Annotated in this window: 90 protein-coding genes and 1 pseudogene (1 of these 91 cut by a window edge); 43 read left to right on the top strand and 48 right to left on the bottom strand. The window is 69.9% G+C overall.

What is annotated here, in order from left to right:
• Positions 1-183: 183 nt before the first annotated feature.
• From EDD27_RS11135 to EDD27_RS11105, 8 genes are all read right to left on the bottom strand, one after another.
• A complete protein-coding gene (locus EDD27_RS11135) occupies positions 184-4,815 on the bottom strand; it encodes a ThuA domain-containing protein (protein ID WP_206641353.1) in 4,632 nt (1,543 codons plus the stop codon).
• Positions 4,816-4,976: 161 nt separating this feature from the next.
• Positions 4,977-5,810 carry a sugar phosphate isomerase/epimerase family protein gene (locus EDD27_RS11130; protein ID WP_127932335.1) on the bottom strand — a complete coding sequence of 278 codons (834 nt, stop codon included), beginning with the start codon at positions 5,808-5,810 and terminating at the stop codon, positions 4,977-4,979.
• Between the two features lie 39 nt (positions 5,811-5,849).
• Positions 5,850-7,058, bottom strand: a complete 1,209-nt coding sequence (locus EDD27_RS11125) for an ABC transporter substrate-binding protein (protein WP_127932334.1) — start codon at positions 7,056-7,058, stop codon at positions 5,850-5,852.
• A complete protein-coding gene (locus EDD27_RS11120; RefSeq protein ID WP_127932333.1) occupies positions 7,045-7,995 on the bottom strand; it encodes an ABC transporter permease in 951 nt (316 codons plus the stop codon). The genes EDD27_RS11125 and EDD27_RS11120 overlap by 14 nt, the downstream gene beginning before the upstream one ends.
• A 10-nt stretch (positions 7,996-8,005) precedes the next feature.
• Positions 8,006-9,019, bottom strand: coding sequence for an ABC transporter permease (locus EDD27_RS11115; protein WP_127932332.1), 1,014 nt, complete (start codon positions 9,017-9,019; stop codon positions 8,006-8,008).
• Positions 9,020-10,039, bottom strand: a complete 1,020-nt coding sequence (locus EDD27_RS11110) for a sugar ABC transporter ATP-binding protein (RefSeq protein ID WP_338324638.1) — start codon at positions 10,037-10,039, stop codon at positions 9,020-9,022.
• Positions 9,994-10,449, bottom strand: a complete 456-nt coding sequence (locus EDD27_RS58265) for an ATP-binding cassette domain-containing protein (protein ID WP_338324748.1) — start codon at positions 10,447-10,449, stop codon at positions 9,994-9,996. Before EDD27_RS58265 ends, EDD27_RS11110 begins: the two co-directional genes overlap by 46 nt.
• A gap of 2 nt (positions 10,450-10,451) precedes the next feature.
• Entirely contained in the window at positions 10,452-11,546 is a 1,095-nt protein-coding gene (locus EDD27_RS11105) for a Gfo/Idh/MocA family protein (RefSeq protein ID WP_127932331.1), read from the bottom strand.
• Between the two features lie 114 nt (positions 11,547-11,660).
• Between EDD27_RS11105 and EDD27_RS11100 the strand changes: the two genes are divergently transcribed.
• The 9 genes from EDD27_RS11100 to EDD27_RS11060 all read left to right on the top strand — a co-directional run bounded on the left by EDD27_RS11100 (position 11,661) and on the right by EDD27_RS11060 (position 20,688).
• Entirely contained in the window at positions 11,661-12,863 is a 1,203-nt protein-coding gene (locus EDD27_RS11100) for an ROK family protein (RefSeq protein ID WP_241563970.1), read from the top strand.
• A 120-nt stretch (positions 12,864-12,983) separates the two neighbouring features.
• On the top strand, positions 12,984-14,117 hold the full coding sequence (locus EDD27_RS11095) for an inositol-3-phosphate synthase (protein ID WP_127932329.1): 1,134 nt from the start codon (positions 12,984-12,986) through the stop codon (positions 14,115-14,117).
• Positions 14,114-14,959 carry an SCO3242 family prenyltransferase gene (locus EDD27_RS11090; RefSeq protein WP_127932328.1) on the top strand — a complete coding sequence of 282 codons (846 nt, stop codon included), beginning with the start codon at positions 14,114-14,116 and terminating at the stop codon, positions 14,957-14,959. Before EDD27_RS11095 ends, EDD27_RS11090 begins: the two co-directional genes overlap by 4 nt.
• Complete coding sequence (locus EDD27_RS11085; protein ID WP_127940621.1) at positions 14,956-15,822, top strand: sugar phosphate isomerase/epimerase family protein; 867 nt, start codon at positions 14,956-14,958, stop codon at positions 15,820-15,822. Before EDD27_RS11090 ends, EDD27_RS11085 begins: the two co-directional genes overlap by 4 nt.
• Entirely contained in the window at positions 15,767-16,273 is a 507-nt protein-coding gene (locus EDD27_RS11080) for an EboA domain-containing protein (protein ID WP_127932327.1), read from the top strand. Before EDD27_RS11085 ends, EDD27_RS11080 begins: the two co-directional genes overlap by 56 nt.
• Complete coding sequence (locus EDD27_RS11075; RefSeq protein ID WP_127932326.1) at positions 16,274-17,119, top strand: TatD family hydrolase; 846 nt, start codon at positions 16,274-16,276, stop codon at positions 17,117-17,119.
• A 2-nt stretch (positions 17,120-17,121) separates the two neighbouring features.
• Positions 17,122-18,234 (top strand): metabolite traffic protein EboE, encoded by a 1,113-nt coding sequence (gene eboE / locus EDD27_RS11070; RefSeq protein ID WP_127932325.1) that lies wholly within the window; start codon positions 17,122-17,124, stop codon positions 18,232-18,234.
• Positions 18,234-19,565, top strand: coding sequence for an alkaline phosphatase family protein (locus EDD27_RS11065; protein ID WP_127932324.1), 1,332 nt, complete (start codon positions 18,234-18,236; stop codon positions 19,563-19,565). The genes eboE and EDD27_RS11065 overlap by 1 nt, the downstream gene beginning before the upstream one ends.
• 163 nt (positions 19,566-19,728) lie before the next feature.
• Complete coding sequence (locus EDD27_RS11060; RefSeq protein WP_127932323.1) at positions 19,729-20,688, top strand: aminoglycoside phosphotransferase family protein; 960 nt, start codon at positions 19,729-19,731, stop codon at positions 20,686-20,688.
• Between the two features lie 144 nt (positions 20,689-20,832).
• Here the strand turns inward: EDD27_RS11060 and EDD27_RS11055 are convergent, their stop codons facing one another.
• The 3 genes from EDD27_RS11055 to EDD27_RS56420 all read right to left on the bottom strand — a co-directional run bounded on the left by EDD27_RS11055 (position 20,833) and on the right by EDD27_RS56420 (position 28,060).
• Positions 20,833-22,584 carry a ThuA domain-containing protein gene (locus tag EDD27_RS11055; RefSeq protein WP_206641352.1) on the bottom strand — a complete coding sequence of 584 codons (1,752 nt, stop codon included), beginning with the start codon at positions 22,582-22,584 and terminating at the stop codon, positions 20,833-20,835.
• A gap of 122 nt (positions 22,585-22,706) precedes the next feature.
• Positions 22,707-25,532: a lectin gene (locus tag EDD27_RS11050; RefSeq protein ID WP_127932322.1), complete on the bottom strand. Its 2,826-nt coding sequence runs from the start codon at positions 25,530-25,532 to the stop codon at positions 22,707-22,709.
• 149 nt (positions 25,533-25,681) lie between these two features.
• Entirely contained in the window at positions 25,682-28,060 is a 2,379-nt protein-coding gene (locus tag EDD27_RS56420; protein ID WP_241563969.1) for an RICIN domain-containing protein, read from the bottom strand.
• Positions 28,061-28,517: 457 nt separating this feature from the next.
• Here EDD27_RS56420 and EDD27_RS11040 point away from each other — a divergent pair, with 457 nt between their 5' ends.
• From EDD27_RS11040 to EDD27_RS11025, 4 genes are all read left to right on the top strand, one after another.
• On the top strand, positions 28,518-29,282 hold the full coding sequence (locus EDD27_RS11040) for a FadR/GntR family transcriptional regulator (RefSeq protein WP_127932321.1): 765 nt from the start codon (positions 28,518-28,520) through the stop codon (positions 29,280-29,282).
• A 594-nt stretch (positions 29,283-29,876) separates the two neighbouring features.
• Positions 29,877-31,205 carry an RICIN domain-containing protein gene (locus tag EDD27_RS11035; RefSeq protein ID WP_241563968.1) on the top strand — a complete coding sequence of 443 codons (1,329 nt, stop codon included), beginning with the start codon at positions 29,877-29,879 and terminating at the stop codon, positions 31,203-31,205.
• A gap of 362 nt (positions 31,206-31,567) precedes the next feature.
• On the top strand, positions 31,568-34,300 hold the full coding sequence (locus EDD27_RS11030) for a glycosyl hydrolase family 95 catalytic domain-containing protein (RefSeq protein ID WP_241563967.1): 2,733 nt from the start codon (positions 31,568-31,570) through the stop codon (positions 34,298-34,300).
• Between the two features lie 272 nt (positions 34,301-34,572).
• On the top strand, positions 34,573-34,827 hold the full coding sequence (locus EDD27_RS11025; RefSeq protein ID WP_127932319.1) for a hypothetical protein: 255 nt from the start codon (positions 34,573-34,575) through the stop codon (positions 34,825-34,827).
• Between the two features lie 9 nt (positions 34,828-34,836).
• Here EDD27_RS11025 and EDD27_RS11020 read toward each other — a convergent pair whose 3' ends face one another.
• Complete coding sequence (locus EDD27_RS11020; RefSeq protein ID WP_127940617.1) at positions 34,837-35,484, bottom strand: TetR/AcrR family transcriptional regulator; 648 nt, start codon at positions 35,482-35,484, stop codon at positions 34,837-34,839.
• A gap of 176 nt (positions 35,485-35,660) precedes the next feature.
• Between EDD27_RS11020 and EDD27_RS11015 the strand changes: the two genes are divergently transcribed.
• Entirely contained in the window at positions 35,661-36,884 is a 1,224-nt protein-coding gene (locus EDD27_RS11015) for an oxygenase MpaB family protein (protein ID WP_127932318.1), read from the top strand.
• A gap of 7 nt (positions 36,885-36,891) precedes the next feature.
• Here the strand turns inward: EDD27_RS11015 and EDD27_RS11010 are convergent, their stop codons facing one another.
• The 14 genes from EDD27_RS11010 to EDD27_RS10945 form a co-directional block, all read right to left on the bottom strand.
• Positions 36,892-37,203 carry a type 1 periplasmic-binding domain-containing protein gene (locus tag EDD27_RS11010; protein WP_127932317.1) on the bottom strand — a complete coding sequence of 104 codons (312 nt, stop codon included), beginning with the start codon at positions 37,201-37,203 and terminating at the stop codon, positions 36,892-36,894.
• Between the two features lie 166 nt (positions 37,204-37,369).
• Positions 37,370-38,326 (bottom strand): sugar ABC transporter substrate-binding protein, encoded by a 957-nt coding sequence (locus EDD27_RS11005; RefSeq protein WP_164903572.1) that lies wholly within the window; start codon positions 38,324-38,326, stop codon positions 37,370-37,372.
• A 50-nt stretch (positions 38,327-38,376) separates the two neighbouring features.
• Entirely contained in the window at positions 38,377-39,126 is a 750-nt protein-coding gene (locus EDD27_RS11000) for an ATP-binding cassette domain-containing protein (RefSeq protein ID WP_127932315.1), read from the bottom strand.
• On the bottom strand, positions 39,123-40,136 hold the full coding sequence (locus tag EDD27_RS10995; protein WP_206641350.1) for an ABC transporter permease: 1,014 nt from the start codon (positions 40,134-40,136) through the stop codon (positions 39,123-39,125). Before EDD27_RS10995 ends, EDD27_RS11000 begins: the two co-directional genes overlap by 4 nt.
• Entirely contained in the window at positions 40,133-41,215 is a 1,083-nt protein-coding gene (locus EDD27_RS10990) for a Gfo/Idh/MocA family protein (protein WP_127932314.1), read from the bottom strand. The genes EDD27_RS10995 and EDD27_RS10990 overlap by 4 nt, the downstream gene beginning before the upstream one ends.
• Positions 41,212-42,222, bottom strand: coding sequence for an ABC transporter permease (locus EDD27_RS10985; RefSeq protein ID WP_127932313.1), 1,011 nt, complete (start codon positions 42,220-42,222; stop codon positions 41,212-41,214). The genes EDD27_RS10990 and EDD27_RS10985 overlap by 4 nt, the downstream gene beginning before the upstream one ends.
• Positions 42,219-43,178: an ABC transporter permease gene (locus EDD27_RS10980; protein ID WP_127932312.1), complete on the bottom strand. Its 960-nt coding sequence runs from the start codon at positions 43,176-43,178 to the stop codon at positions 42,219-42,221. Before EDD27_RS10980 ends, EDD27_RS10985 begins: the two co-directional genes overlap by 4 nt.
• On the bottom strand, positions 43,171-44,715 hold the full coding sequence (locus EDD27_RS10975) for a sugar ABC transporter ATP-binding protein (protein WP_127932311.1): 1,545 nt from the start codon (positions 44,713-44,715) through the stop codon (positions 43,171-43,173). The genes EDD27_RS10980 and EDD27_RS10975 overlap by 8 nt, the downstream gene beginning before the upstream one ends.
• Before the next feature lie 48 nt (positions 44,716-44,763).
• Positions 44,764-45,828 (bottom strand): ABC transporter substrate-binding protein, encoded by a 1,065-nt coding sequence (locus EDD27_RS10970; RefSeq protein ID WP_127932310.1) that lies wholly within the window; start codon positions 45,826-45,828, stop codon positions 44,764-44,766.
• A 236-nt stretch (positions 45,829-46,064) separates the two neighbouring features.
• On the bottom strand, positions 46,065-46,850 hold the full coding sequence (locus EDD27_RS10965) for a DeoR/GlpR family DNA-binding transcription regulator (protein ID WP_127932309.1): 786 nt from the start codon (positions 46,848-46,850) through the stop codon (positions 46,065-46,067).
• Positions 46,843-48,348: a rhamnulokinase gene (locus tag EDD27_RS10960; RefSeq protein ID WP_127932308.1), complete on the bottom strand. Its 1,506-nt coding sequence runs from the start codon at positions 48,346-48,348 to the stop codon at positions 46,843-46,845. Before EDD27_RS10960 ends, EDD27_RS10965 begins: the two co-directional genes overlap by 8 nt.
• Before the next feature lie 199 nt (positions 48,349-48,547).
• Positions 48,548-49,369 (bottom strand): isocitrate lyase/PEP mutase family protein, encoded by an 822-nt coding sequence (locus EDD27_RS10955; RefSeq protein WP_127932307.1) that lies wholly within the window; start codon positions 49,367-49,369, stop codon positions 48,548-48,550.
• A gap of 391 nt (positions 49,370-49,760) precedes the next feature.
• Positions 49,761-50,777 carry a LacI family DNA-binding transcriptional regulator gene (locus EDD27_RS10950; RefSeq protein ID WP_127932306.1) on the bottom strand — a complete coding sequence of 339 codons (1,017 nt, stop codon included), beginning with the start codon at positions 50,775-50,777 and terminating at the stop codon, positions 49,761-49,763.
• A 49-nt stretch (positions 50,778-50,826) separates the two neighbouring features.
• Positions 50,827-51,387 carry an MBL fold metallo-hydrolase gene (locus EDD27_RS10945; protein WP_127932305.1) on the bottom strand — a complete coding sequence of 187 codons (561 nt, stop codon included), beginning with the start codon at positions 51,385-51,387 and terminating at the stop codon, positions 50,827-50,829.
• A 163-nt stretch (positions 51,388-51,550) separates the two neighbouring features.
• On the opposite strand from EDD27_RS10945, the pseudogene EDD27_RS58600 reads away from it, so the two are divergent.
• From EDD27_RS58600 to EDD27_RS10925, 5 genes and pseudogenes are all read left to right on the top strand, one after another.
• Positions 51,551-52,039, top strand: a pseudogene (locus EDD27_RS58600) (transporter substrate-binding domain-containing protein); the annotation flags it as partial.
• A complete protein-coding gene (locus tag EDD27_RS58595) occupies positions 52,000-52,389 on the top strand; it encodes a transporter substrate-binding domain-containing protein (RefSeq protein WP_164903571.1) in 390 nt (129 codons plus the stop codon). The pseudogene EDD27_RS58600 and the gene EDD27_RS58595, both read left to right, overlap by 40 nt.
• Entirely contained in the window at positions 52,386-53,165 is a 780-nt protein-coding gene (locus EDD27_RS10935; RefSeq protein WP_127932303.1) for an amino acid ABC transporter permease, read from the top strand. The genes EDD27_RS58595 and EDD27_RS10935 overlap by 4 nt, the downstream gene beginning before the upstream one ends.
• Entirely contained in the window at positions 53,162-53,728 is a 567-nt protein-coding gene (locus EDD27_RS10930; RefSeq protein ID WP_127932302.1) for an amino acid ABC transporter ATP-binding protein, read from the top strand. Before EDD27_RS10935 ends, EDD27_RS10930 begins: the two co-directional genes overlap by 4 nt.
• 7 nt (positions 53,729-53,735) lie before the next feature.
• Positions 53,736-55,265: a gamma-glutamyltransferase family protein gene (locus tag EDD27_RS10925; RefSeq protein WP_127932301.1), complete on the top strand. Its 1,530-nt coding sequence runs from the start codon at positions 53,736-53,738 to the stop codon at positions 55,263-55,265.
• Positions 55,266-55,548: 283 nt separating this feature from the next.
• On the opposite strand, the gene EDD27_RS10920 is transcribed toward EDD27_RS10925, so the two are convergent.
• From EDD27_RS10920 to EDD27_RS10910, 3 genes are all read right to left on the bottom strand, one after another.
• Positions 55,549-57,342 (bottom strand): ABC transporter permease subunit, encoded by a 1,794-nt coding sequence (locus EDD27_RS10920; protein WP_206641349.1) that lies wholly within the window; start codon positions 57,340-57,342, stop codon positions 55,549-55,551.
• 27 nt (positions 57,343-57,369) lie between these two features.
• Positions 57,370-58,881 (bottom strand): ABC transporter substrate-binding protein, encoded by a 1,512-nt coding sequence (locus EDD27_RS10915; protein WP_127932300.1) that lies wholly within the window; start codon positions 58,879-58,881, stop codon positions 57,370-57,372.
• An 87-nt stretch (positions 58,882-58,968) separates the two neighbouring features.
• Positions 58,969-60,624 carry a PucR family transcriptional regulator gene (locus EDD27_RS10910; protein WP_127932299.1) on the bottom strand — a complete coding sequence of 552 codons (1,656 nt, stop codon included), beginning with the start codon at positions 60,622-60,624 and terminating at the stop codon, positions 58,969-58,971.
• Positions 60,625-60,787: 163 nt separating this feature from the next.
• Here EDD27_RS10910 and EDD27_RS10905 point away from each other — a divergent pair, with 163 nt between their 5' ends.
• The 4 genes from EDD27_RS10905 to EDD27_RS10890 are packed head-to-tail and all read left to right on the top strand — an operon-like array spanning position 60,788 to position 67,453.
• Positions 60,788-62,047: an aspartate aminotransferase family protein gene (locus tag EDD27_RS10905; protein ID WP_127932298.1), complete on the top strand. Its 1,260-nt coding sequence runs from the start codon at positions 60,788-60,790 to the stop codon at positions 62,045-62,047.
• On the top strand, positions 62,044-65,013 hold the full coding sequence (locus EDD27_RS10900; protein ID WP_127932297.1) for an FAD-binding and (Fe-S)-binding domain-containing protein: 2,970 nt from the start codon (positions 62,044-62,046) through the stop codon (positions 65,011-65,013). The genes EDD27_RS10905 and EDD27_RS10900 overlap by 4 nt, the downstream gene beginning before the upstream one ends.
• Positions 65,013-66,461 carry an NAD-dependent succinate-semialdehyde dehydrogenase gene (locus tag EDD27_RS10895; protein WP_206641348.1) on the top strand — a complete coding sequence of 483 codons (1,449 nt, stop codon included), beginning with the start codon at positions 65,013-65,015 and terminating at the stop codon, positions 66,459-66,461. The genes EDD27_RS10900 and EDD27_RS10895 overlap by 1 nt, the downstream gene beginning before the upstream one ends.
• A gap of 5 nt (positions 66,462-66,466) precedes the next feature.
• Entirely contained in the window at positions 66,467-67,453 is a 987-nt protein-coding gene (locus EDD27_RS10890; protein WP_127932296.1) for a D-2-hydroxyacid dehydrogenase, read from the top strand.
• On the opposite strand, the gene EDD27_RS10885 is transcribed toward EDD27_RS10890, so the two are convergent.
• Positions 67,428-68,165 carry an IclR family transcriptional regulator gene (locus EDD27_RS10885; protein ID WP_206641346.1) on the bottom strand — a complete coding sequence of 246 codons (738 nt, stop codon included), beginning with the start codon at positions 68,163-68,165 and terminating at the stop codon, positions 67,428-67,430. The two genes, EDD27_RS10890 and EDD27_RS10885, sit on opposite strands and share 26 nt — an antisense overlap.
• Positions 68,166-68,395: 230 nt before the next feature.
• Between EDD27_RS10885 and solA the strand changes: the two genes are divergently transcribed.
• From solA to EDD27_RS10825, 12 genes are read left to right on the top strand one after another with little or no spacing between them, the layout of a single operon-like run.
• The gene (gene solA / locus EDD27_RS10880) at positions 68,396-69,535 is read left to right on the top strand and encodes an N-methyl-L-tryptophan oxidase (protein ID WP_127932294.1); all 1,140 of its coding nucleotides are present in this window, start codon (positions 68,396-68,398) and stop codon (positions 69,533-69,535) included.
• A gap of 12 nt (positions 69,536-69,547) precedes the next feature.
• Entirely contained in the window at positions 69,548-70,510 is a 963-nt protein-coding gene (locus EDD27_RS10875; RefSeq protein WP_127932293.1) for a succinylglutamate desuccinylase/aspartoacylase family protein, read from the top strand.
• 40 nt (positions 70,511-70,550) lie between these two features.
• Positions 70,551-71,660 (top strand): ABC transporter substrate-binding protein, encoded by a 1,110-nt coding sequence (locus EDD27_RS10870; protein ID WP_127932292.1) that lies wholly within the window; start codon positions 70,551-70,553, stop codon positions 71,658-71,660.
• Complete coding sequence (locus tag EDD27_RS10865) at positions 71,653-72,792, top strand: ABC transporter ATP-binding protein (protein ID WP_127932291.1); 1,140 nt, start codon at positions 71,653-71,655, stop codon at positions 72,790-72,792. Before EDD27_RS10870 ends, EDD27_RS10865 begins: the two co-directional genes overlap by 8 nt.
• A gap of 3 nt (positions 72,793-72,795) precedes the next feature.
• Positions 72,796-73,686 carry an ABC transporter permease gene (locus tag EDD27_RS10860; RefSeq protein WP_127932290.1) on the top strand — a complete coding sequence of 297 codons (891 nt, stop codon included), beginning with the start codon at positions 72,796-72,798 and terminating at the stop codon, positions 73,684-73,686.
• Positions 73,683-74,549 carry an ABC transporter permease gene (locus EDD27_RS10855; RefSeq protein ID WP_127932289.1) on the top strand — a complete coding sequence of 289 codons (867 nt, stop codon included), beginning with the start codon at positions 73,683-73,685 and terminating at the stop codon, positions 74,547-74,549. Before EDD27_RS10860 ends, EDD27_RS10855 begins: the two co-directional genes overlap by 4 nt.
• A complete protein-coding gene (locus EDD27_RS10850; protein WP_206641345.1) occupies positions 74,546-75,922 on the top strand; it encodes an aminotransferase class III-fold pyridoxal phosphate-dependent enzyme in 1,377 nt (458 codons plus the stop codon). Before EDD27_RS10855 ends, EDD27_RS10850 begins: the two co-directional genes overlap by 4 nt.
• 6 nt (positions 75,923-75,928) lie before the next feature.
• Positions 75,929-76,885 (top strand): succinylglutamate desuccinylase/aspartoacylase family protein, encoded by a 957-nt coding sequence (locus EDD27_RS10845; protein WP_127932288.1) that lies wholly within the window; start codon positions 75,929-75,931, stop codon positions 76,883-76,885.
• Complete coding sequence (locus EDD27_RS10840; protein ID WP_127932287.1) at positions 76,882-78,339, top strand: aldehyde dehydrogenase family protein; 1,458 nt, start codon at positions 76,882-76,884, stop codon at positions 78,337-78,339. Before EDD27_RS10845 ends, EDD27_RS10840 begins: the two co-directional genes overlap by 4 nt.
• The gene (locus EDD27_RS10835) at positions 78,336-79,310 is read left to right on the top strand and encodes an aldo/keto reductase (protein WP_206641344.1); all 975 of its coding nucleotides are present in this window, start codon (positions 78,336-78,338) and stop codon (positions 79,308-79,310) included. Before EDD27_RS10840 ends, EDD27_RS10835 begins: the two co-directional genes overlap by 4 nt.
• A 20-nt stretch (positions 79,311-79,330) precedes the next feature.
• On the top strand, positions 79,331-79,996 hold the full coding sequence (locus tag EDD27_RS10830; protein ID WP_127932286.1) for a haloacid dehalogenase type II: 666 nt from the start codon (positions 79,331-79,333) through the stop codon (positions 79,994-79,996).
• A 14-nt stretch (positions 79,997-80,010) separates the two neighbouring features.
• Positions 80,011-81,294, top strand: a complete 1,284-nt coding sequence (locus tag EDD27_RS10825) for an NAD(P)/FAD-dependent oxidoreductase (RefSeq protein ID WP_127932285.1) — start codon at positions 80,011-80,013, stop codon at positions 81,292-81,294.
• On the opposite strand, the gene EDD27_RS10820 is transcribed toward EDD27_RS10825, so the two are convergent.
• A complete protein-coding gene (locus EDD27_RS10820) occupies positions 81,288-82,346 on the bottom strand; it encodes a LacI family DNA-binding transcriptional regulator (protein ID WP_241563965.1) in 1,059 nt (352 codons plus the stop codon). The genes EDD27_RS10825 and EDD27_RS10820 overlap by 7 nt on opposite strands.
• 332 nt (positions 82,347-82,678) lie before the next feature.
• Here EDD27_RS10820 and EDD27_RS58260 point away from each other — a divergent pair, with 332 nt between their 5' ends.
• Both EDD27_RS58260 and EDD27_RS10815 read left to right on the top strand, forming a co-directional pair.
• On the top strand, positions 82,679-83,743 hold the full coding sequence (locus EDD27_RS58260) for a sugar-binding domain-containing protein (protein ID WP_338324637.1): 1,065 nt from the start codon (positions 82,679-82,681) through the stop codon (positions 83,741-83,743).
• Complete coding sequence (locus EDD27_RS10815) at positions 83,646-85,655, top strand: glycoside hydrolase family 2 TIM barrel-domain containing protein (protein WP_338324636.1); 2,010 nt, start codon at positions 83,646-83,648, stop codon at positions 85,653-85,655. Before EDD27_RS58260 ends, EDD27_RS10815 begins: the two co-directional genes overlap by 98 nt.
• Here the strand turns inward: EDD27_RS10815 and EDD27_RS10810 are convergent.
• The 14 genes from EDD27_RS10810 to EDD27_RS10750 form a co-directional block, all read right to left on the bottom strand.
• On the bottom strand, positions 85,636-87,330 hold the full coding sequence (locus tag EDD27_RS10810; protein WP_127932283.1) for a cellulase family glycosylhydrolase: 1,695 nt from the start codon (positions 87,328-87,330) through the stop codon (positions 85,636-85,638). The two genes, EDD27_RS10815 and EDD27_RS10810, sit on opposite strands and share 20 nt — an antisense overlap.
• Before the next feature lie 83 nt (positions 87,331-87,413).
• Entirely contained in the window at positions 87,414-88,859 is a 1,446-nt protein-coding gene (locus EDD27_RS10805) for a glycoside hydrolase family 43 protein (protein WP_241563964.1), read from the bottom strand.
• 14 nt (positions 88,860-88,873) lie between these two features.
• Positions 88,874-90,877, bottom strand: coding sequence for an alpha-galactosidase (locus EDD27_RS10800; protein WP_127932281.1), 2,004 nt, complete (start codon positions 90,875-90,877; stop codon positions 88,874-88,876).
• Positions 90,874-92,856, bottom strand: a complete 1,983-nt coding sequence (locus tag EDD27_RS10795) for a beta-galactosidase (RefSeq protein WP_127932280.1) — start codon at positions 92,854-92,856, stop codon at positions 90,874-90,876. Before EDD27_RS10795 ends, EDD27_RS10800 begins: the two co-directional genes overlap by 4 nt.
• Complete coding sequence (locus tag EDD27_RS57675) at positions 92,838-92,966, bottom strand: hypothetical protein (RefSeq protein WP_277750701.1); 129 nt, start codon at positions 92,964-92,966, stop codon at positions 92,838-92,840. The genes EDD27_RS10795 and EDD27_RS57675 overlap by 19 nt, the downstream gene beginning before the upstream one ends.
• A gap of 11 nt (positions 92,967-92,977) precedes the next feature.
• Positions 92,978-94,012: a LacI family DNA-binding transcriptional regulator gene (locus EDD27_RS10790; protein WP_127932279.1), complete on the bottom strand. Its 1,035-nt coding sequence runs from the start codon at positions 94,010-94,012 to the stop codon at positions 92,978-92,980.
• 4 nt (positions 94,013-94,016) lie between these two features.
• Positions 94,017-94,916: a carbohydrate ABC transporter permease gene (locus EDD27_RS10785; RefSeq protein ID WP_127932278.1), complete on the bottom strand. Its 900-nt coding sequence runs from the start codon at positions 94,914-94,916 to the stop codon at positions 94,017-94,019.
• Entirely contained in the window at positions 94,913-95,830 is a 918-nt protein-coding gene (locus EDD27_RS10780; RefSeq protein WP_241563963.1) for an ABC transporter permease, read from the bottom strand. Before EDD27_RS10780 ends, EDD27_RS10785 begins: the two co-directional genes overlap by 4 nt.
• The gene (locus EDD27_RS10775; RefSeq protein ID WP_164903570.1) at positions 95,827-97,491 is read right to left on the bottom strand and encodes an ABC transporter substrate-binding protein; all 1,665 of its coding nucleotides are present in this window, start codon (positions 97,489-97,491) and stop codon (positions 95,827-95,829) included. The genes EDD27_RS10780 and EDD27_RS10775 overlap by 4 nt, the downstream gene beginning before the upstream one ends.
• Before the next feature lie 264 nt (positions 97,492-97,755).
• Positions 97,756-99,834 (bottom strand): beta-galactosidase, encoded by a 2,079-nt coding sequence (locus tag EDD27_RS10770; RefSeq protein WP_206641343.1) that lies wholly within the window; start codon positions 99,832-99,834, stop codon positions 97,756-97,758.
• Between the two features lie 20 nt (positions 99,835-99,854).
• Positions 99,855-100,766, bottom strand: coding sequence for a carbohydrate ABC transporter permease (locus EDD27_RS10765; protein WP_206641342.1), 912 nt, complete (start codon positions 100,764-100,766; stop codon positions 99,855-99,857).
• Positions 100,763-101,665, bottom strand: coding sequence for a carbohydrate ABC transporter permease (locus tag EDD27_RS10760; RefSeq protein WP_127932275.1), 903 nt, complete (start codon positions 101,663-101,665; stop codon positions 100,763-100,765). The genes EDD27_RS10765 and EDD27_RS10760 overlap by 4 nt, the downstream gene beginning before the upstream one ends.
• A complete protein-coding gene (locus tag EDD27_RS10755) occupies positions 101,662-103,044 on the bottom strand; it encodes an ABC transporter substrate-binding protein (RefSeq protein WP_127932274.1) in 1,383 nt (460 codons plus the stop codon). Before EDD27_RS10755 ends, EDD27_RS10760 begins: the two co-directional genes overlap by 4 nt.
• A complete protein-coding gene (locus tag EDD27_RS10750; RefSeq protein ID WP_127932273.1) occupies positions 103,041-104,066 on the bottom strand; it encodes a LacI family DNA-binding transcriptional regulator in 1,026 nt (341 codons plus the stop codon). The genes EDD27_RS10755 and EDD27_RS10750 overlap by 4 nt, the downstream gene beginning before the upstream one ends.
• Positions 104,067-104,441: 375 nt before the next feature.
• Between EDD27_RS10750 and EDD27_RS10745 the strand changes: the two genes are divergently transcribed.
• The gene (locus EDD27_RS10745) at positions 104,442-107,255 is read left to right on the top strand and encodes a glycoside hydrolase family 3 protein (RefSeq protein ID WP_206641341.1); all 2,814 of its coding nucleotides are present in this window, start codon (positions 104,442-104,444) and stop codon (positions 107,253-107,255) included.
• Between the two features lie 52 nt (positions 107,256-107,307).
• On the opposite strand, the gene EDD27_RS10740 is transcribed toward EDD27_RS10745, so the two are convergent.
• Positions 107,308-108,273: an AraC-like ligand-binding domain-containing protein gene (locus tag EDD27_RS10740; RefSeq protein WP_127932272.1), complete on the bottom strand. Its 966-nt coding sequence runs from the start codon at positions 108,271-108,273 to the stop codon at positions 107,308-107,310.
• 154 nt (positions 108,274-108,427) lie between these two features.
• Between EDD27_RS10740 and EDD27_RS10735 the strand changes: the two genes are divergently transcribed.
• Genes EDD27_RS10735 through EDD27_RS10715 form a run of 5 tightly spaced genes read left to right on the top strand, consistent with a single transcriptional unit; the run spans position 108,428 to position 114,373 of the window.
• Positions 108,428-109,303, top strand: coding sequence for a branched-chain amino acid ABC transporter permease (locus EDD27_RS10735; RefSeq protein ID WP_164903569.1), 876 nt, complete (start codon positions 108,428-108,430; stop codon positions 109,301-109,303).
• A complete protein-coding gene (locus EDD27_RS10730) occupies positions 109,264-110,472 on the top strand; it encodes an ABC transporter substrate-binding protein (protein WP_127932270.1) in 1,209 nt (402 codons plus the stop codon). The genes EDD27_RS10735 and EDD27_RS10730 overlap by 40 nt, the downstream gene beginning before the upstream one ends.
• Positions 110,469-112,256 carry a branched-chain amino acid ABC transporter ATP-binding protein/permease gene (locus EDD27_RS10725; RefSeq protein ID WP_127932269.1) on the top strand — a complete coding sequence of 596 codons (1,788 nt, stop codon included), beginning with the start codon at positions 110,469-110,471 and terminating at the stop codon, positions 112,254-112,256. The genes EDD27_RS10730 and EDD27_RS10725 overlap by 4 nt, the downstream gene beginning before the upstream one ends.
• A gap of 17 nt (positions 112,257-112,273) precedes the next feature.
• On the top strand, positions 112,274-112,939 hold the full coding sequence (locus EDD27_RS10720) for an ATP-binding cassette domain-containing protein (RefSeq protein ID WP_164903568.1): 666 nt from the start codon (positions 112,274-112,276) through the stop codon (positions 112,937-112,939).
• 18 nt (positions 112,940-112,957) lie between these two features.
• Positions 112,958-114,373 (top strand): amidase, encoded by a 1,416-nt coding sequence (locus tag EDD27_RS10715; protein ID WP_127932267.1) that lies wholly within the window; start codon positions 112,958-112,960, stop codon positions 114,371-114,373.
• 123 nt (positions 114,374-114,496) lie between these two features.
• On the opposite strand, the gene EDD27_RS10710 is transcribed toward EDD27_RS10715, so the two are convergent.
• On the bottom strand, positions 114,497-115,105 hold the full coding sequence (locus tag EDD27_RS10710; protein ID WP_127932266.1) for a TorD/DmsD family molecular chaperone: 609 nt from the start codon (positions 115,103-115,105) through the stop codon (positions 114,497-114,499).
• A gap of 10 nt (positions 115,106-115,115) precedes the next feature.
• Positions 115,116-115,343, bottom strand: partial view of a molybdopterin-containing oxidoreductase family protein gene (locus EDD27_RS10705; protein ID WP_127932265.1) — the 3' portion only. The gene runs 2,298 nt beyond the window's last position; the window shows 228 of its 2,526 coding nt (coding positions 2,299-2,526); the start codon falls outside the window, past its right edge; the stop codon is at positions 115,116-115,118.

Genomic DNA, 115,343 nt, shown 5'->3' with positions numbered 1-115,343 from the left:
GCAGGGATTTTGCACCTCAAGCGACACTTCAATGTTCGGTCGCCATTTCGAGCCGCCAGCCCAGCCGGACCTGGAGTACTACCGCATGCAGGCCAAGCACCTGCATCGCGCGTACACGACGGGCGATCCGGTTCTGAGGAGGCCGGGGCGCAGCAATGCGCTCCGGCCTCCGACCTTCAGCTGTCAGCCGCCAATGACGGAGATCATCTTGTCGGCGTCGCGGGTGAGCACCTGGCGAACCTCGGCGCGCGGGACCAGCTTCGCGTCCGCGGCGATTCCCTTGAACTCGGTGAGGAGCCGCACCGCTCGGCCGTCGTTGCCCGACGCCTCCGCCCTGCGGGCCTGGGTCAGCTTGCTCGTCAGCTTGTCGTGCGCCTTGGCCGACAGCCAGCTGGTTGCCCGGAAGCGGTCGAGCAGGTTCTGCATGTCCCGCAGCGAGGTGGTGACGTTGAACCGCACCGAGGTCGTCACCGCGTTGCCGGCGTTGTCGGTCGAGGTCACCGCGATCGTGTGCGCCGCCAGCGTCTGGGTGAACAGCGGCAGCACCGCACCCGGCGTGTGCGGAGCGCCGTCGAGGGTGCCGGTCGTGCTGCGGACGCCCGAGGTGGCGTCCACGGCCTCCCAGGTGATCACCACGTCCTGGGAGTCGCCGTACACCTCGCCGTCGGCCACGCCCGACACGAGCAGGATGGGCTTGGTGGCGTCGATCTTCAGCACCGCCGCCTTCTCCTCCTCGACGTTGCCCGCCGCGTCGGCCGTGCGGTAGCGCAGCTCGTGCTCGCCGTCGCCGTCGACCACCACGGGCGTTCCGGTGTAGGCCGTCCAGTCGCCGCCGTCAAGCGCGTACTCGATGAGCTTGACGCCGGAGTGGGCGTCCTGCGCCGCCAGCTCGACCGGGACCGAGTCCTTGCTCCATCCGTTCTCGTTCGGCGGGGCGAACGACGCGGTGGTCTGCGGGGCGGTGGCGTCGATCTTGAGGGTGAGCGAGCGGGCCTGCTCGACGTTGCCCGCGCCGTCCCGGGAGCGGTACTCGAGCGTGTGCGCCCCGTCGCCACTGACCGTGAACGGGGTGCTGTAGGCGGTCCAGGCGCCGCCGTCGAGCCGGTACTCGGTGGCGGCCACGCCGGAGCCGCCCTCCTCGTCCGCCGCGGTGAGGGTGATCTCCACCGGAACGGCGGTGTACCAGCCGTCCTTGCCGTTCGGCTCGGCCGGGTTCTGCTTCGCCACGGTGGTCGGCGCGGTCTCGTCGACGGGGTCGCCGCCTCCCCCGGCCTTGGTGAGGCGGAAGGTCTGGTTGGGCGCGGCCGAGCAGTTCCACTGGATCACCGCGGCGCCGTCGGCCTGGGAGACGCCGTTGATGTCGACGCACAGCCCGGTCTTGGCGGAGACGATCTGGAAGAGGCCTTCGCCACCGCCGGTCGGGACCAGGTTGAAGTACTGGTTGACTGCGTCGCCGCTGCCGCTCGCGTGGCAGGTCCACTGGACGAGCTGGGTGCCGGGTGTGGTCGTGCCGCCCGGAATGTCGGCGCACTTGCCGCTGCCCGCGTTCTTGAGCTGGTAGCCGCCGGGCGCGGGCACCACTTCCCACCGCTGGATGGGGTCGTCGGTGGCACCCATCTGGACGAGGTTGGCGTTGTCCGCCGTCGACGCGTTCTGCGTGGTCACGTTCTTGCCGCTGTGCTGGGCGGTCATCGTGTAGACACCCGGCTCGATCGCGGGGGGCGGAGCCTCGCTCACGAACTGGATGGCGTCCAGGTCGAAGGCGTTGTCGGCGGAGTTCTTGAACACCACGTAGAGCGTCGAGGTGGCCGCGTCCGCCGCCACCGAGGCGGTCTGGGTCTGCTGGTAGTTGTTCCAACCCCCGGTCTTGGGGACGGCGTTGCTCGCCAGCAGCCGGCCGGTGGGGGACTCGGCGCGCAGCTCGATCAAGCCGCCGCCGTTGGGGCTGGACAGGCGGTAGTTCACGCCCTTGATGGCGTGCAGGTTCATCGGGGTGAACGAGATCCAGTCGTTGTTGCTGATGTCGCCGATGCGCTTGCCGCTCTCGGCGCCCGGCTCGTCGATGACCCGCACGCCGGCCTGGGCGTTGAAGAACTCGGCCTGCTTGCGCATCGGCTGCAGGACGGCCTTGGCGCGGCCGGTGAGCGGGATCTCCTGCGAGCCGTCGGTGTAGTGGGCGTTGAGGACGTAGTACAGGTTGGCGCCGTCGGGATGGCCGCCGAGGTCGCCGGTGTTGACGACGCCCTCGCAGCCGGGGATCTCCACGGTCTCGTGCTCGTGGTCGTCATGGCCGAGCGTCGGGTTGACGAACACCTTGGCGCAGTCGATCTCACCGTCCTCGGGGTCGGTGACCTTGATCTTGTACGGCACGTCCTGGCCGAACTGGATCGGCGTGCCGTTGAGCGGGGTCTCGATGGTCACCGTGGGCCGGCTGTTGCCGGCGATGATCTCGATGTTGGCGAAGCCCTCCTTGCCGGTGCCGTCGGTCACCTTGAGCTGGGCGGTGAACCGGCCCGCGGTCTGGTACACGTGGGTGGCCTTGACCTGGGTGGAGTCGGCGGTGCCGTCGCCGTCGAAGTCCCAGGCGTAGGTGAGGGAGTCACCGTCGGGGTCGTAACTGCCCGAGGCGTCGAACTCGACGGTCAGCGGGGTGACGCCGTCGACCCGCGAGGAGGTGGCCTTCGCCACCGGCGAGCGGGCGCCGGCCGCGTAGTCGATCCGGTAGAGGCCGGAGTCGTTGTTGCCGCCGCCGAAGTCGGTGCCCCACTCCAGCAGGTACAGCGAGCCCTCCGGGCCGAACGTCATGTCCATCGGCTTGAGGAAGGGCGTGGTCCCCAGGAAGCTGTTGATCTTGAAGACCTGGTCGTTGGAGTCGAGGTGGATCTCCTTGATGTAGTGGCGGGACCACTCGTAGAAGAAGTTCACGCCGTCGAAGTAGGCCGGGAACTTGGTCTTCGACGGGTTGTCCGCTTGATAGCGGTAGACGGGGCCGCTCATCGGCGCCGAGCCGCCAGAGCCGAGCTCGGGGAAGGTCGGGGAGGCGCCGTAGCCGTACCACATGACCGGCTTCTCGATCGGCGGCAGTTCGGTGAGGCCGGTGTTGTTCGGCGACTCGTTGACGGGGGCGGCGCAGTTGAACTTGGCGCCGACCTCCTTGGTGTCCGGGTTGTACGGCGCGTAGGGCTGGTTGTCACCGTGGCAGAACGGCCAGCCGAAGTTACCTGGCTTCTTGATGATGTTGTATTCCACCAGGCCCTCGGGGCCGCGGTCGGTGGTGGGGCCGCCCCGGTCCGGGCCGTAGTCGGCCACGTGCAGGTAACCGGTCTTGGCGTCGACGGTGAACCGGAAGGGGTTGCGGAACCCCATGGCGTAGATTTCCGGCCGGGTCTTCGCGGTGCCCGGCGGGAAGAGGTTTCCCTCGGGGATGTCGTAGCCGCCGTCGGCCTTCGGCTTGATCCGCAGGATCTTGCCGCGCAGGTCGTTGGTGTTGCCCGCGGTGCGGGCGGTGTCCAGCATGTGCTGGCCGGGCCGCCAGTCGAGCGGCGCGTAGCCCTGCCAGTCACCGGACAGGTTCGGCGGGACGTCGTCGCCGACGCTCAGGTAGAGGCTTCCGTCGGGGCCGAACTCGACCGCGCCGCCGGTGTGGCCGGGCTCGGGGTAGGTCCGGGCGCGATAGGCGGGAATCTCGATGATCTTCTTCTCGGTGCTCAGGTCGATCGTGTCACCCTGCACGGTGAACCGGGACAGCCGGTTCACGTCTTCGGCGCTGCCGGCCGGCGACCAGTACAGGTAAATCCATCCGTTCTGGGCGAAGTCCGGGTCGAGTTCCATGCCGACCAGGCCGTCCTCGCCGCCGGTGTAGACGTTGAGGGTGGCGGCGGTGACGGTCATGTGGGTGTCCGGCTTGTGAATCTTCACCTCGCCCTGGCGCTGGACGTAGAACACCCGCCCGTCGGGGGCGACGTCCAGCTCCATCGGGTTGCTGGTGTTGTCGTCCAGGGTGACCTTCTCGAAGCTGCTCCACACGGTGCCGCCGCAGTCGCCCGGCTGGGCGCCGGCGGCCCACTCGACGCCGCCGAGGACGTGCTCGCGGAACTCCGGCTCGGCATAGGAGGCTGCCTCATGCCCCATGGCGGTGGCCCACACCCGGGCGCCTTCGGCCTGGCGGCACCAGGAGATCGGGTGGTCCGCCCCCATGGCCGAGGAGCCGGGGTTGTAGGTCGTCTCGTCGGCGGTGACCAGGACGTGCACGTTGCCGCGCGGGTTGGGCGCGAAGTTGTACCACTCCTCCGGGCGCTGCCACCGCTGCGGGAGGTTCTTGGTGGAGGGGTGCACCCGGTCGACGACCTTGGCCAGCCCTTGGAGGGTGCCGGGCGAGTGCGCCGGCATGTGGGCCCCGCCGTTGATCAGCTCGTCCCACCAGGGGAACTCGTTCTCGATGCCCATGTCGAGCGCGTTGTGGATGGCCACCACGCCCTTGCCCGACCGGACGAACTTCTGCAGCGCCTGCCGCTGGGCGTCGTTCTCCCAGACCATGCCGGAGTTCTGCAGCATGATCAGGACGTCGAACGTGGCCAGGTCGGTGTCGTTGAACACCGAGGAGTCGGCGCTCTGCACCACTTCGAAGTCATGGGCCGCGGCCAGCTCGTTCACCATCTGGATGCCGGCCGGGATGGAGGCGTGCACGTACCCCACTGCTTTGGTGAACAGCAGGGCGCGGAACCCGTGGAGGGCGGCGCTGGTCGCGTGGGCGGGAGCCGGCGCCAGCGCCAGCAACAAGGCTGGGAGTAAGAGGGCAGCGAGAAATCGTCGCATGGCGAATCTCCGGGGGTGCGGGGGGACACCTCGAGGTGAGGAGTGAAGGAGACGCCGCTGAACGGCAGGCGTCAGAGGTGCGCGCGAAAGCGAGCGTGAAATTGAGCGTGAGAGCGTGCGCGGGGTGACCGGGTCTCAGAGGGTGCGCGGGTGAATGGGCGTCAGAGGGTGCGCAGGAAGGCGAGGCCGTCCACGGCCAGCGCGTCCTGGCTTTCGGCGAGCGGCCGCCAGATGGAGGCCGCGGTGGCGATGGTCTGGTTGTGCGCGGTGAAGGACTCGATGACGAGCGGCCCTGCATAGCCGGCGTCCTGCAGGGCCCGGATGAACCCAGTCCAGTCGAAGCGGTCGGCCCCCGGCGTGCCGCGATCGGTGCCGCACACCTGCACATGCCCGATCCTGCCGGCCGCGGCCCGGACCGCCTCGGCGGGGTCTTTCTCCTCGATGTTCATGTGGTAGGTATCGAGTGCCAGGTGACAGTCCTCGGGCAACGCCTCCAGCGCCTGTTCGACGGTGTTGACGAGGCTGGTCTCGTACCGGTTGAGCGGCTCGACCGCGAGCGTGATCCCACGTTCGGCCGCGTAGTCCAGGACGGGTCGCAGGTTCTCCCGCAGCTCGGCGTAGGCGATACGGCGCTCGTCGGGTGACAGCCGCCACGTGCGGCCGACCGAGGCGTACGCCGGCCCCCCGATCACCGGGGAGCCGACGGTCACCGCCACGTCGACGCAGTGCCGCAGATAGTCCTGGGTGTCGCGGACGGTCTCCGGAGAGGCGGCGACGAGCTCCCGGCCCGGCGGCATGACGAGCACCACGGACGCGGCCAGCCCGTGCTCGGCCAGCACCGCCGCTGCCTTGCCGGGATCCCAGTCGCCGGGCTGCTCGACCGGCAGCTCGATGACGTCGAAGCCCCACCCCGCGATGCGGGGCGCGAGCCGCGCCAGCTCGTCGTCGGTCAGCGGGGACACCCAGACCCAGGTGTTCACTCCGATGGAGAACATGCGTCCCTCTTCGTCGTCGGATGGGCGGAAGGACCCCGATCAGCTCTTCTTCCCGCCCCAGGTCTCCGGGAACCCGGGCAGGTCCTCGCAACCGCACAGCGCGTAGTGCAGCGGCGGCATGTTCGGCTTGAGGTAGGTCGACAGGTTCTCGGCGGTGACCTTCGGCTGCGGCAGGTTCCAGGCCTTGGGCACCTCCTCGCCCTTGAGGATCTTCAGCGCGGCGATGATCGGGGTGCGCCACTGGTAGGTCGGGTAGGTCGGCGCGACCGCGGTGAGGTTGGCGTCCTTCCACTTCTGCAGGAAGTCCTGCTGGTCCTCGCCGTTGATCGGCGGAACGGGCAGGCCGGCGTCCTCGAACGCCTCGATCGCCGCCACCGCCGTGGCTCCGGCGTCCATCCAGACGCCGTCGATCTTGCCGTGCCGCTGGATGTAGTCGCTGACGATGCTCTTGGTCTTGGCGGCGTCGCCGTCGGTGAACTCCACCCCCACGACCTGGACCTTGCTCTTGTCGAAGACCACCTTGGCCGCCGACCAGCGGGTCTCCAGCACGTCCACGCCGGGCAGGATGCGCAGCGCCAGGACCTTCCCGCCGGCCGGCACCTTCTCGACGAGGAACTCGGCGGCGTCGGCGCCGAAGGCGTAGCCGCCGATGGGCTTGATGAACGTCACGGGGCAGTCGGTTTCCACACCCCGGTCGAACACGATGACGGGCACCTTCTCGCACGCCGCCGTCACGGCCGGGGTGAGCGTGGCCGTGGTGTTCGGCGAGATGATCAGCGCGTCACAGCCCTTGGCCTGCAGCTCGGCGATGTCGGAGATCTGCTTGTCGTCCTTGCCCTCGGCATCCAGGGCGGTGAACTTGGAGATCTCCTTGTGCAGGCCGGCCTCGGCCTGCATCGTCTTCCATCCGACCTGGCGCCAGGGGTTGTTGACCGCGGCGTTGGAGAAGCACAGGTGGTACGGCCCGTCCTTCTTGTACTTGGCGGTGTCGGTCATCTGCGGGGCGATGGCCTGCTCCCACGGCTTGTCAGTGGGGCCCTGCGGGGTCTGGGAGCGCATGGCCAGCTGGGCGTCGAAGTCCGCCTGCACGAAGAACTTCGACTGCGCGCCCGTGCCGGAGCCCTGAGCGCTCTGGCTGGCGCTTGCGGCGGGCGCGGCGGGTTGGCTGGTGGCCGCCGGCTTGTCGGTGGTGCAGCCCGCGAGGGCGAGCGCGGCGAACACGGCGACTGCGGCCTTATGACGCGGCATGTGCGTCTCCTTTTCGGGGGGTGAACTTCCAGGGAAGTCGGATGGCTCCCGCCGCGACCGCGGCGATGATGATGACGCCCTGCACGGTGAACTCCAGCGCCCCCGAGATTCCGTACAGGTTGAGCAGCGTGAACAGCGCCTCCAGCGTGAAGGCCCCGGCCATGGCGGCCAGCACGGAGCCGCGGCCGCCGCCGAGCACCACGCCGCCGAGGACGACCGCGGTGATGGCGGAGAACTCCAGGCCCTGACCGACCTGCGCCGAGACACCGGCGAATCCGCCGAGCAGGATTCCGGCGACGGCCGCCGCCAGGCCGGAGAGCATGAAGGCGAAGATCTTGGCCCGGTCGACGCGGACCCCGGACAGTGCCGCGGCCCGTTCGTTGTCGCCTGTGGCCATCAGCGTCTTGCCGAAGTCGGCGCGCATGAGCCAGATCGCCGCAGCGCCCACGGCGAGCAGGATCAGCACCGACCACGGTATAGGTCCGAGGCCGCCGCGGCCGAAGGTGCGGAAGCCCTCCGACAGCGCGCCGCGCGGCGCGCCGCCGGTCCACAGGAACACCGCTCCGGACAGGATGAGCAGCATGCCGAGCGTCACGATGAACGACGGCACCCGCAGTTTGGTGGTGACCACGCCGTTGACCAGCCCGACGAGCAGCCCGATGACGATCAGCAGGGCGATGACCGGCCAGGTGGCGGACTCCTCGCCGTCGATGAGCCGCGCGGCGATCACCACCTCGGCCGTCACGAGCGAGCCGACCGACAGGTCGAACTCGCCGGAGACGATGACGAAATACTGCCCCGCGGCGAGGATCACCAGCGGCGCGGCCCGTTTGAGGAACGCCAGGAACCCGGCGGGCTCCAGGAAATAGGGGTTGGCGACCGCGATCGCGGCCAGCAGCACCACGAGGACCGCGAGGATGGGAAGTGCCCGCTTCATGCCGACCGCCTCATGCCGACCGCCTCATTCCGCGCCGGGCGTAGACGGCCACCGCGATGACGATGACCACGCCGCGGACCACGTCCTTGACGAAGGAGTTGACCTCGAGCTGGTTGAAGATCGTGTCCAGGACGGCCAGCAGCAGGACCCCGCCCACGGTTCCGGCGACGCCTCCTTTGCCTCCGGCCAGCGCTGTCCCGCCGAGCACGACCGCGGCGATGGACTCCAGGTCGTAGCCGCCGTCGGTGCCGACCGTGGGGGCGCCCGCCCCGAGCCTGCTGGCCAGCAGCAGACCCGCGATGCCGGCGCAGAGCGAGCAGAGCACGTGCGTGAGCACGATGACCCGGCCCGTGCGGATCCCGGACAGCCGGGCGACCTCCTCGTTCCCGCCCACCGCGTAGATCCGGTATCCCAGCCGGGTCCTGCTCAGCAGAAACCAGGCCACGACGGCCACGCCCGCCCAGAGCAGGGCGGAGATGGGGATCGGCCCGATCCGGGAGTAGCCGAGGAGCTGGAACGACTCGGGCACCTTGCCCGCCGGGCCGTCGTACAGGTGGTCGACGATGCCCTTGATGATCAGGGCGGTGCCGAGCGTGGCGATGAAGGCGTGGACCTGGAGCCTGGTGATGACGAGCCCGTTGACCAGCCCCACCAGCGCGCTGATGGCCAGCACCGCCGCGACAGCGGGCAGGATGTTCCCGTCCTGGCCCGCCATGATCTCCGCCGCGACGAGCGAGGTCAGGCTGATCAGGTACGCCACGGACAGGTCGAGCGACCCGGCCAGGATCGCCAGCGTCTGCCCGATCGCCACGATGCCGAGGGCCGCCGAACGTTGCTGGATCCCGACGACGCTCTCCATGGTCAGGAACTGACCGCCGTCGAGCGCCACGAGAACCCAGCCGACCGCGACCAGGCCGAGCAGCGCGAGGAACACCACCTGCGTGGGCTCGCGCAACCGCGCCGCCAGGCCGCCTTGCGCTTCGCTGCGGCGGGCAGGACGGCGGATGCGTGAGAGCGTGTTCATTCAGCCCACCTCTCCTGCGGCCAGGCGCATGATGGCCTCCTCGGAGGGTCCGGCCGGCAGCGTGCCCGCGATGCGGCCGTCCCGCAGGACGACGACGCGATCGCTCATGCCGATGAGCTCGGGCAGCTCGGAAGAGATCATCATGATGGCCATGCCGTCATTCGCCAGCTCACGCATCAGGTCGTGGATCGCGGCCTTGGCCCCGACGTCGACGCCCCGGGTCGGTTCGTCGAACAGCAGCACGCGCGGCGCCATCGTCATCCACTTGGCCAGCACGACCTTCTGCTGGTTGCCGCCGGACAGGTAGCGGACCTCCTGTTCCTGGCGCGGAGGCGAGAGGCGTACCCGTTCGAGCAGGTCGCGGACGCCGTTCCGGCTCTTGGCGCCCACCGCGCGGGCCACCAGCAGGGCGTTGTCACGCACGGACTGGCGCAGCGCGAGCCCTTCGGCCTTGCGGTCCTCGGTCACGAGCCCGATGCCCATGGCCACGCCTTCCCGGACCGAGCGGGGGCGCGACGGGGTCATCTCGCCTGTGGTGAACGGTTCCGCGCCGAAGATCGCTTTGGCGAGTTCCGACCGGCCGGATCCTTGCAGGCCGGCGATGCCGACGATCTCCCCGGCACGCAGCTCCAGATCGATGTCGCGGAGTTTGTGGTTGCCCGCTCCGCGCAGGCTGAGCCGTACCTCGCCGGCGCCCGCCGAGCGAGGCGGGAAGTAGGTGCCGAGGTCGCGGCCCACCATCAGGCGGATCAGTTCGTCGGAGGACACCTCGCCGATCGGGAGCGTGGTGACGCGGGAGCCGTCCTTGAGCACGGTGACCCGGTCGGCGAGGTCGAACACCTCGCGTAAGCGGTGGGAGATGTACACGACGGCGACGCCGCGCTCCCGCAGCCGCCCGATCAGCCGATAGAGCAGCTCGACCTCGTGCTCGGCGAGGGCCGCGCTGGGCTCGTCCATGACGACGAGCCGGGCGTTCACCGACAGCGCCTTGACGATCTCGACGACCTGCTGCTGAGCCACCGACAACCGTTTGACGGCGTCGCGGGGCCGAAGGAGTCCTCGCCCAGTTCGCCGAGCAGCCGCGCGGTCGCCTCCTCCATGGCGGCACGATCGACCAGGCCGCGCCGGACCGGTTCGCGCCCGAGGAAGACGTTCTCGGCGACGGTGCGCTCGGGGAGCAGGTTGAACTCCTGATAGATGATCGCGATGCCGGAGCGTTGCGCGTCGAGCGGGTGGCCGAACGAGGCCGGCCGACCGTCGATCTCGATCGTGCCCTCGTCCGGCGCGTGCACCCCGCAGATGATCTTCATGAGGGTGGATTTGCCGGCGCCGTTCTCGCCGACGACGGCATGAACCTCGCCGGCCGTCACGTCCAGGTCGACACCGGACAGCACCCGCACGCCCAGGAAGCTCTTGCCGATGCCGCGCATGCTCAGCACTCGGTCCACCTCCCCGTCCGCGCCGAGGCGAGGACGGCCTCGCAGATCGCGGCGGCCCGGGCGCCGTCCTCGAACACCGGCAGCCCCTCACGCCGCTCGCCGCGGAGTGCGGCGTAGGTGTCGGCGACGAAGGCGTCGAAGCAGTCGTGGTACCCCTGGGCGTGCCCGGCCGGCAGCGGTGAGTAGGGCAAGGCCGCCTCGGAGAGGATTTCCGGGTCGCGCATGAGGGCCCGTGACCCGGTGCGGTGTCCAAGCCACAGCAGTTCCGGCTGCTCCTGGTCGAAGGCGAGGCTGGCCTCCGTGCCGGAGATCTCCAGGAGCAGCCGGTTCTTCCGGCCTGGGGAGACCTGGCTCGTGACGAGCGCGCCGATGGCCCCGGAGGCGGTGCGGAACTGGACGGTGGCCACGTCCTCCGTCACCACGGCGGAGGTGTTCGCGCGCGCCGGCTGGACGACGGCGGTCTGCGCGCAGACGCTGACGATGCGGTCGGCGGTGACGAACTCCGCCAGGTCGCACCAGTGGGAGCCGATGTCGGCGAACGTCCGGCTCGGCCCGCCCAGCTCCGGGTCGACGCGCCAGTTGTCGTCGTCCGGGCGGAGCAGCCAGTCCTGCAGGTAGCTCCCTTGAATGAGGCTGACCCGGCCGACGTCGCCGCGGGCGATCCGCTGACGGGCCTCCCTGACCATGGCGTGGAAGCGGTACACGAACGGCACCGTCGCGACCAGGCCCGCTTCGGCCGCCCGCCCCGCCATCAGCGTGGCGGTCGCCGCGTCCATGGCAAGCGGCTTCTCGCAGATCACGGCCAGTCCGGCGGACAGGGCCTTGAGGGCGAGTGGGGCGTGGAGGTGGTTGGGGGTGCAGATGTGCACCAGATCGATCTCGCCGGACTCGATGAGCTCGTCGGCGGAGGAGAAGACCTTCGCCGGGCCGAGGCCGGCCTGCCGCGCCTTCTCGGGCCGCGATCCGGCCACCCCTGCGATGGTGGCACCGGCGAGCCGCGCGGCGCGGGCATGCACCCGCCCCATGAAACCCGTCCCGATGATGCCAATCCTCGGGCCATCGGGGGGTTTCGGGCTTATATCCCTCATGTTGCGGGATGCTAAAGGCGTCTTATGACGACGGTCAAGCAAAAGTGGGGCACCAATACGGCATAATCGGAGGGTGATCGCGAAAGATGTCGGTCCTGACGAACGGAGCGGGTGTTGACTGAGAGCACGTTGGTCGACACAGGTGGCTCGGCCACCGGCGCAGGGGTCCTGCTCTCGATCCTGCGCGACGGGCGGCCCCGCACCCGCGCCGAGCTGGTCCAGCTCACCGGATGGGCCCGTTCGACGCTGTCGCTCCGGCTTGACGCCCTGCTCAATCAGCGCCTGGTGGCACCGACCGACGATGCGATGCACTCCGGCGGGCGTCCTGCGACGACATTCGCCTTCAACCAGAGCGCACGGGTCGTGCTGGCAGCGGATCTCGGCGTGACGCACGCCCGGCTCGCCGTCACCGACCTCGCGACCACCGTGCTCGCCGAGCGCAGCGCCGAGATGCCCATCGACCGGGGTCCGGTGCCCGTGCTGACCTGGCTCGTCGAGAGCTTCCACGAATTGCTCGGCGAGTGCGGGCGCGGCATCGCCGACGTGTGCGGCATCGGCGTCGGCCTGCCCGGCCCGGTGGAGCACGACACCGGCAAGCCGGTCAACCCGCCGATCATGCCCGGGTGGGACCGCTTCGCGGTGCCCGAGTGGCTGAGCGCGCGACTTGGCGCCCCGGTGCTGGTCGACAACGACGTGAACATCATGGCGCTCGGCGAGTACTGGGCGGTCAGATCGCAGGTCAAGCACATGATCTTCGTCAAGATCGGCACCGGTGTGGGCTGCGGGATCATCAGCGAGGGCCGCCTGCATCGCGGCGCCCAGGGAGCGGCCGGCGACATCGGCCACATCCGGGTCCCGTCGTTCGAGGACGTCGTCTGCCGTTGCGGCAATACCGGGTGCCTGGAGGCCGTGGCCGGCGGTGGCGCGCTGGCCGCCCGCCTGCGCGCGGCGGGCGAGGACACCTCCGTCAGCCGCGACGTCGTCGAGCGGGTGCGGGCGGGCAACGTCCCCGCGATCCAGGCGGTCCGGCAGGCCGGCCGGGAGATCGGCACGGTCCTGGCCTCGGTCGTCAGCTTCTTCAACCCCTCGCTCGTCGTCATCGGCGGCGACATCGCGGAGGCGGGCGAACACCTGCTCGCGGGCGTCCGTGAGGTGGTCTACAGCAGGTCTCTGCCGCTGGCCACGCAGCACCTCGGCATCCTGGCGAGCGAGCTCGGCGACCGCGCGGGCATCACCGGTGCGGCGGTGATGGTGCTCGAGCATGTGCTGGCACCCGAGGCGGTGGACCAGGCGGTCATGGCCGTAAGCGGCGGGTGATAAGACAGCTGTTGGCTCTCTTATGCTTGACCATCGACAAAAGTAGCTCTTAACATCGCGGATACTTACATACCGGATGCCTTCCGCATGCGGGGGTAGTCCCGACACGATGGAGCTTTCATGGACAAGCTCGGTGTGTGGCTTATCGGGGCACGGGGATCCGTGGCGACCACCGCCATCGTGGGCGCCGCGGCCATCAGGGCGGGAGCGGCGTCCCCGCAGGGATGCGTGAGCGAGTCCCCCGGCTTTCCCGGGCACCTGGTTCCGCTGACCGACCTGTTCTTCGGCGGCCACGACATCACCGAGACCTCCTTACGCAAGCGCGCCGAACAGCTTGGCAGAGCAGGGGTGATACCACCGGACCTCCCGGCGCTGCTCGCGTCCGATCTGGACGCCGCCGACGCCGAGATCCGGCCGGGTTACGTCCCCGGCGACGGCGGCCGGGCCGCGGCCCGGCTGATCGACGACATCGCCGGCTTTCGCGCCCGGCATGGGCCGGCCCGCGTGGTCGTCGTCAACGTGTCGTCGACCGAGCCCCCGGTCGATTCGCGCCCGGAGTTCGAGAGGCTGGCCGACCTTGAGGAGCGCCTCGCCGCGGGGGACGACGTCCTGCCGCCGAGTTCGCTGTACGCCTATGCGGCTTTCCACGCCGGGTGCGGCTATGTGGAGTTCACCCCCTCCACCGGGCCGACCCTGCCCGCCCTGACGGAACTCGCCGCCCAGCAAGGCGTGCCGTACGCGGGACGCGACGGCAAGACCGGCGAGACCCTGGTCAAGAGCGCCCTGGCGCCCATGTTCGCCGACCGGGCACTGCGGGTTCGCTCCTGGTCCGGGCTCAACCTGCTCGGCGGCGGCGACGGGGCGACACTCGCCGATCCGGCCGCCAGGTCCAGCAAGCAGCTTTCCAAGGACCAGGTCGTCGCCAAGGTCTTGGGAGGACCCGTCGACGGGCAGACGCACATCGACTACGTCCCGGATCTCGGAGAGTGGAAGACCGCCTGGGACCACGTGACTTTCGAGGGGTTTCTCGGCGTGCGGATGGCCATGCAGTTCACCTGGCAGGGCTGCGATTCGGCGCTGGCCGCCCCGCTCGTCCTGGATCTGGCGAGGCTGGTCGCTCGTGCGCACGAGAAGGGGCGGCGTGGCGTCCTGCCCGAGCTCGGCTACTTCTTCAAGAGCCCGCTGGGGACGGACGAGCACGCGCTGGCCGCCCAGTACGCCCGGCTGCGCGCCTTCGCCGAGGAGCTGTCATGAGGGCGTTGCTCGAGCTGGTGCGCGCACCGGCCGCACTGTCGGTGCCCGGGGACACCATGGCGGGGGCCGCCGCCGCGGGGCGGCGTCCGGCACCCGGCCTGGCCCTGGCGTCGGTGCTCATGTACTGGTCGGGAATGGCGCTCAACGACTGGGCAGACCGTGAGGCCGACGCCATCGAGCGTCCTGAACGCCCGATCCCGTCAGGCCGGGTACGCCCGGGTGCCGCGCTCGGGCTCGCGGCCGCCCTGACCGGCGCGGGCCTGGCCACCGCCGCCGTCGCCGGCGGCCGTCGCGGTCTCACCGTCGCCGGCTTGCTGGCCGGCGCGGTGTGGGCCTATGACCTGGGCCTCAAACGGACGGCGGCGGGACCGGCGTCGATGGCGGCCTGCCGCGTGCTGGACGTGCTCCTCGGCGCCGGCGAGCAGGCCAGAGCCGCCGTGCCGGCGGCCCTGGCGATAGGCGCGCACACCTACGGGATCAGCGTCCTGGGCAGAGCCGAGGTGACAGGGGCGGCACCCGGGACCGCCGAGCGCGCGCTCGTGGCCAGCACCGCGGCAGCCGGACTCGCGGCCGCCTCCTGCCTGCGCAACGGAGCCGCCGCCCGGGCCGGCGCGGGCGTCCTCATCGCCGGCTATCTCGCCTCCACCCTCCCGGTCCAGGCCGGGTTACGGGCCCGTCCCGACCCCGAGAACGTGCGGCAGGCCGTTCGCCTGAGCATCCTCGGCCTGATCCCGCTCCAGGCGGCGGCGGTCGCGGGTGGCGGGCGGTTCGCGACGGCGGGCGCACTGCTGTGCTCGCTGCCCATGGCCAGGTGGCTCTCGTCCCGGCTGGCGACATCGTGAAGTGGGCCTACTGCACCAACGGCTTCGCCGACCACCGGCTCCCCGAGGCGCTCGCGGTGCTGGCCGATCTGGGGTACGCCGGTGCGGCGATCACGCTCGACCACGGTCATCTCGACCCCTACTCCCCCGGCCTGGCCGCGGAGGTGTCGCGAATCGCCGGGCTCCTCGAACGCCTCGGCCTGGATGCCGTCGTCGAGACGGGCGGGCGTTACACCCTCGATCCCCTGCGCAAACACCATCCGACTCTCATCAGCGACGACGCCGAGCGCAGAGTGGAGTTCCTGACCACGGCGATGCGGGTCGCCGCCGACCTGGGCGCTCCCGTGGTGCATCTGTGGAGCGGGGTCCGGCCCGACGGCATGCAGGAGGGGGAGGCGTACACGCGGCTGGCCTGCCAGTGCGCGCGGCTCCTCGACGAGGCCGACCGGGTGGGCGTCACGCTGGGATTCGAGCCCGAACCCGGGATGCTCGTCGCCGACCTGGACGGCTTCGAGCGGCTGCGTGCGATGCTCGACGCCCATCCCCGGTTCGGTCTCACCCTCGACATCGGGCACTGCCACTGCGTGGAGCGGGAGGCCCTGGACACCTGTGTCCGCCGGGCCCTGCCGTACACCGTGCACGTGCAGATCGAGGACATGTGCCGGGGTGTCCACGAGCACCTGGAGTTCGGCGAGGGTGAGATCGACTTCGTGCCGGTGCTCGCCGCTTTGGACGGCTACTCCGGTCTGGTGGCCGTGGAGCTGGCCCGGCACAGCCATGCGGCCCCGCTGGTCGCCCGCCGATCGATCGACTTCTTGAGGAGGGCACATGAAGGAGCCGGCACAGGAGTGGCTGGCACAGGCCGTCCGGCAGGTCAAGGCTGACCCGCACGCGATCCACCGGCTCTTCCCGCAGGCCGAACGGCGGGGCGGCCCAGGTGCCCGGCGCGCGCTGCTCGGCGCGCTGCACGGCCACCACGCGGTGATCCACAGCCTGTACGAGGCCGGCGACAGCGGCGAGCGGCTGGCGATCCTGACCGCCCTGCATGAGCTCGATCTGGGCGGCACGGCGGTCGGGCTGGTGGAGGACGCGCTGCGCACCAATGACGCGCGGCTGGTCGCCGCGGCCCTCGGCCCGTACGGCTCGGCGTGGCTGGACGACCACTCCTTCCGGCAAGGGGTGCTCAAGTGCGTCTTCATGTCGATCCCGCTGGTGGCGGTGGCCGAACTGGACCGCCGGTTCGACGCGGAGCTGGCCCGGATGTTGTCGGACTACGCGGCGGAGCTGCGGGCGGCCGGCCGGCCCGTCCCGCGCGACGTCCTGGAGAGGATCTGAATGCGCATCTTCGACCCCCACATCCACATGACCTCCCGGACCACCGACGACTACCAGCGCATGCACGCCGCGGGGGTCCGCGCCGTCGTCGAGCCCGCCTTCTGGCTGGGGCAGCCCCGTACCAACGTGGGGAGCTTCCTCGACTACTTCGACGCGCTGCTCGGCTGGGAGCCGTACCGCGCCGCGCAGTACGGCATCCGCCACCACTGCGCGCTCGCGCTCAACCCGAAAGAGGCGAACGATCCGCGGTGCACGGGGGTGCTGGCCGAGTTGCCGCGATACCTGCTGAAGGACTCCGTCGTCGCGGTCGGCGAGGTCGGCTACGACTCGATGACGGCCGAGGAGGAACGGGCCTTCGAGGCCCAGCTCGCCCTGGCGCGGGAGAATGATCTGCCCGTACTGGTGCACACGCCGCATCGGGACAAGGTCACCGGCACCCGCCGCACGCTCGACGTGGTCCGGGCCGCCGGGACGCCCCCCGAGCGGGTGCTCATCGACCACCTCAACGAGATGACCGTCGGCATGGTCGCGGACTCGGGATGCTGGATGGGGTTCTCGATCTACCCCGACACCAAGATGGACCCGGACCGGATGGTGGCCGTGCTCAAGGAGTACGGCACCGACAGGATGCTGGTGAACTCCGCCGCCGACTGGGGACGAAGCGACCCGCTGAAGACGCGCGAGGTCGCCGACGTCATGCTCGCGGCCGGCTTCGGCGACGACGACGTGGATCAGGTGCTGTGGCGCAATCCGGTCGCCTTCTACGGGCAGAGCGGCCGGCTCGACCTCGAGACCGGCTCAGAAGCCGGCCCCGACTACGCCGGCAACACGATCAAGCGAGGCTGACCATGAGGCTGCGCCATCCCGACGGCTCGACGGTGCACCTGTCCTACTGCACCAACGTCCACCCCGCCGAGGATCTCCCCGGCATCCACGCTCAGCTGTCCGGCGTCGCCGCGCGGGTGAGACGACTGCTCGGTGCCGAGCGGCTCGGGCTCGGCCTGTGGCTGTCCCAGCACGCCGCCGCGGACCTGCTCGCCCGGCCCGAGGAGCTCGCCGGGCTCCGCGAGCGGCTGAGCGCGCTCGGACTTGAGGTCGTGACTCTCAACGGATTCCCCTACCGCGGCTTCCACGACGAGATCGTGAAGTACCGCGTCTACAGCCCTGACTGGGCTGACGCGGAGCGGCTGCGCTACACGCTCGGGCTCGCCGAGATCCTCGCCGCGCTGCTGCCGGACGACGTCACCGAGGGAACGATCTCGACACTCCCCCTCGCCTGGCGGACCGGGTGGACGAACGACAAAGCGGCAGCGGTCATGGCCAATGTCGACGCGGTCGCCCAGGGCCTGCGCGCGTTGGCCGGCCGTACCGGCAAGGTGATCCGCCTGGGCTTCGAGCCGGAGCCCGGCTGCATCATCGAGACGACGCCCCAGGCGACCGCCCTGCTGAGCGACGTGGATCGGGACTACCTCGGCCTCTGCCTGGACGCCTGCCACATGGCCGTGGGATTCGAGGAACCCGGCGCGGGCGCCGGCAGCGGGCTGCCGATCGTGAAGCTCCAGGCGTCGTGCGCCTTGGAGGCCCCGCCGGGGGCACACCGGGCGCTCGCGGCGTTCGACGAGGCCCGGTTCCTCCATCAGACGCGCTCCGCCACCGGATACGCCGACGACCTGGGCGAAGCCCTGGCCGGTGGCCTGCCCGCGGACGAGAGCTGGCGCGTGCACTTCCACGTTCCGCTGCACGACACGCCGCCCCCTCCGCTCGCCACCAGCGCCCCCTACCTGTGTGGCCTGCTGGACGCGCTCCTCGGCGGAGACCGTCCGCTGACCAGGCACGTCGAGGTGGAGACCTACACGTGGAACGTGCTTCCCAGCGCGCCTGCCGACATCGCCGAAGGCATCGCCGCCGAGCTCGACTGGATGCGGGGACGGCTCGCCGCCCTCGGGCTGAAGGAGACGTGATGGCGCCGCTGGTCGTGATCAATGTCGTCGGGCTCACCCCGCGCCTGCTCGCGCACATGCCGAACGTGGCGAAAGCGGGCGCCGCGGCCGCGCTGCGGCCCGTGCTCCCGGCCGTCACCTGCTCGATGCAGGCCACCCTGCTGACCGGTTCACTGCCCCGCGACCACGGCATCGTCGGCAACGGCTGGTACTTCCGGGATCTTGGAGAGGTGCTGCTGTGGCGCCAGCACAACGCGCTCATCCAGGGCGATCAGCTGTGGACCGCCGTGCCCGGCCTGCGCACGGCCAACGTGTGCTGGTGGTATGCGATGGGCGCGCCGACCGACCTGCTCGTCACCCCGCGCCCCGTCTACCACGCCGACGGCCGCAAGTCGCCCGACTGCTACACCCGCCCGCCCTCACTCCACGACGATCTTGAGGCCGCGCTGGGCCCCTTCCCCCTGTTCACCTATTGGGGCCCCAACGCGGGGATCGCCTCCTCCGAATGGATCATCTCCGCGGCTCGCCGCATCCTGACCCGCCAACGGCCGGATCTGCTCCTGGTCTACGTGCCCCATCTCGACTACGACCTGCAGCGGTACGGCCCTGCTGCTCCCGAGGCGATCACCGCGGCCCGCGCCGTCGACGCCGCACTGGCTCCCCTCCTCGCCGAGGACGCCCAGGTGGTCGTGCTCTCGGAATACGGCATCACCCCGGCGTCCCGCCCGGTGGACATCAACCGGGCGCTGCGCACCGCGGGTCTCCTGGAGGTCTACACCCAGGCGGGGATGGAGTACCTCGACCCGTGGGCGTCCCGGGCCTTCGCCGTCGCCGACCATCAGGTGGCCCACGTGTACGTGCGCGACCCCGCCGACCTGGCCCGCACCCGCGCCGTCGTCACCGAGCTGACCGGCGTGGACGAGGTGCTCGACCAGGCAGGCAAGGCGAAGTACGGGCTCGACCACGAACGGGCCGGTGAGCTCGTCGCGGTGGCGGAGCCGGACGCCTGGTTCACCTACTATTACTGGCTCTCCGACGACCGCGCCCCGGATTTCGCCAGGCTCGTGGACATCCACCGCAAACCCGGCTACGACCCGGCCGAGCTCTTCATGGACCCGAGTGATCCGTTCGTCAAGCTCCGTGCCGCGGCGGCGCTCGTCAGGAAGAAGATGGGCTTCCGCTACACGATGCGGGTGGTCCCGCTCGACCCGGCGCCAGTGCGGGGCAGCCATGGCCGGCTGCCCGATCTCCCCGACGACGGCCCGCTGATCATCGGTCCCTTCGACCGTGACTCCTACGAGGCGACCGAGGTCAAGGGACTCCTGGCCGGCCTGGCCAGGAGAAGCCGCTGACCGGGCACCGGCACTGCGACAGGCGGCCGGCCGGGTGGCCCGAGAGCGGGTTGCCGTCTGCGGCCGGTGACGGTGATCCTCGCCGGTCAGGTGGTGACGGCGCGACGTGGCGCTGCTCGGAAATGACTGGCTGGGCCGGTACAGCTGCTGATCCAATGTGCATATGGAGATCTCGCTGAAGGCCGAGGCGGCCCACGTCGCCGATCCGTGGCCCGGATACTTCGCGGACCGCGGACATCCAGGGGCCCGCCGTATCGGCGCCGGTGTCGAGGGCGTCGTCTACAGGCTGGGCGACGGCCAGGTCGCCAAGGTGTGGACCGGTCGGCCGCCGACCGAGCTCACCCGCCAGGTGTACGCGGACATCGCACAACACCGGCTGCCATTCGCCACCCCGGAGATCTTCCAGGTCCACGAGCACGAGGGTGTCGTGGTGACGTACGAGCGCGAGCTGCCGGGCGTCCCGATGCGGGGTGACTCCGCGCACGAGGACTACGAGCGCACGCTGCCCGTTCATCACAGGAACGCGCTGCTTGCCGTCCTGCGTGGCCTCGCCTCGGTGCCAGGTACGGACGCCATGCGCCGGCTGACCGTCCAGGGCGACGACCGCCCGCTGTGGGAGGGACACGACCGCTTCCAGGACGCGCTCGCGGCCCTGGTCGTTCGAGCCGCGGACCGGCACGGCGCTGCGCTGGCCGTGCATGTGCCGGACTTCAGCGCGGGGGTCGAACGCACGCTGAACGCCCTGCGATCGCTTCCCGATGCTCCGGTCACAGCGATCCACGGCGACCTCGTCCCGCCCAACATCCACACCGACGCCGCCGGCCGACCCGTCGCCGTCCTCGACTTCGGCTTCTACACGACCGCAGGCGACCCGGCCTTCGAGGCGGCCGTCACCGCAGCCGTCTGGGACATGTACGGCCCGTACGCCGAGGAGCACACCGCGGAACTCACCCGGTTCTTCGCACAAGAACTCGGCTACGCGCCCGCTGCCCTCACCACCTACCAGGCCGTCTACGCCCTCACCACATACGATCTGTTCGGCATGGACGACAGCGATGGGCACTTCCGATGGTGCGCCGGACAGCTGCGCCGCAACACCGTGTTCAGCACCCAGATCTCGTGACTACGGCCACTCGTTGATCGCTGCCCGCCCTGGACGGACACGGGAGCGGCCTGGGCAGAGCCGGCGAACCCGAATGCTTGCTCCATGATCGTCGGGTTCGAGCACTGAAGTCCCTGGCCACTCCCGGGGTGTGGACGGATGGTCTCAGACGCGGGTCCAGCGCTGGTTGGTTCCTCCGGTGCAGGTCCAGATGCGTGCCTTGGTGCCGTTGGCGGTGCCGCTGACGTCCAGGCACTTGTTGGCCCCGACGGCGGTGATGGTGCCGTCGGCGTTGAGTCGCCACTTCTGGTTGTTCTGGCCGTTGCAGTCCCAGATGATCACGCTGGTGCCGTCCGCCGTCCCGGCCCCGTTCACGTCCAGGCACTTGTTGCCGTAGACCCGCAGCTCACCGGCGCTGGTGGAGGTCCACTGCTGGTTGGCCTGCCCGTTGCAGTCCCAGATCTGCGCCTGCGCGCCGTTGGCCTGCGAGGCGCCGTTGACGTCCAGACACCGGTTCGACCCCACACCCCGCAGCGCACTCGTACTGCCCGGTGTGCTGGTCAGTTCCTTGATACGGATGTTGCGGAAGGACACCACGTCGCCGGGCCCGTGGTTCTGGATGCCGATGTAGCCCTGCTGGAGCGAGCGGACCGGATCGGTGTTGGTGAAATCGTTGATCTTCGTGCCGTTGAGGAACACCTGCAGCCGCTCACCCTCCACCAGCAGCTCATAGGTGTTCCACTGCCCTGGCGGGTTCAGCGCCGCGTCGCGGGCGGCGATGTCGGCGGCCTTGAACCCGTAGATCGCCCCGGTCGTCTTGTCCGTAGTGTCGGTCGCGTCGATCTGCACCTCGTATCCGGTGTTGAGCGCCGCGTTGGGGTCACTGGTGGCCGGGAACCCGACGATCACGCCGGAGTTGGAGTCGCCGGTCATCTTCCAGTCGAGCTTGAGGGAGTAGGAGCGGAACTCCTTGGCGTTGTACCACAGCATGCCCATGCCGCCCTGGGAGGTCAGCGTGGCATCACTGTTGGCGAACGCCCCCGGCCCTGCCTGCGACCAGCCCGTCGTCGACCCGTTGTACAACGTCGTGTACCCGGTCTCCGGGCGGCAGTCGGCGTTGGTGGCCTTGGCCGCGTACCGGATTCCGCCGAGCAGCAACGTGCGGAAGAGGGGGTCGGCGTACGACTCCCGGGTGTGCCCCAGGCCGGTGTAGAACGCGCGGCCGGAGGACTGGGGGTGGCACCAGGTGATCGGATGATCGCCCATGCCGCCGCCGCTGTAGCTGCTCTCGTCCAGGTTCTGCAGCACCCGGACGTTCGAGCGGGGGTTGGAGCGGTAGTTGTACCACTCGTCGGTACGCGACCAGGTCGCCCCCAGGTGAGCGGTCGCGGCGTGCGCCCGGTCCTCGTTCCGTACGGTGGCCTGCTGGATCGCCGGGTGGTTGTTGAACCAGGCCCCCACCAGTTGCCCGTAGTACGGCCAGCTGTGCTCGGTGTCCGCAGCCGAATGCACCCCCACGTAACCGCCCCCGCCGTCCACATACGTCTGGAAGGCGGCCTGCTGGTTGTCGTTCAGCACATCACCGGTGGTGTTGAGGAACACCACCGCCTTGTACTGGGCCAGGTTGGCCGTGCTGAAGGCGTTCGAGTCCTCGGTGGCGTCGACGGCGAAGTCGTTGGCGGCCCCCAGGTCGCGGATGGCCTGGATCCCGCTGGGGATCGAGTCGTGCCGGAACCCGGCCGTCTTGGAGAACACCAGCACTTTGAAGGCGGCGGCCTGGGCGGGGATGGCGGGGATCACCGTCCCGGCGGCGGCGATGATCGCCACCATGGTCACCGACAGGCGTCGCCGCACAGATGTCTTTCGGTTGCTCCCCGCGATGCGCCCGAACGCGGCGGGGGTCAGATGTCGCAGCATGGGTGTCCTTTCGTCGCGGGGCCGGCGCGGCCCCTTCTCGGCGCTGAAGGTGGGCCGCTGCCGGGCGTCGCGTCAATGGGTGATCGCGGTGCGGTTGAGGCCGGGCGGTGTGACGGGTGGCCTCAGACGCGGGTCCAGCGCTGGTTGGTTCCTCCGGTGCAGGTCCAGATGTGCACCTTGGTGCCGTTGGCGGTGCCGGCGCCGCTGACGTCCAGGCACTTGTCGGCCCCGACTGCGGTGACGGTGCCGTCGGCGTTGAGTCGCCACTTCTGGTTGTTCTGCCCGTTGCAGTCCCAGATGATCACCGCGGTGCCGTCCGCCGTCCCTCCCCCGTTCACGTCCAGGCACTTGCCGCCGTAGACCCGCAGCTCACCGGCGCTGGTGGAGGTCCACTGCTGGTTGGCTTGCCCGTTGCAGTCCCAGATCTGCACCTGCGCGCCGTTGGCCTGCGAGGCGCCGCTGACGTCCAGGCACCGCCCTGACCCCACACCCCGCAGCGCACTCGTCGACGGGGAGGGCGATGTGCCGGTGTCGAGGGTGAAGGCGTCCACGTCGAACAGGTAGCCCTGTCCGGTCGGGCCGCGGAAGACCAGGTACAGCGTCGTCGTGCCGGCCGGCGCGCCGCTGAGGTTCGCCGAGACGTCGGTGAAGGTGTCCCAGCTGCCGGTGCTCGCGACGTTCACCGTCCCCAGCAGTGTGCCTGTCGCCGAGCCGGCCCGCACCTCGATCCGGCCGCCCGCGCCGGCCGAGGACACCCGAGCGGTGATCCTCGTCGCGTTGCCCAGGTTGTACGGCTGGAAGGAGATCCAGTCGCCGTCGTCGGTGAAGCCGACCGTCTTGCCGCCTTCCGCGGTGGCGTGGTCGGTCGTCTGGATGCCCTGCTGGGCGCCGAAGTGCTCGGCCTGCCGGTGCCGCAGCTGGAGCGTACGGGCGCTGGTGGAGGTCAGACCGCCCTTGTCGGTGTAGGAGGCCTCGAAGACGCCGTAGATGTTGGCCCCGGCGTCGTGCTCACCGTCGACCGGCACCGAGATGGAGCCCGAGCAGCCGGTCGTGGAGGTGATCTTGTGGCGGTGGCTGTCGTGGCCGAGGAAGTAGGCGACGGTGACCCCGGTGCAGTCGATCGTGCCGTCCTCCGGGTCGCTGACGGCGACCTGGAAGGGCACGGTGTCACCGAAGGAGAACAGTTGCCCGTCGGCAGGGGTGGTGAGGCTGACTGTCGGCGCGGTGTTGCCGACGTTCACGATCACGTTCGCCGTGCCGGTGAGACCCTGCGGGTCCCGGACCGTCAGCGTCGCCGTGTAGGCGCCGTTCGTGGTGTAGGTCTTGCTCGGATTCGCCGCCGTGGAGGTGGTGCCGTCGCCGAAGTTCCACGAGTAGGTCAGCGCGCCACCCTCCGGATCGGAGCTGCCCGCCGAGGAGAAGTTCACCGTCAGCGGGGCCGGCCCCGAGGTCTTGTCGGCGGACGCCTTGGCGATCGGATTGCGGTTGGCGCTGCCGATGTGCTCGATGCGATACAGCGCCTGGTTGTTGTTCCCGGTGCCGTAGTCGAGGACGTACAGGGCACCGTCAGGACCGAAGGCCATGTCCATCACCTGCGTCCCTGACCAGGGGAACGCCGAGATCTCCCCGTAGGCGCCGTCCGACTTGACCTCGATCGCCTTGATCCAGCGCCGGCCGTACTCACCGGCGAAATACCGCCCGTCGAGCGCCTGGGGGAACTTGACGGCCGAGTTCAGGTCCGGGTCGTAGCGGTAGACCGGACCACCCATCGGCGACTCCGACCCGGAGCCGAACTCCGGCGGAGATCCGGCGTCCCCCGCGTACCTGATCCACGCCGGCTTCGCCGGAGGCAGCGTGGCGAGGCCGGTGTTGCGGAAGGAGTTGTTGGTGGGGCCACCCGCGCAGTTGTACTTCGGACCGGTGCTGTTGGTGGCGAAGTTCCATTCGTTGTAGGTCTCGCTGGTGGTGTTCGTGCCCGTGCAGTACGGCCAGCCGTAGTTGCCGGGAGCGGTGATGCGATCGAACTCCACCTGCCCGCTCGGCCCGCGGTTGGGGTTGGTCACACCCGCGTCCGGCCCGTAGTCGCCGAGGTAGACGATGCCGGTCGCCTTGTCCACGCTCATCCGGAACGGGTTGCGGAAGCCCATCGCGTAGATTTCCGGCCGGGTCTTCGCCGTCCCCGGCGGGAACATGTTGCCGCTGGGAATCGTGTAGGTGCCGTCGGGCTGCGGTTTGATGCGCAGGAGCTTGCCGCGCAGGTCGTTGGTGTTGGCGGACGAGCGCTGGGCGTCGAACTGCGGGTTGCGGTTGGTCCGCTCGTCCAGCGGGGAGTAGCCGCTCGACTCGAAGGGGTTGGTGTCGTCCCCGGTGGTCAGATACAGGTTTCCGGCGGCGTCGAAGTCGATGTCCCCGCCCACGTGACAGCACTGGCCGCGGTCGTTCTGGACCCGCAGGACCACCTTCTCGCTGGTCATGTCGAGAGTGTCGTCCGACTTGAGGGTGAACCGGGACAGGTACAGCTCGCCCTTCCACTGGTCAAACTGGGCCTGCGTGCCGGTGCTTGGCGCATCACCGTTCGGCGTGCTGAGCCGCGGCGAGTAGTAGAGCCAGAGGTACCGGTTCGACGCGAAGTTCGGGTCGACCGCCACACCCTGCAGGCCCTCCTCGTCGTGAGTGTAGACGTTGAGCCTGCCGGCCACCTTCGTGTTGCCGTTGACATCGGTGACGCGCACCGTGCCGTCGCGCGCCGTGTGCACCACCGACCGATTCGGCATCACGGCCAGCGACATCGCCTCGCCCAGCTCCGCTCCGCCCGACGCGAGAGACACCTGCTGGTAGTCGGACGGCGGGATGACCAGGGCGTTCGCCGGGGAGGCGTTGAGCGCCAGAGCTCCGGGAGTGATCAGCACCATCGTGGTCAGTAACGTGAGCAACGGACGTCGGGACATGGGTGTTCTCTCCTGACACATGAAGACCAGTCAGGGCAAGGCGCGCGCCACCGCGCTGTTGCCAGAGTTCCGGTTCGTGCCCAGAGGAGTGCCGCCTCTGGTTCCTCATCCGGCCGCCGATTGCGGCGGCCGGTCGCGAGGGCGCGTCGTCAGACGCGGGTCCACTTCTGGTTGGTGCCGCCGTGGCAGGTCCAGATCTGCATCTTGGTGCCGTTGGCAGTGCCGGCGCCGCTGACGTCCAGGCACTTGTTCGCGCCGACCGCCGTGATGGTGCCGTCAGAGTTGAGTCGCCACTTCTGGTTGTTCTGGCCGTTGCAGTCCCAGATGATCACCGCGGTGCCGTCCGCCGTACCCGCCGCGTTCACGTCCAGGCACTTGTTGCCGTAGACCCGCAGCTCACCGGCGCTGGTGGAGGTCCACTGCTGGTTGGCCTGCCCGTTGCAGTCCCAGATCTGCGCCTGCGCGCCGTTGGTCTGGGAGGCGCCGGTGACGTCCAGGCACCGGCCAGACCCGACACCCTTGAACGCACCCGTGTTCCCTGAGGGCTGGCCCTGGGGTCCGGCGGACGCCATCACGGCCTGGGCGCCCGCCGGCCAGGCGCCGTTGGTGACGGTGACATTGTTGTTCACCACATTGCCGCGGTCGCCGTTGGTCACGTTGGTGCTGCCGTTGGTCGACCAGTTGCCGGTGACGGTGAAGTTGCCCATGTTCTCGCCGTACCAGTAGTTCGCGGTGGCCCAGGTGCCGGTGTTCGAGAGCACGTTGTTCCTGACGGTGTAGTACCTGGAGCCCTCGTCGAAGTAGATGCCGAACCAGCCGTTGGTGCGCAGGCAGTGGTTGTCGCTGATCACCGCGCCCGGGTTCCACGACAGCGTGTAGATGCAGCCGCCGTCGGTCATCTGCTGCATGACGTCGTGCACGTAGTTGCCGATGAGCCGGTTGTTCGACGCGGTGGTGGGCGTGGTGTAGCGCGGCTGGAAGTCGTACAGGCCGCGGTTGGCGTAGTGGGTGCTGCCGCCAGGCTCGTTGGCGCCCCAGCCGTACCCGATCGACATGCCGGTGTACGGCATGTTGTAGACCTCGTTGTGGGACACGTTGGTGTTGGTGACGTAGGTGGTCAGGACCGAGACGACGCCCCGGTGGTCCAGGCCGAGGTCGTGGATGCGGTTGTCGCTGATGGTGATGTTCCGGTTGACCATCCGCTGGTCACTCGGGTGGTGCGCGTCGGCGCGCACGCCGCCGACCACGATGCCGCCGGCCGAGCTGCGGGCGATCTCGGACCGGGTGACCGTGATGTCGCCGGCGCCCAGGCCGACACCGCTGGCGTGCGCGTTGGCGTCGTTGCCGATGCCGATGGCCGTCTGTCCCAGGTTGACGAAGCGCGAGTCGGTGAAGGTGATGGTGTTCGCCGCGGAGACCTGCACGGCGGCGGGCATCTGGTACCAGTTCGGCCGGGTCGCCTCGAACTGCCGGCAGCCCTGGTGGCAGGAGGTGAAGGCGGGCCAGCTCCAGTTGCCGGCTATGTAGGCGCCGGTCTGCTGGTCCACGTAGCCCTGGTTGCCGCTGGGGCCGAGCCAGCTCGTGCCGGTGAAGGTGATCCCGCTGAACGTGATGTGGTGCGCGGGCGCGTCGTACGTGCCCCCGACGTGCACCAGCGACTGGAGCACCGGCAGCTCCACGCTGACGTTGCTCATGTTCTGCCCCGCGAGCGGGATGTAGGAGAGCAGGCCGGTGGAAGGGTTGATGTACCACTCACCTGGGGAGTCGAGGAACTCGTAGGCGTTGGCCAGGTAGAGCGGACCCGCCCGGTGCGGGCTGGTGAAGGTGTCGTACCCGAAGTTGTTGTTGTTCCAGGCGGGCTGCTGCATCGTGATGAGGTTGCCGCTGATGCTCTGCACCGGCGCGTACCGGTCGGTGAAGGAGCCGACGCTCTCCATCTCGATCCGGCTCTGGCCGGCCAGGTTGTTCAGATAGCTCAGGGCGCCGCTGGTGAACCTCATCCCGGTGCTGCTCGCGGTGAAGTCGGAGCGGTTGACGGCGGTGCGCGCCCGGGTGGCGAGCGCGCCGTCGACGTACAGCTGCCGGGTGTCGATCCCGGCGCCGACGTTGGCGCGCCAGATGTTCTTCCCCGAGTCGGCCACGGTCCATCCGGTGACCGCCCTGGCTCCGCTGATGACAGGATGGGCGCCCGCCGCGGCCTGCCATTTGACGGTGTAGCCGTTGTTCCCGGAATCGGCGGCGGACAGCCGGAGCGGCGCGGAGAGCCGGTACACCCCGTCGGCCAGCTCGACGACGATGTCCCCGGACATGGCGCCGTTCAGGGAACGCACCGCCGTCTGCGCCGCGGACAGCGAGCACGGCTGGGCGGAGGTGCAGGCGGTGCCGGTGCCGGTGGGTGACGCATACAGGGTCGTGGTGGCCGCGAGGGCCGGGGTGGCCGGGACGAGGGCGAACGCCGCGGCCAGCACCGCGGCCACGGTGCCGGTAAGGATCGATCTCAGCGCCGTGACGGGTGAGGATGCTTGCACGGTGGTTCCTTTTGGGGGGTAGGGGGTGGTCCCAAAATGGCGCGCCTCACCGATGACACCACCAGGGCACGAATGGTGAAGCGAGGCTGTGGACGTCGACGTGGCCGGGCACGATGCGGAGGGCTGCGAAACGCCTCCGCAGTGCGCCCATGTGATCCTGTCGCGGAGGTTCCGGAAGGAGCGCGTCCCCCGGAGCCTCGCTATCTAATTACGTTCGGAGTCACGATGCTCGTCAAGACCTTAAGCCCGCCTATTTCATCCTCTTCACACCGAGGGGCCGGCCATGGTTAGCCGCTTTGCTTCTTTACCAGCGCAAATGCCTGCCACCGCGTATTCCTGCGCGGATCATCTTCGAATGAACCGTTCAGATGTGTCGTACTAATCGGACCAGCGTCTGGCCCGGGCGGGCGACCTCGATCAGTCATACTCTTGCAGGGAGTGGCGAGGAGGAAGCACGGTGACCGACACCCCGCGTGAGAGCGGATACCGGCCGGGCTACGAGGTGGCCGCCGAGCAGGTACTGGAATTGATCGTCCGGCTCGGCCTGCGTCCGGGCGACCGCATGCCGACCGAGAACGAGCTGGCCCAGCAGCTGGGCACCAGCCGCACCGTGGTACGCGAGGCGGTGAAGATACTTTCCGCGCTCGGCCGCGTGCGCGCCCAGAAGGGCCGCGGCCTGTATGTGGCCGACGACGAGGGGATGCTCGGCACCGGGCGCTGGGCGTCCTTCTTCCTCCCGACCGACCTCGACCACGTCTACATGCTGTTCGAGTTCCGCCGGGCGCAGGAAATGGAGACCAGCCGGCTGGCCGCCCGCCGCGCCACCCCTGCGGAGCTGAGGGCCATCGAGGAGGCGGCCGGCGTGTGCCGCCACGGATTCGAGACAGGACGCGAGGACCTGTTCAACGAGGGCGACGACACCTTTCACACCGCCATCGCCACGGCCTCGCACAACATCTTCCTCCAGGTCGCGGTGCGGGAGGCCCGCAGGTTGCAGGCGCAGTCGAGCCTCATCGGGCTGCGCGGCTCGGTGGGCGGGCACGCCGCCAAGGCCGTCGAGGAGCACGACGCCATTTACCGGGCCATCCGCGCGGGCGACCCGGAAGCGGCCGCCCAGGCCGCCGCCACGCACATCGACAACACCCTCGACGATTACCGCAGGGAGATTCAGCAGCGCCTCTTCTCCTCATCCCCTGATCCGGCCGGCGATAGGCCATCCTGAAGCGGTTCGGCGATAGGGGACCGACGGGAGTGACCAGGGAAGCCGGGGGCGGATGAACGTTTCATCGAGCCCGACCCGGCGGGAGTCGAGCATCGCCGATGAGTGCTGCCGGTGACCGCCGGTAGCCGTCGTCCGCCGCAGCGTCCGGGCGCTCGGAACGATCCGATTGGCCGACCGTGAAAGTTTCATCGCGGCACTTCAGCGGTGACCACGGCCGCTTGCCCTGGCCAGACGCAGGAGCGGCGGGTCGTCTCGGGCGAGGGAACCCCGACGTCGATGAGGCCGGGCCTTGACAGGTCTTGTCACGGTCATATTTGCTCCGCTGCACCGTCGCCTCCAGCCGCCCCGGAGAAAGGAGATCCGATTACGGAGGCGCTGAGTTAGCGCTAACACTTTGGAACTCGCCCGGCCGGTCGATGTACGCCGGGCCGGTGAGTTTCGATCGGCAGAACACGGCGCGGCGCGTCGACCCGGTATTCACGGAGTCAGAGACCAGAAACGCCGGTCGCCGACGCCCTCATCCCCGGAAAAGGTGGAGGAAGTGGCTTTCCCATCTACGTGTGTCACCACGAGAACGGCAAAGGAATGTGCGTGATGTCGAGGCTTAGATCCCTCTTAACCGCCATCGCGTCCACGGCACTGCTCGTCGTCCTGACCCCGGCTCAAACGGCGCTGGGAGACAGCGCGACCCCGTCGCGCGCACAACAGAGCGCCCTCGCGCCCACCGCGGGATGCGGCCAGACTCCGACGCTGAGAAGCGGCACGCAGTCGATTACCACCAGCGGGAAGAATCGCAGCTATATCCTGAGAATTCCGGACAACTACAACAACACGACCCCCTACCGGTTGATATTCGGGTTCCATTGGAATGGCGGCACCGCCAACGATGTCGACTCGGGCGGAACCAGCGGGTATCCCTGGTCCTATTACGGGCTCAGGGCATTGTCGAACAACACCGCGATCTTCGTCGCGCCTCAGGGCATCAACAATGGCTGGGCCAACTCGGGCGGTGAGGACATCACCTTCGTCGACGACATGATCCGGCGGATCGAGGCGGACCTCTGTGTGGACACCTCCCAGCGCTTCGCCCTGGGCTTCAGCTACGGCGGCGGCATGAGCTACGCGCTGGCGTGCGCCCGGGCGACGGTCTTCCGCGCGGTGGCGGTCTACGCCGGCGCGCAGCTCAGCGGGTGCAGCGGCGGCACGGAGCCCGTCGCGTACATCGGACTGCACGGCCTCAGGGACTCGGTGCTCAACATCTCCCTGGGCCGGTCGCTGCGTGACAGGTTCGTCAGGAACAACGGCTGCACGCCCCAGAACCCGCCGGAGCCGGCGCAGGGCAGCCTGACGCACATCGTCACCTACTACTCGGGGTGCAGGGCCGGGTATCCCGTCGCATGGGCGGCGTTCGACGCCGGTCACACTCCCGGTCCCGTGGACGGGAGGCCCGGCGACTTCGAACCCGGCGAGAACTCCTGGACCAGACCAGTGGTGTGGGAGTTCTTCACGCAGTTGGGAGGCGTCAACCCACCCCCGCCGGGGACCGCGCTCAAGGGTGTGGGGTCGGGCCGGTGCCTGGACGTCAGCGGCGCCTCGCAGGCCAACGGCGCGCAGGCGCAGATCTGGGACTGCAACGGGCAGGCCAACCAGCAGTGGACCTCCACCAGCGCCGGTGAGCTGCGGGTCTACGGCGGCAAGTGCCTGGACGTGAACGGGGCCGGGACGGCGGACGGCACCAGCGTGATCATCTGGGACTGCAACGGGCAGAACAACCAGAAGTGGCGACTCAACGCCGACGGCACCGTCACCGCCGTCGGGGCGAACAAGTGCCTGGACGTGTCCGGGTACGGCACTGCCAACGGCACCAAGGTGCAGATCTGGACGTGCCACGGCGGCACAAACCAGAAGTGGACCCGCGTCTAATACTGACAGCCTGCGACAGCTGACGACGCGCCATCGCCGGGGCGACTCATCGCTCCGGCGATGAGTGAGGTGAACAGCTGCACCATCGCTGGAGAAAGGGTCCTTGAAGTAAGCGAGCGCAGGACGCGCAGCCATTGCCTGAGGAGCACGGCGGTAGTTCCTGAGACCTCCTCGTTGGTTCCACGCTCGCGGTCGTACCCGACGGAGGCCGTCCACCCGCAACCCCATAGGCTGGGAGAACCGAAATGGCGGAATTATCGCGAAGACAAGTGCTGAGATTCGGCGCGGTTGGAGCTGGAAGTGCGCTGTTGCCGGGGCAGTGGACGGCGGCTGCCCGGGCCGTGTCGGTGGCTCCTCCGGAGGTGCGCGCCGCGAACGATCTGGCGCTGTGGTACGACGGGAGCGCCGGTACGGACTGGCTCCGCGCTCTCCCGATCGGCAACGGCCGCCTGGGCGCCATGGTGTTCGGCAACGTCGACGCCGAGCGGCTGCAGCTCAACGAGGACACCATCTGGGCCGGGGGGCCGTACGACCAGAGCAACACGAGGGGTGCGGCGGCGCTGCCGCAGATCCGGCAGCTGGTCTTCCAGAACCAGTGGAGCCAGGCCCAGAGCCTGATCGACCAGAACATGCTGGGCAACCCTTCCGCTCAGCTGGCGTACCAGCCCGTGGGCAACCTGCGACTGACCTTCGGCAGCGCCACCGGCGTCTCGGAATACAACCGCTGGCTGGACCTGACCGCGGCCACGACGACGGTGACGTACCTGCAGAACGGCGTGCGGTATCGGCGCGAGGTGCTCGCGAGCGCGCCGGATCAGGTGATCGCCCTCCGCCTGACCGCCGACAGGCCGGGCTCGATCACGTTCTCCGCGACGTTCGACAGCCCGCAGCGGACGACGCGGTCGAGCCCGGACGGCACGACGGTGGGGCTCGACGGCATTTCCGGCGACCAGAGGGGCCTGGCCGGCAAGGTCAGGTTCCTGGCACTGGCCCGGGCCGTCGCCGAAGGCGGCAGTGTCAGCAGCTCCGGAGGCACACTGCAGGTGAGGTCCGCCAACAGCGTGACGGTGCTGATCTCCATCGGCTCCAGCTACGTGAACTACAAGGACGTCAGCGGCGACTACCAGGGCATCGCCCGGCGCCATCTCGACGCCGCCGCCACCAGGACCTACGACGACCTGCGCGGCCGGCACGTCACCGACTACCAACGGCTCTTCGGGCGCACCGCGCTCGACCTCGGCCGCACCGCGGCGGCCGACCAGCCGACCGACGTACGGATCGCGCAGCACGCGAACAGCAACGACCCGCAGTTCTCGGCGTTGCTGTTCCAGTACGGCCGTTACCTGCTGATCTCCTCCTCGCGTCCGGGCACCCAGCCCGCCAACCTGCAGGGCATCTGGAACGACTCGCTGACCCCGGCCTGGGACTCGAAGTACACCCTTAACGCCAACCTGCCCATGAACTACTGGCCGACCGACACGACGAACCTGTCGGAGTGCTACGAGCCGGTGTTCAGGATGATCAACGACCTCACGGTCAGCGGCGCCCGGACGGCCCGGGTGCAGTACAACGCCGGCGGCTGGGTGACCCACCACAACACCGACGGGTGGCGGGGCAGCTCGGTCGTCGACGGCGCGACCTGGGGCATGTGGCAGACCGGCGGCGCGTGGCTGGCCACCATGATCTGGGACCACTACCTCTTCACCGGCGACCTCGAGTTCCTCCGGCAGTACTACCCGGCCATGAAGGGGGCCGCGCAGTTCTTCCTCGAGACCCTCGTGGAGGAACCGAACCTCAGATATCTGGTCACGAACCCGTCGAACTCGCCGGAACTGACCCACCACGCGGGCGTCAGCGTGTGCGCCGGACCCACGATGGACAACCAGATCCTGCGGGACCTGTTCAACGGCTGCGCCAAGGCCGGCGAGCTCCTCGGCACGGACGCGAGCTTCCGGGCGCAGGTCCTGGCCGCCCGGGACCGGCTCCCGCCGATGCAGGTCGGCTCACGCGGCAACATCCAGGAGTGGCTGTACGACTGGGTCGAGACCGAGCAGAACCACCGGCACATCTCCCACCTCTACGGCCTGCACCCCAGTAACCAGATCACCAAGCGCGGCACCCCCGCGCTGTACACCGCCGCCCGGCGGACTCTCGAACTGCGCGGTGACGACGGTACGGGCTGGTCGCTGGCCTGGAAGATCAACTACTGGGCGCGGATGGAGGAGGGCACGCGGGCGCACGACCTGATCCGCGCCCTCGTGACGACGGCCCGGCTCGCGCCGAACATGTTCGACCTGCATCCGCCGTTCCAGATCGACGGCAACTTCGGGGCGACATCCGGCATCGCCGAGATGCTGCTGCAGAGCCACAACGGCGAGCTGCACGTGCTGCCGGCGCTGCCGGCGGCCTGGCCCAGCGGGAAGGTGCAGGGTCTTCGGGGGCGCGGCGGCTACACCGTGGACGCGACGTGGAGCTCCGGCGGGGCTACCGCCGAGATCCTCATCAGGTTCGACCGTGACGGGACGGTCAACGTACGCAGCCGGATCTTCGCCGGAACCTACGAGGTGGTCGACACCACGACGGGCGGTACCGTCAGCGTCGCCAAACCCGAGAGCGACGTCATCAGACTGACCGGCCAAGCCGGTCGTACGTACCGCATGACCGGGTCCGGCCCTGCGCCGGCGAGCTACGTGCGGATCGCCAATGTCACCACCGGCCTGGTGCTGGACAGCGGCGGGAATGTCGCCTCCGGCTCGAACATCAAGCAGTGGAACTGGGACGGCAGCACCAACCTGCAGTGGCAGCTCGTGGACCTGGGCGGCGGCTGGTACCGCATCGTCAACCGCACCAACGGCATGGTCGCCGACAGCTGGGGCAACACCGCCAACGGCGCCAACGCCAGGCAGGCGGCGTGGAACGGCGGCAACAACCAGCAGTGGCGCCTCAACAACATGGGCAACGGCCGCTACCAGATCATCAACCGCGGCACCGGCACGGCCCTGGACGGCATGGGCAACAGCACCGTCGGCTCCACCGTGGCCATGTGGACGCCGAACAACAGCACCAACAACCAATGGACCGTTACGGGCGTGTGAAAACCCGGCGACCCTCGCAGACCTCAACCCAACGCGCGCTTCGCCGCAACAGGCCACCGGTTGCGGCGACGCCATGAGCCGGCCGACGTTCCGCAGCCCTTCACGTGCGTCCCGGCCTGGCCATGATCAGCCCGCACGCCACCACGCCCGGCACCCCGGACGCGTGCACGGCCTCGGCCGGCAGGAAGGCGAGCCGTCTGCGGGGCCTTATAAGGCTTCCTTATAAGGCGGCCGGATATTTGTTCGTCAGGTACTTGTTCAGCCGGGAGTGGGTGTCCGAGAACGATCTCGAGGATCGCGCCTTCGACGAACTCTTCCCTGAGGCCACGCGCGACCCCGCCCTTCGTGACCAGCTGCGCAGTGCCTATGCCTTGCTAGTGAAGGAACTGGGCGCGGCCATCCGGCGCGACCGCCCCGATTCGCCACATGACGCCTCGGCGGATCATGCTGACCTGTTCCTTGCGGCTGGCGTGGTCGGTGCCGTCCCTCCTTGCCAAGCCGGGTCCACCAGACCGGACCGCCCCTGAGACTGAAGCTCAGGCTGGTGGCTCAAGCATGGGCACGAGGAACCGCCGGGCCACCGCGGCCAGCTGCTCGTCGTCGTCCAGGTTGATGATGGCACTGGGGATCGTCAGGAAAGAGGTGGAGATCCGCACCATCATCTCGGCCACGAGGTCGACGTCAAGGCTGCTCGACACGTTGCCCGCGCGTTGCTCGCCGCGGAGCTGGCCGGCGACGAAATGCCGCACGGTCGCGAGGGTCTGACCCCCGTCAGCCGTCATGGAGGGAACTAGCAGGTCCGGTTCCGTGGCGATGAGTCCGCCGATCAGCGGGTTGCCGCGAATGGCCCGCAATGAGCTCACGAAGCCCAGCACCACCCTGTCGGCAGCGGTGCCGGCTTGTTGTATGTCGATGAGGAACTGGTCGAAATAGCGGCGGAACTCCCGGCGCACCACGTGTTCGATCAGCGTGTCCTTGGTGTCGAACCGCCGGTAGACCGTGATCCGCGACACCTTCGCCAGTCGGGCGACGTCCTCCATGGTGGAGCGCCTGATGCCCATCCGGCAGAACTGCTCGTACGCCGCGTCAAGGATGCGCGTCCGCAGCTCGTCGCTGTCGTCGACGCGCTCGACGGCATCGAAATAGGCGCGCTCCAGCAACGAGTCCGAGTCCGACGGCGCCATGAATCCGGACAGCACAGATTCCACGATCACCTCCTGTAGGGATTCTGCCTCAAACGCGGTCTTGTGATGCTCGTCACATTGTGCTCTGATGATACACAGATTCACGATTTGTTTCTCAGTATCATCCATTTTCTCGCATGCCCTGAGCGGGACCCCACCTCGAAGGAGTGCAGAGCATGGCAGAGTTGAGCAGGCGCGAGGTGCTGATCTCGGGCACCGCCTTGGGAGCGCTCGGTGCGTTAGGGATGGCCTCCCCGGCCCAGGCGGACTCCCCGTCCGGCGACTGGACCTGGCCGGCCAGTGGTTCGATCGCGGGTTCCGGCAGCGGCGCCGACCCCCGATGGGTGTGGGACGACGTGGCCGATCCGCTCCTCGCCTCACTGTTCGACCGCGGTGTCATACCCGAGGTCAACCGGCTGCTGTACGACTGGAACCGCAACGACCAGCCCCTGCCCGCGGGACTGCCGGAGGATCTGCGGGCCTTCATCGAGCAGGCGCGTCAGCTGCCGTCGTGGGCCGACCCCACCATGCTGGATGCCGGGGCGCGGTTCCACGCGCTCAAGGGCAACTACATCGTCGTCCTCACCATTGTCGGCGCCGGGATGCTGGCCACCGCCATCCCCAAGGAGGCACGCGCTGTCTACTACTCCGCGGGCGGTGCGGATCTGAAAGACCGGATCGCCAAGACCAACATCCTGGCGTACGCGGTCAGACCGCGAAACGCCTGGGGTGCCGGCGGCACGGCCGTGGTCGAGGCTGTGAAGACCCGGCTGGTGCACGCGGCGGTGCGGCACCTGCTGAAGTCGTCTCCCCACTGGTCCGGCCCTATCCCGATCAGCCAGGAGGACATGCTCGTCACGTGGCACACCCTGGCGACCTACTCCATGCGCGGGATGCGGGAGTGGAAGGTGCGTATCTCCTCCACTGAGGCCGCGGGGTACCTGCACTCGGTGCAGATGCTGGGGCACATGCTCGGCATCAGGGACGAGTTCCTCCCCGCCACCTGGGACTCCTCCTACGCCCAGTCGGACCTGGTCCTGCCCAGGAACATGGGGCCGACCCCGGAGGGGGTGGAACTCAACGCCATCCTGCGGGACATGCTCGCGGAGCTGACCAGCCCCGGCGGCATCGACAAGCCTCTCGTCAACGCGTTCGCCAGGTACCTCACCGGCGACCAGGTGGCCGACTGGAACGGCATCCGACGCGAGCCGCTGTGGGACCCGGTGGTCAAGACCGCTTGGCCGCTACTGGTGCGGTTCCGGGAGGGTCTGATCGGGCTGCCGCTGGTGCCCGCCGCCGCCTGGCTCCTCGACGAGATGGTCAAGAAGTGGACCACGTACTACCTCACCAAGGGGGCACAAACCAAGATCGTGATTCCGACGGGCAACCGGCCCAGCTGATCACGGTCTAAGGGATGCCGCTCGCATTGACGGGCTCTTTGAAGGCCGCCTTGTCCACGACCGCCACCCCCAGCCCGTCGGCCTTGGCCGAGGAGGCGGCGTTGGTCGCGTTGACCATCTCGGCCACGATCGAGTCCTTCGACCCGGTCCACTGAAACTCGGTGACGAGCAGCGCGCACGCGTCCTGAGCGCCGTACTTGCCCGAGTAGAACTGCAGGCCCGGCTGGTCGGTGATGACCTCCAGCACCCGGCTGCTGTCCGGCTCGACGACCCGGACGGCGTGGGCGATTCTGGTGCGGACGCGGGTGCTACGGGGCATGGACGATCTCCCTTCAGATGCGCTGAGCTACGTCATCGTCGATAAGTCCCGGACCGGCCGACGCCGGACGGCCGGACGAAGGCGCGAGGGCGGTGTGGATGTCGCCGTTCCACAGGGCTGCGGCCCGTCGCCTCGAGAGCCTCCGCGAAGCCTCGTTCCTGCGGCCTCACTGGAAGCCGGCCACGTTCTCCTTCGTCACCATCTCGGTGCCGGTGTCGATGATCGCCTGGACCGTCTGGCCCCGGGCCGCGGCGACCGCGGTCTCGATGCCGATCGAGCCCATCTTGGCGGGGAACTGAGCGACCGACGCCGCGACCTCACCTGCGGCGATGGCCTTCAGCTCGCCCGGCGAGGCGTCGAAGCCCACCAGCACGAGCTCGCCCGGCTTCTTGCCGGCGGATTTGACGGCCTGGAGGGCGCCGAGGATCGGCGGCCCGCAGGCCCCATAGATGGCGGCGATGCCGGGATGAGCGGCCAGGATGTCCTGGGCGGCGTTGAGCCCCTTGGTCTGGTCGCAGTCGGTGGCGGGTTTGGAGACCACGGTGACCCCGTCACCGAGCGTGGACAGCATGCCGGTGACGCGGTCGTCGAGCGAGGGGTTGCCCAGCCGCCCCTGCAGCACGGCGATCGTCGAGCCGGGCTTGACGCGCTCGGCGAGCCAGGCGCCCGCCAGCTTGCCGCCCGCGAGATTGTCGGTCGCCACCACCGACGACTTGCCTGCCCAGCCGGGGATGTCGTTGTCCACCAGGACGACCTTTACTCCGGCGTCCACGGCCTTCTGCAGAACGTTCTGGAGGTTGGGGCTGGTCGGCGTGATCGCGATGGCCTTGACCCCCTTGGCGAGCATCGACTCGATCTGGGCCGTCTCGCCTTCGTCGTCCGTGCCGCTCTTGCCCTGGCCGAACAGGACCTCGACGTCTGGGTGGCCGCGGTTCCAGGTCTTCACCGCGTCGACCATGGTGTCGTAGAAGTCGACCGGGAATTTCGTGATGAATCCAACTTTGATCGGTTCGGCGGCGCCGGGAGACGCCCCAGTCGTGGACGTACCGGAGCCGGTGGAGCAGGCGCCGAGACAGAGCGCCAGTGCGAGGGCCAGCGAGGCTGACCGGAGGTGTGGTGCCATCGTTCTCATCACTTTCGGGAGGGGCGGTGGCGCGGAACGCCGGGGGGAGGTCACGAGTCGCCTCCGACGATGAGCGAGACGATCGCCTGCCGGTTGTCCGGCGTAGGTCTCATCTCGCCGACCTTGCGACCGCGCCGCAGCACTGCGGCTCGGTCGGCGATCTCGATCACGTGATCCATGGCATGGGAGACGACGATGACGGCGTGGCCCTCCTCGCGTAGGCGCAGGATGAGATCGAGCACTCGCCGCGACTCGCGCAGCCCGAGCGCCGCCGTCGGCTCGTCGAGGATCACGACCTTCGACGCGAACGCCGCGGCCCTGGCCACGGCGATGGCCTGCCGCTGGCCTCCGGACATCAGACCGACCGCGGCGTGGGGGTCGGCGATCCCGACCTGGAGGCGTGTCAGCAGCTCACCCGTCACCCGGGACATGTCCCGGCGGCGCAGCAGCCGCAGGCCGCGCGGAAGCCAGCGCGGCCCGGCGATCTCCCGCCCGGCGTAGAAGTTCGCGGCGGGATCCAGATTGTCGAACAGCGCGAGATCCTGGTAGACGGTCTCGATCCCGAGGGCTCGGGCGGCGGCGGGCGAGCCCGTCGTCACCGCGGCCCCGCCCATCTCGATGGATCCCGCGTCCAGCCGGTGCACGCCGCTGATGCACTTGATCAGCGTGGACTTGCCCGCCCCGTTGTCGCCGAGGAGGGCGAGCACCTCGCCGGGGAACACCACCAGGTCCACGCCGTCGAGGGCGAGGACGGCGCCGAAGCGCTTGGTGGCGCCGCGAACGGCCAGGGCGGGCGTCATGACCGCGCCGCCTGCGTGATGCGGAAGCGGCTTTCCAGCCGCCCGCGGACGACGTCGGACTCGACGGCCATGACGATGACGACGCCGATGACGATCGGCTGCAGAAAGGCATCGACGTCGAGCAGGTTCATGCCGTTCCGGATGATTCCGATCATGAGTGCCCCCACGAGTGCGTTGCCTACGCCACCCCGGCCGCCGAGGAAGCTCGCGCCCCCTATGACCACGGCGGCGATCGAGTCGAGCTCGGCCAGGTCGCCGAAGGTGGGGGAACCGGCGTTCAGCCGGCCGGAGGTGACGATCGCGGCGATCCCGGCGGCCAGGCCGCTCAGGACGTACACCGAGATCACCACCCGGTCGACGGGGATCGCCGTCCTCCGGGCTCCCTCCGGGTTCCCGCCGACGGCGTAGATCCAGCGCCCCCACACCATCCGCGTGGTGAGCAGGACGACGGCCAGAGCCACGGCGGCGACCAGGAAGGCCGAATACGGCAGCCAGCCTGCCGAGCCGCTGCCCATCATCTGCACGATCTCCGGCATGCCCTGCTGCGGTTGCCCGCCCGACAGCCACAGGGCCAGGCCCCGTGCCGCGCTCAGGGTGGCGAGCGTGATGATGAAGGGGTGGGGCAGCCGGCCCAGGACGTAGCCCATGCCGTTGATCGCGCCGACCGCCATGCCGGTGGCGAGCATGGCGAGGACGACGACCGGTCCGGACGGTGCGGCGGAGTAGACCAGGGCCCCGGTCACGGAGGCGAGCGCCAGAGTCGATCCCACGGACAGGTCGATCCCCCGGGTGAGGATCACGAGGAGCTGCCCGATGGCGAGCACCGCGATCACCGCGCTCTGTGCCAGCACGTTGCCCAGATTGAGCATGGTGAGGAACGCGGGTGACAACATGCTCATGATCACGACGAGGAGCAGCAGGATCAGCACCGGGCCGAGCCGGATGGCCAGCAGCGCGAGACGCAGCGGATCGCTGCCCAGGCGGCGCAGGGCTCCGGCCTCGACGGTCACGTCACCGCTCCGGACGGGTCGTCGTGAGTGGCCGGCGACGTCGTCCGCGCCCGGCTGGAGGGGGTGTCCAGGCTGCCGGCTGACAGGGATTCGCCGGGGGCGGTGTCCACCCGCTTCCCCGACTCGTACGAGCGGATCACGGCGTGCGCGAGCGCGAGCGCGCGACGACCGGCGCGCGCGTGGACGGGCGGCGGATCGCCGGCGCGCAGGGCGGCGAGAACCTCGTCGACGTGCCGGTCGAAGGTGGCGTGGAAGCCCCGGTCGGCGTCGTTGAAGTAGCCGGCCTGCCACACCCGGCTCGTCTCGTCGCCGGCCGGCGTGTAGGTGTAGCGGCGGACGGTGTCCTCGACGAGGATCCGGCCGCCGGTGCCGTTGATCTCCAGCAGGTGGGTTCCCGGGTAGGCGTACGACGAGTCGTACGTGCCGAGGAGCGTCCCCACCGCCCCGCTCGCGAACCGTACGGCGATCGCCATCGTCGTGTACGGGGGCCCGCCGGTCATCTGGGCCGTCACGGACGCGATCGGGCCGCACAGGTGCTCGACCATGTCGAAGCCGTGGCACTGGGTCTCGATGAGGTTGGCGTGGGGGTGCCGGCTCGTGCCGGCCTCTCCCCCGAACCGCCAGGTCGCGAAGACCAGCCGGCCCAGCTCGCCGCGCTCGATCGCCGCCGCCGCCAGCCGTACGGGGCGGGCGTAGCGGTGGTTGAAGTTGATGGCGAAGAAGAGCCGGCGGGCCTCGGCCTCGGCGATCAGGACGTCCGCCTCCTCGAGCGAGAAGACGAGCGGCTTCTCGACCAGCAGTGGGATCCCCGCCTCGACCAGCAGCCGGGTGGTGGCGAAATGGTCTTCGTTCGGCAGGCACACGGAGATCAGGTCGGGCCGCTCCCGGGCGATCATCTCCTCCACGTCGAGATAGGGCCGCACGCCGAACCGCCGGGCGCGCTCGACGGTTCGCTTCTCGGTCCGGCCCACGACGGCGCACAACTCGGCGTCCTCGCGGCCGGAGAACACGCGGGCGTGGTGGAAGCCCCACCAGTCGCCGGTGCCGACCACCGCGACCCTGGTCCGATTGCCGTTCACTGTCGTCTCCTCCTTGCCAGGGCGGCCTGGACGAGTACGACCAGGACGAGGAAGGTGCCGCTGACCACCTGCTGGTAGGCGGAGCTGAGCGTGCCCACCTGGTTGATCAGGTTCTGGATCACCTTGAGCAGCAGCACGCCCGCGAGGGTCCCCCCGAGCGATCCGGCGCCGCCGGTGAGCAGCGTGCCGCCGATCACGACGGCCGCGATGGCCTCCAGTTCCCTGCCCTCGCCGAGGGTGGGCAGCCCCGAGGCGGTCTGCGCGGCGATGAGGACTCCCGCGAGGCCGGCCAGCAGGGAGCTCAGCACGTAGACGCGGACCCGGATGCCGGCCACCGGGAGCCCCATGAGCTCGGCGGCGTGCCCGTCCCCGTTCCCGGCGGCGAAGACCCGCAGGCCGAATCGGGTCCGGTTGAGCACCACACCGGCCGCGGCGAAGACCGCGAGGGCGATCAGCACCGGGACCCCGACGCCGAGAACACTGGCCTGTCCGATCCGGGTGAGGGCCAGGTCGGCCGGGATGATGTAGACCTGGTTACCCTCCTGGGAGACCGCGAAGGCCAGCCCTCGGGCGAACAGCAGGGTCGCCAGGGTGACGACGAACGGCGCCAGCCGGGCCCGTCCGACCAGCAGCCCGTTCACCAGGCCGATCAGCCCGCAGATCGCCAGGGGCAGCAGGACCGCTCCCGCCGTCCCCCAGCGGGAGCCGTACGCCGCCAGGACACCGGACAGCGCGAGAACGGACCCGACGGACAGGTCGATCCCGCCGGAGAGGATCACGAACGTCATGCCTGTCGCGACCAGCAGCAGGTAGGAGGCGTCCAGCGCGATGGCGCCGAGGTTCCCCGGTCCGGTGAAGTTCGAGCCGAAGGTCAGCGACCCGAGGAGGACGACGAGGACGAGCACCAGGGCGGCCCCGTGCCGCCGGGCGAGTGCCGCCAACCGCGTCCGCCCGGTGCCGGCGGCCGGAGAGAAGGGGGCGGCACGCTCCGCCTGTCCGGTCGTCACGTCCCGCTCCTGTTCCGCTGCGCGTACACGGCGGCCACGATGATCGCCGCCTGGATCATCCGGGCGGTCGAGTCGTGCAGGTCGTGCTGGATGACCGTGGCGATGATGAGCTGCATCAGCAGCGCCCCCATCAGCGTGCCGAGGATCCGGACGCGGCCTCCGGCAAGGGGCGTGCCGCCCACGACCACGGCGGTGATGGCGCTCAGCTCGATCAGCAGCCCGGTGAACGAGGGGTCGCTCGCGCTCTGCCGCCCGGTCGTGAGCACTCCGGCCATCGCCGCGAGCACCCCGCTGATCACGTAGACCGTGACCAGCGTCCGCCGTACGGGCAGGCCGGCCAGGAGCGCCGCGGGCCGGTTGCCGCCCACGGCCAGCAGCCTGCGGCCGAACGCGGCGCAGCGCAGGACGAACGCGGCGGCGGCGGCGACCGCGAGGGCCATGAGCACGGGCAGTGGGACCTCAAGCACCTGCCCGCCGCCGATGGCGGCCAGCGTGGGGTCGAAGATCTCGACGAGCCGGCCGTCCGCGAGCACGAGCGCCATCCCCCGTCCGGCGACGAGCAGCCCGAGGGTGGCGACGATCGGCTGGATGCCGTAGGCGACCAGCCCGCCGTTCACGAGTCCCACGGCCGCACCGGCGAGCACCGCGACGGCGATGGCGGGCCAGGGCCCGTAGCCGAGGTAGAGCGGCAGCAACGCCGCCGCGATGGCCATCGTGGAGCCGACCGACAGATCGATGCCTCCGGTGCCGATCACCAGTGCCATGCCGAGGGCGACGATGGCCACCGGGGCTACCTGGACGAGCTGGAGCCGCAGGTTCGCGACCGTGGCGAAGTTCGGCGTGAACACCAGGTTGAACGACAGCAGGACGCCGAGGGCGAGGTAGACCCCGTAATCGGACAGCCAGGTCACCCGCCCCGCCGCGCCCGTGCGGCCGGCCACGGTCGGCTCAGTCATCGAACCGCCCACCGGCAGATCCGTCCGAGTCGGCCGCGGCGATCAGCTCCATGATCCGCCGCTCACCGATCTCCGCGCCGCGCAGGACGCCGGCCGCCGTCCCGTCCCGCAGGACCACGACGGTGTCGGCGCCTTCCACGATCTCCTCCAGCTCCGCCACCAGCAGCACGCCGAGGCCCTCTTGAGCGAGCTCGTCGATGAGCGCCTGAATCTCCGCCTTGGCGCCGATGTCGATGCCCCGCGTCGGCTCGTCGAGGATCAGCACCGCGGGATGGAGACAGAGCATGCGGGCGAGCAGCACCTTCTGCTGGTTGCCTCCGGACAGTTCGCCCACCTTCTGGTCGGGCGACGACACCTTGATCCCGAGGCGGCGGATGAATGCGTCGACGATGCGGTCTCGTGCCCGGCGGGACACCAGCCCGCCGCGGGTGAGGCGGGGCAGCGCCGCGAGCGTGATGTTGTCGCGGACCGACAGCCCTGGCACGACTCCCTCGGCCTTGCGGTCCTCCGGCACCATGCAGACACCCGAACGGATCGCGATGGCGGGGTTCCAGCGCCGGCGGGCGTGCCCGGCCACCTCCACCGACCCGGCGTCGAGGGGGTCGGCGCCGAACACCGCCCTGGCCGTCTCCGACCGGCCGGAGCCGAGCAGGCCCGCGAGTCCCACCACCTCGCCCGGGCGTACCTCGACGGAGACGCCGTGCAGCGCGTGCGCGCGAACGAGGGCCTCGGCCCGTAGAACCGGCGCGGCGCGGCCCACCTCGTGGGCCTCGCCGAAGCTCGTCACGCCGTGGCGGCGCACCTCGGCGACCGGCCGGCCGAGCATCGCGGCGACCAGGCCGATACGGGAGATCTCCCGGACGGGACCGGTGTGGACCAGACGGCCGTCGCGCAGGACGCTCACCCGCTGGCACACGCGGAAGACCTCATCCAGCTTGTGAGTGACGTAGAGGATCGCGATGCCCTGCTCGCGCAGCACCTCGATGACGTCCGCGAGCCGGTCCACCTCGCGTGGGGCCAGTGAGGAAGTCGGCTCATCCATGATCACCAATCGGGCGCGCGCACTGACCGCACGGGCGATCGCCACCATCTGCCGGATGCCGAGACCGAGCTCCCCGAGCGGCCGGCGGACGTCTACGGCCACGCCGTAGCGGGCGAGGACCTCGGTGGCCTCCCGCCGCAGCCGCGACCGGTCGAGCAGCCTCAAGCGAGTGATCCGCTCCCTGCCGAGGAAGAGGTTGTCCGCCACGCTCAGCAGCGGGGCGAGCTCGACCTCCTGGTAAATGGTGCTGATCCCGGCGTCCTGGGCGTCGGCGGGCCCGGAGAAGGACACCGGCCGGCCGAGGTAGCGGATCGTGCCGTCCTCGGGTCTGTGCACCCCGGTGAGCACCTTGATCAGCGTCGACTTTCCCGCCCCGTTCTCTCCCACCAGCGCGTGGGCCTCGCCGGCGTCGAGCCGCAACGAGACCTGGTCGAGGGCGACGGTCCCGCCGAACCGCTTGGAGATGGCGTGCGCCTCGCACACCGGTTCATTCATGTGCCCGCTCCCGGACGTCGTGGGGGCGGTCCAGGCCGCCCCCCGGCCTCAGTAGGCGTTCGCCAGTTCGGCCTTGGCGTTCTCAGGGGTGTACTCCTTGTCGGAGATGATCGTCTTCGCCGGTACGCCCTTGTCGGCGTAGAAGTCCTCGAGCGCCTGGAAGGCGAGTGGTCCGAACCGTGGGTTCGACTCGATGACCGCGGCGATCCAGCCGTCGACGATGCCCTGGACCGCGCCACGAGTGCCGTCGATCGTGACGATCTTCACGTCTCCCGGCTTCTTGCCCGCCGCCTTGAGCGCGGCGACGGCGCCGAGGGCCATCTCGTCGTTCTCCGCGTAGATGGCGCTGATGCCGGGGTTGGCGGAGATGAGCTGCTCGGTGACCGCGCGGCCCTTCTCACGGGTGAAGTCGCCGGTCTGCTCGGCCACGACCTTCAGCGCCGAGCCCTTGGCGGCGAGCTGATCCTTGAACCCCTTGGTCCGGTCGACGGTGACGTTCACCCCTGAGGCTCCGAGCAGGATCGCTACCTCTCCCTTGTCTCCCGTCGCGGTGATCATCGCATCGGCGGCTCGGGCACCCTGCTTGACGAAGTCGGAGCCGATCCAGCCGAGGTAGTCGACGCAGGCCCGTTTGGTGGTGAGCAGCCGGTCGATCGTCATGATCGGGACTTTCGCATCCTGGGCCGCCTTGAGCGCGGGGTCGAGCCCTTCGGAGTTGAGCGGGGAGATGATCAGGACCTTGGCGCCCTGGGCGATCATGCCCTGGATGTCGGCGATCTCCTTGTTGAGGTCCGACTGCGCGTTCGTCGTGATCAGCTTGATGCCTCGCCGAGCGGCCTCGTCCTTGATCGACTGCGTCTCGGTGATCCGGAACGGGTTCGCCTCCTTCTCCGACTGCGCGAACCCCACGGTGACGTTCTTCAGATCCAGCTTGGGCACTCCGCCGTTGTACCGCTCCGGGGTGCACAGCGACGCATCTCCAGAGGTGGCCTCCACCTGCTGCTGGGCGGACGCGCCGGCGTCCGCCGGGCCGTCGCCGACGGACCTGGTGCACGCGCTCAACGTGAGCGCCAGCAGGCCGGCAGCGGCCGCAGCCGTTGTTCTGCGGGGCATCAAGTGACCCTCCTTCCGAGGGAACGGGCACCACCTGCCATGATTTGCATTGTTTTGACAGGAAGTTGAGAGGATGATAGCCACGGCGGTCACCGATGTGTCAATATGCGTCGCCAGGACAACGTGCGGCAGCAGGCCGCTTGGATGCCTGCAAGCTGGTCATATGCGACAACGGCGGAGGATGGGCGTTGCTGACTCGTTATGCGCCCCGAAAAGATGTCAGTTTGCGTCAGAACTCATCGGTTCATGTCAGCAATGTGGACGTCGACCTGTGCGCCGACAAGCCGGTCCACCATGACGGAGTCCGCCTTCGGGTCTGTGACCAGGACGCTCATGCGCTCGGTGGACACGGTCTGGCACATCGTGTCGTGACCGATCTTGGAGTGGTCGGCGAGGACGACGACCTCGCGGCCGGCCGCGGCGAGGGCCTGGTCCGTGGCGGCGGCGAAGACGTTGGGCGTGGTCAGTCCCCTCTCGGGGGTGACGCCGTCGCCCGACAGGAAGGTCTGCGCGCCACGGAGGCCCGCCAGGTGCTGCTCGGTGATCGGCCCCACGAAGGCGTGGATGGACCGGCGCAGCGTGCCGCCCACCGCGACGACTTCGACGTGGGGCGCGTCCATGAGCGCCTCGACCACCATGGTGGAGTTGGTGACGACGGTGAGGGACGGCAGCTCGGCGAGCCGGCGGGCCAGCGCCGCGGTGGTGCGCCCGGGACCGAGCAGGACGGCGGTGCCGGGCTCCACGAGCGTCGCGGCGTGGGCGGCGATGGCCTCGCGCTCGGCCGCCACCGCGTCCGCGGAGACCGGACGCGCCGCCGGGGGGAAGACGGGCCGAGTCACGCCACCCCGAGTGGCGTCCAGCAGGCCCTCGCCGACGAGCGACCGCAGGTCCCGCCGGACAGTGGACTCCGAGGTGCCGAGCGCGCCGGCCAGCTCCCGGAACGAGGCATACCCGTGCTCATGCACGTGCTCCAGGATGCGGCGTCGCCGCTCTGCGATCAGCATGGGACCGGGCTCACTCATCTATGGTCGGGCACCTCTGGGACGCTACTTTACTCCAGAAGTTGTCAACGGCGGTCAATTGGTGGAACCGGACATACGTCGCATCGTACGGCTCGCGCTCACTGTCCGGCAGGTATGTCCGGGGCGGGTACGACCGGTGGACCACCTCGCGCAGCTCGTCAAGAGAACCGATGCCCCCGTGGGCCATGACCTGGACGAGGAGGTTGCCGATACCGGTCGCCTCGACCGGCCCCGCGAGCACGGGCCGCCCGCCGATGTCCGCCGTGAGCCGGCAGAGCATGTCGCTGGCGGCACCGCCGCCGACGAGGTGTACAGCCTCCACCGGGCGGCCGGTCAGTTCCTCGGCCTGCTCCAGGACCAGGCGGTAGGAGCACGCCAGGCTCTCCAGGATGCATCGCACCATCGCGGCCCGGCCCTCGGGCACCGGCTGGCCCGTCGCGCGGCAGAACGCCGCGACTTGTGCCGGCATGTCCTCCGGCTTCAGGAAGCCCAGGTGGGTGGGATCGATCAGCGGGCCGAAGGCCGGCGCAGCCTCGGCCTCGGCGACCAGGTCGGCATACGAGGCACCGGTCCCCCAAGCTCGGCGGCACTCCTGGAGCAGCCAAAGACCGTTGAGATTGCGCAGGAACCGCACGGTGCCGAGCACGCCACCCTCATTGGTGAACCCGGCTAGCCGGGACTCTGGGGTGGTGATGGGCTCGGCCGTCTCCACACCGACGAGCGACCACGTGCCGCAGGAGACGTACCCGACTGCGCCAGAGGAGCCGCTCGAACCGGAGACGGCGGGGAGCGCCGCAACCGCCGACGCGGTGTCATGACCGGCCACGGCGACCACGACGGCCTTGCCTGGCCGACCGGATTCGTCCCGCAGCGGCCCGGCGATCGTGCCGGGCTCGACGATTTCCCCGCCGAACAGACGTGACGGCAGCCCGAGCCGGGCGATGAGGTCGCCGGCCCAGCGGCCGGTCCGGGCGTCCAGGAGCTGGCTGGTGCTCGCGATCGTCCGCTCGGTGAGCGTCTCGCCGCTCAGCCAGAGGGTGAACAGGTCCGGTAACATCACCAGCCGATCGGCGGCGTCCAGCAGCGGCGACCCGGCGTGCGCGAGCAGCTGGCACGAGGTGTTGATGGGCAGCGCCTGCACACCCGTCACCTCGTAGTGCTCTTGAGAGGAGACCAGGGCGGTCAGGCCGGCGGTGTAGGGGTCGCGATGGTGCCGGGGGTTTGCCACGAGCCGCTGGTCGCGGTCGAGCAGCCCGAAGTCGTTGCCCCACGCGTCCACGCCCACGCTGACGACCCGACGCTCGCCGACGACACGCCCGATCCCGGCACGCGTCTCCGCCAGCAGGCGCAGAACGTCCCAGTGGAGCCCGCCGAGAATGCGAACCGGCACGTTGGGAAAGCGGTGGGCCTCGCTCACCACGAGACGCTCGCCGTCGAACTCCCCCGCGAGCACCCGGCCGCTCTCGGCCCCGAGGTCCACGGCGACGTAGGTGGGCACAGGCCGAGCCTATCCTGCTGACGGCGCTCGGAAGGTGCCGCAAGGTCACGGTTCGAGGGGCGGTGCGACCACGGTCGCCGGTGGCCTGGGCGGCACGCCGGCGCCGGGAAGGGGATGTGGGAAAACAGGCATCCCGGTGTCGGTTTGTGTCACAGACGCCCCCGCGCCCCGCCCGTGGGCCGACGCCGCGCTCACCCACTCAACGCATGGTGTCTGCCAGGAGCAAGGTGTTCAGGGCCGGGTAGTCGAGTCCACCTTCCAGAGCGCTCGCCGTGCCCTGGGTGAGCAGCTCGCGCGCGGCGCGTGCGGCCAGCCCGTACGCCGCCTCCGCGATCGAGGACCCGGCGCTGATACGGGCCACGCCTGCAGCGGCAAGCTCGGACACGGGCAGTGCCCCGGGACCCGTCAACACGTTCACCGGCACAGGAACCGAATCCACCAGGGTCCGGACGGTTCCCGCGTCCAGGACGCCGAGGACGAAGATCCCGTCCGCGCCGGCCATGGTGTATGCGCGGGCGCGAATCAGGGTCTCCTTCAACCACGCCGCACGGTCGCCGGGCGGCAGCCGGTGTGTGTCGATGCGGGCGTTGACGAACAGAGGAACCCCTGCCTCGTCCGCCGCCGCGCGGGCCGCCGCGATGCGCTCGGCCTGCTCGCCGACCGGGCGCAGGGCGTCCTCGAGGTTGATGCCGACGGCCCCGGCGTCCAGCACACCGCGCACGGTCTCGGCCACACCGGCGGCGTCGGCGGCGTAGCCGCGTTCGATGTCGGCGGTGACCGGGACGTTCACGGTCGCCGCGATGCGGGCGAGCGCGGCAAGCGCCTGGTCACGGGTGAGGTGATCACCGTCACCGTGTCCCAGTGACCAAGCGACACCCGCGCTGGTGGTGGCCACCGCGGGAGCACCCGCCTGCACCACAACCCGCGCGGTTGCCGCATCCCACGCGTTGGGCAGGACCAGCGGCCGCCCCGGGATGTGGAACGAGCGGAACAACCGGGCCTTGTCAACAAGTGATGCCATATGTGGCACTCCATCACGTGTGTTCAACGGATCGGCAGCGGCCACGGCGGTGCCGTATGCCGGAAGGACCGTGAGGGGGTGGCATGGCCGTCGGCGATACAGCCGGACCATGGCTGTAAATATATACCATCTTGTGCATGTCTATGCATAGACTCCAGGTCTTTGGCTGCGATGCGTCCCCCCACCACACCCGAACCACTGTGGAGTGCACGGCGTCACCGGCCACACCCAAACTCCGCATGTGGCGGTAGCCCTGCTCCCGCCTCACCGTGATCAAAGATCGCTTACGAGGGGCTGGAGACACCTTCTAAGCGATCTCAGGACGCTTCCGGAGATGCCGGTCGCTCGCCAGGAGGGCCGCATTCCTGTGGGACAGCCACTGGCCGGGACATCAGGCCGTGGACAGATGATCGGCTGCGACGCGGAGGGTCGACTTTCGGGCCAGCAGGCGAGTGTGATGGACCACGCCTCCTGACACCGCAGGCGTTCCTCCTTCGACGAGTTGGATGAGGAGTTCCGTGGCGATTCTGGTCGCTCCGACGGGATCGAGGGACAGCGTGGTGACCGGCGGTGTTGTCGTCTCGTAGGCGCTGGACTCGCTCGCACAGGCCACGAGGAGGTCTTCGGGGATCCGCAGGCCATGGCCACGGGCGGCCGACAGCACGGCGTGCCCGCATCGGTCGTATGGACCGAAGATGGCGTCAGGAGGATCGTCCCGGGACAGGAGGCGGGCGACGGCAGGGGCCGGATTCTTGCGTCTCATGAGTTCGAGCAGGACGGGCTCTCCCCGCTCGGCACACCACTGACGGTACGTTGTCATGCAGGCCTGGATGTAGTAGTCGGTGGTGTCGCCGCCCAGCAGGGCGACCCGCTGTGCACCGGCCTGCGACAGGTGGTCCAGCACGCCGCGCACCGCGCCTTCGACATCGTTGTCCACCCAGATGTCGTCCGGCTCCGCGCTGACCGGTCTCCCTATGTGGACGACGGGCACGCCGCGCATCAGCAGATCGGCGCGAACGCGATCGCCCTTCGGGCTGTCGATCAGCAGCATGCCGTCGACGGCCAGAACGGCCCACCGCTCCAGACCGACAGCGGTGGGCTGCACGACGAGCCCGTAGCCGTGCTCGTGTGCGACAGCGGTGGCGGACTGGATGGCCTGGGAGAAGTATGGGATTTCCGCGAAGCCCCATGAGGCGGGGTGGTCGGTGGTGACCGCCAGGCCCAGCGTTCTCGTGTGCGCCCTGGCAGGAAGGTAGCCGAGCTCTCGTGCTACGCGCCGCACCTTGTCACGCGTGCTCTGGGACATGCGGCCGGCCGAGTTGAGCGCGTTGGAGACGGTCGCGATCGACACTCCGGCCACGCGCGCCACATCCGCCATGGTCACGTCGGGTGAGGGCTTTCGGGGCACCTTTACAATCGTACGCTCGTGGCGTTTCGCGGAGGTTACCCGCCGGCTGTCATTCGGCCGTCTCCACCGGGACGAATGACCCGCCGTGACCAGGGATGATCAGGCTCGGACGTAGCGCGAGCACGCGCTCGCGCGATCGTCTCAACGCGTGGCCGTCCTCGGCCAGCGGGTCGTCGGCCGGCCCGTCGGCACTCCACCACAAATGCGTGGCGACGACCAGCCCGTCATCGGTCTCCGCCACCGTGGTGATGTCCTGCGCCGTGTGCCCCGGGGTTCGCAACAGCCGGACGGAGGGCGACAGTTCGAAACCATCGGCCTCACGTTCCACCCACTCGTCGCCGGAGTAGATCGCCCAGTGGTCGTGGAAGCGGGCCTCGGGGAACAGGGCGGCGTTCAACGTGTGATCCGGGTGATGGTGAGAGAACACCACGTCGGTGACCTGCTCGGGTTGCAGGCCCAACTCGGCAAGAGGGTCCAGGATGAGCCGGCGGTGGGCGACCATGCCCGGATCGACCACGGCGATCAGGTCGCCTTCCCGGATCAACGTCACGGTGCTGGCGACCCGCTCGTCGGCGTATCCGTCCGTGAGGACGTGAACGAATGCTGGCATGCGAGGCAGCATACGGAAACCGTTGCCAGCAAGAAAGATGGCGACCGATTCGGTCGTCATTCTGTGGCCATGCAACGAGATTGTTACCGTACGGGGTTGAGGTTAATTCGTTAATCAACCTCAATGGCCCTCACCCGCAAGCTCGTCTGGGTGGAGGTACGGAATGCACGGTCGTATATTCGCGATGGCCGCCGCACTGTCGTTGACCGCATGCGGAACGGCGGCGAAAACGGAGACGGTTGCTCCAGCCGGCGGCAAGGCGATGGTCGCGCCTCCTGCGGTGATCAAGGACGGGGAGATCGTCTACTGCTCCGACATCTCCGCCCCGCCACTGGAGTTCTACGACAAGAACAAAAAACCCAGCGGCGCCGACGTGGAGATCGGCGAGGCGCTCGCGGCCAGGCTCGGTGTGGCGGCGGTATGGCGCAACACCAAGTTCGCCTCCATCATCCCCACCTTGGTGGCCAAGCAGTGCGATGCGATCCTGTCCCAGCTCTACATCAAGCCGGAGCGGGAAAGGGTCGTCGACTTCGTCCCCTATATGTACTCCGGGCAGTCGATCCTCGTGGCCAAGGCCAATCCCCGACGCGTCACCGGGTTGGACGAGAGCCTGTGCGGGCTGACCGCGTCGACCCTCATTTCCACCACGGCCGCCGCGCGTCTCGAGGATCAGTCGAAGAAGTGCGAGGCGGCCGGCAAGCCGGCCATCAAGCTGACCCGGTTCGATCAGGACATTGCCGCGCTGCAGGAACTGGCGCTCGGCCGGTCGCAGGCATACGCGACCACGAGCGAGACCGCCGCTTACTACATGGGCAGAAGCCCGGCCTCTTCGCCTTCGCTGGAGAGTCCTTCGACAAGATCAAGGCCGGTATCGCCGTGCGCAAGGGCAACGCCCCGCTGCGGAGCGCGCTGGCCAAGGCCCTGCACGAGATCCGGGCGGACGGGACGTACGACAAGATCCTGGCGAAGTGGAATCTCCAGATGAACAGGCTGGAGCCATGAGTTTCGACCCGGCATTCTTCTGGGACGCGCTCCTTCGCCCGTCGGGGCCGTTTCTCGAGGGGCTCTGGCGTACGGTCTACATCTCGGTCCTCGCCCAGTTCCTGGCAGTGATCATCGGGCTTGGCGTGGCGCTGATGCGCCGGTCCAGGCGTCGCTGGGTCACCGCGGTGGCCGGGTTCTACATCTGGATCCTGCGCGGCACCCCGCTACTGGTGCAACTGGTTCTCGTCTACAACGGCATGGCCGCGGCCGAGATCTATTCCTTCTCCGACGTCACCCTGCTCGGCGTGACCGTCACCGGCGTGTTCCAGGCCGCCCTCGTCACGCTGGCGGTCAACGAGAGCGCCTACATGGCGGAGATCATCCGTGCGGGAATCGACTCTGTCGGGAAGGGGCAGACGGAGGCGGCGCTCGCCATCGGCATGACACCGCGCTCCGCGATGAGATGGATCATCCTGCCGCAGGCGCTGCGCTTCATCGTCCCGCCGCTCGGCAACAACTTCAACGCCATGATGAAGACCACCTCCATCTTGAGTGTGATCGGCGTGGACGAGTTGTTCCTCAACACCCAGGCGATCAGTTCCACGACCTTCCGCACGTTCGAAGTGTTCATCGTCGCGGCTCTGTACTACCTGATGCTCACCACCTTGTGGTCGTTCGTCCAGGCTTGGATCGAGGGCCGGCTGAGCGCGTCGGCCGGGGTATCGCGACCGCCGACGATTCGGCAGCGGCTCTTCGGCGGCGGGCGTGCCGTGGTCCGGGCGGAGGCGCCATGAGCGTGATCGTCCGAGCCGAGCACGTCACTCGCGCGCTCGGTGGCCACGTCGTGCTCGACGACGTCTCTCTCGAGGTGAGTCGTGGCGAAGTGGTCGTCCTCATCGGCCCGTCTGGCGCCGGCAAGACCACGTTCCTCCGTACGGTGAACCATCTGGAGACGATCGACAGCGGCAGCATCACGGTCACCGGTCGCCTCGTCGGCTACCGCCACGGCATGGCACACAAGGCCGACGCCTACCCGGCCAACCTGTCCGGCGGGCAGCAGCAGCGGGTCGCGATCGCCCGCGCGCTGGCGATGCGGCCGGCGCTGATGCTCTTCGACGAGCCGACGAGCGCGCTGGATCCCGAGATGATCGGCGAGGTGCTCGAGGTGATGAAGGAGCTGGCCCGCGAGCACATGACGATGCTGGTCGTGACCCACGAAATGGGCTTCGCCCGCGAGGTGGCCGACCGGGTCGTCGTCATGGACGCCGGAAAGATCGTCGAGGTCGGCCCACCCGCCCAGGTCTTCACCGATCCCGTCCACGAACGTACGCGATCGTTCCTATCCAAGATCATCTGAAAGTGCCATGACCTATCACTGCGCCATCGCCAGCCCGCACGTTCTCGCCACCGCCGCAGCCAAGAAGGCGATCGCACGCGGCGGCAACGCCGTAGACGCCGCGCTCGCGGCCGCCGTGACGCTCACCGTCGTCTATCCGCACAACACCGGACTCGGCGGCGATCTGATCGCTCTGATCAGATCCCCGGACGGCAGGATCTCCTGCGTCAACGCCAGCGGTCCCGCCCCGGCCGGCACCGACGTGGCGGCGCTGAGCTCGCGTCACGGCGGCCAGATGCCCGTGTCCGGGCCTGACACGATCACCGTGCCCGGCGCGGTCGCAGGCTATGCCGCGCTGCACGCCTCCGGTGCCGCGCTGACGTGGCCCGACCACTTCGCCGCCGCCATACGCCATGCGGAAGGCACTCCTGTCGTTCCGGGCCTGGCAGCGGCCATAGCCGAGGCCGGAGATCTGATCGCCGCCGACCCTGGGATGCGGACCGTCTTCGGGTCACTACGCGTCGGCGAGACCCTGCGCCAGGAGGCCTTGGCCACGACGCTCGCGGAGATCGCGGCTCAGGGCCCCGAGGTGCTGTACGGCGGGCCGTTGGGCAAGCGGCTGGTCGCCGGCCTGCAGGCGCTGGCGGTCCCCATCGCCTTGGACGACCTGGCCGCCTACGAGGTCGAGCAGTCCGATCCGCTCCACCGCGCCTTCCGGGGGTTCGACGTGTACACGAGCCCGCCCAACACACAGGGCTTCCTGCTGCTGCAGGCGCTGGCCGCACTGGAGAGGACGGACCCGCACGGAGAGGACGCCGGACAACTGGCCGCGATCTTCCACGGAGGCATCGCCGACAGGAACCGCCATCTGGCCGATCCCCGGTTCGCGCAGATCGACGTGGACGCCCTGCTGCTGGGCCCCTCCCGCGAAGCGGCCGGGCCGGCCATCACCGGCAGGGCGAGTGGCGACACGGTCGCGGTCGTGACCGCGGACAGCGAAGGGTACGCGGTGTCGCTGATCCAGAGCCTCTTCCACAGCTTCGGCGCAGGGCTGCTCGAACCCTCGACCGGCATAGTGATGCACAACCGCGGGGCGTTCTTCTCCCTCGACGCCGCCTCGCCCAACGTCATCGCGCCGGGCAAGCGTCCGGCACACACGCTGATGCCGGTCATGGTCACCCAGGAAGAACGGCTGGCCTGGTCGATGGGCACGATGGGAGGCAAGGCCCAACCCCAGATCCTCACCCAAGTGCTGCTACGGCTGCTCGACGGGGAACAACCCGCCGACGCGGTGGCCGCGCCCCGCTGGGTCGTCGGCGGTATGGAAGCGGGCCAGCCGGAGGACACGATCAGCCTGGAGATGGATCTCTCCCCGCGGACCATCGCAGCTCTGACCGCGACCGGCGCGCGGATCGTCTCGCTGCCGCCGGCATCAGAATGGGTCGGCCACGCACAGGTCGTCGGGGGTGCCACCTCGGCGGGGAGCGATCCTCGCTGCGATGGCGCCTCCGCCATGGTTTCGCTGGTACCCGAGGATTTCCAAGCCGACATATCCTGAGGCGACACGGGACAGGGTCAGTACCGCGCAACACCGTGGGTCCAGCCGGCCGCCCAGTCGCCCTCCATCACCGATGCCGGGGGTGAGGACCTCGCGTCGAAGGGCAGGCGCCGGCTCGCGTGATCACCCATGACGTTGACGACCCGGCTGTGTGCGCGGCGCGCGTTGTGCAGGCGCCGTGTCATGGCCTGCCGGCGGTGGCACGTCCAGCGAGGGATTGCGGTCGAAGAATCCGACGGACTTGAGGCGAAGCCGACGTGCGATACAGGTCGGAGAAGAGGGTTCAGGCTCGTCGGCCGGCGCGACTCAGCAGTGCGGTCGCCGCGACGGCGAGCACTGCCAGAAGGGAGAGTGCGACGGCCGGGCCGAGAACCGTCCATGGCGCGAGCTCCGCGTATGACTGGTTCTCCGACAGCAGCCGCCCCCATTCGGGTGTGGGCGGCTGCTCGCCGAGCCCGAGGAAGCCGAGGGAGGCGAGGACGAGGACGACGGTCGGCAGCCGCAGCAGGGCGTTGCGCAGCAGTGGCGGGACCAGGGCGGGCAACAGATGACGCCGGATCAGGTGGCGGCGGCTCGCCCCCAGGGCGACGGAGGCGGCCATGTGCGTTGCGGCGCGTTCCTGCTCCAACAGAGCGGCGGTCTGGGCGGCGTACGGGCTCCACCCGACGAGGCAGACGGCCAGCGCCGCGCCGAGCGCCGACGGTCCGGTGACGGCGGTGACCAGCAGGCCCGCCAGTATCACCGGCAAGGTGGACACGATGTCGGTCAGCCCGGCCGTGACCTGGCGCGCCAGTCCGGCGAGCACACCGAGGACAAGGCTGACGGCGGTGACGGCGAAGGCCAGCGCCGTGGTGCGGAGTGCGCCGTGCCCGAGCCGGGCGAGCAGGTCACGGCCGAGCGCGTCGGTGCCGAGCGGATGCTCGTACGAGGGCGCCAGCAGCCGCGCGGCAGTGTCGACCTGGATGGGGTCACGCAACAGCCCGAGCGCGACGACGGTGGCGAGCAGCAGGGCGCACCCGACGGCCACGGCCGCCAGCGCGCGGCCGGTGTCCATGCCAGGCAGGGGCAGCGAGGGCAGCGCCCCTTCGCGTAGAGCGGGGCCGAGCATGGCGCGTCGTGCCGAGCGTACGAGCAGTCCCGCGCCGGTGCCGAGCAGAATGAGCGCGAGACTTCCGCTCTGCAGAACGGGCAGGTCCTGCGCGATGGCGGCATCGAGGGTGAGCATGCCGAGGCCGGGAATGGCGTAGATCTTCTCGACGGCGACCGCGCCCCCGGCCAGGCTCACCACGGTGGGCAGCAGTTGCGGGAGTACGCCGGGCACCGTGCGGCGCAGCGCGGCACGCATGATCCAGCCAGTCGGCATTCCACTGGCGGTCGCCGCACGGGTCCAGGGCTCACGGAACGCGGCGGGCAGCGCCTGGTCGAGCAGTCCGCCGATCATCGCGCCGGAGGGCACACCGAGGGCGAGCGCGGGCAGCACCATCGACGACGGCCCCTCCCAGCCGTACGGCGGAAACCAGCCCAGGTGCACGCCCAGGACGGTGGAGAGCACGGCCGCGAGCAGGAACTTGGGCAGTGCCGCCACCACCGCCGCGCCGATTCCGGCCCTGTTGCGGGTGAGCCGGCGATGGGCGCCCAACCACAGCGTCCGGGCGCAGACCATCGCGGCGACGGCGAGGGTGACCACGAGTGCGGCCGAGGTGAGGGTGAGTGAGACGCCGAGCGCGGTGCCGAGGGCGGGCGCCACCGGCTCGCCGGAGACCCAGGAGGTCCCCGCGTCGCCACGTACCAGAGCTCCCAGCCAGTGGCGGAGGGCCGCCACCGGACCGGCGTCCAGACCGAGTTGTTCACGTACGGCGGCCAGTGCCTCGGGGGATGGGTCCTGCTCGCCGGAACGGGCACGCAGGACGGTGAGCGCCACATCCGTACCGGATATCCAGGGCAGCAGGCCGATGACGGTCAGCAGCCCGGCGCCGGCGAACAGCGCGCCGAACAGCCCGGCCCAACGGCCGCCGGAGCCGCGGGACCGGCCCGGGGCCGGCGGGCGGAGCCGCGAGTCGGATGTGGTGACGCTCACGTGGGGGCGCTCTCGTGACCGCTTCGGCTACTTCAGCCGGGTGTCGAGGCCTACCAGGGAGCGCTCGCGCGGATCGAGGACGACGCCTTCGACGTCGGTGGAGACGCCCTGCAGGACCTTTTCGTGGACGAGCGGTACGACGGCGCCGGTGGAGAGGACGGCGGCTTCGGCGGCCATCACCTTGTCCTGGCGCGTGCCGGCGCTGGATGCGGCCGCGGCCGAAATGGCCCGGTCGACGGCCGGTTCGGCGAGCCGGGTGATGTTGTAGGAGCCCTTGCTGGTGTAGTCGCTGGCCAGGTAGGCGACGGGGTCGCCGGTGTCGAGGAGCGTCACCCGGGAGAAGACCAGCGCGTCGTACTTCCCTGCGAGCAGATCGGCCTCCATCTGCGAATATTCACGGACGTCCTGCTTCACGGTGAATCCGGCCTTCTCCAGTTGCTGCTGGAGCACGCTGGCGACCTCGGGCAGTTCGGTGCGATTGGTGTAGGTGGCCAGTGTGATGGCTGTGCCGCCGGTCTGCTGCTTGACCTGCTCGGCGGTGGCGGCCTTCACGACGTGCTGGACGGTGACGTGCTTGTCCCGGGTCCAGGAGATGGCGGGGCCGAACAGTCCCTGGGCGGCGTCGGCGTAGCCGCCGAAGACGCTGTCCACGAGCGCGGTGGGCTCGACGGCCTCGCGGGCGGCGGCGCGCATCGCGGCGTCCCGGAAGACGCCGCTGCCGGTGTTGAGCAGCAGGCTGTCGGTTCGGGTGGACGGTACCTCGTGGAGGGTTCCGGGTGCCAGGAGCTTGGCCTGGGAGGTGGGGATCCACTCGGCGATGTCGACCGATCCGCCGCGCAGGGCGTTGGCGCGAGCGGTGCCGTCGGCGATCCACGAGACGTCGATGCCGGCGGCCTTGGCCTTGCCGCCCCAGTAGCCGTCGAAGCGGTCAAGGGTGGCTTGGGTCTTGCCGCCGAGCTTGGTGATCTTGAAGGGGCCGGTGCCGGCACCGATCGGGCTGACGGCACCGTTGGATCCATACGCCTTCGGGGAGAGGATGCCCAGGGCGGGAGAGGCCAGGCGCAGCGGCAGGACGGGGTCGACGGTGCCGGTGGTGAGGACCACGGTGTGGGCGTCCTGCGCCTTGGCGGTCAGCTGGATGTCGCTCAGCACGCGCGGTGCCGGCTCGGCGTCGGAGGCGTGTGCGAGGGCGTTCGCGACGGCTTCGGCGGTGACCTTCGTCCCGTCCTGAAATCGGGCGTCGCGTAGCTGGAAGGTCCAGGTGGTGCCGTCGGTCTGTTTCCAGGAAGCGGCGAGTGCGGGCTTCGCGGTGCCGTCAGCGTCGAGCCTGGTCAGGCCCTCGACGACGGAGAGCTTGCTCAGTACCGTGGCGTCGTTGCTGTATGGGGAGAGGGCCTGGGCCGGCGGCACGGCCAGGGCGACTCTGATGCGCTGCTCGGACCGGGCGCCGCCCCTGCCGGCGGAGCCATCCGAGAAGCAGCCGGCGAGTAGCGGGGTGAGGAGGAGCGCCGCGGCGAGGCGGAGGGGGATTGTGCGCATAAGAGTAGTCCTGTGGTGCCTGGTCCGAATTGATCGAAATAAGGTTAGCCTAACTTAACTGTTTGGCTTTCAACCGACCCCTGCCATTCAGCGGGAGCCGAGGCGAAGGACGTCGAGGGCCGTCAGGGCCACGTGCAGCTCAGTGCGCCGCTGCCCGGACTCCAAGTCGGAGCCGAGCAGCCGTTCGATGATGTGCAGCCGCTGGTAGAGCGTCTGCCGCGACAGATCCGCCGCCTGGGCGGCGACCGTCTTGTTGCCTGCGGCGTCCAGGTAGTGGCGCAGCGTGGACACCAGGTCGGTGTTGTGCCGGTGATCGTAGTCGATGAGCCGGCCCACCTGGCGCTCCACGTAGCCCTGGAGGCGCACGTCCGAGCGCAGCGCGTACAGCAGCTGCCGCAGCCCGATGTCCGACAGCTCGTGGTAAGGCCTGCGGGAGGACGTGCCGGGCAGGGCCGATTCCGCGACATGAGAGGCGTCCCGGAAGGACCGCGCGGCCTGGGAGAGGTCGGCCACTTCCGAGCCGACGCTCACAACCGCTTGCGGGGCCAGTTCCAGGGCGGCGCGGCCGATCAGCTCGACCGCGGGCCTCCACTGCTTGGTGTGCCGCAGCCCGACCAGCACACCGATCCGTCCGGCGCCCAGCTCGCCCACGAGCGCGGGGACGCCGGCCGCCGTGACCTCCTTCACCAGGCTTTCCTCGAGTTCCGCGACGCTCACGCGGAACTCGTCGCCGGGCAGGTCCACGAGGACCGCGACGTACCGGCAGTCGCGGGCGGGCAGGCCGAGCGCCGCCGTGCGGACCGCTGCCTCGCCCGCGGTCCGGTAACGCTGCTCGGCCAGATCCAGCAGGGCCCCGCGGTGCGCTCCGCGCTCCCAGGCCGCCGGGTGGATGAGGCGGGAGATCGCCAGGGACATCGCCGCCCGTTCCAGCACCGACGTGTCCACCTCGGCGAAGGCGGGCTCCACGGCGGTGCGGTCGGGCAGCATGACCACGCGCCCGCAGCGCTCCCCTCGGTACTCCACCGGGCACACCAGCCATCCTTCGGGACCGCTCACCGCCGCGGAGTCGGTCGGCGGCGTCGCGCGGGAGCGCCGCTCCCAATCCGTGAGGACTTCCTCCACGGTGCGGGCGGACGGCTCGCAGATCAGCGCCTGGTGTGCCTGGTTCTCCAGCACGACCGCCCGGCCGCTCATCTCGGCCGCGGCGCGCATCACCTCTGCGGCCCCGGCGCCCCTCAAGGTCAGGCCGGTGAACGTCTCGTGAATCTCCTGTGTCCGGCGCAGCGTCTCCACCTGGTTGCCGAGCAGGAGCTCGTGGACGACCTGGGTGACCTCCAGGAAGTTGACGTCCCTGGACAGCAGCACCAGCGGCAGATCATGTGCGCTGCATGCGCGCACCAGTTCCTCGGGCGGGCGGTGGTAGCGCCGGACGAGTTCCAGAACGAGACCGGCGGCGCCGACCGTGGCCAGCTCGTCGACGTAGCGCCGCACCAGCGCCGGTTCGCGGGGCAGCGGCATGCCCGTGGTCAGGACCAGCTCGCCCCCCTTGAGGAAGGAGGCCGGGTCGGTCAGCTCGGTGATGTGCACCCAGCGGACCGAGCGCCCGAGCTGTGACTCGCCCGCGACCACCTGGGGCCGGCCGGCCGCCAAGACGGGAAGGGCAAGCACATCGGCGACGGTGAGCACGCGGCCGCGCACCGGCGCCGCGGCCGGCGATGGGACCTGATGCGGTGCTCCTGTCATGGCTCCTCACGGTACGTGACCCGGGTGACGTGCTGAAACGGCAGGTTGACACTTCGTCCAGAGAGGGGTCGCGGGGCGGACACATCATCCGTTGTCCGGCCATTGCGGCTCGGCGATGCTCGGATGCCAACGCGACCGACGACCAGCAGTCTGGGAGACGAGTATGACCAATCTGTCGCCGCACCTCCGCCAGGCGACCCCCGTGGTGGCGGTCCGTGGTGAGGGAGTTCACCTGTACGGTGAGGACGGCCGTCGCTACCTGGACTTCACCGCCGGCATCGGGGTCACCAGCACCGGCCACTGCCACCCCAGGGTGGTCGCCGCTGCCCAGGAGCAGGTGGCGACACTCATCCACGGCCAGTACACGACCGTCATGCACCGGCCGCTCCAGCAGCTGGTCGCCGAGCTGGGCGAAGTGCTCCCGGCGGGGCTGGACAGTCTGTTCTTCACCAACTCCGGCAGCGAGGCGGTGGAGGCCGCGCTGCGGCTGGCCCGCCAGGCGACCGGCCGGCCCAACATCGTGGTCTGTCATGGCGGCTTCCACGGCCGGACCGTGGCAGCGGCGTCCATGACGACGTCGGGCACCCGTTTCCGTTCCGGGTTCGCGCCGCTGATGCCGGGCGTGGTGGTCACGCCGTTCCCGGCCGCCTACCGGTATGGCTGGGACGAGGACACGGCGACCCGCTTCGCCCTCCAGGAGCTCGACTACGTGTTGCAGACGATCTCCTCGCCTGCCGACACGGCGGCGGTCGTCGTGGAGCCGGTGCTCGGCGAGGGTGGATACGTCCCGGCGACGCGCGCCTTCATGGAAGGGCTGCGGGAACGGGCGGACCGGCACGGGTTCCTGCTCGTCATGGACGAGGTGCAGACGGGTGTGGGCCGCACCGGCCGGTTCTGGGGGCACGAGCACTTCGGTGTCGCCCCGGACATCCTGGTCACAGCCAAGGGCCTGGCCAGCGGCTTCCCGCTGTCCGGCATCGCGGCCTCCGAAGAGCTCATGAGCCGTGCCTGGCCGGGGTCGCAGGGCGGCACGTACGGCGCCAACGCCGTCGCCTGCGCGGCCGCCGTCGCCACCCTGCGCACGGTCGGCGAGGAACGCCTCGTGGAGAACGCCGAGGCCATGGGCAAGCGACTGCGCGCCGGGCTGGAGGAGGTGGCCGCCGAGCACTCCTGCATCGGCGACGTGCGCGGGCTGGGCCTGATGCTGGCCAGCGAATTCGTCACCGAGGACGGCCGGCCCGCTCCCGAGATCGCCGCCCGCGTCCAGCAGGCCGCCATCGAGGAAGGACTCTTGCTGCTCCTGTGCGGCGCCTGGAACAACGTCGTGCGCATGATCCCGGCGCTGGTCATCGACGAGGCGGGAGTGGACGAGGGCCTCCGCGCCTGGAGCGCGGCGGTGCGGGCCGGAGTGTCCGGCAGATGACCGGCAGGCCCGGCGACGCCTCGCGCGTGTCCCACCGGCCCGCATCCGCCCGAGAGCTGCTGGATGTGCTCGGGCGGACCGCTCCCGGGCTGGATGTGGAGACGGACGTGGGCCGGCGCGCGCAGTACGCCTACGACGCCTCCAACTATCGGGTGCCGCCGCTGGCCGTCTCCTTCCCCCGGTCGGCCGGCGACGTGCGCGCCGTCGTCCGGGCCTGCCACGAACTCGGAATACCCGTCACCGCACGCGGCGGCGGGACCAGCATGGCCGGCAACGCCGTCGGACCGGGCGTCGTACTGGACTTCTCCCGCCACATGCGCCGCGTCCTGGACCTCGACCCCCGCACGCGCACCGCCCGTGTGGAGGCCGGTGTCGTCCTGGACGACCTGCGCGCGCTGGCCGCACGCGAAGGGCTGACATTCGGCCCCGACCCGTCCTCGCACAGCCGCTGCACCCTCGGCGGCATGATCGGCAACGACGCGTGCGGCAACCGGTCGGTCCGGCACGGACGCACGAGCGCGCACGTGGAGTCCCTGGAGATCGTGACGGCCGACGGCGTCCTTGCGTACGCCGAGCGCGGCGGGCTGCGTGCCGCCGACCCTGCCGACGGCGAGCGGATCGCGCGGCTGGAGAAGGACCTGCGGCGGCTCGTGGAGGAGAATCTCGCGCCGATCCGCACCGAGCTCGGCCGCATCCCGCGGCAGGTCTCCGGCTACCAGCTCCAGCACCTGCTGCCCGAACGCGGTTTCGACGTCCCCCGTGCTCTCGTCGGCACCGAGGGCACCTGCGTGCTGGTCACGGGGGCCACCGTGGGCCTGGTGCCGCAGCCTTCGGCCACCGCCCTGCTCGTGCTCGGCTACGACGACGTGGTCGCCGCCGCCGAGGACGTGCCGGAGATCCTGAACTGGTCTCCCACCGCTGTCGAAGGCATGGACGAGGCCATCGTCGGCACCATGCGGGCCCGTCGTGGCCCGGGCTCGGTCACCGGCCTGCCGGACGGGCGTGCCTGGCTGTACGTCGAACTAGACGGCGACGGCGGTGACGGCGGTGCGCCCGATGTGACGGCGGCGGTCGCGGCGCGGGCCCGCGACCTGCTCGACGTACTGCGTTCGCGCGGGCGGCTGGTGGCCGGTCGGGTGGTGGAGAGCGACGCCGAACGCAGGTCACTATGGCGGGTTCGCGAGGACGGCGCCGGTCTGGCCGCCCGCCTGGTGGACGGTGGCGAGTCGTGGCCGGGCTGGGAGGATGCGGCCGTCGAGCCGGCGAACCTCGCCGCCTACCTGCGAGACTTCCGCGCCCTGCTGGCGGCGCACAGGCTGGGCGGCGTGCTGTACGGGCACTTCGGAGCCGGCTGCGTCCACGTGCGCATCGACTTCGACTGGTCCACGGACGGCGGCAGGGCGGCGGCGCGGCGGTTCCTGCGCGAGGCGGCGACGCTGGTCACCGGGCACGGCGGCACTCTGTCGGGAGAGCACGGCGACGGCCGCGCCCGCGGCGAGCTGCTGGAAGTGATGTACGGGCGGCGCATGCTGGAGCTGTTCGCGGCCGTCAAGCGGGTCTTCGATCCGGAGGGGCTGCTCAACCCCGGCGTGATCGTCGCCCCGGCGCCGCTGGACGCCGACCTGGCGCTCGACACGCCGTCCGGCGCGCGGGCGTGGCCGACCCTGACGCTCTTCCCGCAGGACAGCGACGGTTTCGCCGGGGCGGTGCGCCGCTGCGTGGGCGTCGGCCGCTGCCGTTCCAGTGCGGGCGGCGTCATGTGCCCCAGCTACCGCGCCACCCGGGACGAACGCGACTCAACGCGTGGCAGGGCGCGCGTGCTGCAGGAGATGCTGCGTGGCGAGACCGTCACGGACGGCTGGCGTTCGCGGGAGGTGCGTGACGCGCTCGACCTGTGCCTGTCGTGCAAGGCCTGCTCGACCGACTGCCCCACGGGCGTTGACATGGCCACTTACAAGGCGGAGTTCCTGCACCGGCACTACCGCGGCCGGCCGCGGCCCCGTGCTCACTACTCCCTGGGCTGGCTGCCCGCGGCCGCGCGTGTGGCCACCCTGGCGGCCGGGCCGGTCAACGCGCTGCTACGCGGCCCGGCCGGGCGGCTGCTGACCCGGCTGGGCGGCATCGCGCCGCAGCGACGGCTGCCCGCGTTCGCCCCCCGGAAGGCCCTGCGCGCCGCCCTCGCCGCTACTCCCCCAGGCGCGCGGGAGCCCGAGGCGGTGTTGTTCATCGACAGTTTCACCGCGGCGTTCCGGCCAGGCGTGGCGGCGGCCACCTCCCGGGTTCTCGCCGCCGCCGGCGTGCCGGCCGCGCCACAAGCAGGACTGTGCTGCGGGCTGACCTGGATCAGCACCGGCCAGCTGGCCGTGGCGCGCCGCGTCATGGAGCGCACGGTCGCGCGTCTCGACGCGAGCTCCAGCGGTCCGCACGCAACGCTGCCGATCGTGGTACCCGAGCCCAGCTGCGCAGCCGCACTCGCCCACGATCTCCCCAGGCTGCTCGGCACCGAGGCCGCCGAGCGGGTGGCGCGCCGGGTCCACACACTCACCGCTGCCCTGGACGAACTCGCCGCGGCCGGATGGGAGCCGCCCCCGCTGCCCGGCCGGGTCGTCCTGCAGACCCACTGCCACGAATACGCCCAGTTCCCCGGGCACCGGCCGCGTGACCTGCTGCGCCGCTTCGGGGTACGGGAGGTCGCCGAGGCGGAGGGCTGCTGCGGCCTGGCGGGCAACTTCGGCTTCGAGGCCCAGCACTACGACACCTCCATGGCCGTCGCCGACCTGGCCCTGCGCCCCAAGCTGGACGAATTGCGCGACGGGGTGGTGGTGGCCGACGGATTCGGCTGCGCCACCCAGGTCGAGCACCTAGGCGCGGACCGGGGCATCGCCGCCCTGCACCTGGCGGAACTGCTCGACCCGGGCCCGGAGACGCAGACAGACACAACAACTGAACGAAAGGCAGGCTCATAATGTCCTCACCCATCGAACGGGTGCCGAAGCGGCTGTTCATCGCCGGCCAGTGGGCCGATGCCGCCTCCGGCGCCACCATGCCCGTCGACGACCCCGCCACCGGCCAGATCCTGTGCCACGTGGCCGACGCCGGCCCCGAGGACGGGCGGCGCGCCGAGGAGGCGGCGGTCGCCGCGCAAGAAGAATGGGCGCGCACCGCACCGCGCACCCGCAGCGAGATCTTGCGCCGGGCGTACGAGATCATCATCTCTCGCACCGACGAGCTGGCCATGCTCATGACCTCCGAGATGGGCAAGCCGCTCGCGGAGGCGCGCGTCGAGGTGGCCTACGCGGCCGAGTTCTTCCGCTGGTTCTCCGAGGAAGCGGTACGGATCGAGGGGGCGTACGGCACGCTGCCCGACGGCCGCAACCGGATGCTGCTCTCACGCCGCCCGGTCGGGCCCTGCCTGCTGATCACCCCGTGGAACTTCCCGCTCGCCATGGGCACGCGCAAGATCGGCCCGGCCATCGCCGCAGGCTGCACGATGGTGCTCAAGCCGGCACCGCAGACGCCGCTGTCGAGCCTGGCGCTGGCCGCCATCCTGCGGGAGGCCGGCCTGCCCGACGGCGTGCTGAACGTCGTCACCACCTCCCACGCCGGCGAGCTGATCAAGCCGATGCTGCGCCGCGGGCACATCCGCAAGTTGTCCTTCACCGGATCCACACAGGTGGGACGCACGCTGCTGGCCCAGTGCGCCGACACCGTCGTGCGCACCTCCATGGAACTGGGCGGCAACGCGCCGTTCATCGTCTTCGACGACGCCGACCTGGACACCGCCGTGAACAGCGCGATGGTGGCGAAGATGCGCAACATGGGCGAGGCGTGCACCGCCGCCAACCGCTTCTTCGTGCACACCTCCGTCGCGGACGAGTTCGCGGCACGGCTCGCCGAGCGCATGGGGTCCTTGGTCGTGGGGCCGGGCACGGAGCCCGGTGTCGACGTCGGCCCGCTCATCGACCAGGCGGGCCGGGCCAAGGTCGCCGACCTGGTCGCCGACGCCGTCGAACGCGGCGCGAAGGTGCTGATCGGCGGCGAGACCCCGGCCGGTCCCGGCTGCTTCTACCCACCCACCGTCCTCACCGGCGTCGACCCGGGCTCCAGGCTCACGAGCACGGAGATCTTCGGGCCGGTGGCGGCCGTACTGACGTTCGACGACGAGGACGAGGTCGTACGGGCCGCCAACGACACCGAGTGGGGGCTGGTCGCTTACGTGTTCACCCGGGACCTGAGCCGTGCGTTGCGCGTCGGAGATCGGCTGGAGGTGGGCATGGTCGGACTCAACACCGGCCTGGTGTCCAATCCGGCGGCGCCCTTCGGCGGTGTCAAGCAGTCGGGGCTGGGCCGGGAGGGCGGCCGGGTCGGCATCGAGGAGTTCCTCGATTACAAGTACCTGGCCGTGCCGGTATGAGCGCCATGGGCCGTCCTCTCCTTGTCGCCCTGCACGACGGCACGCCGCTGCCGCACCCGGAACGCGTCGAGGCGCTCGCCGACGTCCGCCACGTCGGCGAGGACGGTCTGGCCGGCGCCCTGCCGGGCGCGGACGTGCTGCTTGTGGGCGGTGCCGGGTTCACCGGCATCGTGCGGGCCTGGCCGGCGGACCCGGCGCTCGCACCGCGCTGGGTCCATGTGGCCGCCACCGGCGTGGAGCACGTGCTGTTCGACGCGCTGGTACGCGATTCCGGGCTCACCCTGACCAACTCGCGCGGCATCTACGACGAGGCGATCGCCGAGTACGTCCTCGGCCTGATCCTCGCCCTCGCCAAGGACCTACCGGGCACCCTCGCCCACCAGCGGCGGCGCGAGTGGCGATGGCGGGAGAGCGAGCGGATCGGCGGCCGGGCCGTCCTCGTAGCCGGCACGGGGCCGATCGGCCGTGCCATCGCCCGCCAGTTGCGCGCCGCCGGCCTGCGGGTCAGTGGCGCGGGCCGTACCGGGCGCTCCGGCGATCCCGACTTCGGGACCGTGTACGGCGGCGGCGAGCTGCTCGCCGCGCTCGGAGAGGCCGACTACATCGTGCTGGCCGCTCCGCTCACCCCGCAGACGCGCGGGATGATCGACGAGCGGGCGCTGCGGGCGATGAAGCCCACCGCCCGGCTCGTCAACGTGGGCCGCGGCGGGCTGGTCGTCCAGGACGCGCTCGTGGACGCGCTGCGTCGCGGGCGGCTCGCCGGGGCGGCGCTGGACGTCTTCGAGGAGGAACCGCTGCCGGACGATTCGCCGCTCTGGGACCTGCCCGGAGTGATCGTCTCGCCGCACATGGCGGGCGACGTGCACGGCTGGCGGGCGGCGCAGGCCGAGCTGTTTCTCGACAACCTGCGCCGTTACCTCGCCGGCCGGCCGCTGCGCAACGTCGTGGACAAGGAACGGGGGTACGTCAGTGGCCGAGCCGGCGGGCCGTGATCTCCGCTGCCGTCTCGGAGACCAGGCGGCCCAGCTCGGGCAGCCGGTCCGGGTCGAAGCGCGAGTCCGGCATGGACACCGCCACCGCGGCGAGCGGCGTGCCGTCCGCCTCCAGAATGGGCGCCGCGATCGCGCAGACGTCCGCCCGGTACTGGTTGCGGTTCACCGCGTACCCGTCACGCCGCACCTGCCCGAGCTCGGCGCGCAGCTCGTCGGGATCGGTCACGGTCGTCGGGCTGTAGCTCTCCAGTCCGCGCGCGACCAATTCGTTGACCTCGCCCGCGCTCAGATGAGCGAGCACTGCACGGCCGGCCGCGGTGGCATGCAGCGGAGAGGTGTCGCCGATCTGGTGAAAGGTGCGCACCGCCCGGTCGCTGTCGACCCGGTCCACCACGACCATGCACTGCAGCCCGTCCGGCACCGCGAGGTGGATCGTCTCGTTGACCACGTCACGCAGCCGCATCATGGGCTCGCGCGCGGCGGCGAACAGGGTGGAGCCCTGGAGCGCGGCCGGTCGGACGGCCAGCACCCGCGCGCCGATCTCCCACCGCGTCGTGTCGCCGCGGCTGGCGCGCAGCCATCCGGCCTCGTGCAGCGTCACCAGTGTGCGCTGCACCGTCGACTTGGGGAGATCGAAGTGTTTGGCCAGCTCCCCCACGGTGACCGGCTGCATCTGCGCCACGGCCTCCAGGACCCGGAGACTGCGCGTCACGCTCTTCATCTCCACAAGATCTCCCAAGGTAAATAGCAGGTAACCACACGTACACACCCTCTTGACGGGGAAACCGTCGGTTCTTAATAATGCCGAATAGTAGCACGGCGTTCCACAATGTGGCACGGCAGATGCGAGGCTCGCCACACGAAGCGGGCCCTTCCCGAATCAAAATCCAGCCCCGGAGCGCCGGTCAACGCCCGGTGTCCATCCGTTGAAAGGAATCCCCTGTGGCAGCCACGAAGCGTGTCGCGGTCGTCGGCGTCGGAACGATGGGCAGCCAGGCCGCCTGGCGGCTGGCGGCCCGCGGCGCCGAGGTCGTCGGATACGACCGGTTCGCCCCCGGCCACGACCGCAGCGCCGCCGGTGGCGAGACCCGGATCTTCCGCAGCGCGCACTTCGAGGACTCCCGGTACGTCCCGCTCCTCAAGCACGCCGACGCCCTGTGGGAGCAGCTGCAGCAGGAGACCGGCCGCGAGCTGCGCCGTCTGACCGGATGCCTGCTGATGGGGCCGACCGAGCATCAGCAGATGGCCACCGTCCTGCAGTCCATCGCCGAGCACGACCTCGACCACGAGGTGCTGGACGCCGAGACGCTGGCCAAGCGCTTCCCGCAGTACCACCTCGAGGACGGCGACGCCGCCGTGCTCGACCGCCGCGCCGGCTTCATCCGGCCCGAGCTGACGGTGCAGACCGCGGCCCGCCGCGCCGAGCAGCTGGGCGCCCGCATCCACCGCTACACACCGGTGCGGGAGATCACCCGGGTTGCCGGCGGGGTCGAGGTCAGCACCGACTCCGGCAGCGAGCGCTTCGACGCGGTCGTCGTCACGGTCGGCCCCTGGGTCAACGACCTGCTCCCCCACCTGCCGTGGGAGGTGGACATCCGCCGCCTCATCAGCGCCTGGTACGTGCCCACCACCGACGCCTGGTTCGGCGAGGAGCGCCCCGCCTTCATCCGTACGGCGCCCACGCACTGCTACGGCCTGCCCTCCCCGGACGGCGTCTCCGTCAAGGTGGGGCTCTCGCGCGACCTGCACCGCCCGGCCGGCGACCCGAATGCGCTGGACCGCACCGTCCAGCCGGAGGAACTGGAGATCTTCACCGAACTGCTCCGCCGCCACCTGCCGGACCTGCACCCGGACCCGACCCGCCTGTCCGTCTACATGGAGGGCTACACCGAGAGCAGCCGGCCGCTGGTCGGCCCGCTGCCCGGCGCCGGCGACGAGAACGTGATCCTGCTCGCCGGGTTCTCCGGCCACGGCTTCAAGCTCTCGCCCGCCTTCGGCGACATCGCCGCCGACCTGGCGCTGGACGGCACCTCCTCCCAGCCCATCGAGTTCATGACGACCCTCGGCCGCACGGCCGCCTGAACGAGGTATGAGATGACCTGGACCATCGCCACCCTGACCGCCGAACCCGGCGCCAAGACCAGCGGCACCGTCACCGTGGATCTCGGCACGACCACCGCCGACGTCCCGCTGATCCTCATCCACGGCTCCCGTCCCGGCCCCACCGTGGTCATCACCGGCGGGGTCCACGGCGGCGAGTTCGCCGGGATCGCCGCCGCCGCTCAGCTCGCGGCCCGGCTCCAGCCCGACGACGTGGTGGGCCGGATCGCGATCTGCCCCGTCGCCAACCCGCCCGCCGTCTACGGCGGTCGCCTCAACGTCTCGCCGCTCGACGGCGTCAACATCAACCGGGTCTTCCCCGGCGACCCCGCCGGCGGACCGACCGAGCGGATGGCCGCATGGCTGTTCGAGCACCTCATCCCCGGCGCCGACGCCTACGCCGACCTGCACAGCGGCGGCATCGACGAGACCCTGCTCGACTTCGTCGGCTACCGCCTCACCGGGGACGACGCCCTCGATGCCAGGAACCGCGCGATGGCCCACGCCGTCGGCTACGAGCATGTCGTGTTCGGCCGCTCCGCCGAGGGCGGCAACAGCCACGCCGCCGCCAACCGCCTCGGCATCCCCGCCGTCCTCATCGAGACCGGCCAGCGCGGCGACCGCGACCCGGCCACCGTGCGGACCCTGCTGGACGCCCTGCACCGGCTGCTGAACCACCTCGGGGCCATCGAGGGACCTGCCCCGGCGCCGACGGCCACGCCACGCGAATGGGTGTGGACGGGTGACGTCGAATCACCCGCGGCCGGCCTGTGGTATCCCGACGCCGTCACCGGCGACGAGGTCACCGAAGGACAGGCCATCGGCCGGATCGTCGACCCCGTCGACGGCGCAGAGCACAAGGTCACCGCCACGGCCACCGGAACGATCATCTATGGCATGAACGGCCTCACCGTCGTCCGCGGTGCGCATCTGGCCGCCACCGCCGCTCCCGCCTGACCACTCCCCGAACCGCGACCATCCCCCCGGAGGTACCGCCATGACACATGCACCGATCGGAAGGCGGGCGCTGTTGCGCGGCGCCGCCGCGCTGGCCGCCCTGCCGGCGCTCGCCGCCTGCGGCACCGGCACCAGCCGCGCCACCGGCTCCAGCGGCTCCAGCGGCTCCAGCGGCTCCAGCGCCAAGACGGTGGCCGTCCGCAACAGTGGCGGGGCCTACGGCGAGGCCCTCAAGAAGGCGATCTACGACCCGTTCACCAAGGAGACCGGCATCACCGTCCAGGTCGCCAACCTCGACGGCGCCCAGGTCGTGGCCCAGATCAAGCAGGGTCGCCCTCAGGTCGACCTCATCTACAACTCGATGATGGACCACGCCAAGTTCGTCCACGAGAACGCCCTGGAGAAGCTGGACCTCGACCGGATCAAGAACCTCAAGATCGCCAAGCTGCCCGACAGCCAGATCACCGAGTACGCCGTCGCCGACAGCTTCTACGCCCAGTGCATGGCGTACCGCACCGACGCCTTCGGCGGGCGTAAGCCGGAGTCCTGGGCCGACTTCTGGGACGCCAAGGCTTTCCAGGGCGGCCGCTCGATGTGCAACCCGGACGCCGACCTGCCAGAGCTGGAGTTCGCGTTGCTGGCCGACGGCGTCCCGATGGACAAGCTGTACCCGCTCGACGTGGACCGCGCCTTCAAGGCGCTGGATCGGATCAAGTCCGAGGTCAAGAAGTACTGGGACAGCGGCCCGCTCCCCGGCATGCTGCTCACCCGCCAGGAGGTGACGATGGCCACCGTCTGGCACGGCCGCCTCGCCGATCTGACCAAGCAGGGCGTCCCGGTCGCGGCCCAGCTGAACGGCGCCCGCCGCCAGTTCCAGGGCTACTCCATCTCCAAGGGCGCGGCCAATCTGGACGCCGCCTACCAGCTCTTCGACTACGCGGTGAATCCCGACGTCCAGGCCCGCCTGGCCATGGCATACCCGTCGAACCCGTCGTCCCCCCTTGCCTACGAGAAGCTCACCGAGGAGGTGCGCAACGGCCTCGCCGGTGCGCCGCAGAACTACGACAAGGGCTTCGACGTGGACACCGAGTGGTGGATCAAGAACGAAGAGGCGGTCACCAAGCGCTGGCTGGGGTGGGCTCGTGGCTGAGTTCGGTGTGTCCACGCCGTCCGTCGGAGTGGCCGGCGCCAAGCCGGCCACCTCGACCGGCAAACCGCTGTCGGTAGTGGCCCTGCGCAAGACGTACGGGGACGCCGTCGCCGTCGACGAGGCGTCCATGGAGATCGCCGCCGGGGAGTTCGTCACCTTCCTCGGCGCCTCGGGGTCGGGCAAGACCACGACCCTGATGATGATCGCCGGTTTCTGCGAGCCGGATTCCGGCACCATCACCGTCGGGGGCCGCGACGTGACCCGGCTGGCCCCGCAGAAGCGCAACCTCGGTTTCGTCTTCCAGCAGTACCTGCTGTTTCCACACATGACCGTCGGCGAGAACGTCGCGTTCCCGCTGCAGCTGCGTGGCGTGCCGAAGGACGAGATCCGGCGGCGAGTTGGAGAGACGCTGGAGATGGCGGGCCTGTCGGGCTTGGCGGGCCGCCGGCCGCGCGAGCTGTCCGGCGGGCAGCAGCAGCGGGTGGCCCTGTGTCGTGCGCTGGTCTACCGGCCGCCGGTCATCCTCATGGACGAGCCGCTGGGCGCGTTGGACAAGAAGCTGCGCGACCAGCTCCAGGTCGAGATCAAGGCCATCCAGCAGGAGCTGGGCCTGACCGTCATCTACGTCACGCACGATCAGGAGGAGGCGCTGGTCCTGTCCGACCGCATCGCGGTGATGCGCAACGGCAGGATCGAGCAGTTCGACACCCCCCGGGAGCTGTTCGAGCGGCCGAAGACCGCCTTCGTCGCGGACTTCCTCGGCGCGGCCAACTTCCTGCCGGGCCGCGTGGAACAGCAGACCGACGCGCACACCCTGGTCCGCCTGGACCGGAGCGGGGGCCTGCTGAAGGCACGGCGCCACGACCTGGCCGCCGGTGTCCCGGTCAAGGTCGCCGTCCAGCCGGGCCGGCTCCGGGTGTGCGCGCCCGATGACGGCTTCTGCACCGGCACGGTGGAGACGGCGACGTACGTGGGCAGTGTGGTGCGTGCCGGTGTGCGGGTCGACCGCGGTGACGCCCCGCTGCTGCGCATGGAAGCACCGGCCAAGAGCGGACCCGTCATCGGCGAGCGGGTCGGGATCTGCGCGGATGCCGACGACGTCAACCTCTTCCCCGACGAACAGGGCAGGTGAACGATGGCCGCCACCCTCGCCGGCGCCCCCGCCCGCCCCCGCCGGCTGCTGGCCTCCCGCAGGACCCGGGCCGGCATCCTCTACGCCCTGCCGGCCGTAATCTACCTGCTGGCGCTGTTCGTCTACCCGATCTTCAGCACGCTGCTGCTGAGCGTGAAGGACCTCGACGGAGCCCTGACGCTGCACTGGTACGCCGACGCGCTGACGGGCGTGAACCTGTCCGTGCTGTTCACCACGCTGCGGATCGCCGCCGAGACGGCGCTGTTCAGCCTGGTCATCGGGTTCCTCCTGGCCAACGCGATCTCCCGGCTGCGGCCCCTGGTGGCCGCCCTGGCCATGCTGATCGTCGTCGTCCCGCACTTCATCAGCGCCCTGGTGCGCACCTACGGATGGATCATCATGCTCGGCGACAAGGGCCTGGTGAACCAGCTGCTCATCAGCCTGGGGGCGGCCGGGGCGCCGTACCAGCTGCTCTACAACGAGATCGGCGTGGTCATCGGCACCACCGCGATGATGCTGCCCTACACCGTGCTGTTGCTGTACGGCGTGATGCGCGGGGTGGACCGCAGACTGCTCGCCGCCGCGGCCAGCATGGGCGCCGGCCGCGTGACGATCTTCCGCCGGATCTACCTTCCGCTGGTCGCTCCCGGACTGGCCACCGCCGGGCTGCTCAGCTTCATCCTCGCGCTCGGCTACTACATCACCCCGGCCCTGATGGGCGGCCCCAACCAGACGATGATCGCCTCCCTCATCAACCAGCAGGTGATGAAGCAGAACCAGTGGAACGGCGCGGCCGCCGAGGGCGTCATCCTGCTGCTGCTGACCTTCGCGGGCCTGCTTCTGGTCAAGCTCGTCAGCTCCCTCGGCGAGGCGAAGAAGAGGAGCGCGTCATGATGGAGCTGCGCAGCACCCTGGCCGGGCGGATCGCGCTGACCGCGTTCGCCACCGTGGTCCTGCTGTTCCTGGCGCTGCCGATCGTCGTGATCGTCGTCACCTCGTTCAGCAAGAGCGCCTTCGCATCGTTCCCGCCGGACTCCTGGTCGCTCGGCTGGTACGAAACGCTGTTCGCCGACGGCAGCAAATGGCCGGGCGCGCTGTCGCTGAGCGCTCTCATCGCCTCGCTCAGCACCGTGTTCTCACTGATCATCGGCGTGACCGCAGCGACCGCGCTGACCCGCAGCGAACTGCCCCTGCGCTCCGCGGTCTACGCCCTGGTCCTGGGGCCGCTGATCATCCCGCACATCGTCACCGCCCTGGGCCTGTTCCTGCTCTTCGAGCCCGCCTCGATGCTGGGCAGCCCGCTCGCGATCGCCCTGGGGCACACCGTGATGGCCTCGCCGATCGCGGTGATGATCCTCGTCGCGACGCTGCGTGGGATCGATGAACGCCTGGAGGACGCCGCGGCGAGCATGGGAGCGGGCCGCCTGACGATCGCTCGGCGGATCACCTTCCCCCTGGCCGCGCCAGGGATGGTGGCGGCGGCGATCTTCTCCTTCATCACCAGTTTCGATGATTTCTACGTCTCACAGTTCCTGTCCTCCGTCGGCACCCTGACGCTGCCGGTGCAGATCTACAACTCCTTGATGTTCGACATCGATCCCAGCGTGACCGCGATCAGCGCGCTGCTGATCGCTTTCGCGATCCTCGCCCTCGTGCTGGTCGGGCTGGTGCGCTGGCTCGGCTCCGGCCGCCAGAACGCGCTGCTGTCGGTCGAGACCGCCACGGCCCTCGGCGCTCCAGGCAAGGAGACGCCGTGAACGCCACGCGGACAGCCGAGCGGCACCTGCTGCTCAGCATGACCGCGAACGGCTCACTCGGCGCGGCCGGCGAGGAGTTGTTCGTGGTGACCCACGGCGACGGACCGTACGTGCACGACTCGGCCGGCCACTGCTACATCGACGGCCTGTCCGGGCTCTACTGCGCCCAGCTCGGCTACGGCTACGCCGAGGAGATCGCCGAAGCGGCCCGGCAGCAGCTGCGCGAGCTGTCCTACAGCCCCCTGTGGTCGGCTTCCACGCACCCGGCCGCCCTGAAACTGGCCCGGCGGCTCGCCGGCCTCGCCCCCGGCGGGATGGAGCACACGTTCTTCAGCAGCGGCGGCGCCGAAGCCGTCGAAACCGCCTGGAAGATCGTGCGCCGCTACCACGTACTGCGCGGCGAGCCCGGCCGGACCAAGGCGCTGGCCAGGCGCGGCGCCTACCACGGGCTCACCCTGGGCGCCCTGTCGTTCACCGACGACCCCGGCCTGAAGGAGCCGTACGGCACGCCCGCCGTGCCGACCAGGTTCGTCGCCAACACCAACCGGTCCCTGCTGCCCGAGCCGCTCGACGACGCCGCGTTCACCGCCCACCTGCTGGCCGACATGGAGGCCGCGGTGCTGGCGGAGGGCCCGGAGACCGTCGCGATGCTCATCGCCGAGCCGGTGCAGAACCGCGGCGGCTGCATCACCCCGCCCGAGGGCTACTGGGAGGGGCTGCGCCGCCTGGCCGACCGGTACGGGTTCCTGCTCGTCGCCGACGAGGTGATCACCGGGTTCGGCCGGCTCGGCGAGTGGTTCGGCGGCGACCGCTACGGCGCCCGGCCCGACCTCGTCACCCTGGCCAAGGGCCTCACCGCCGGATACGCCCCGATGGGCGCCACCATGGTCGGCGCCCGCGTCGCCGAAGTGCTGAACCAGCCCGGCGAGGTGCTCAACCACGGCTACACCTTCTCCGGGCACCCGCTGTGCGCGGCCATCGCGCTGCGCACCATCGAGATCATGGAACGCGACGACGTCCTGGGCAACGTCCGCGCCCACCAGGTGCACCTGGGCAAGCGGATGGTCGCGCTGGGCGCCCTGCCGATCGTGGCCGACGTACGCGGCGCGGGCTATTTCTACGCCGTCGAGCTGGCCGGCGACGGGGAGAACGGCGCATTCAGCGAGGCCGCGCGGGCCGCGCTCGTCCGCGACCTCATCCCGCGCCGGCTGCGCGAGGCCGGCCTGCTGGCCCGCGTCTACGACAGGGCCGCCCCCCTGCTGCAGATCGCTCCGCCCCTGATCGCCGACGGCGACCTGCTCGACCGGATCGCCGACATCATCGCCGCCACGCTCGACGAGGCGTCGGAGCGGCTCGTCTCCCCCGAAAGGTAGAACCCCATGACCTACACCATCGGCACCCTCAGCTGCGCGCCCGGCGAGCGGGCCCAGGGGCTGATCCAGGTCGGCGTCAGCACGTACGGCGTCGAGCTCGGCATCCCGCTGATCGTCGTCAACGGCGCACAGGACGGCCCGGTCCTGTGTGTGGACGCGGGCGTGCACGGCGACGAGTACGACGGCCAGGAGGCCGTCCGTCGCGTCCTCGCCGAGACCGACCCGGCCACACTGCGCGGCACGCTCGTCGGCATCCCCTGCATGAACACGCCGGCCTTCGAGGCGGCCGCCCGCGCCAGCGGCATCGACCACCTCAACCTCAACCGCATCTTCCCCGGCGACGCCGACGGCTCGTACTCCCAGCGCCTGGCCGCCACCTTCGTCGAGCAGGTCATCCCGGCCGTGGACGCTCTGGTCGACCTGCACACCGGCGGTGCCTACGGCGAGATCGCCCCGCTCGTCATCCTCCAGGGCGGTTACGAGGACCTGGCGACGGACCTCGCCCTCGCCGCCGGGCACGAGCTGGTCTGGAAGGGCGGCAAGTGGGGCGGCACCGTCCGCCACCCCGCTCTCGCGGCCGGCAAGCCCGCCGTCACCATCGAGGCCGGCGGCGGCACCTACCGCGAGGAGACGGTCACCCAGCACGTGCGCTCGGTCCGCAACGTCATGCGGCACCTCGGCATGATCGACGGCGAGGCGGAGCTGCTCGGTACGTACACGGAGGTCAGCGGCACCTTCGCCCGCTCGGCCGCCGGCGGCTTCTTCCTCGCCCATGCCGAGCCCGGCGAGGAGTGCAAGCAGGGCGACCTCATCGCCCGGATCGTCGACCACTACGGCGCCCCCCTGGAGGAGGTCCGCGCCCCGCAGGACGGCATCGTGCTGTGGGTGCGCCGCATCCGCACCGTCCGCCCCGGCGACGAGGTCGTCATCTTCGGCGCGATCGAAGGGGAGATCCGGCCGTGACCAGCGGTTCCGTGCGTGAGCTGCTGATCGACGGCAAGACCGTCCCCGCCTGTGACGGGGCGACCTTCACCGTCGTCGACCCGGCTCGCGGCACCCCCATCGCCCAGGTGTCCCACGGCGGCTCCGCCGACATCGACAGCGCGGTCGCCGCCTCGGGCGCCGCGCTCGCCTCCCCCCGCTGGGCGTGTCTGCGGCCCGCCGAGCGGGGCCGGCTGCTCACCCGCATCGCCCAGGAGATCCGCCACCAGGCCGGCGACCTGGCCGAGCTGGAGAGCCTGGACGTGGGCAAGCCGCTGCGCCAGGCCCATGCCGACGTCGAGGCGGCGGCCCGCTACTTCGAGTTCTACGCCGGCATCGCCGACAAGCTCGGCGGCGCCACGATTCCGCTCGGCCGGGGCCTGCTCGACTACACCGTCCGCGAGCCGATCGGCGTGTCGGGGCAGATCATCCCGTTCAACTACCCATTGCAGAACACCGCCCGCGGTGCGGCCCCCGCCCTCGCCGCCGGCTGCACCGTCGTGCTCAAGCCGTCGCCGGAGGCGCCGCTGACGCCGCTGGAGATCGGGCGGATCGCGCTGGAGTGCGGGCTGCCGCCCGGGGTGCTCAACGTGGTGCCAGGGGACGGCGTGACCGGCGCGGCCCTGGCCGGCCATCCCGGCATCGACCAGGTGACGTTCACCGGCTCGGTGCCGACCGGGATCAAGGTCGCGCAGGCCGCCGCCGCGAACGTGGTGCCGTCGGTGGTGGAGCTGGGCGGCAAGTCCCCCGCCATCGTCTTCGCCGACGCGGACTTCGACCAGGCGCTCGCCGGTGTGGCGGCCTCGGCGTTCGGCAACGCCGGGCAGACGTGCTCCGCCGGCACCCGGCTGCTGCTGCAGCGTGGCGCCGAGGAGTTCCTCGACCGGCTCGTCGCGCACGCAGCCTCGCTGCGGCTCGGGCCGGGGCTGGACGACCCGGACATGGGGCCGCTGGTGTCGGCGCGGCAGCGCGACCGCGTCGAGTCGTATCTGGAGCTGGCCCGTCAGGAGGCCGCCACGATCCGCACGGGCGGCGGACGGCCGGCGGACCCGGCGCTCGCGGACGGCTACTTCATCGAGCCGACCGTCCTGACCGGGCTGACCAACGCCGCGCGGTGTGCGCGGGAGGAGATCTTCGGGCCCGTCCTCACGGTCATCGAGTTCGGCGACGCGGATGAGGCCCTCGCCATCGCCAACGACAGCCCGTACGGATTGTCGTCGTACGTGTGGACCCGCGACATGACCACCGCGATGCGGCTGGCCGAAGGCATCAGGGCCGGCCAGGTGTACGTCAACGCCACCGGCGTCGGCACCGGCGTCGAGCTGCCGTTCGGCGGCTACAAGCACAGCGGCTGGGGCCGCGAGAAGGGCCTGGAGGCGCTGAACGGCTACACCCAGCTCAAGAACGTCTGCCTCGGCTTCGGGACGCCCCGATGAGCGGCATGCGTTACCGCAGGCTAGGCCGCGACGGCCCGCTGGTGTCCGTGGTGGGCGTCGGCGGCAACAATTTCGGCTCCCGCCTGGACGAGGACGGCACCAAGGCGGTCGTCCACGCCGCTCTCGACGCGGGCATCACCCTGTTCGACACCGCCGACACCTACGGCGCGTACGGCGGCGGCGACGCCGGCGACAGCGAGCGCCTGCTCGGAGCCGCGCTCAAGGGGCACAGGGACGAGGTGGTGCTGGCCACCAAGTTCGGCATGAGCATGGGCGCCGCCTACGGAGAGCTCGGCCCGCGCGGCGCCCGCCGCTACCTCCGCCACGCTGTGGAGGAGTCGCTGCGCCGGCTCGGCACCGACCGCATCGACTTGTACCAGTACCACGAGCCCGACGGCGTCACCCCGCTCGCCGACACCCTCGAAGCGCTGAGCGAGCTGGTCGCCGAGGGCAAGGTGCGTTACGTCGGGTGCTCCAACATGCCCGCCTGGATGCTGGCCGACGCGGCCTGGCAGGCCCGCTGGGACCGGCGCGCCCCGTTCGTCAGCACCCAGGCCCGCTACCACCTGCTCGACCGGGGCGCCGAGCAGGAGCTGATCCCGGCCTGCGCCGCGTTCGGCGTCGGGCTGCTGCCGTACTACCCCATCGCCAACGGCCTGCTCAGCGGCAAGTACCGGCGCGGCGAGCCGCCACCGCCCGGCAGCAGGCTGTCGTGGCGGCACGGCTGGCTCACCGAGCAGGCGCTCGACCGGGTCGAGACCCTCACCGCCTACGCCGCCGAACGCGGCCTGACCCTGCTGCAGGTCGCCGTCGGCGGCCTGGCCGCACTGCCCCAGGTGGGCTCCGTCATCTGCGGGGCGATGACCCCGGAACAGGTCACCGCCAACGCGGCGGCGGCCGGCTGGACCCCGGACGCGGCCGACCTGGCCGCGCTCGATCACATCGTGCCGCCCGGCGAACGGGTGGTCTGAACACCATGAGGTTGGATGACATGCGACAGGTAGTCACCTTCGACGCTTACGGAACCCTGATCGACTTCCAGCTCGGGCCCACCACGCTGAAGGTCCTCGCCGACCGGCTGGACCTCGACGGGCTCAACGTGGAGGAGTTCCTCGACGACTTCCGCGTCATGCGCTTCCAGGCCGTGCTGGAGGCCTACCGCCCCTACCACGAGGTGCTGCACTCCAGCCTGCGCAACGCCATGCGCCTGCACGGCCTCGAGTACCGCACCTCCGACGGGGATGCCCTCGTCGAAGCGGTGCCCACGTTCGGCCCGTTCCCTGAGGTGCCCGACGCGCTGCGCGCGCTCAAGAGCAAGTACGAGATCGCGATCATCTCCAACTCCGACGACGACCTCATCAAGCACAACGTCGCCAACATCGGCGTCGAGTTCGACCACGTCATCACCGCCGAGCAGGCCAGGGCGTACAAGCCGGACCGGCAGGCCTTCGAGCACGCCTTCAAGGTCATGGACATCGAGCCCTCCCAGGTGATCCACACCGCCCAGGGCTGGGAGTACGACCACATCCCCACCCGCGACCTCGGCCTCGAGCGGCGCGTGTGGATCAACCGCTACCGCCGCCCCGGCAGCTCCGACTACCAGCCCTACGACGAGCTGAACGACCTGTCGGGCCTGCCCGCACTGCTCGGCTGCTGAGAACGGAACCCACGATGAAACAGATCCCGTACTGGCTCGACACCGCTCCCCCGCTGCCCGACCGGTCCGGCAGGCCGCTGCCGGACCAGGCGGACGTGGTGGTCATCGGCGGCGGGCTGACCGGCCTGTCCACCGCCCTGCACACCGCCCGCAAGGGCGCCCGGGTCGTCCTCGTCGAGAAGGACAAGGTCGGCTCGGGCGCCTCCGGGCGCAACGGCAGCATGTGCACCCAGGGCATCACGATCACCACCGGCCAGGCACGCGAACGCTACGGCCAGGAACGTGCCCGCGAGCTGTACGACTCCTTCCGCCACGCCGTCGACCTCGTGGAGGAGCTGACGCTCAAGGAAGGCATCGACTGCGATTTCCGCCGCTCCGGCCGCTTGGGTGTCGCCTTCAAACCGGCCCACTTCGAGCGGATGCGTGCCAAGCAACGCGATCTCGCCGAGAACTTCGGCCACGAGACCACCCTCATCGGCCCCGGCGAGCTGCGCACCGAGCTGGGCTCGGACTACTACCACGGCGCGCTGCTCGACCCGCTCAGCGCGGGCCTGCACATCGGCAAGTTCGTGCACGGCCTGGCCGAGGCCGCCGAACGCGCCGGCGCCGAGATCCACGAGCGCAACGCCGCCACCGCGCTGCGGCGCACGTCGGCGGGCGGTTTCGAGGTGGAGACGCTGAACGGTCTCATCCGCGCCAGGCAGGTCGTCGCGGCGACCGACGCCTACAGCGACGGCGCGCTGTCGTGGTTGCGTAAGCGGCTCATCTGCGTGGGCAGCTTCATCATCGTCACCGAGCCCCTGGGCGAGGAGCTGGCCCGCGAGATCATCCCGAACGCGCGTCTGGTGGTCGACTCCAAGAACATCGGCCACTACATCCGGCTCACCCCGGACAACCGGCTCGCCTTCGGCGGCCGGGCCCGCTTCGCCCCGTCCGACCCGGCCTCCGACCGCAAGAGCGGGGCGGTGCTCAAGCGGGAGATGGCCGAGATCTTCCCCCAGCTCGCCAATGTCCGGATCGACTACGTGTGGGGCGGCAGCGTCGGCTTCAGCTACGACCGCATCCCGCACGCCGGAGAGAACGACGGCCTGTACTACTCGGGGGGCTACTGCGGCCACGGCGTGCAGATGGCCACGTACATGGGACGCGCGCTCGCCGAGATGATGGACGGCCGCCCCGAAGCCAACCCGTGGCGCGGGCTCGGCTTCCCCAAGGTGCCCGTGCCGTTCTACAACGGCACCGCCTGGTTCCTGCCCTTCGCCGGCGCCTACTACAAGGTCAAGGACCGCTTCTACTGACGCGTGCCGGCCCTCGGCGGTGCTGTGCTCTCGCGGACCGTGAGGGTCGTCGCGATCTCCAGTCCCACCTGGGGAACCGACTCCCCACGGCCGATGGCCAGCGCCAGTTCCGTGGCGGCGACCGCCATCTCCGTCAGCGGCTGGTGAACCGTGGTCAAAGGCGGGTCGACCCAGGCCACGACCGGAAGATCGTCGTAGCCCACGACGCTCAGGTCCCCGGGGATGGACAGCCCCAGGTCGCGAGCGGCCTGGTAGACGCCGAGCGCTTGCAGGTCGTTCGCGGTGAAGATCGCGGTCGGCCGGTCAGGCCTGGACAGCAGCTCGTGCGCCGCGGCGCAGCCGTCCTCGCGGGTGAGAAGGGTGCGGACCAGGAGTCCGGGATCCGCGGGGACGTCGGCTTCAGCCAGTGCGGAGAGGTAGCCGGCCACTCTGGCGCGGCAGAATGTATGATCCGGGCCACTGATCATGGCGATGCGGCGGTGTCCCAGTTGGAGCAGGTGCCGGGTCGCCGCTTGGCCACCTCTCCAGTTGGTGGCGCCCACGAAGGGGACGCCGTCCGGCAACTCGTCGATCGGGTCGTAGACGACGTACGGGATGCCTTTCGCCTTCAACTTCTCACGCTCGGACGGCGAGAGCTGCGCCACTGACAAGACGCAGCGAGGGCGCCGGCCGACCGTGTCGTCGATGGACATCGCAGGCGTGTCGTGGAGGCCGAACTCCGAAACCATGACCCCGACGCGGTTCTTGCGGGCCACCTGCTCGACACCGCGGATGATCTCCACGGCCCACATGTTCTCGAGCTCGCGGAACACGAGTTCCACGATATTGTTCCGGCTGCCCGAGGGCCTGCGGTATCCGTGCCGATTGATCAGTTCTTCGACGCGGGCACGAGTCTGATCCGAGACCCCCGAACGTCCGTTGAGCACTTTCGACACGGTGGGGATCGAGACGCCTGCGGACTCGGCGATGTACGCGATGGTGACCGACGGAATTCCACCACCTCGCGCGTTCTGCTCGTCGGCCGCTGGTTCGCCCGGTCGGTTATCCGTCACGTTCACCCTTTCCTCATCAGCGGCGGGTCCGCCACGGGTGGTCTCCCCAGCCATTCTCGCACCGGGCACCAGGGCAGCCGGCCGTAAGCAATGCGCCCTGTCAGGCGCAGGGCGGCAGGCCACGCATCATCACTCACACTGAGGAAACTATAGAGCAAGCCAGCCAAAAAATTTTCTGCCGGTCACCGCTGCTTGAGGTCCGTCTCTGACGACAAACCGTGGTTTCGCCTCGTGCACCGATACAGGCGAGCGGGGCACGGCCGGCTTGCACAGTCGCGGTATGGCTGTTGGCGTGCCTGTCATCGCCGGTACGGCACGGCTTCCCGCAAGAGATGTTCGATAGTAGGTTTCGCGAGAAACTTTCGCGCCGCCCTGAGGATAATCATGTCCCCTCGCTACTTCGAAGACTTCTCGCCCGGCTACGGCAAGCTGGCGCCGCGCGCCGTTCTCGCTTCAGACGCCCCGCGACTCGACCTGAACGGTACTGGGCGTTCCGCTTCTCCCAGACGGGCCTCGACGAGCCGGACGGCTTCGAGCTGCCCACCTACGACGACCAGGAATGGGATCGGCTCCCCGTTCCCTCGCACTGGCAGCTCCATGGGTACGGCAAGCCCGCCTATCTGAACATCCCTTACCCGATTCCCCTGGATCCCCCGTTCGTTCCGGACGAGAACCAGACCGGTGACTATCGCCGCGTCTTTGATCTGCCCGACTCATGGGACGGCACGCCTGCCGTGGTGCGCTTCGAGGGCGTGGACTCGTGCGCGCGAGTCTGGCTCAACGGGGTGGAACTGGGGGTGAGCCGGGGCAGCCGCCTGCCGGTGGAGTTCGACGCCTCGGAGGCGCTGCGTCCGGGCCGCAATGTCTTGGCTGTCAGGGTTCACCAGTACTCCTCGGGCACGTACCTGGAGGACCAGGACACCTGGCGGTTGTCCGGGATCTTCCGTGACGTCGCGCTGCCGGCCCGGCCCGTCGGCGGGATCCGGGACGTGTTCGTGCACGCCGACTTTGACGTCTCCGGCGGAGGCGGGCGGGTGCGATTCGACGTGGAGGCCGGGGCGCCCGTCGAGGTCAGCATTCCGCTGCTCGGGGTGGGTGCCGCCCCCGCTACGGAGACGTTCACGTTCGGCCAGGCGCGTCCGTGGAGCGCGGAGGACCCGTTCCTGTACGAGGCCACTCTTGCCACCCCGGCCGAACAGGTGCGCGTACGCTTCGGCTTCCGCACTGTCGCAATCGACGAGTCCGGTGTGCTGACGGTGAACGGGCGGCGAGTGGTGCTGCGCGGCGTCAACTCGGCCTGTGGGTCATGCTGGAGTGCGACCTGGAGACGCACGGCTTCGACCAGACGCGGCCCGAACCCTGGCAGCGGAATCCCTGGACGATCCGCAGTGGCGTGACGCCTATCTGGATCGCATCCAGCGGACCGTGGAGCGCGACAAGAACCACCCCAGCGTCATCGCGTGGTCGCTCGGCAACGAGGCCGGCGACGGGCAGAACCTTGCGGCGATGGCCGCGTGGATCCACGAACGCGACCCGTCCCGGCCGGTCCACTACGAAGCCGACCGGCTGGCCCGCTACGTCGACATCTACGGCGAGATGTATCGCACCCCGGCCGTCGTCCACCGCATCGGTCAGGGACGGCTGCGGCCCGGGGAGACGTTCTGTCCGGCCGTCGACGGCGCGGGCGATCCGGCGGACGACCGGCGCAACGGCATGCCCTTCGTCTACACCGAGTTCGCGCACGCGATGGGCAACGGCCCCGGTGGCCTGGCGGAGTACATGCGGCTTTGCGAGCAGTACCCGCGGGTCCAGGGCGGATTCGTGTGGGAGTGGATAGACCAGGGCTTGCGCTCCAGCGACGCGCTGGGCCGGGAGCTCTTCGCGTATGGCGGCGACTTCGGGGAGGACCTGCACGACGCGAACTACATCTGCGACGGCCTCATGTTCCCGGACCGGACGCCGTCACCGGGCATGCTGGAGTACCAGAAGGTCATCGAGCCCGTCGTCATCGAGCCGAGCAGTTCGGGACGCATCTCGATCCGCAATCGCTACGCCTTCCTGGACCTGTCCCACCTGCGGTTCACCTGGTCGGTTTCGCAGGACGGAGACCCGATCGCCGACGGGCGGCTTTCGGTGCCGCACGTTGCCGCCGGGGAGTGCGTCGACATCCCTGTCCCGGAGGCGTATGGGGAAGGCGAACGCTGGTTGACCGTGCAGGCCGAGCTGGCGGAGCCCACCGCGTGGGCGCCCGAGGGTCATGTGGTGGCATGGGGCCAGATTCCGCCCACCGCGACCAGTGCCCCGACGGCCCTGACCGATACACGGGCACCCGCCCAGTCGGCCGGCGAGCATATCTCCCTCGGGCCGGCCCGCTTCGACCGACGTACGGGGAGGCTGGTCGGCCTCGGCGACCACCGTTTTGACGGCCCGCAGCTGGCACTGTGGCGCGCGCCCACGGACAACGACCTCGCCTGCGCACAGGGCGACGCCCGGTACTGGAAGGACCGCGGCCTGGACCGGCTGCGCCACCGCACCGTGTCCGTCGATCCGCGCGATGCGGGGCTGACCGTCGTGGTGCGCAGCTCGGCGGCCAACTCCGACTCCGGCTATCTCAGCACGTACCGCTGGGACACGGATGGGCGGCGCCTGCGGGTGCGGGTGCACACCGAGCCGTTCGGCTACTGGCCCGAACGGGCGGATACCTTCGCCGAGGCGATGGTGGACCCCGACCTGCCGGACGAGGAGCGCAAGGAACTTCTCCGCCGTGACAAGGCGCCATCCCTGGCGCGAATCGGCCTCCTCCGGCAACTTCCCGAGGAATGGTCGCAGATCCAGTGGTTCGGCGCCGGACCCGGCGAAGCCTACCCCGACTCGCGGCAGGCGGCGCGGATCGGTCGCTTCCACGCCACGGTCGACGAGCTGCAGACCCCGTACGTCCGCCCGCAGGACAACGGATCTCGCGCCGACGTGCGGTGGGCCGAGATCACCGACCGGACGGGCGCGGGAATCCGCATCGAGGGCGAGCCTCTGTTCAGCCTCGCCCGGCGCTGGAGCGACCGGCACCTCGCGGCGGCCCGACACCAGACCGATTTGGCCCCCGAGCCGCTGATCTACCTGTACACCGACCATGTCGTGCACGGCGTCGGGTCCGGGGCGGTCGGTCCCGGCGTCCTCCCCCAGTACCGGCTCGACGTCAGGGCCGCCGACTTCGCCTTCATCCTGTCGACGACGGCCTGGACCCAAAGAAGGAGCCGCCCCGCATGTGCGGGGCGGCTCTCGGTGAGAAGGGTCAGGAGGCCGTGCCGGTGACCGTGTCGCCGGACCTGGTGACCTGGTAGGTGACCTTGGCGCCGCTCCAGAAGTGGAAGGTCAGCGTCAGCGGCGTGTTCTCCCGCATCTGGCTGACGAGCTCCTTGAGCAGGCGGATCGAGTTGTCGGCGTAGGCGGGAGAGTAGGACCTGCCGTACTCCTTGTAGGACGTCCAGTCGTGGGGTGCGGCGTTGGTGCCGTCGGCATACTTGGCCTCCATCGTGGCGAGCCGGTCACCGTTGAACTGGGTGGGGATCGTCAGCGACTCCGTGGTGCCGGTCGTGTTCGACAAGACCGGTGTGTCGTAGCTGATCACATAGATGTTCCACGGGATTCCCGAGGAGAACCGGGCCTGGATCGTCGCGTTGACGCCGTGGGACCGGTCGCCGGCCAGCCGGCTGAGGGCCGCCGCCGTGAGGGTGAGCTTGTCGCCGGAGACCGTGTAGTCCCGGCCCGGGTAAAGCCTGGCGGAGCCGTGCCAGAGCCCGCGGAACGAGGTCCCGTTCAGGTTCAGGGTGAGCGTCCTGGCCTCGATCGCGCCCGACTTCGGCAAGAAGATCGAGTCACTGGAAGTGGTGCCGGAACGGGTGGTGAAGCTCGACTTGATCTGGGCGAACAGGCCGGGGTCCTTCCACTCCTGCAGGGTCTGCCGGTTGAAGTGCTGGCCGTTGTCCCACCACATCGTGGTGAGCTTCTTGATCCGTGCCTGGTAACCCAGCAGCTCGAAGAACTTCAGCTTCTCGCCCTGCTGGACGGCGTTCCAGTCAACGTCGAAGCTGAGCAGGCCGTACTCACCGACGATCACCGGGATGCCGCGGTCGACGAAGGTCTTGGCCGACCTGTCGAAGTAGCCGATCAGGTCCTGCTGGGTCTCCTCGTTGAGGGTGGTGACTCCGGCGATGTTCACGCTGAACGGCCAGTAGCCGTAGAAGTGGACGGTCGCGGCCAGGTTCTTGTCGTTCAGCGCGGTGATCTCGTTGGAGAGTCCGTCCAGGTACTTCTGGTCCGCGCTGGTGTGAACGGTGGGCAGGACCAGGATCCGATCGGCGTTGCCGCCGCCCGAGCCGCGGACGATGGCGTGGAAGGAGCGGTTGAGCTCGGCGAGGAGCCTCATCTTCTCCTCGTCGGTGGCGTTGTCGAACTGCGGCTCGTTGACGCTCTCGAAGAGCACCTTGCTCGGCGCGTCACGGAACGCGCCGGCGATCTGGGTCCACGAGGCGTTGAAGCGGGCCACCACCTCGTCGCGGTTGGTGGGCATCTTGGAGATCCACTGCCACGAGTCGTGGTGGACGTTGATGAGGACGTAGAGGTCGGAGGCCAGCGCCAGGTCGACGACCTCCTTCACCCGGTTCATCCACTTCGCGTCGATGGTGTACGGCGCGGTGGCGGACTGGTGGTCGGTCCAGGTGATGGGGATGCGGACGCTGCGGAAGCCCTGGGCGCGGATGGCCTCGAACAGGGGCTTGGTGGTCAGGGGGTTGCCCCACGAGGTCTCGTCGGGGAACGCGTCCAGCGTGTTGCCCAGGTTCCAGCCGGGCTGCATCGCCGCCACGACGTCCATCGCGCTGTCGGTGCGCTTGTCGGTCGAGGCCGCGGTGGGGCTGCCGGCCAGCCCTAATGCGGTGATCAGCGCGATGAGGAGGCTCGCCGCGCGTGAGAGGGGGGTGGTTCTCATTTTTTCCCTTCCGTGAGTCGCCACTGCGCCTGCTGCGCCGTGGGGTGGATGCGGTGGGTGAGCCCTGGTTCGGCGCCGCCCATTCATGACCTGGCCTCGTAGTCGAACCAGTCGAAGTGGACGGTGCCGGTCGCGGAGTACATGCCGATCACCCGGCCGGTGAAGCCGCCCGCCACCTCGGTGGAGAGGTAGCGGCCATCGAGGGCGGCGAGCGCGGGCAAGCCCTCGATGCCGAACGACAGCGTGTCGGGCTCCGCGCACGCGTCGCCAGGCACCCGCGGTCCGCCGGTCTGGACGGTGAGCACCAGCGGACCGGCGGGGACCGGATGCTCGGCGACCACGGTTCGCAGCGAGCCGATACGGGCGATGACCTGCACCCGCCCGTCACCTGCCTCGATCTCGTAGTGGTGCCGCTCGTCCAGCCGGACTGCCAGGCCGCCACGCCCGTGCGTGGGGTCGATCAGGGTGCGAGCGCGCCACTTCAGGTGTTGCGCGCGGCGGCCGAGGAAGGTCACGTCGCGCTCGTCCAGGGAGGCGCCGCGGGCGCGGAGCGTCAGCCAGCCGGGCCGTTCCTTCGTGGTGCACAGGTCCGCCGGGCGGCTCCGCACCGAGATCCATGAGGCCTGGAGCTCGGCCAGATCGAAGTCGTCCTTAGCCGATCCCGCCGGTGTGCCGGAGACGATCTCGCCGACGACGGGCCAGCCGTCCTCCCAAGTCACCGGGGCGAGGAAGGTCTCGCGGCCCAGGACGTGCCAGCCGGGAGTGCCTCCGCCGGGCCGTACCCCGAGGAAGACCATCCACCAGGATCCGTCGGGGGCCTGGACGAGATCGGCGTGGCCGGTGTTCTGGATCGGGTGGTGGGTGCCGCGATGCGTCAGGATCGGGTTGGCCGGGCACGGCTCGAACGGCCCGTCGGGCGCGGGCCCACGGGCGATCGACACGGCGTGGCCGCGCTCGGTGCCGCCCTCGGCGATGAGCAGGTACCAGTGCTCGCCGATCCGGTAGAGATGGGGCGCCTCCGGGGCGAGGGCGCCCGGGGAGCCGGACCAGAGCTTGTGCGGCTCTCCGAAGGTCTGTCCCGTCCGTGGATCGATGCGCACCTGCCCGATTCCGGCGAAGGTGCACCAGCAGGTGCCGTCCTCGTCCCAGGCCAGGTCGGGATCGATGCCAGGGACGCCGGGCAGCCGGATCGGGTCGGACCACGGTCCGGCGGCGTCTGCGGCGGTGTAGAGCACGTTGACGGGGCCCTCGACGGTCATGACGGTGACGATCAGCCAGAACCGGCCGTCGTGGTGGCGGACCGTGGGCGCGTAGACGCCGGCGGATGAGGGGATTTCGACCGACAGGGCCAGCTGGCTCGGCTGCTCCAGGGCGTTGCCGATCTGCGTCCACCGCACGAGGTCGCGGCTGTGGAAGACGGGCACGCCGGGGAAGTACTCGAAGCTGGAGCAGGCGAGGTAGTAGTCGTCACCGACCCGGCAGATGCTCGGGTCGGGGTGGAACCCGGGGATGATGGGCTGGTCTGACACCCCGTGTGGTCCTTTCATCGGAGGCGGAGCAGCACCGCTGATGGGGCGGTGGGCAAGGTCAAGGTGTGCTCTGTCAGGCGGGCCTTGCTGTTGGCGGGGTAGAGCAGCTCCGCGCGCTGCAGGTCCGGCAGGCGCGCGGTGTCTTCGCCGCCGCGCCGCCAGACGGCGAGATAGGTGGCCGCGGGAGCGTGTATGGCGAGTGCGATCCACGGGTCGTCCCAGCCCGGGAGACCCAGCGGCCAGGAGGGTACGGCCTGTGGCAGGTCGGCCCGGATGGCCTTGTAGACGGCGACGGCCTCGTGGACGAGGGCGCGGGCGTCGGGATCGAGGTCCGCGATGCGGCCGGACAGGTGGATCCGGCCGAGGAGCGCGCTGATCATGGTGAAGGCCACCTCATCCAGCGAGTCCTCGGGCTGCGGATAGGCCCAGACGGCGCCCTGCTCGGGAGGGACGGCGGTGGGCGCGGAGGCTGCGATGGGCGCGTAGCGCTCGAGGTTCTGCTGGTCGCTGGTGGACTGCACCTGCAGCCGGGACAGCAGCGCGTAGTCCGAGCGCATGCCTCCGGAGGCACAGTTCTCCACCACCAGGTGCGGGTGCCGGTCCAGAATGCCGTCGAGCCAGTCGAGATGGGCGCGATTGTGGCCGAGCAGCCCGGCCGCGGGGGTCTCGCCGGGACGGCTGCTCGTGCCGGAGCCGGGGTCGATGTTGTGGTCCAGCTTGAGGTAGCCGATGCCGAGCTCGCCGACCAGGCGGTCCACAACACGGTCGAGGTGGGCTCGGGCGGCGGGGTGGCGCAGGTCCAGATGGTGCCGGAGGTTGTCGGTGACGCGGATGCCGTCGCGGCGGAAGAATGCCTCGTCAGGCAGGGACTCGGCGAGCGGGCTGCGAACGCCGATCACTTCCGGCTCAAGCCACAGACCCGGGACCATGCCGCGCTCCCGGACCCGGTCCAGGACCGCGTGGATGCCTCGTTCGCCGGGGAAACGGGAGGTGGACGGCTCCCAGGCGCCGACGCCGCCCCACCAGTCATCGTCCGCGTCGGCGTACCAGCCCGCGTCGATGACGAAGTACTCCGCCCCTGCCTCTGATGCCGCGTCGATCAAGGGGAGTAGCTTGGCCGTCGTGGGGTCGCCCATCAGGCAGTTCATGTAGTCGTTGAAGATGACGGGCAGCCGCTGGTGGTCCGGGTGCGGGCGGCGGATGGCCCGGCGGTAGCGGGTCAGCGCGGCGAACGCTCCGTCGCCGACATCCACGGCGAGCGCGACGGGCACGGTGCGGAAGGCCTCTCCGGGCGCCAGCGGGTGGCGCCAGCCGTGGTGGGCGTCGCTGGGGCCGGACAGCGCCACGTAGGCCACGTCCTCGCGCTCCCCGCACTCCCAGCGCCAGCCGCCGCCGTTGTGCTCGATCTGCCACAGCCACGTGCGCCCGGTCTGGCGGTCGGCCAGGCCGCCCATCGGGACGTGGCCGCAGCTCGACCAGACGCCCTGGCCGGCCAGGGTGAAACAGCCCTTGCCGTTGGCGTACCGGACCCGGCCGTTGAGCTGGGGCGAGGTGAGGCGCAGAGGCCTGCGTTGCCACCGGTATTCGGCGAGCCAGTCGTTGTCGGCCCACAGCAGGTCCGCGGTGTCCACGGCGAGACCACCGACCACGAGCGAGGTGACTGACTCCAGGATCAGCGTGTGCTCGCCCTCATTCCGAAGGATCACCTCGCTGCGAAGCACAGGCAGACTGTCCGGCGACCGGTAGATCACCTCTGCGGCAAGACCGCTCTCCGGGTCGTGCAGCTCGACGGTGAGCACGTCGTCGGTGGCGTGGTGCCGCCGGTAGCGCATCCGCGCGCCGATGGCAGTGTCGATGAGCCGGTGGCTGGACCAGTGGTGGCCGTGCCCGGTCGCGGTCACCTCCAGCAGGGGCAGCGTCGCTTGGTGGCGCTCGCCGCCGGGCGGGCCGAGGTAGGTCAGGCGAGCGTCACTGATCTCGAGTCGTAAGGCGTCGTGGCCCCAAGTGATGGTGGTCACTGGGTCTTCCCGTGCTTCAGTACGGCGCAGCCGCCTGGTGGCAGCTCGACCACGGGAGCGTCCGTCAGCAGGTCGTGGGCGGGCTCGGGCAGGCTGACGGCGTAGGCGCCGTGGTTGAGGACGAACTGCCACCGGGTGCCGTCCGGAGCGTGCCGGGTGACGGATTCGAGGCCGGGAAGTTCGGGGTTGACCCCGGTCTCGTCGAGAAGCCTGCCGATGAGGGCGGCGTAACCCGGATCGTCGAGACGTGTCGAGAGGTACCAGCCCAGGCCCGCGCCGAAGTGGTGACGGGTCAGTGCGGGCTTTCCCGCGAGCATTCCGTGGGTGTAGGTGACGAGCGCCTCGGCGCCCTCGGTGCGCAGGGACTCGCTCCAGATGGTGCCGTGCGTGCCGTCCGACAGGACGATCCCTTCGTCCCGCCGGAGCGCGCGGTGTTCCTCGACGCGGATGCCCAGCGCCTCGCGCAGCGGCGGGGCGGGGTAGCCGCCGAGGCGGGCGTGGAGGCGGTCGTCGACGAACCCGTTGAAGTACTGGACGAGCAGCGTCCCGCCGTCGGCGACGTAGCGGCGCAGGTTCGCCGCTCCGGCGTCGGAGAGCAGGAACAGGGCTGGAGCGACGACGAGCCGGTAACGGCTGAGGTCGTGTTCGGGATGGGCGAAGTCGACCGTGACGCCGGCGTCCCACAGTGCCCGGTGGGCGCGGCGCAGGGTCGCGTGATAGTCGAGGTCCGCCGACGGCAGGCCGTCGACCTCCAGCGCCCACCAGGCGTCCGAGTCGTGCAGCACGGCCACCTGCGCGGTGACCGTCGAGCCCGCGAGCTCGCCAAGACGTGCGACGGCCTCTCCGACCGCCTGGACCTCACGGAAGATCCTGCTGTCCGCGCCGGCGTGCGGGAGCATCGCCGAGTGCCACTGCTCGGCCCCGGCACGGGATTGCCGCCACTGGAAGAACAGGGCGCCCTCCGAGCCACGGGCGATGTGGCCGAGCGTGTGACGCAGGATCTCGCCCGGCTCCTTGCCCAGCGTGCGGTCGCCGTCATAGACGGTGCTGGTGCCCTGCTCCATCAGCAGCCAGGGACGGCCGTCCGCGAGGGAGCGGGCGCGGTCGGCGCCGAAGGCGGTGTCCGCGGCGGCGTCCAGACCCGGCGCGCTCGGGTAGTGATCGATGGCGACCAGGTCGACCTCCCGGCCCAAGGCCCACAGGTCCACGTTCTGATAGCCGGGGAGCATCATGTTGGTCGTCACCGGCCGGTCGCTGCGAGCGCGGATCGCGTCGCGCTGTTCCCGGTACGCGGCGAGGACCGTGTCGGACCAGAAGCGCCGGAAGTCCAGGGCCTGGCCGGGATTGCGGTGCCACTGGGTGACCCGCGGAGGCAGCACCTGATCCCAGCCGCTGTAGCGCTGGCTCCAGAATGCCGTGCCCCACGCCTCGTTGAGCGCCTCAAGTGAGTCGTGGCGGGCACGCAACCATTCCCGGAAGGCGACGGCGGTGTGGTCGCACCAGCAGAGCGTGGTGTACTCGTTGTGCACGTGCCACATCGCGACCGCCGGGTGGTCGCCGTACCGCTCGGCGAGGGCGGTGGCGATGCGCACCGCGGCGTTGCGGTAGGCGGGGGCGGCCAGGCAGTAGGTGTCGCGGCTGCCGTGGGTGAGCCGGGTGCCGTCCGGTGCGACCGGCAGGGCGTCCGGGTGGGCCAGGGTGAACCACGGTGGCGGAGAGGCGGTGGGGGTGGCCAGGTCCACAGCCACGCCGTTGGCGTGGAGCCGGTCGAGATGGGCGTCGAGCCAGGCGAAGTCGTAACGGCCCTCCTCCGGCTCCAGCAGAGCCCAGGAGAAGACGCCGACGGTGGCCAGGTTGACCCTGGCGCGGCGCATCAGCGTGTCGTCTTCCTTCCAGACCGGCTCGTCCCATTGCTCGGGGTTGTAGTCGCCGCCGAAGGCGAGGCCGCCGAGGCGGTCGATCAGGTGGCGGGTCGCCATGCCTGGTCCTTTCGGATCGGGAGCCGGGCTCCGTCGCGGAGGAAGAGCAGGGTCTCACCCTTGGCACGCCATTCCAGGGCCTCGCCGAGGTCGCGGAAATGCGGGGACATACGAAGTGCTCCTAGATGAGGCTGTGTTCCGGGACCGGTCCGGTGCTCTCACGGACGGTCAGAGTGGGGGTGAGCAGCACGAGTTCGTCGGTGGGCTGCTCGCCGCGCGTGGATGCGGAGATCCGGGACATGACCTGTTCGACAGCGATGCGGCCGAGCTCCTTCGCCGGGCCGGTCACCGCTGTGAGGGCAGGTGCGTGCTGCTCAGCCAGGTGATCGGGGCACAGGGCGATCACCGACGCGTCCTCGGGAACGGTCCGCCCGCTGGTGCGCAGGAGGCTGAGCAGCGGCCCGATGGCTCCCTCGTTCTGCACGACGAAGCCGGTCGTGTGAGGCCTGTCGGACAGGATGCGGCCGAGCGTACCTGCGATGCCCTCATAGGTTCCCTCGCATGGACGGTGCAGGAAACGCAGACCGCGCTCCTTCGCACGCGCGCGGAACCCCGCGAGGGTGCGCTCGGCGTATCCCGCGTGCCGCCGGTAGATACCGGAGCCGTAACCGATGAAGGCGATGTCACGGTGGCCCAGGTCGGCCAGATGATCCGCGCACAGCGCGCCGGCGGCGGAGAAGTCGTGGTCGACGCAGGACAGTCCTCGGGGGTCGTCGGGCAGGCCGATGAGCGCCGCCTGGGTCCGCAGGTCTCCCAGCGTCGGGATGCGCTTGTCGTCCAACTCGACGTCCATGAGGATGACGCCGTCGGCCAGGCCGCTCGCCGCGAGGCGGCGGATACCGTCGGGGCCCTCGTCGTTGGTGATCAGCAGCACGTCGTAGCCGTGCTTGCGGGCCGCCACGGCGACGGAGGTGGCGATCTCCATCATGATCGGCACGTACACGTCGGTGCGGAGCGGCACTGCCAGGGCCAGGATGTGCGAGCGCTTGCCCGCCAGCGCCCGGGCGCCCGCGTTCGGGTGATATCCGAGCTCGAGGACGGAACGCTCGACGCGCCGCCGGGTCTCGGCGGAGACCCGGCGCTTGCCGCTGAGCGCATAGCTGACCGTGCTCGGGGAGACGCCCGCCGCCTTGGCCACATCAGCGATGGTCACCATTGGTTCAGCCCTTGATGGCGCCGGTCAGGACGCCGGTCCGGAAGTGCTTCTGAACGAACGGATAGACGATCACGAGCGGCACCAGGGTGAGAACCACCACGGCCATCTGCAAAGACAGCGGCGCGGTCTGCGAGTGCGCCATGCCGAAACCGGCGTTGACCGAGCCGGGCATGCCGACGCCGCGGTTGACGTAGGTCAGCAGCACATATTGCAGCGGCCATTTCTCGCTCTCCGTCGGCATGTAGAGCATGACGTTGAAGAAGGAGTTCCAGTAGCCGACGGCGTAGAAGAGGGCGATCACCGCGGTCACCGCCCGCGAGGTGGGCAGGATGACGGACCAGAGGATCCGCCAGTCACTCGCTCCGTCGATCCGGGCCGCGTCCATCAGTTCGGCGGCGGTGCTCGAGTAGAAGGAGCGGAGGATCAGGATGTTGAAGACCGAGACCGCGCCCGGGAGGATCAGAGCCCACCACTGTCCGTAGCCACCTAGCCCGGTCACCACCAGGAACGTCGGGATGAGGCCGCCGCTGACGAACATCGTCACGATCAGCAGCACCAGGATGAAGCGGTGCCCGAACGAGCCCGATCGCGACAGGCCGTAGGCGCACAGGACGGAAACGACCATCGAGATCGCCGTGCCGATGATGGTGATGCCGAGGCTCACCAGCAGCGCGGTGCGCACGGTCGAGCCCTTCAGCATCTCCTCGTACGCCTCGAAGGTGATCCCGTCGGGCCAGATCACCAGGCCGCCGGCCCGGTTGATGGCGCCCTTGGTGGACAGGCTGGTCAGCACCACGATCCACAGCGGAACCAGCACGATCAGCAGCACCCCACCGAGGGTGACGCCCTTGGCTGACTGGCCGGCCAGGGTTGGCGGCTCCTGCCAACTTGGTCTTTGACTCATTTCCGGTACAACCCGTCCTCGCCGAGGGAATGCGCCAGCTTGTTGGCGCCCCAGATGAGCAGGAGCGAGATCACGCTCTTGAACAGGCCCGCGGCCGCGCCGAAGCTGTAGTTCGTCGTGGCGATGCCGTAGTAGAAGGCGTAGGTGTCGAGCACCTCCGCGGCCTCGTGGCCGACCGCATCGCGCTGGATGAGGAACTGCTCGAAGCCGACGGAGAGCGCGCCGCCGAGCCGCAGCACCAGCATCAGCACGATCACTCCGCGCAGGCCCGGCAGGGTGATGTGCCACATCCGCCGCCAGGGCCCGGCGCCGTCCGCCGCGGCCGCCTCGTACAGGCCGGGGTTGATGGCGGCCAGCGCGGCCAGGAAGACGATGATCCCCCAGCCCGCCTCCTTCCACACGCCCTGGAAGGTGACCAGCAGCGCGAAGGTGTCGGGATTGGTCATCACGTCCCAGGTCTCCAGATCCTGCGAGCGCAACCACTGGTTGAGCGCGCCCGCGCCGCCCAGCATCTGCTGGAAGATCGTGATGACCAGCACCCACGAGAAGAAGTGCGGCAGGTAGACGACGGACTGGATGAAGTTGCGCACCCGCTCGCTGAGCACCGAGTTGAGCAGCATCGCCAGCACGATCGGGATCGGGAAGAACAGGATGAGCTGGACGAAGCTCAGATAGAGCGTGTTACCCAACGCGTGCCAGAAGCGCGAGTCGGCGAAGAGCTGCTGGAACTGGTCGAGGCCGGCCCAGTCGCTGTCCCAGATCCCGATCAGCGGGTCGTAGTACTGGAAGGCGGTGACGACGCCGACCATCGGCGCGTAGTTGAAGATCAGCAGCAGGATGACCGCGGGCGCCACCATGATCAGCAGGGATCGGTCGCGCCGCAGTCTGCCCCGCCTGGTCAGACCCTCGCTCACTGGCCCGTGCCGTACTTGTTCAGCACGTTCTCGGTCATCCACCCCTTGAGCCGGTCGAGGCCGCCCTTCTTCCAGGAGTCGATGACGGACTGGACCTCGGCGACCGTCTTCTTGCCGTGGTAGCAGTCCTTGATGGCGTCGTCGATGGCCTGCGAGGTGTTCAGCAGGGAGATCTGCTGGGGCATGCTGATGTTCATGTTCCAGAACACCGGCTTGATGAGAGCGTTAACATTCTTGGCCTGCCAGGCCGCGTAGTCCTGGGTGACCTGGTCGGCGCCGGGGTTGCTGATGACCAAGGGTGGCGAGGCCAGGAAGGGAAAGGTCGAGGCCTGGACGAACTTCTTGCCGTCCTCGGTCGCGGTCGGCACGCCGTCCTTCATCGTGTGGTGGACGCCCTCCGCTCCGAAGTTGACCAGCGTGTACTCGGCCGAGCCGTACGGCGCCGCCAGGTAGTTGGCGATCGCCAGGCACTCCTCGATCTGCTCCGGCTTCAGGTTGATGTTGAGGTAGCTGATGATGCGGGCCCCCTCGCCCATGAACATGTGCCCGGGGCTCTTGCCGTCGTGGGAGATGTAGTCGAACCCGCCCCGCCGGTAGTTCTTGTCGGCGGCGACGCCCGACTCGTGGTCGGAGAGGTTCCAGCCGCCGGCGCCTCCACCGGCGATCAGCACCTTGCCCGCGTAGAAGCGGGCGTTGCCGTCGGCGTTCCGTCCGGCGATCGCGTCCGGGTGGAGGTAACCCGACTTGGCCAGCTTGTAATGCCAGTCGAGCGCCTCCAGCAGCTGCGGCAGCTCGTACTTGTGGATCAGCTTGCCGCCCTCGACCTTCCAGTTGGGCGGGATGTCCCAGGCGAAGCCCATGTAGGTGAAGACGTCGTCGAAGGCCCACACGCCGCGCTTGGCGTCGGTCAGTTCCTTGCCGAGGTTCATGTAGTCCTCGACGGACTTCACCTGGTCAGGGGTGATGCCCTTGGCCTCCAGGATGTCCCGCCGGTAGGCGATGTAGCCGGGGACGCTGAAGTTGGTGGAGAAGGAGGGGATGCCATACAGCTTGTCGCCCCACACGCAGGCCTGCCAGGCGCCGGTGGGGATGGCGGCGAGGTTGGGATACTTCTTGACCTTGTCGCCGGCCAGGTACGGGGTCAGGTCGGCGAGCTGGGTGCCGACCAGCCGGTCGGTGCCGAACTTGGCGTTCCACCAGTTCGGCAGCTGGATCCAGTCGGGCAGCTTCTTGGCCGCCGCCATCGGCGTGACGATGGTGTCGTAGTTGTTGCCGTCCGCCGGCTTCATGGTGAGGGTGGCGCCCAGGGCCTTGTTCATGGCCTGGTAGAAGGAGTTGTTCGGGGGCGGCACCGTGCCCCAGAGCGGGGTGACGGCGGTGTAGCTGCCGCCCTTGCCCGGCACTCCCTGGACCGTGGCGATCCCGCCGGAGGGGTAGGACAGGAAGCCGGGTTCGGTCACCGCTCCGCCGGAGCCGGTGACGGAGGCGATGTCCGCCTTGACGGAGGTGCTCGGCACGTAGGACGGGAGCGCCGCCTGGAGCCCGGTCTTGGTGTTCGTGCCGACCTTCTGCTTCTGCTGAGGTGCGCCGCCGCAGGCGGCGAGGAGAGGAGCCATCGCGGCGGCACCGATGAAGCTTCTGCGGTTCAACTCGGGTTTCATGGGGGGTTTACCCTTCGAAGTCGTCGAAGCGCTTCTATGTTGCCGCGAGACTAATGACATGTTTCGGGCAACACAAGAGAAGTTGTTAAACGAAAGTTTCTTCCTGGTGAGGCCTTGGCAGCCCTCGCAGCATGCGCATGACGCCGGCGGGGAGGGGTGCCGGCCTTTCTTCGCACCTGGGTGATGACGAGCCGGACGGCGATCTCGCCGAGGCTGAGGTCCTTCAGCACGCCGCCGTTCCGATGGGCCATGGCGCAGCGACGGCTATGGCATCTCCAGCAGGACGCGTACATCCCATGGACCGAGACGTAGTTCCGCACCGGCCGCGTGGTCGGCGCCGGCGAGCACGTCGCGCACCGCGGTCGGCGCCGGGACGGCGACCTCCTGCCAGGTCCAGTTGTGCAGGAAGCGCAGCCGCCGCCCGTCCGCCGTGACGGCGCCGGTCGAGGTGACGCCCGCCGGCATGCCGCCCCACGAGCCGGCATCGGGGACGAGCCAGCGGAACAGCGCCGTGGCCATGCCGGGGTTGGGGATGGTGCCGACGTAGGTGATGCGGCCCGCGCCGTACGGGCGGGTGGTCACGGCCGCCCACCGGCCGAAGTGCGGGTGCCGGTAGCCGGCGAGCACCTCGGCGTCCTCCGCGTGCACGCCGTCCGCCCATCGGGTGCCCGCGGCATCGGACGGCAGCCTCAGCGGTGAGCCGGGCGTGGCCTGCACGGGCAGGTCGGCCGGCAGGTTGCTGAACTCGTCGTACGACACGCCCGCGGGCTCGGCGAGCCGGGCCGGCTGGACCTCGCGGCGCGCGCGTGCCTCGTGATCGGCGTACGCGGTGCGCGGCCCGAGCACCAGGTGGCCGCCGGCCGAGGCGTAGGCCGACAGCCAGTCCAGCGTGGCGTCGTCGGCCGCGTACAGACCGGCGGCGACGACGACCGGGTGCCGTGCGGCCAGCTCGCCCGGCTCGGCCGCCACCGCCTGAGCCGCGTGCAGCACCCGTACCTGGAGGCCCGCCTCGAACGCGCCACGGTAGAACGGGTCGAAGATGCCCTGGTAGGAACGCCGGTCCGGGCCGCCGTCCGGCAGCGCCAGAGCCGGCTGGGCGGTCAGCGCCCAATTGCTCGGAATGGAGTAGAGCATCGCGACGTCGGCGTCCGGGATCAGGCCCGCGACCAGCTCGCCGGCCGTCTCCAGCTCCGCGCCGATCCGGGCGATCTCCCGATAGACGCGGCCCGGGCGGCCGCTGTGCGGCAGGACGCCGCCCCAGTAGGTCTCGGTGCCGAAGACCAGGGTGCGCCACTGCCAGTACTCGATCATGTTCGCGCCCCGCGAGACGAGCGCCCAGGCGGCCTGCCGCCACTGACCGTCGTACGCGGGGTGGTTCATCCACGACGGACCGATGGCCTGCGCGTTGGTCTCGGTGACCAGGAAGGGCTCCTGACGTGAGGCGAACATCCGGTCGGCGCTGAGGTAGAACGCCCAGGTGTCGTGGGTGGCCCACTGCTGCGGGCCGCTCTGCCCGGCAGGCAGAGCGAGACCGTCCTGCATGGCGTAGTACGGGTTGCCGGCGGTGACGTCGAGACGCCGGGTCAACTCGTCGTCGGCCACCCCTGGCCGGTCGTAGGAGATGCAGGTGGTGACGAACTGGTCCGGCCTGGCGTATTCGCGCACGATGTCCGCCTGCCAGGCGATGAACTCGGTGACCTGCTCGGCCTGGAAGCGGCGCCAGGCCTGCTCGTACTGCGGTTGCGCGTTGCCGTCCGGCGTCCACAGGTCAGCCCAGGTCGACAGCCGATGCGACCAGTAGACCAGGCCCCACTCCTCGTTGAGCGTCTCCACGTCGCCGTAGCGGTCGCGCAGATGATCGACGAAGCGCTGGAAGACGCCGTGGTTGTGCAGCAGCTCCGGGCCGGGCTCGTTGTCCACCTGGAAGCCGATCACCGCCGGGTGCCCGGCGTACCGCTCCACGACGCGCCGGATGATCCGCTCGGCGTGGAAGCGGTAGGCCGGATGGGTGAAGTCCATCTCCTGGCGGGCGCCCCACGGGATGCGCCGTCCCGAGCCCCGCTCGCCGGCGATCTCGGGGTACTGGCGGGCGAGCCAGGGCGGCACGGCGTAGGTCGGGGTGCCGAGGATGACGCCGATGCCGCGCTCGTGCGCGCCGTCGAGCGTGGGCTGGAGCCAGTCCAGGTTGAAGCGGCCGTTCTCGGGCTCCCAGGTCGACCAGACGGACTCGCCGACCCGGATGACGGAGAAGCGCGCCTCGGCCATCAGGTCGAGGTCGGTCTTCAGCAGATCACTGGGGTGGTATTCGGGGTAGTAGGCGGCGCCGAAAAGCACTCGCGACACGTATGTTCCCTTCGTTTCGTTCATTGCTTGACCCCGCCGGCGGTGAGGCCGTTCTGCCAGTAGCGCTGGAGCATCAGGAACGCCGCGACCAGCGGGATGATGGACAACAGTGAGCCGGTGACCACGAGGGGGATGACGTCGCCGGTGCCGCCGCCGCCCACCGACGCCCGCCCGGCCCAGTTGGCCAGGCCGACGGTGACGGGGTAGAGGGAGGGGTCGTTGAGCATGATCAGCGGCAGGAAGTAGTTGTTCCAGGTGGCGACGAGCGTGAAGAGCAGCACGGTGACGAAGCCCGGCGCGAGCAGGCGCAGCACCACCTGACGGAAGATCCGGAACTCGCCGGCCCCGTCGATGCGGGCCGCCTCCAGGAGGCTGTCGGGCACCGCCTCCTCGACGTACACCCGCATGAGGTAGAGCCCGAACGGGTTCACCAGCGAGGGCAGGATGATCGCCCAGGGCGTGTTCACCAGCCCGACGTTCGAGAAGATCAGGTACGTGGGAATGACCAGCGCGGTGCTGGGCACCATGATCGCGCCGAGGACGGCTCCGAACAGCAGCCTGTTGCCGCGGAAGGCGAACTTGGCGAACCCGTAGCCGCCCAGGGCGGCCAGCAGCGCCGCGCCACCCGCGCTCACCAGCGCGTACATCGCCGTGTTGAGCAGCCAGTGGACGTACACTCCGCCGTCAGCGGTGAAGACGTTACGGACGTTGGCCGCCAGCGCGAAGTCCCCGCCGAACCAGAGCCCGAAGCTGGAGAACAGCGCGCCGGTGGTCTTCGTGGCCGCCACCACCAACCAGAACAGCGGGAGCAGGAAGTAGACCAGGACGGCGAGCATCCCCAACGTGAGCACCGGGCTACGACGCCGGCCCGCTGCGGCGGAGTGCGCGGCGCCGGCCGTGGCCCGGGGCGGCGCCGTTGCGGTGACGGTCATCTTCTCCTCCGGGCGACGGCGAGCTGGACGGTGTACGACACCACGACGATGACGAGCCCGAGCAGGAAGGAGACGGCCGCCGCGTAGTTGATGTCCTGGCTGACGAAGGCCAGGGAGTAGGTGTACAGATTGGGGGTGTAGGCGCTGTCGATGACGTTGGGGGCCAGGCGCTGCAGCAACGCCGGCTCGTTGAACAGCTGGAAGCTGCCGATCACCGAGAAGATCAGTGCCATGAGAAGGGCGGGGCGCAGGGCGGGGATCTTCACGCTCCAGGCGATCCGCCAGGCGCCGGCACCGTCCACCGCCGCGGCCTCGTACAGCTCGGTGGGGATGGCGCGCAGCGCGGCGTACAGGATGATCATGTTGTAGCCGGTGAACTCCCAGGTCACGATGTTGGCCACCGAGCCCAGCATCAAGTCGCTGCTGAGCAGGTTCGGCGCGGGCAGGCCCAGCGCCTCGGCGAGCTGGGTGATCGGCCCGAACTGCGGGCCGTACAGGTAACTCCACATCAGCGCGGCGATCACGCCGGGCACCGCGTACGGGACGAAGATCCCCAGCCGGATCACCCGCGACAGCAACATCGCGCCGCTGTCCAGGGCGAGGGCGAACAACAACGCCAGCACCAGCATGATCGGCACCTGGACGAGGAAGAACCGGCTCACGCGCAGCACGCCGTCGAGCAGCCGCTCGTCGCTCAGCGCCTGGATGTAGTTGTCGAGACCGGCGAACCTCACGCCGCCGATCAGTTGCTCCCGGAACAGGCTCAGATATCCGGCGTACGCCAGCGGCGCCACGAGCATGGCGACGAACATGATGAGGAACGGCGCGACGAAGAGGTAACCCGCCCTGTCCCGGCGGGCGCTCGCCCGCCGGGACGGCGGCACTGTCATGACGCTCATCGCGCGACCTTGAAGCCCTGCTTCTCGGCGTAGGTGGTGATGGTCTGCTGCCACTGGTCCAACCCGGCGGCCGGGTCGGTCTTGTCAGCGAGCGACTTGCCCACCGTCTCGTTCCAGTCGTTGTTGATCTGGTCCATGAACGGCAGCCAGGCGAAGTCGGTGGGGACCGTGCCGCTGATGTCGGCGAACACCTTGTTCACCTGCTGCCCGCCGTAGAAGTCCGATTTCTGCTCGACAAAGGCCGGGTCGCTCAGCAGCGCCTTGGTCGGCGGGTACAGGAACTGCAGGGTCGTCAGCATCCTGGCCGACTCGGGGTCGCTGTTGAGGAATTCGGCGAACTTGGCCGCGGCGATCGGGTTCTTGGTCGTCTTGACGACGGCGCTGGTCGAGCCGCCCCAGTTGCCGGATTTCTGTTCACCGGCCGTCCACTGCGGCAACGGCGCGACACGCCATTTTCCGCGGGTCTCCTTGGCGCTGGTGGACAGGAAGAGCGGGCCCCAGGCGGCGGTCAGCCAGGTCGCGTACCTGCCCTTGTTGAGTGCCTGGAACCACTGGTCGCTGAAGTCGGCGTCGGTGGACACGACGCCCTCCTTGACCAGGCCGCTCCAGTAGGAGGCGAGCTTCTTCGACGTCTCACCGGCGACGTCGACGGAGATCTGGTCGGCGCCCTTCATCTGGAACGGCTTGACGCCGGCCTGCCACATCAGGCCCGTCCAGATGGAGTTGTGGTTGGTGGGGAAGTTGGTCAGGTACACGCCGGGGTCGGCGGCGTGCAGCTTGCGGGCCGCGGCGGCGAACTCATCCCAGGTCTTCGGCGGCTCGATGCCGTGCTTGTCGAAGATGTCCTTGCGGTAGAGCATCCCCATCGGCCCGGTGTCCTGGGGGATCGCCCAGACTTCGCCGTTCCTGCCGCTCACCTGGCCCCACGCCCAGTCGACGAACCGGTCCTTGAGCGCCTCCGCGCCGTACGGCCGCAGGTCCAGCAGACTGCCGGTGATGGCGAAGCCGGGAATGTGCTGGTACTCGATCTGCACCACGTCCGGGGCGCCGCTGCCGGCCTTGAGCGCCGTCCGTAGTTTCGTGTACTCGGCCTGGCTGTTACCTGCGTTGATCACCTTGACGCTGATGGCGGGATATTTCTTCTCGAACAGCGCTACTTCCTTGTCGATGTCGGGCAGCCAGGTCCAGAACGTGAGCTCGGTCGGCGTCTTCATCGCCTTGTGGATGTCGGCCTGGCTGATGGCGGCGGGCTTGCCCTCGCCGCCGGTGCCGCCGGTCGTGCCGCCGGTCGTGCCGCCGGTCGTGCCGCCGGCGCATCCGGCGAGGAACAGGGCCGCTGCGGCTCCCACGGCGAGCCACCTCATCCTCGGCAAAGTCATCTCTTACTCCTTGGGGGGGCGGTCGACCGGCGTAGCACGAGCTGCGCCGGTAGGTCGTCCACGGTCGCCGAGCCTGGGGCGTTCTCGATCTGGCGGACGAGCAGGTCGAGCGCGTGCGAGGCGATCGCCTCGAAGTCCTGGCGGATGGTGGTCAGCGGTGGCGAGAGGTACGCCGCGGCCGGGATGTCGTCCATCCCGACGACGCTCACCTCTTCGGGGACGGCGCGGCCCGCCTCAGCCACGGCCCGCAGCAGGCCGATCGCCATCTCGTCGTTGGCCACGAACACCGCGGTGACCTCGGGGTCTGCGGCCAGTCGCCGGCCGGCCTCGTAACCCGAGGCGGGCGACCAGTCCCCTTCAATCGGCGGTGGCGCGGCGATCCCCGCGGACTCGAGCGCGTGCCGCCAGCCACGGGCGCGGTCGCGCGACGCGAGCCACTGACCAGGCCCCGCGACATGCCAGACTGTCGCATGCCCCAGGCCGAGCAGGTGCTCGGTGGCGAGCCGGCCCGCATCGAAGCCGGATGCTCCGGTGACCACCAACCGGGGCCCGTCGAGGCCGGGGAACCTGCCGAAGCTGAGCACGGGGATGTCCGGGTCGATGCGCAGTTCCTGCCCATCGTCTATCGGCTCGGACAGCACGATGCCGTCCACACCCTGGTCCAGCAGGGACTCCACCGCGCTCACGATGCTGTCCGGTCTGCCCTCGAACGTGTGGACCACGCTGAACGCGTAGCTCGTCTCCCGGGCCCGCCGCTCCAGCGCGACCAGCAGCGCCGAGGGCCCGTACAGCGAACTGCCGAGCGAGACCATCCCGATGCGCTGGAAGCGGCCCAGAAGGAGCGCGCGGGCCGCGGTGTTGGGGCGATACCCGAGCTCGCGAGCCACCGCGAGAACCCGCTCCCGAACGTCGGCGCTGACGTACGGCTCGCCGTTCATGACACGCGAGACGGTCTTCTGCGAGACGCCGGCGCGCCGCGCGACGTCGGTGCTGGTAGGGGCGCGGCGCCGGGCCTCCGACATGAGGGCTCCTCGATCCTGCCTACGTAGTCAGACTGGGCGGACCTTCGGCCTGACTACGTAGTCAGGCGGAATGCCATTACTCTCGATTCCGGAGACACCTCTTGTCAAGGGCTTGTTTCCCGCACGTTTCCACGCCCATGGCCACCCTGCATGCGCCGGCTCGGGCGCTCCCAGGCCCCTCCACTCGCCGGGTGGCCCTGTCGTCGAAGCGCTTCCGTGTTGCCGCGAGACTAATGACACGTTTTCGACTGCGCAAGGGAAGTTATTAAACGAAAGTTTCTCTCTGATGAAGCATTGACAGTTCGTCAGGCTCGTGACAGCTTCGATGCGCTTCGCTGACCACACTCCCATCGAGCCTGCTTAGAGGTCTGACACGTGAGCTCCCCGTCTCTGCCCGCGGCCGACACGGTTCCCTTCAGGGACCCCGCACTGCCGATGCACAAGCGCGTCGACGATCTACTCGGACGGTTAACCTTCAACGAAAGAATCGCGATGCTGCACCAGTACGCGCCTGCCGTGCCGCGTCTGGGCATCGCCTCGTTCCGCACCGGGTCCGAAGCCCTGCACGGCGTGGCGTGGCTGGGGGTGGCGACGGTATTCCCGCAGGCAGTGGGCCTGGGGGCGACGTGGGACGAGGAGTTGGTACGGCTGGTCGCCGAGGCCATTTCCGTCGAGCTGCGCGCCTTCCACCGCCACCGCCCGCCCGTGATCGGCTCCGGCGCCAACAGCTTGCAGGCGTGGGCTCCCGTGGTGAACCTGTTGCGCGACCCGCGCTGGGGGCGCAACGAGGAGGGCTACTCCGAGGACCCGGTGCACACCGCGCGGCTCGGCGTGGCCTATTGCAAGGGCCTGGCCGGCGACCATCCGACCTTCCTTCGTGCCGCCCCGGTGCTCAAGCACTTCCTCGCCTACAACAACGAGGACGACCGATGCGTCACCTCCTCCGGCGTCCGTCCCCGTGTGCTGCAGGAATACGACCTGGCAGCGTTCCGGCCAGTGGTCGCCTCGGGCCTGGCCACCGGCGTGATGGCTGCGTACAACCTGGTCAACGGCCGTCCCTGCCACGTCAGCCCGCTCATCGAGACGGAGCTGCGGCGGTGGGCCGAGCCCACCGGGCACGAGCTGTTCGTGGTCAGCGACGCGGAGGCGCCGTCCAACCTGGTCGATCTGGAGCACTACTTCGACGACCACGTCGAATCCCATGCCGCCGCGCTCAAGGCCGGCATCGACAGCTTCACCGACCATGGCGAGGACAGCGCGACTCCGGTCGGCAGGCTGCGGGAGGCGCTGGGCCAGGGACTGATTGATGAGGAGGACATCAACCGCGCGGTGCGACGGCAACTTTCGCTGCGCTTCCGGCTCGGGGAGTTCGACCCGGACCTCGACCCGTACGCCGCCATCGGTCCCGAAGTGATCGACTGCGCCGAACACCGGGCTCTCGCCCTGCGGGCCGCGACCGAGTCGGTGGTGCTGCTCAAGAACGACGGCCTGCTGCCCCTGACGGGCACTCCTCGTGTGGCGGTCATCGGACCCGTCGTGGACACCCTGTTCGAGGACTGGTACAGCGGTACCCTGCCGTACCAGATCAGTGTCGCGGCGGGGCTGGACGAGGCGCTCGGCGAGGTCGTCCGCGTGGAAGGGGCCGACCGGATCGCGCTGCGGGCCCGCTCCACCGGTGAGCTGCTGGGCGGGTCATCCTTCGATGTCGTCGACTGGGGCGGCGGGGCGCTCACCCTGCGTGACGCCGCCACTGGCCGCTACCTCAGCGTCCAGGACGACGGCTCGCTGGCCGCAGACCGGGAGGTGCTCAAGACCTGGTTCATCAACGAAACCTTCCAGCTCGAACCGGTCCCCGGAAGCGTGGTGCTGCGCAACGTTCGCACCGGCCGGTACGCCGCGGTCGACCCCGTCGACGGGCGGCTCAGCGTCACCGCCGAAACCCCCGCCGACGCCGAGTGCTGGGAGCGGGAACTCCTGCATGACGGTACGGCGGAGGCCAGGGCCGCCGCCGAGGACGCCGATGTCGCCATCGTGGTGCTCGGCAACCACCCGCTGATCAATGGCCGCGAGACGGAAGACCGCCGGGATCTCGCGCTGCCCGCGGGACAGGAGGCGCTGCTGCGCGCGGTCGCCGAGGTCCGCCCCGAAACCGTGCTCGTCACGATGAGCAGCTACCCCTACGCCCTGGACTGGGCCGCCAAGCACCTGCCCGCCATGATGTGGACGTCCCACGGCGGGCAGGAAACCGGCCGAGCGCTGGCTGCCGTCCTGCTCGGCGAGGCCGACCCCGGGGGGCGGTTGCCGCAGACGTGGTACCTCGGCGACGACGAGCTCCCGCACCCGCTGGACTACGACATCATCAAGGCGGGCTGGACCTACCAGTACCACAGGGCCGCCCCGCTGTACCCCTTCGGCCACGGACTCTCCTACACGGACTTCGCCTACGGCGACCTGCGGCTCTCCTCGGGGACCCTGACCACGGACGGTGCGGTCGACGTCTCGATGACGCTGACCAACACCGGAACCCGGCCGGGATCCGAGGTGGTGCAGCTCTACGTCCGAGCGTTGAACGCGCGCTACGAGGCCCCCCGGCTGCGGCTCGCCGACTTCCGCAAGGTCGTGCTGTCACCGGGCGAGAGCCGGGAGCTCACCTTCCGGCTGTCAGCCGAGCACCTCGCTCACTGGGACGTGGCCGGCGGGGCCTTCACCACTGACCCCGGCGACTATGAGGTGCTGGTGGGCCGCTCCGCCGGTGACATCACCCAGGTGGCGCCGATCATGGTGAGCGGTCCCACCCCCGGGCCCCGCGTCGTCGTCGACAGGCACACCTCGGCCGTCGACTTCGACGACCACACGGGCATCACCCTGGTCGACGCCACCCGCACCACCGGCGACGCGGTCGCTCCCACCAGCCAGGCCCAGCCCGCGACGCTGCTGTTCCGCTCCACCGACCTGTCCGGGGCCATCCGCATCGAGGCCGAGGTCGCCGGTATGAGTGCGGGGAAGCTTGAGTTCCTGGCGGGCGACCGGCTCCTCACCGAAATCCCGGTGCCGGTCACCGGGTGCCGCTACACATGGACGACCGTCGCCGAAGACCTGGAGATGTCGCCGGAAGGCGTCCACGACCTGCAGGTGAACCTGCACGGCGACATCCGGCTCGCCGCGTTCCGCTTCGGCTCGACAGCCTGAAACGAGCGATTCGCCCCGGTCCCCGGCATCTGGCGTGGGACCGGGGGCCTTTTCACCTCCCGGCACGCAACGCGCGAGCGCCGCTCTGGCTGATCACCTCCCGCCGGAACTCGCGCGGCGAGATCCCGTACTCCGACCGGAACAGCTTGCTGAAATGACTGGGATCCTTGAGCCCCCAGCGTCCGGCGATGGCCTGGACGGGCACCTGGGCGAGCGCGGGGTCGCCCAGGTCCTGCCGGATGCGCTCCAGCCGCCGCCGGCGGACGTGCTCTCCGACGGTCTGGCCCTGCTGCTCGAACAGCTTGTGCAGGTAGCGCGGCGAGACATGGTGGGCGGCGGCGATCGTGCCGGGGAGCAGGTCGTCGCCGAGGTGCTGGTCGATGTGGTCCAGGATCCGCGCCAGCAGGGCCGCGCCGTCACCGGGCGGATCCGGCCGCGACGACTCGCGCAGCACCGTCCCGAGCATGGCGGTGACGTGCTCGCCCAGCTCGCGTCCGGCCAGCGGGCCCAGCCCCGGCGCCTGATCGGCCATCTCCGTCAGCATGGCCGCCAGGATCCGCGCGCTGGGCAGCCGGAGGATCTCGCGGTTGGCGGTGACGTCGCAGGCGGTGCCGAAGAGCCGGTCCACCGTGGCCGGGATTCTCATCAGGAAATAGCGGTAGGGGCCGTCGAGCTCCAGCCGGAACGGCCGCCCGCCGGCGTAGAGCATGAACTCGCCGGGCGACAGCGAGGCGAGGCGGCCGTCCTGTTCGAGCCGGCCGCGTCCGGACCGGAGCAGGCTGAGCAGATACTCCCCGTCCGGCACGGACGGCGACGGAAGGGAGCGCACCCGGACCGGATCATCGCTGGTGAACTCGCACGCCCCCATCATGCCGAAGCGGTACGGCCTCATCTCCGCCTGGTAGGGGCGCCCCTCGTCCCGTACGAGCACCGCGTCGGAAGCGCGCACACCATGGTGTGCGGGGGTGTCGAGATAACCGTAGACAAGGGTGCCGTCCTGTCTCCGCTCGATGGGCATGGCCACTCCTCTACCGGGCCGTTCGCGCGTGATTCAGTGTCGGGCCAAGCGCTGGAAGACCACAAGTGTGCGCTCTCGCGCCAGTTCGACCACCACATCGCGGCCATCATCTGAACATCCCATCCGGTCAACGCGGTGAAAGGCGGACCAGATCGTGGACGTTCTCCTCGCCATCCTCAGCCAATTCGGGCTGTACGGTTTGCTCACCCTCGGTGTCGCGATCATCTTCGCCGCGCTGCGGGTGGTCAACCTCGCCCAGGGCGACCTGGCGATGACCGGCGCGTACGTGGCCGCCACCGCCACCACCGTGGCGTTCGGCTGGCGTGTGCTGCTGGCCTGCGTGCTGTGCGTGGCGCCGCTCATGATGATCGAGCGGATTCTGTTGCGGCGCCCCCTCGCGGACGGACTGGCCACGATGCTGGTCACCTGGGGTGTGGGAATGGCGCTGCGGCAGGTCGCCGAGCTGGTCTTCACCTCTACGTCCCGGACGGCCGCGGCTCCCGTGGAGAGCACGGTCGAGCTGCTAGGCACCCCTTATCCGGCGTACCGGCTGATATCCGGCCTCGTGGCCGTGGCGGTCATCGGAGCCGTCCTGTTCGCCGCCTACCGGACGGGCTGGGGGCTCACGCTGCGCGCCGTCGCGGACAACCCGACGATGGCGGCGCTGCTCGGCACCGATCCGCGCCGCATGCGGACCGCGGCCTTCGTCGCCGGCGGGATGCTGGCCGTGCTCGCGGGGGCTCTGTACAGCCCGCTCCTGGCGGTGAATCCGTCGATGGGCTTCGGCCTGCTCGTGCCCATGTTCTTCGCCCTGCTGTTCAGCCGCCCTGGTGCCCTCGGTGCGGCGGTCACGGCGGCATTCCTGGTGGCCGCCCTGGCGGTCCTGCTGCGCACCTGGCTCACCGACACCCTCGCCGATGCCCTCTTCTACATCGTCATCATCGGGGCCGCGGCGCTCAGGTCGCGTTCCCACGTACGGAGGTTGCTCTCATGGTCCCGTCGCATCCTTTCTCCCGCACGGTCGTCCTGACCACCGTTGCGGCGGCACTGCTGACCTTGACGGCGTGCAGCGGATCGGCCGTCTCCAGCGCCGCGGGCGACTCCGGGGCGCCGCTGAAGATAGGGGTGGTGGTCCCGCTCACCGGCCCGGTCGGCGAGACGGGGAAGGCACTGCAGCGCGGTCTCGAGCTGGGCGTGCAGAAGGTCAACGACAGCGGCGGGGTGGGCGGCAAGAAGGTCGAGTACGTCGTCGTCGACGACGCCGGCGACCCGGCCACCTCCACCCAGCTGGCCCGCAAGCTCATCCAGCAGGATCGCGTGTCAATGCTGTTCGGCACCATCACCGGCGACACCGCCGAGGCCGTGAGCAAGGTGGCCGAGGATGCCAAGGTGCCGTTCGGCACCGCCATCCTGGGCGACACCGAGGGCTGCTTCCCCTACTCATGGGGATTCGGCGAATCCACCCGCCAAATCCTGCTCCCCAGCGTCCCTGAGCTGATCGGCACATACGGCAAGCGGGTGGCCATCGTCGGGTCAGACTACAACTACCCGCACTTCTACGCCGGCATCGCCAAGGAGATCGCCAAGTCGGCCGGCGGCACGATCGTCGCCGAGGAGTACAGCCCGCTCGGCCAGACCGACTGGCAGTCGGTCATCACCCGGTTGAAGGACGCCGAGCCCGACGTGCTGCTGTCCATGGTGGTCGGCGCGGACGCTGTGGCCTTCAGCCGGCAGGCCAAGCAGTTCGGGCTGCTGACGTCCAGGCTGGGCTACGACGGCGCGCCCCTGGACACCGACTACTATCCGGCGCTCGCCGATCTCGTGAACGGGCGCACCCACGTCGTGCGCTGGACGGACCAGCTCGACAACGCCGAGAGCAAGGAGTTCGTCGCCGACTACCGTGCGAAGTACACGTTCACGCCGCCCATTCCGGAGGTCGCGGGCAACGCCTACTTCGGCGTCCAGTTCTTCCTCGCCGCCGCCGGCAAAGTCGGCCGCAACGACCCGCAGGCGATCAACACCGAGATCGGCAAGATGCGCTTCGACTCCCCGTTGGGCAAGGGCACGCACTTCGAGCCGGCCAACCACCTGCTGCAGGCGGACATGCTGGAGACCACCATCGAGCCCGGCGGCGCCTACAAGGTGACACGCAACCTCGGCCCGATCGCCGACAACGTGGCCAAGCAGGGTTGCTCATGAGCGAGCGAATCCATGGCAACGGCGGCGACGTCGCCGCCGACGTCGTGAGCGACCGGCCCACGCCCGACGTCACGGCGGTGTCCACCGGGGCTCTCCGCAGGGGGCGGCCACGCGGGCCGGCCGTGGCCGCCACCGCACTGGTGCTCCTCGCCCTGGCGGCGGCGCCTTTCGGGCTCAGCGCCTTCGCCGTCGCCACCCTGACCCTGGGCCTGTGCTACGGCCTGTTCACCTACGGCCTGGACCTGGCCTGGGGACGGGCGGGACTGCTCAGCGTCGGCCATGCGGCGTTCTTCGGCTGCGGCGCCTACGCGGTGGCGCTGAGCGAAGAGCACGGCGTTCCCCTGGCATTCGCGCTGGCCGGGGCCCTGGTCGCGGCGACCGTGATCGCCCTGATCGTGGTCAGGATCAGCCTGACGTCCGGCATCCCCGACGCGCCGCTGATCCTGCTGACGCTCGGCGTCAGCCTGCTCCTGCAGAAGGCGGCGACCACGCTCACGCCGCTCACCAACGGAAGCAACGGCCTGACGGTGTCCACCTCGGACGTGGTCACGACCTACTACCGGACGCTGATCGCCGTGGTCCTGGTGGTGGGGCTGTGCACCCTGCTGATCGTCCGTAGCCGGTTCGGAGCCCGGCTGACAGCGGCGGCCCGCAACCCGGAACGCGCCGCGCAGTCCGGCATCGACACCGTCCGCGTCCGGTCGGCCGCCTTCGCCGCCAGCGCGGCCGTGTCGACGATCGCCGGAGCGCTCTACGCCCCCGTCGCCGGGCTGATTTCCCCGACCGTGTTCGGCCTGGGGCTGTCGACCAGCGTCCTGGTCTGGCTCGCCGTGGGCGGCCGGGAATCCACGCTGGGCGCCGTGTTCGGCGCGGTGGCGCTCACGACCGGCCAGCAGATCCTGGGCCCCAGCTGGCAGGGCTGGTACGTCCTGGGACTCGCCATCCTGTTCGTCCTGATCGTTCAGGTCGCGCCGGACGGCCTGGCGGGCCTGGCCCGCACCTGGCTGTCGGGCGGCACGCCCACCGTGAAACTGCCCCCGGCCACCGCCAAGGGCGGAGGGTCCGGGACGCCGCCGCAATCCGGCCCGGACGCCGCCCTCAGCCTGCAGCAGATCGCCAAATCCTTCGGCCCGGTCCGGGTGCTCGACGGCGTGGACCTCACCGTGCGGCCGGGCCGGTGCGTCTGCCTGATCGGGCCGAACGGCGCGGGCAAGAGCACACTGCTGGCCATCGTCGCCGGCCAGCTCGCGGCCGACGCCGGCACGGTGCGCATCTTCGGCCAGGACGCCTCGGCCGTACCGGTGCACCGCCGGGTGCGCATGGGTGTCGGCCGCATGTTCCAGATTCCCAGTGTCGTCACCGAGCTGTCTCCCGCCGACAACATCCGGCTGGCCCGCATGGAGGCACCGGTAAGGGCCGACCTGCCGCAGGACTACCAGGACCTGGTCACCGGCGACACGACGGCGGCGGGCACCCTGCCGCTGGCCGACCGGCGGCGCCTGGAACTGGCCATGGTCCTCGCCGGAAGCCCGCGGCTGGTCCTGCTGGACGAGCCGGCGGCAGGGATGGGACGCCAGGATGCCCGGCGGCTGACCCGGGAGTTGAAACAGGTCGCCGAACGGACCGGCTGCGCCATGCTCGTCGTCGAGCATGACATGGACATCGTCAGAGAGCTCGCCGACGACGTCGTGGTCCTGCACGGCGGCCGGATCATCGCACATGGGCCGATGGACGAGATCGTGGCCGACGCCGCCGTGCGCGAGGCCTACCTGGGGCGGGGCTGATGCTGACACTGACTGGAATGTCCGGCGGATACGGGCAGGCGAACGTCGTCCGCGGCGTGACCGCACAGGTCGCGGGGGGTGAGGTGGTCGCGCTGCTGGGACGCAACGGGACGGGTAAGACGACCCTCCTCCGTACGATATTCGGCCTGGCCGACCGGCAGGGCGGTGAGATCGTCTTCGACGGCCACGCCGTGCCGCCGGGCCGTCCCGACCTGCTCGCCCGGTGGGGCGCCGCGCTCATGCCCGAGAACCGCGGCGTGTTCCCATCGCTGACCGTCGCGGAGAACGTCCGGCTGGCCACGCGGAAGGGATTCGTCCCCGCCATCGACCCGCGAGACCTCTTCCCGCTGCTGGCCGAGCGGGCCGGCCAGCCGGCGGGCACCCTGTCCGGCGGGCAGAAACAGCAGCTCGGCGTGGCCCGGGCGATCCTCGCCGGCCGGCGCATGGTCGTGATCGACGAGCTGACCCAGGGCCTGCAGCCCTCGGTCGTGACCGAGGTGCTGGCCGGGCTGGCCGCCGTCGCCGCGGCCGGCGTGGCCGTGATCGTCGTCGACCAGCACGCCGGGTTGATGCTCGGCTGGTGCCATCGCGCCGTCGTCATGGAGGCGGGCCGCGTCGTGCTCGACGCGCCGGTCGGCCCCGAAACCCGCCGGCAGCTCGACGAGCTGCTGATGGTTCGCTGATCCCTGTTTGGAGTTGACATGGACCCCTTCGCCGCCGCCGTCGACCTCGCCACGGCCGTACGCAAGCGAGAGCTGAGCCCTGTTGAGATCGCCGACACCTACCTGAACCGGATCGACCGCTACGACCCCGGTCTCACCTCCTTCGTCTGGCGCAACGACGACGAGGTGCGCGCCGCCGCCAAGCGGGCCGAGCAGGCCGTGACCGACGGTGCGGACCTGCCGCCCTTCCACGGAGTGCCGATTCCGATCAAGGAGCTCACCGAGGCGGAAGGGCAGCCGGCCACGTACGGCTCCCTGGGCGTGGACGACCGGCCCAGGCCGCAGAACGAACCCGTCGTGCAGCGTTTCGTGGATGCCGGGTTCCTGCTCATGGGCCGTACGAACTCGCCCGAGATGGGCCTGCTGTCCACCACCGAGAACAGCCGTTTCGGCACCACTCGCAACCCCTGGGACCCGTTCCGCAGCCCCGGCGGGTCCAGCGGAGGAGCGGCGGCCGCGGTGGCCGCCGGGCTGTGCCCCGTGGCGCACGCCAACGACGGCGGCGGCTCGATCCGCATGCCGTCCTCCAGTTGCGGCCTGGTGGGGCTCAAGCCCAGCCGGGGGCGGGTCCCGCAGCAGGTGGCGGCCTGGGAGCACGCCACCGTCGAGGGGGCCATCACCCGTTACACGCGCGACGCCGCCGCCCTGCTCGACGTCATGTCCGTACCGGACCGGCTGGCCATGTACCGCGCACCCGCGCCGGAGCGCCCCTTCGCGGAGGAGGTGGGGCGTGACAGCGGGCGGCTGCGCATCGGCCTGCTCACCGAGGCGCCCACCGGTATGCCGGTGGATCCCGTCTGCGCCGAGGCGGCCGAGCGGGCGGCGCGGCTCCTGGAATCCCTCGGGCACGACGTCTTCCCCGTCTCCCCCCGGTTCTTCAGCGAGGAGGCCATCACGGGGTACGCGCTGACGGTCCTGGACGCCGCTCTGTGGGGCGTGCCCTACGACCAGCCGGAACTCGCCGAACCGCACCTGCGCCGCCGAATGGAGCGCGCGACGACCAGGCACTCCGGCGAATACGTACGGGCCGCGCTCCGCCTGCAGGCGGAATCCCGCGCCGTCGTCGCCCAGTGGGGAACCGACTTCGACGTCCTGCTCACCCCCACCATGGCCTGCCCTCCGCCGCCCGTGGACGCCGTGCTGCAGGAGGCCAACGACAACCCCGATGGGCTGCGGGTCACCGAAACCCAGATGATCTCCTTCACCGCGGTGTGCAACATGACCGGCCTGCCGGCGATCAGCCTTCCCCTGCACATGTCCCCGGCCGGTCTCCCGATCGGCGCCCAGCTGGTGGGCGGTCCCTGGGACGAGGCCGTGCTGATCCGCCTGGCGGCCGCCCTGGAGACCGTGGACCCGTGGCCCCTGCGCCGCCCCTCGGGCTTCATGGCGAACTGAGCGCCGGCGGTCACGACGGGCGGCGGGCGCGCTCTGTGAGGCCGACCTGCGGCATAGAAACCGAGCCGACCAGCCAGGCGACGGGGAAGCCTGGGCTCGGGGATGCCGGTTCAGCGCCTTGCGTCAGCTCGTGCAAAGCTCAAGGGATTGCTCAGTACGGAGGAACTGTGCGGTGACCTCGGCTATCAGCTGGTAGGGGTTGAGATCGGTGGCCGATCGGATCGTGTCGAGATAGGCAGGAGCCCACGGCAGGACGTGCTCATTCAGGAGTTCCTCGACGATGTGGCGAGTTTCGGGGGTGCTGCCGGAGCGGAGGGTACGGTCATGGAGATGCGACAAGACCGCCAACTGCACCGACAGGTGGTCGGTCGCCAGGATGGGGAGGTCTTGGGGAACCGCGGGCTGAAGGCCATGGCGGTACAGGAAATGGGTGAATGCGCGTTCGGCGCGGCCACCTAGCATTGCCTCGCCGCGTTGAATTGACTCGTACGGAGGGCAGAGCGCATGAGGGCCGATGAACAGCCGGCAGAACTCGACGCAGAGCGCCTCCAAAGCGTGTTCTTCTCCACCTTGTTCGAGGTGGGGGCTGATGAGCATGGCGCCGCTGGATTCGTCGGTCAGTTCGGTCTCAGCGGTTTGCAGGGCTCGATAGAGCGGCGGATCGATCTCTCTGGACAGGATTCGGGAGGCAAGTTCGTACAGATTCCGCCTGGCACTCAGTTCGTTTCGCACATCCGGCCCCTCACAGTTTCCGGATACGGACGATGGTGTCGTGGTAGGCCTGCTGCCCGGACACAGGGTCTGGATAGATCGGCATGATGTCGTTCTGTGGAACGCTGAGAGCCCCCGCCCACCATGGCTGTTCCTTGGCGTCGTGGGATGCGGGGCCGTAGGCGGGGATTCGTGCCTGGTCGCGGCCGTTGGTGGCTATTGGGCCGCCGTGGGAGCGTCCGCTGTTATGGGAGATGGC

Origin of the sequence: Nonomuraea polychroma, assembly GCF_004011505.1 — a bacterium.
Taxonomy (GTDB): Bacteria; Actinomycetota; Actinomycetes; order Streptosporangiales; family Streptosporangiaceae; genus Nonomuraea; species Nonomuraea polychroma.
The sequence above is the reverse complement of the archived record's forward strand: the minus strand, read 5'-3'. Positions and strand labels throughout refer to the sequence as shown.

Coding starts and splice junctions, on each gene's coding strand:
- EDD27_RS58260 (WP_338324637.1), top strand. CDS start 82,679: ATGTTCGATAGTAGGTTTCGCGAGAAACTTTCGCGCCGCCCTGAGGAT.
- EDD27_RS10910 (WP_127932299.1), bottom strand. CDS start 60,624: ATGACAGGAGCACCGCATCAGGTCCCATCGCCGGCCGCGGCGCCGGTG.
- EDD27_RS10835 (WP_206641344.1), top strand. CDS start 78,336: ATGAGCGGCATGCGTTACCGCAGGCTAGGCCGCGACGGCCCGCTGGTG.
- EDD27_RS10970 (WP_127932310.1), bottom strand. CDS start 45,828: ATGCCCCGCAGAACAACGGCTGCGGCCGCTGCCGGCCTGCTGGCGCTC.
- EDD27_RS10870 (WP_127932292.1), top strand. CDS start 70,551: ATGACACATGCACCGATCGGAAGGCGGGCGCTGTTGCGCGGCGCCGCC.
- EDD27_RS11010 (WP_127932317.1), bottom strand. CDS start 37,203: ATGCCCCGTAGCACCCGCGTCCGCACCAGAATCGCCCACGCCGTCCGG.
- EDD27_RS11095 (WP_127932329.1), top strand. CDS start 12,984: ATGGACAAGCTCGGTGTGTGGCTTATCGGGGCACGGGGATCCGTGGCG.
- EDD27_RS11135 (WP_206641353.1), bottom strand. CDS start 4,815: ATGCGACGATTTCTCGCTGCCCTCTTACTCCCAGCCTTGTTGCTGGCG.
- EDD27_RS10810 (WP_127932283.1), bottom strand. CDS start 87,330: ATGAGAACCACCCCCCTCTCACGCGCGGCGAGCCTCCTCATCGCGCTG.
- EDD27_RS10845 (WP_127932288.1), top strand. CDS start 75,929: ATGACCTACACCATCGGCACCCTCAGCTGCGCGCCCGGCGAGCGGGCC.
- EDD27_RS10830 (WP_127932286.1), top strand. CDS start 79,331: ATGCGACAGGTAGTCACCTTCGACGCTTACGGAACCCTGATCGACTTC.
- EDD27_RS10860 (WP_127932290.1), top strand. CDS start 72,796: ATGGCCGCCACCCTCGCCGGCGCCCCCGCCCGCCCCCGCCGGCTGCTG.
- EDD27_RS10755 (WP_127932274.1), bottom strand. CDS start 103,044: ATGACTTTGCCGAGGATGAGGTGGCTCGCCGTGGGAGCCGCAGCGGCC.
- EDD27_RS11105 (WP_127932331.1), bottom strand. CDS start 11,546: ATGAGGGATATAAGCCCGAAACCCCCCGATGGCCCGAGGATTGGCATC.
- EDD27_RS10945 (WP_127932305.1), bottom strand. CDS start 51,387: ATGCCAGCATTCGTTCACGTCCTCACGGACGGATACGCCGACGAGCGG.
- EDD27_RS10875 (WP_127932293.1), top strand. CDS start 69,548: ATGACCTGGACCATCGCCACCCTGACCGCCGAACCCGGCGCCAAGACC.
- EDD27_RS11060 (WP_127932323.1), top strand. CDS start 19,729: ATGGAGATCTCGCTGAAGGCCGAGGCGGCCCACGTCGCCGATCCGTGG.
- EDD27_RS10785 (WP_127932278.1), bottom strand. CDS start 94,916: ATGAGTCAAAGACCAAGTTGGCAGGAGCCGCCAACCCTGGCCGGCCAG.
- EDD27_RS10750 (WP_127932273.1), bottom strand. CDS start 104,066: ATGTCGGAGGCCCGGCGCCGCGCCCCTACCAGCACCGACGTCGCGCGG.
- EDD27_RS10730 (WP_127932270.1), top strand. CDS start 109,264: ATGGTCCCGTCGCATCCTTTCTCCCGCACGGTCGTCCTGACCACCGTT.
- EDD27_RS10895 (WP_206641348.1), top strand. CDS start 65,013: ATGTCCTCACCCATCGAACGGGTGCCGAAGCGGCTGTTCATCGCCGGC.
- EDD27_RS10740 (WP_127932272.1), bottom strand. CDS start 108,273: ATGCCCATCGAGCGGAGACAGGACGGCACCCTTGTCTACGGTTATCTC.
- EDD27_RS11050 (WP_127932322.1), bottom strand. CDS start 25,532: ATGTCCCGACGTCCGTTGCTCACGTTACTGACCACGATGGTGCTGATC.
- EDD27_RS57675 (WP_277750701.1), bottom strand. CDS start 92,966: ATGTCCCCGCATTTCCGCGACCTCGGCGAGGCCCTGGAATGGCGTGCC.
- EDD27_RS11055 (WP_206641352.1), bottom strand. CDS start 22,584: ATGCTGCGACATCTGACCCCCGCCGCGTTCGGGCGCATCGCGGGGAGC.
- EDD27_RS10935 (WP_127932303.1), top strand. CDS start 52,386: ATGAGTTTCGACCCGGCATTCTTCTGGGACGCGCTCCTTCGCCCGTCG.
- EDD27_RS11005 (WP_164903572.1), bottom strand. CDS start 38,326: ATGGCACCACACCTCCGGTCAGCCTCGCTGGCCCTCGCACTGGCGCTC.
- EDD27_RS10795 (WP_127932280.1), bottom strand. CDS start 92,856: ATGGCGACCCGCCACCTGATCGACCGCCTCGGCGGCCTCGCCTTCGGC.
- EDD27_RS10775 (WP_164903570.1), bottom strand. CDS start 97,491: ATGAAACCCGAGTTGAACCGCAGAAGCTTCATCGGTGCCGCCGCGATG.
- EDD27_RS10825 (WP_127932285.1), top strand. CDS start 80,011: ATGAAACAGATCCCGTACTGGCTCGACACCGCTCCCCCGCTGCCCGAC.
- EDD27_RS11115 (WP_127932332.1), bottom strand. CDS start 9,019: ATGAACACGCTCTCACGCATCCGCCGTCCTGCCCGCCGCAGCGAAGCG.
- EDD27_RS11035 (WP_241563968.1), top strand. CDS start 29,877: ATGTCGAGGCTTAGATCCCTCTTAACCGCCATCGCGTCCACGGCACTG.
- EDD27_RS10715 (WP_127932267.1), top strand. CDS start 112,958: ATGGACCCCTTCGCCGCCGCCGTCGACCTCGCCACGGCCGTACGCAAG.
- EDD27_RS10760 (WP_127932275.1), bottom strand. CDS start 101,665: ATGAGCGTCATGACAGTGCCGCCGTCCCGGCGGGCGAGCGCCCGCCGG.
- EDD27_RS10855 (WP_127932289.1), top strand. CDS start 73,683: ATGATGGAGCTGCGCAGCACCCTGGCCGGGCGGATCGCGCTGACCGCG.
- EDD27_RS11080 (WP_127932327.1), top strand. CDS start 15,767: ATGAAGGAGCCGGCACAGGAGTGGCTGGCACAGGCCGTCCGGCAGGTC.
- EDD27_RS10980 (WP_127932312.1), bottom strand. CDS start 43,178: ATGACTGAGCCGACCGTGGCCGGCCGCACGGGCGCGGCGGGGCGGGTG.
- EDD27_RS11090 (WP_127932328.1), top strand. CDS start 14,114: ATGAGGGCGTTGCTCGAGCTGGTGCGCGCACCGGCCGCACTGTCGGTG.
- EDD27_RS11130 (WP_127932335.1), bottom strand. CDS start 5,810: ATGTTCTCCATCGGAGTGAACACCTGGGTCTGGGTGTCCCCGCTGACC.
- EDD27_RS11000 (WP_127932315.1), bottom strand. CDS start 39,126: ATGACGCCCGCCCTGGCCGTTCGCGGCGCCACCAAGCGCTTCGGCGCC.
- EDD27_RS10890 (WP_127932296.1), top strand. CDS start 66,467: ATGGGCCGTCCTCTCCTTGTCGCCCTGCACGACGGCACGCCGCTGCCG.
- EDD27_RS11015 (WP_127932318.1), top strand. CDS start 35,661: ATGGCAGAGTTGAGCAGGCGCGAGGTGCTGATCTCGGGCACCGCCTTG.
- EDD27_RS10925 (WP_127932301.1), top strand. CDS start 53,736: ATGACCTATCACTGCGCCATCGCCAGCCCGCACGTTCTCGCCACCGCC.
- EDD27_RS11120 (WP_127932333.1), bottom strand. CDS start 7,995: ATGAAGCGGGCACTTCCCATCCTCGCGGTCCTCGTGGTGCTGCTGGCC.
- EDD27_RS11125 (WP_127932334.1), bottom strand. CDS start 7,058: ATGCCGCGTCATAAGGCCGCAGTCGCCGTGTTCGCCGCGCTCGCCCTC.
- eboE (WP_127932325.1), top strand. CDS start 17,122: ATGAGGCTGCGCCATCCCGACGGCTCGACGGTGCACCTGTCCTACTGC.
- EDD27_RS10725 (WP_127932269.1), top strand. CDS start 110,469: ATGAGCGAGCGAATCCATGGCAACGGCGGCGACGTCGCCGCCGACGTC.
- EDD27_RS10930 (WP_127932302.1), top strand. CDS start 53,162: ATGAGCGTGATCGTCCGAGCCGAGCACGTCACTCGCGCGCTCGGTGGC.
- EDD27_RS10975 (WP_127932311.1), bottom strand. CDS start 44,715: ATGAATGAACCGGTGTGCGAGGCGCACGCCATCTCCAAGCGGTTCGGC.
- EDD27_RS11020 (WP_127940617.1), bottom strand. CDS start 35,484: ATGGCGCCGTCGGACTCGGACTCGTTGCTGGAGCGCGCCTATTTCGAT.
- EDD27_RS11075 (WP_127932326.1), top strand. CDS start 16,274: ATGCGCATCTTCGACCCCCACATCCACATGACCTCCCGGACCACCGAC.
- EDD27_RS10955 (WP_127932307.1), bottom strand. CDS start 49,369: ATGGCATCACTTGTTGACAAGGCCCGGTTGTTCCGCTCGTTCCACATC.
- EDD27_RS58265 (WP_338324748.1), bottom strand. CDS start 10,449: ATGCGCGGCATCGGCAAGAGCTTCCTGGGCGTGCGGGTGCTGTCCGGT.
- EDD27_RS10900 (WP_127932297.1), top strand. CDS start 62,044: ATGACCGGCAGGCCCGGCGACGCCTCGCGCGTGTCCCACCGGCCCGCA.
- EDD27_RS10915 (WP_127932300.1), bottom strand. CDS start 58,881: ATGCGCACAATCCCCCTCCGCCTCGCCGCGGCGCTCCTCCTCACCCCG.
- EDD27_RS10720 (WP_164903568.1), top strand. CDS start 112,274: ATGTCCGGCGGATACGGGCAGGCGAACGTCGTCCGCGGCGTGACCGCA.
- EDD27_RS10965 (WP_127932309.1), bottom strand. CDS start 46,850: ATGAGTGAGCCCGGTCCCATGCTGATCGCAGAGCGGCGACGCCGCATC.
- EDD27_RS11065 (WP_127932324.1), top strand. CDS start 18,234: ATGGCGCCGCTGGTCGTGATCAATGTCGTCGGGCTCACCCCGCGCCTG.
- EDD27_RS10790 (WP_127932279.1), bottom strand. CDS start 94,012: ATGGTGACCATCGCTGATGTGGCCAAGGCGGCGGGCGTCTCCCCGAGC.
- EDD27_RS10765 (WP_206641342.1), bottom strand. CDS start 100,766: ATGACCGTCACCGCAACGGCGCCGCCCCGGGCCACGGCCGGCGCCGCG.
- EDD27_RS10905 (WP_127932298.1), top strand. CDS start 60,788: ATGACCAATCTGTCGCCGCACCTCCGCCAGGCGACCCCCGTGGTGGCG.